We start from the raw sequence: 115,343 nt of genomic DNA, 5'->3' as shown, positions 1-115,343 counted from the left end.
ATACCGGTGACAAGCTGGTTGATGCCAACGGCCAGGTGCTGGGGCCCTTCACCGCCTACGCGTGGAAGGAGGTCGAGGGGCGTCCCGAGCTACGGCAGGCGATAGCGGAAGATGGGCAGGAAACCCTGGTGGACTGCAGGGGAACGCTGCTGGCCCAGACACCACCGCTGAGCCGCCTGAGCGCAGAGGCCACAGGCTTCTTCGGCACACTGGACGGCGAATCCCAGCCACGACTGTGGCTCGATGCCGGGCTTGGCCAGCACCTGCTGCCAAAGGGTACGTGGATAGACCAGGTCAGCGCTGATGGCCAATTACTCCTCGTGCGAAGCGACGCCGAGGGCTTTCGCCTGTATCACGTAAAGCGCGAGCGCTTCGTGGGCGAGACCATCCGATATGCGGAAGCGCTGCTGCCAACCGGCGTCGTGTTCCTGAGCGATGGCTACTACGGCTTCATCGATGCTGACGGGATCGAGCGGCTGCCGGCTCGCTACACCGCGATCACCCCGTGGGGCGAAGACCGCCTGTGGACATCCCGCTATCTCGCCAATGACGCGCCAGGCAGGATCACGACACTGCATCGCATGGATGGCTCGGTCATCGCCAGCTGGCTCAATGCCTCGATGAACGACAGCCCCATGCTCCGCAACCTGCCCAACCAAGGATCACTGACTGAGCTGATCGGCCCAACCTTTGAAAGGCCGGACGGGGAGTGCCTCGGCCAACAATGGGTAGACCGCAACGGCCGCACCCTGTTCCTTTCACTCCACTGCCAACGCGGCTCAAGGGAAACCGAAGGCAGTGTGATCGAGCCGCTCACCGGGCCCGCCCGACGCCAAGGCACCGTTTGCCCAATCCCGGATGACATCCGAGCCGCAATGTCCGCGACCCGCACCAACTGAAACCGACGCGGCGTGGCAGGGTAGGGTCGGTTCCCAAACGACCGCCGATAACGGTAATCGGCGCGGTAACGCATGACCTCGAACCGAAAAGCGCTACTCGCGTTCGAGGTCATGCCCTAAAGAGTGATCACCACCCCGGCGGTTGATTGGGATGCAACCCTACCGATGGCCACATCGCGGTAGATCCGTTTCCAACTGCCTATCGCGGCAACACCTTCTCGGCGATATCGAGCAGCGCCCGCAGCCGATCCATGTGCCGAAGATCCTGGTGATACCCCACCCACACGTCCCTGCTTGGCGGATCCCCGAGCAGATCAATCCGATGCAGCCCCTGCACACCCTCAGCCAACGGTCGCGGCAACACCGCAACGCCATGGCCGCGAAGGCACATCTGCGCCTGAACGCTGCGGCTGGTACTGGTGAAGGCGCGCTTCGAATGCGGGAATCGATCCAGCAGCCAGGTGACATCCGGGAAGTGGGCCTGGGCTGAGTTCATCAGAATCAGCCGCACCGATTGCGGATCGTCGCTTACCGCGCGCACGGTCTCCGCCGAGCCATAGAGACCGTAAGGCATGCTCATCAGACGACGCTGGACGATGTCCGGCTCACTGAAAGGAATGATGCGGAAAGCAACATCAGCTTCGCGACGGGACAGGTCAAGCAGCCGATAGCTCGCGATGACCTCAGGCACTACGGCAGGGTGACGCCGCCCCAATTCAACGAAAACCGGCGCCAGGACATAAGCGGCGAACCAGTCCGCCGAGGATATCCGCAGGACCCCTTCGAGCCGTTCGTGGTTGCCCGCCAAACGCCGTTCCATGGAAAGCGCGGATTCCTCCATGGACTCAGCCAGGGACAGCACCGCGTCCCCGGCGTCCGTGAGCACAAGGCCGTCTTTCGTTCGGCGAAAGAGTGGCTGTTCGGCCTCCTCCTCGAGCGCCTTGATCCGCCGGCCCACTGTCGGGTGGCTCACGCCAAGGCTGCGGGCAGCCTCGCCGAGTGATTTTCCGCGCACGACCGCGAGAAATATCCGGATGTCGCTCCATTCCACGCCAGGCACGCCCGTTCAAATATGTACGCAGAATATGCAGCAATGCCAGTCCACAAACAATCCTGTGGGAGTGACCATGCCCGCCTTGCAATCAACCTGGGCCCCACATCATGAACAAGCTGAGCAACAAGGTCGCACTCGTCACCGGCGCTTCGAAAGGTATTGGCGCTGGCATAGCCCGCCGCCTTGCCAGCGACGGGGCGAAGGTGGTCGTCAACTACACCACCAGCGAACGCGAGGCAGCAGCACTGGTTACCGAGATCAAGGCCGCTGGTGGAACTGCACTATCGGTCCGCGCCGACGTTCGCAACAAATCGGAGGTGGATGCGCTCATCCAGTCCACCATCGAACACTTCGGCGGGCTGGACATCGTGGTCAACAATGCAGGCATCTATCAGTTTGCTAGGATCGAAGACACCACCGAGGAGCTGTATCGCCAGCAGTTCGACCTGAATGTGCTTGGCCCGCTCCTCGTCGCTGGCGCCGCCGTGCCGCACCTGGGGCAGGGCGGGAGCCTCATCAATATCAGCTCTTTCGTTACCCGGATCCTGCCAGCCGATAGTGCGATCTACAGCGGCACCAAAGGAGCCCTCGACGCCATCACCGGCGTCCTCTCGCGCGAGCTGGGGCCGCGAGGAATCCGCGTCAATTCCGTGAACCCAGGCCTGATCGAAACCGACGGTACCCACGCCAATGGCGTGATGGGCTCGGAGTTCCAGACGTGGAACGAGCAGCAGACGCCGCTTGGCCGGATCGGACAGGTTGAAGAAATCGCGGCGATCGTCTCGTTCCTCGCATCCGGCGATGCTGGCTGGGTGTCGGGCGAGCACATCATCGCCTCGGGCGGCATGCGCTGATCTGCGGATCCGACGATGAAGCCCTTGACCATCAATACCGACGCACACGTTACAGACCCGCGCCGCTGGCCGGCCCTTGCCGTGCTGCTTACTGGCACGCTGTTGCCGCCGCTCGACTTTTTCATTGTCAATGTGACATTGCCGTCGATTCGTGCAGACCTGCACGCATCGGCAGATGTCGCGCAGTTGGTGGTGTCGATGTATGCGATGGCGTACGCCGTCACGCTGATCCTCGGTGGCCGTCTGGGCGACATCTACGGACGTCGACGTACGTTTGTAGGGGGCATGCTCGGGTTCGGGCTGGCGTCCACCCTCTGTGGCCTTGCCGACTCGGCCGCCGTGCTGGTCATTGGCCGGCTGCTACAGGGCATCTCGGCCGCCGTCATGGCGCCACAGTCCCTGGCATCCATCCATGCGCTGTTCCCGGCGAGCGAGAAGGGCCGTGCGCTCAGCCTGTATGCCGCCACGTTCGGGTTGGCTGCGGTGGGCGGCCAGCTGCTGGGGGGCGTGCTGGTCTCGACAGATCTCTGGCATACCGGCTGGCGCAGCGTCTTCCTGATCAATCTCCCCGTCATCGTGCTGGCTGTACCTGCCGCACTGATCCTGGTGCGCGAAACAAAAGGGGCGACAGGGGAGGGCATGGATTACCCCGGTGCACTGCTGCTGGCGTTGGGCGTGCTGGCGCTGGTGGTTCCGCTGATTGAGGGCCGCGAGCATGGATGGCCGTGGTGGAGCCTGGTCCTGTTGATGCTGAGCCCGGCGCTGCTCATCGCCTTCTGGCGTTACGAAAAGCACCGCGAACGAACAGGCGTTTCCGCACTGGTGCCTCCCTCGGTCATATCGGCCGCCCCCGGCTTCCGCCTTGGCCTGCTGGCAGCGGTCCTGTTCTATGCGCTGGCAGCGTTCTTCCTTACCTTCGCGGTCTACCAACAGGCCGGGCTCGGCCGGAATGCACTGGCAGCGGGGCTGGCGATTCTTCCGCTCGGGATCGGCCAGTTGTTGGGGCCCACGTGCGGGCTGAGGCTCTCGCGATGGTTGGGTTCAAGCGCAGCTTCGTTCGGTATGAGCCTGGAGGTCGCGGGCCTGCTCCTGGCGGCGGGGTTGGCGGCGACGGGCAAGCCGCTTCTGCTCCAACTTCCTCTGTTCCTCATTGGTATTGGACAGGGTATGGCGCTCCCTGCGCTGGTGCGACTGAACGTTGATCGGGTGGACCCTCGTTGGGCAGGCCTGGCAGCGGGCAGTGTCAGCGCCGCGATGCAACTTGGCGCTGCGCTCTCAGTCGCGTTGGTGGGCGGGGTCTTCTTCTCCCTCGCACCTGACGGAGCAAGTGCGGACGAGGTCAGGTCAGGCTTCGCTGTGGCCTGCCTGATGATCGCAATGGCGATGGGGACGGCGGCGATTCTCTGCAGCAGGCTTGCCGCTACCGCCCCAGAACCGGGCATGACGCCGGAGGGTGGGATCGGTTCCCAAACGCACGCAGCGGCAGATGCACACCCGCCCATTAATGTGCACAATCCCCCCGGAACCGGGCATGACGCCGGGTAAGCTCCATGCCACGTCCGGGGGGACGGCAAGGAGCAGGACAACAGGGGGATATACATAATGGATTCGCTCTATCCGGCGGGGCCGTCGGCCGTGCCCGCGCAGCTCACCGCACCCAGCTCCGCCTACCGCCGCCATGCATGGCTGGCCGTGGCCGGTCTGCTCGGTTTCGCCATCGCGTACTTTGCCTTGATGGGCTGGTTCGGCTGGACCGCCTACCGGGTGTTGCGCACCCTGCTGGCCGGCGACAGCGGAAACTCGCTGGCCAACGTCATCGTCGGTGCGTTCGCCCTGTTCCTGGCCGCCTTCATGGCCAAGGGCCTGATCTTCCTCAAGCGTGGCCAGGCCTCCAAGGACATGGAGCTCAAGCCGGCAGACCAGCCCGAGCTGTTCGCCTTCCTGCACCGACTGGCCGACGAAGCCGGCGCGCCGCGTCCCAAGCACGTGTACCTGTCGCCACGGGTCAACGCGGGCGTCTTCTATGACCTCTCACTGGTCAACCTGCTGCTGCCCTCGCGCAAGAACCTGGACATCGGCCTGCCGCTGGTGAACGCACTGAATCTGGGCGAGTTCAAAGCCGTGCTGGCCCACGAATTCGGCCACTTCGCCCAGCGCACCATGGCGGTGGGGCGGTGGGTGTACGTGGCCCACCAGATCGCCAGCCAGCTGGTGGCCCGGCGCGATGCGCTCGACACCATCCTGGCCACCGTTTCGCGCCTGGACCTGCGCATCGCGTGGGTGGGTTGGCTGCTGTCGCTGATCGTGTGGGCCATCCGCTCGCTGGTGGATACGGCCTTCAGCGTGGTGGCGCTGTCCGAGCGCGCCCTGTCGCGCGAAATGGAGTACCAGGCCGACCTGGTGGCCGCCTCGCTGGCCGGCAGCGATGCCCTGGTGCATGCCTTGCACCGCTTGGGCGCGGCCGACGATGCCTGGGGCAGGACGCTCAGCTTTGCTTCGCGCGAATTCGCCGCCGGCCATGCCGTGGCCGACCTGTTCGCCGTGCAGACCCGGATGCTGGCCAACCTGCGCCGGGTCTCGCCCGACCCCCTGTATGCCGAGCCGCCGCAGCTGCCCGAGCGTGAGCGCGAACAGCACCGCGTGTTCCGCCAGGCCATGGTGCGTGCACCGGAAATGTGGTCCACGCACCCGGCCAACGTAGACCGCGAAAACAACCTCAAGCGCCGCTACGTGGAAGCGGCCATCGACGAACGCCCGGCCATGCTGCTGTTCCGCGACGCCGACGCGCTCAAGCACCAGCTTTCCCGCGACATGCTGCGCGAAACCCCGCCGGCCTTTGAAGACGGTGAAGAATCGCTGCGCCGGCTGGATGCCGAATTCGACATCCGCGCCCTGCAGCAGCGCTACCAGGGCACCTACCTGCGCCGCTCGTTCGTCCGCGGCGTGGCCACCCCGGCCGAGCTCTTCCTGCACACCCTTGCGCCGCTGAACGACGCCCAGATCCGCGAGCGAATCACCACCCTCTACGCGCCCGCCCATGGCAAGGCGCTGCAGCAGCTGCAGCTGCTGGAGGACGAGCGCGCCACGCTGGAGGCTGCCCGCGCCGGACACCTGCGCGCATCGGGCAACCGCGTGCATTGGCGCGACCAGGTGCTTGACACCTCGCGCCTGGGCCCGGTGATCACCACGCTGGATGCGGAGATCGCCCCCCTGCGCCAAACCGTGACGAAGCACGACCAGGAATGCCGCAGCCTGCACCGGCTGGCCGCACGCCGCAGCGGGGCAGAGTGGGAGGCACTGCTGGAAGGGCAGGTGGCCCTGCTGCACTTCTGTGAGCACACCGAAGCCGACCTGCGTGACGGGTACGGGGTGTTCGTCAACGTGCTGCAGGTAGTGACCGCCGACAAACGCGTTTCCAGGAACGAGCTGCGCCGGCTGATCGTGGCTGCCGGCCGCGTGCAGCAGGCCCTGGTCTTCATCTACGACAGCGCCCGCAGCTGCGTGATCGATGAGACCGTGATCGCGCACGGCGGCAAGCCGCTGGCGGAAGCCCTGGGCAAGCTGGGCCTCGCCACGCCGGCAGAGGGCAACATGGACAACTGGATCCAGCACGCGAGCGACTGGGTCAACCACACCTGCAACGTGCTGTCGCAGCTGCGCGCGGCAACGCTGGAAGCGCTGCTGGCCAACGAAGACGCCGTGGTGGAACGGCTGGATTCGGGCGAACTGGCACCCGCTGCGCCGGCCCCTTCGCGGCCCCCCAAGGGCTACCCGGTGCTGCTGCCCGGCCAGGAGCGCAAGCTGCAGACCAAGCTGGGCTGGTGGGACCGGTTCCAGACCGCAGACGGCTGGGCCGCCGGCGCCGCCCGCGCTACGGCCGCAGCCGCCATCGTGGTGGGCGTGCTGGTGTTCGGCATGCTTACCGGCAGTGCCACGGTCTCGCTGTACAACGGCCTTGCCACCCCGGTGCAGGTCACTATCGACGGCAAGACCGTCGCACTGGCGCCGCTGGAGAGTGCCACCCTGGATGTGGACCCCGGTACCGCGCACAAGGTGGTCACCCATACCGCAGACGGGCAGCTGATCGAGTCTTTCGACAGTGAACGCATGACCGGCCGCTCGCACTTCACCTACAACGTGGCCGGCGCCACGCCGATGGTCCAGTGGTCGGCCGTGTATGGCGGCGCAACCGCAGACCCCGAGCGCCAGTTGGGCGCACAACGCTGGGCGGCCACCAGTGCCGACATCGTCCTCGAGGAACCGCCGGAATCCATCCAGACCCAGAAGCATTCCAATGGCGGCAAGCGCTCGGTGGTAACGGCCGTCGGCGACTTCTCGCCGCAGCGGCAGGTAGGCATGGTCTCCGATGAAAGCGAGCGCGAGGCGATGATCCTGGCGCATGCGCGCTGGGATGCGCCGGAGTCGCGCCACCTGACCACCTGGCTTGCCATGGCAGCGAAGAACCCGGCGACCCTGCAGGGCATCATCGACGAGCGGCTCAAGCGCCATCCCGAAGACGTCGCAACCATGCGGATCGAACAGAAGCTCAGCGAGAGCAACGGCGTCAGCGCCGCCTGCGAACGCCACAAGCAACAGGCCGCGCGCGAACCTTCCTCTGCGCCGTTTGCCTACCTCGCCATTCGCTGCATGGCCGACAGCCCCGAGCAGGACGAAGCCTTCCTGGCCGGGCATCGCCGCTGGCCGGAGAACCCGTGGTTCGCGCTGGCCGCCGGCTACGTGCTGGCCCAACGCACCGACTGGGCCGGTGCCAACGAGGTCTGGACCCAAGCCGCGGCGGTGCCGCAGACGGCCGAGTTCACCGCGCTGGAACTGGCGCGCGTGCGGCGCATGCTGGGTGCCAGCAATGGCGCACTTGCAGCGCTGGCCAGGGAATCGACCCTGCTGGCCAACATGCTGGCCCTGGAAAGCAACGAAGCCGACGGCACGCCCTATGAGGCGTACTACCAGCTCGACCAGGGCGAGTACCAGCGCGCATTGAGCCTGGCCGAGACCGACGCCGAACTACTGCCACGCATCGTCCGCCTGGTAGCCGCTTCCGACGGCGCGCAGGGCGACTGGGTCAAGCAGGCCATGGGGCTGCCGGAAGAGCAGGGGATTGATCCGGATTCGGTGTGGAGCATGTGGGCATTGGCTCTGCGGCACGGCGGCAACGAAGCGGCGTGGCGCGGGAAGGTGCTGGCCACCGATCCCCGGGAAGCCGCACGCGTGGTGGCGTTCGTCGATGCCGTGCGCGCCAACGCCAGCGTGCAGCAGGCAGAGAACGCACTCGGCCGCGTCAGCCCGGCCAATCGCGGCTACGCCTACACCGTTGCAGCGGTGGTGCGAGGCGAATCGTGCCCGCAGGCTTGGCGCGAAGGCGCCAAAAAGCTGCTCTTCGGCACCGAGCGCCCGCACCTGATGTAAGCCACAAGGCACGGCGAGAACCGCTCTCGCCGTGCCAAGCCGCGTAGCGCCGACCTATGCGGGACCGGGCGCCGCCTGGCGGTGGTAGGGGCGGTCGCCAGACGACCGCCCTCAAAACATCAACACCCGGTAACGCATGACCATGAACGAAGCGCTGCCGGACAACACAATGACCGCAAGGATGCGCGGAACACTGGTTGAGTGGCTACTCGTGATCACCGGCCCGGTGTCGCGCAGCTGGATTCGATTCTAGAGATGGTCAGGCGCGACCAAGAGCTGGCGGACCGTGCCGTGAAGCAAGCGGCTCTTGCCGAGCAGCAGGCGGCCCATGCCGACGGACGTCGCTAGGCGCATTACCTCGGCAGCATACCTGGCATCGACACAACCAGGCGCCATGCAGCCCACTGCCTGATGCAGTGAATCCCAGGTGATGCGTACCACCCAAGACTTCACTACGTGGAAACCGTGACGGTGCAACTCTCTTCCGTCACTTTCTTCCCCCACGAAGTGCAGGCTCTCCATGACCAACAAGCAGCTCACGACGATCAATCCACTTACCGAAGAAGTGATTGCCACCTATTCGTACATGTCAGACGACGAAGCCGCAGCGGTAGTCCAATCCAGCCACAACGCTTACCTGGAATGGCGCCTGCGCCCCCTGGACGAACGGGCCAAGGTGGTTTCCGCCATCGCCAAAGCGCTTCGCGAACGCAAGGAAGAGTTCGCCCAGCTGATGACCCGCGAGGTCGGCAAACTGATTGAAGACAGCCGCACGGAGGTGGAACTGTGCGCCGCCATCTGTGACTACACCGCCAAGCAGGGGCCTGTGGCGTTGGCGGACGAAGAGCGGGATGTAGAAGGTGCCACCGGCATCGTGACCCATTCGCCAATCGGCGTGGTGTACGGCATCCAACCCTGGAACTTCCCGGCCTACCAGGCGATCCGTTACTCCATCGCCAGCCTGATGGCAGGCAATGGCGTGCTGCTCAAGCACGCGGAAAGCTGCACCGGCAGCGGGCTGCTGCTCCGTGATATCTACGAAAGTGCCGGCCTGCCCAAGGGCCTGTTCGGCGTGCTGTTGATCACCCATGACCAGTCCAACGGCATCGTGGAGAACGACCTGGTCCGGGCCGTGACGCTGACCGGCAGCGAAACCGCAGGGCGCACCGTGGCAGCCAAGGCGGGCGCAGCGCTCAAGAAGACGGTACTCGAGCTGGGCTCCAACGACGCCTACCTCGTGCTTGACGATGCCGACCTTGATCTGGCCGTGGAGACCTGCGTCAAAGGACGCCTGTTCAACAATGGGCAGACCTGCGTCAATGCGAAGCGCTTCATCGTGACCGAGAAGAACTACGATGCCTTCGTCAGCGCCTACGCCAGTAAGTTCAAGGCGATCAAGATGGGCAACCCGAACGCCGCCGATACGCAGCTGGGCCCGCTGGTCTCCGAGGCGCAGCGTGACAAGCTGCACGAACAGGTCACAAAGAGTGTCTCGCAAGGCGCCCGCCTGCTGGTAGGCGGTGAGGTACCAGAGCGCACCGGCTGGTTCTATCCGGCCACCGTACTGGCCGACGTCGCGCCGGGGCAGGTGGCGTACGACGATGAGCTGTTCGGCCCTGCGGCCGCCATCATCCGCGCCAAGGACGATGAGGATGCGCTACGCATTGCCAATGACAGCCGCTACGGCCTGGGCGGCGGCATTTTCAGCCGCGATGTGAAGCGCGCCCGCGAGCTGGCCACCAAATACTTCGATACCGGGATGGTCTTCATCAACACCTTCGACGTTGCCTCCCCGGCGCTGCCCTTCGGCGGGGTGAAGGCATCCGGCTACGGCCGCGAGCACGGCCCGGAAGGGTTGAAGGAGTTCGTCAACGTCAAGTCGATCAAGATTCCGGCTGCCGCTTGACAGTTGACCGCGGCGCCAACAACCGGCTCTGCGGCACCGAGCGCCCTCACGTGAAGTGACGCATCCGGCAAGGTGCCAGAAACGCTTACAATCGCGTGCACCGCGCATTGACCGGTGCACGAAGAAGCGTAGTGCCACGCCATGCGTGGCTGCCCCAGGAAGAGAGCATTACAAATTGATCGCAAGCGAATGGTGTAAGTCCCTCGGTCTCATTGGCATGGCACTAGCCTTGGCACCCATGGCGTCAGCGACAGAACCAGCCCGGAACCCCGCCCCCAATCAGGAACAAATCGACCGCGCCGTAGCCCTCGCGACCTGCAAGGCCGACCGCGCAGCGTTCCGCACATTGGCCCATGAGCTACGCGACGTCGCATCCAGCCGCGAGCCCTCGGCAGGCTGGCAACCGGTCGCCCGCGAAGCGGGAGAATACGGCATGGCGCTGGGCAACATTGCCGGTGTCCTGGCGGAAATGCAGCTCACCGAACCCGTGCTCATTTTCGGCCATCCGACCAGGCGTTTGATACTGTCGCGCAGTTCCGTAGTCGCCACCTTCGATGACCCAGCCATCGGCGCAGGCCTCGCCAAGTCCATGGGCATTGAACCGGAGATGAGGCAGGGCGGTCCTGCCGGGATGCGCATTGTTGAGTCAACGCCGGAAGCCGAAGGGGATGGCATCGAGGTGAAGGCATTGATAACCTCGAGGATCGACGCCGATCATGGACCGTCCGCCGTGGCAGGGTGCCTGTACTACACCCAGTAGACGCGAAGCCACCTCGGCACCCCATTCAGCGAGTTCCCCAATGCAGTGGATTGATCTGCGCAGCGACACCGTCACCCAACCCACCCCCGCGATGCGCCAGGCCATGGCCACCGCAGAGGTGGGGGATGACGTCTACCAGGACGACCCCACCGTCATCCAGCTTGAGCGTCTGGCCGCCGACATGCTGGGCAAGGACGACGCGCTGTTCGTTCCCACGGGGGTATTCGGCAACCAGCTCGCAGTATTCACCCATTGCCGCCGGGGCGACGAAGTCATCGCCGGCGACGACTCGCACCTGGTCTGGCACGAAAACGGTGCGGCGGCGGTCATCAGTGGCGTCCAGCTGCGTACCATCGCCAGCAACCGGGGCCAGTTGGACCCCCGCGAGATCGCAGCCCGCATCCGGGTGGGGGAGGACATCCACATTCCCCGCACCGGACTGATCTGCCTGGAAAACGCGCACGGCAACGGCCGCGTGATTCCGCTGGCAACGATGGAGGCCACCGCCGCCATCGCCCGGGAACAAGGCGTTCCCATCCATCTGGACGGCGCACGCGTGTTCAATGCCGCCACCTACCTGGGCTGCGACGTGAAAGCGATCACCCAGCATGTGGACACGGTGATGTGCTGCCTTTCCAAGGGCCTGGCCGCACCGGTCGGTTCGATCCTGGCCGGGCCCGCGGCCTTCATCAAGCGCGCCCGTTACAACCGCAAGCTGCTGGGAGGAGGGTGGCGCCAGGCCGGGGTGATTGCCGCGCCGGCCATTCTTGCGCTCACCGAAATGACGCAAAGGCTGGATGTGGACCACGACAATGCAACGTACCTCGCCCAGCAGTTGGCCCAAGTGCCAAGCATTGACGTGGACATGGAAGACGTCCACATCAACATGGTGTGGTTCGCGCTACCCGAAGGCGTAGACATGCCGGGGCTGATGCAAGCCCTGGAAACCGCCGGCATACGGGCCAACGGTGCGTACGACGGCAAGATGCGCCTGGTGACCCATTGGCAGATCGACCGGGAAGCCATTGACCGGACCGTATCAGTGATCCGGAGCGTGGTGGCTGGGTGATCAGTCAGGCCGGCGCGCGACCCAGCCCCGGAAGCTGAAGGCGGCGTAGAACAGCTCCACGTCCGTGAAGCCGGCCGCCTCCAGCAACGCCACCTCGTCCTCTGCGGAGATGGCCGGCAGCTTATCGGCCATGACCGCAATCGACGCTTCGTCCCGCTCGTCCAGCACACCGTTGATCGACGCGAATGCAGCTGAGCGGCGAAGCCAGCGCATACGGGCTTTCGGCGCATAGCTGTGGTGGGCGACCACCAGCAGACCACCAGGCCGGAGGCGCTGGAACAACCCTCGCAGGGTCTTCAGCCGCGCATCCGGGTCAAGGAAGTGCAGCGTCAGCAAGCAGGTAGCGCCGTCAAACTCACGCTGCGGCGCATCTTCGATGACGCCCTCCACCAGCACAGCACGCGAGGCGTTCGCGCCCAGGGTTTCCCGTGCAAGTTCCAGCATCGGAAGTGAAGGATCTACGCCAACAAACCGCCAGCCCGGCTGCGCCTGGGCAAACGCGTGGAGCTCCAGCCCGCCCCCGGCACCCAGCACCAGCACCTCGCCCGTTGGCGGAACGGATTCGGCCAGCAGGAGGTGGGTCATGCGATGGAGCGCCGCCATGCCAGGTACCTTGGCTTGGGCGGTTTGCTGATAGCTGCTGACTGCGGAGGGATCCTTGAACGTCGACATGGATACTCGGCCTGCTCGGGCCCATTGATATGTAACCTCAATTGTTACATACGCGGACGTGCCTTGGTGGGCCACGCGTTAACGCTCACCAGAGAATGACCGCTACTAACCGGAATCGGATATCAGGACTCCTAGAGCGGCTGGTCCGGTGCTAAGCTTCGCTATCGACCCATACGGGATATCGCTGTGTCCTTACGTCTTCTGCCCGCATGACTAAACGAATGCACGAGAAGCGTGATGAACTCGCGCAGGCGTCAGCGGCACTTAGAGACGAGCTGCTTGCCAAAGGGGTTCCCCCAGCTTGCAGCGGCAGCCGATGGAGAATTGGTCCGATGTGTTGGCGGAGCTGCAGAAAGCATGCCCCGGTCATTCTGCCAAAGCTATGCAGATGCCCTCCGCAGAGCGTTCTGGGAGAACAGATGGCTTTGGTCTGCTTCTAACCGGAAAAGGACACCGGGGCTACTTAAGCGACTGGTCAGGTACCAACGTTCGCTTTCGACCCTTAGCAGACAAGTGCATGAATGAGCTGCCGACAGGCATCCCGCAGTACACTAAGACTGCCGATTGCGGTTAGCGACGAAGTAACTCCTCCAGCGCAGTGAGTCGTTCGGTCAGCTCCTGATGGAACTGACCCTCATCGCTATGCGCTACGGCAAGTCTCGCTTGTTCCGTTGCGCCAGGGATGTCCCCTTCGTGCTTTAGAGAGCGGCTCAACATGTCGAAGTACGACGCTAGGTGCCTTGCTGCGCGCGAATCACGCTGTGCCTCTGCCAGGGCATCCCGAGCTGTTTGGATTGACTGCGGTAGCTCAAGTGCCAACTCAGCCTCGGCCCGGCGATAGAGCAGCCAGTGGTTAACCTGTCCAGCCGGAACCGCGGCAATCACCTGCAACGCACGGGCCGGTTCTCCAGCAATTGTGAAAACTTTCGCAATCCCGCGAGCGGAAAATGAGTCTGGCTCTCCCGCCGCGAGCAGCGCTTCAGCGTAAATGAGGCTCAATCCCGACAACCTCCTTGCCAGCGCCGCATCTCCAGAACGCTGCGCACTCTGCGCGACATTGGCAAGCGATTCGCTTACGCTTAGTAGGTGCCTCCTTCCGATCGATACAGGTGAGACCTCGAACATATCTCCAACGGCGCTAACCAACGCAAAGCTGATAAGCGGATGCTTGTAGCTGAACTTCGAGGTAAAGGCGAAGAAGGCGTCATAAAACTGGTCGAGCCCTTCGAGAGCTGATTGGCTTATCACTTCACCAAGTGCCTGTATGCTTCTCTCGTCTTCATTTAGCTGTTCAGCCACCTCAGCGTAGGAGCGCAGGTTGCTTAACGCTGCCATAGCTACGCGCAAAGGCACACTCGTTGGATCGCTCACGATCTGCATGATCAGATAGCGCAATGACTGCTCGCCAGCCTGCCTTGCCTGCTCTGTAGCGTCGTGCTGCGCGCCCAAGTGTGCAATCTGGCCATGCGTCGCGTGCCACGTGGGCTCCAACTCGAGCAACTGCCGGAATGTAGCTAGTGCCTTGTCTATCTCACCACAGCGGCGATAGGCCTTGCCAAGATGATGCGAAAGCTCCGCCCTGTTTCTACCCTCAGCACCACCCAAGGCAGTCTCGTACTCCTGAGCGCATTCCGCGTAGTAGTCGGTACGACTCTGGCGATCCAGGGTGTAGGCGTACTGCTCGCGCGCATCGATCGTGGATACGAGCGCAGCAAGGGTGCCGTCAGGAATTATCGGCCGGCCGGCGTAGGCAGAAAAGACCTCTTGCTTAACCTCCTCGATCTGCAGCAAGGCATATAGTAGCCAATCTGGATCACGCTCTCCGCGTCGATGGTGCTCTGCCAGCAGCTGCGTTCGAGACAGATGAATCTGACGCAGCGCGGATGGGGTCATCTCCCCTTGCAGCTGCTCGATATAGCGCTCGACCTCTGTAACCAGGTCACCCGTGCCGTCGGCCGTTCGAGCGGCTCGACACACCAAGTCATGGACGAGCAGGACGCCAGTCGCACTCGCCGGCGACAGGAACGCTAGCTTCTGAAGCTCCAACTTTGGCACGTGACGGATGAAGTGGGTAAGGAAGTCTCCGTCATGCATCGTTAGGCCGGTATTCGCAATTCTCTCCAAAGCAGCAAGAGGCGCGCCATCGAGTCGGCGCAGAATGCCCCTTAGGATGGAGACGCCGTCGTCTCCACTCAGCGCGTCCGGAGCCGCCAGCACTTCCCCGTAGAATGCATCGCGTGGGATGCCCTGGGAGTCTATAACGCTTTTTGCAGTAGCCAATATCAGGGGCAAGAATCCACACGCGTCAACGAAACGCTTACCGATCTCCCTTGCCTGTGCGGGGTCTTCGCCGAGAATTCGCATGGCTACTTCCTCGGACACCCGCGGTATTGGCACATGCGAAGGTGCACCAGGAACAGCTACCTGGGACGTGACGATCACCACACCGCCTTTGTCGAACCCGGGCTGAAGCTCCGCGAACACAGCGGGATCCACTGCCTGATCAAGCCGGTCGATCACCAGGATGGTTTTGGCTGAATTGAAGCTCCCCACTACGTTCAAGGGCTTTCCGCCTCGCTGTCGCGTTACGGCAGAGAGCGGGATGTTGGGATGCCAATCGCCACCGGCTAGCCAGACGTAGTTATCGAAGTTCCTTTCTTCCTGGTGAACGAAATCGATGGCAGCTTGTGTCTTGCCCGAGCCACTCAATCCATGCAGAACTGCTACCAAGCATCCTCCCGCGAAGTGATTGCGCAGAGCAACGATGACAGCTTCGTTTGATTGATGATTTGCACATTGGGCCGGCAGGCGACCGAAGTATTCGAAGTTGTCGAGAGCTTGGCCAAACTCGGGAAAGAACTCTCTAAAAAAGGCCGCCGCGTCCGGCCTCTCGACGGCAAGTTCGTAGATGCGCTTGGCAAGCTCCCGCGCATCTAGGATGATCAGCGCATGCCCAAATTCTTGCGCCATAGCGGTGCGATTGAACTTTGACCGGAAGGAAGGAATCTCCTCCTCTGTTGACATCAGATAGATTTTGGTCTCACCGGTGCGAGGCCGATGCTTCTCGGCACTTCGTACATCCTTCTCAATCTTTTCGTAGACGGGCGCTTCCTCCTTGCCGGTGTTCTTGAAGTAGCCACCCTCGGTGCTGTATTGGGCAATTACCGTCGAATCGTCGGAGAAGGAGTCGACGGTATAACCGACAAACTTGTGCTCTTTGTTGATGCCGTGATGCACAAGCCTCTTGTTCTCCAATAGCTCGATCAGCCCGTGTCCAGCCAGTTCCAAATGCGTTGGATCCATGGCCGAGATCTCGTCGATCAATCGATTGATAATCCGCTTCTTGATGGATTCGAATAGCATCGACAATCCGCCTCTAGTCTGCTTTGCTGGAATGCTACAGAACTTCTGTTCGCGAGAGCCGTTTCCCTTGGCACTGGGGAACCATCAATGCACAGGCGTGACAAGCTTTCTGCTACTAGTCGGGCCTAGGGCTGCATCCGGCCGCCCCTCGATCTTACTCGGTCGAGGAGCAGGCGTATTGGGCTTAGACATCCGTTTGCTCGGCGATATCTAAGGCGTCAGCCACCTCGATGCCTAGGTAGCGCACCGGGCTCTCTAGCTTCGTATGCCCCGGCAATAGCTGGACCGCTCTGAGGTTTCGCGTCCGGCGGTAGATCAACGAAGCTTTGGTCCTGCGCATCGTGTGGGGGCCGTAGGAACCGGACTCAAGCCAGGCTTCTTCCACCCAGCGATGGACAATCCTAGCGTACTGCCTCGTTGACAGGTGGGGCGAGTCTAGTATTCGGCTAGTGAAAAGGAAACCCGAGCTCGTGACATCAGCATAGGTGATCAATGCCTGTACGGCTTCCTGTGTAAGTTGGGTGATCTCGAAGTGGACTGGCCGGCTGGTCTTCTGCTGCATGACCGTGGCGCGAGACGCTATCTGTCCGCCGTGTGCGACGTCCGACACCGGCAGCTTTACCAAATCGCAAGCGCGGAGCGCGGAATCGATCGCGAGATTGCACAGAGCGAGATCACGGAACTTGCGGCCAAGTTGTAGCCTGATGCGGATTGCCCAAATGTCTTCCAGCTTGAGCGGCGCCTTCTGGCCGATCAGCTTTCCTTTGTTGCAAGGCTCGTGCGGCTGAGGTGTGCCAAGGATTGCCATGACTAACTCCTGGTGGAGGGTAGGTCAGGCTCATCCCAAGGACAGAAGCATCCCGTGAGTATGTCGTGATGCGACCCAAGGCGGACGTCAATCTGCCTTCGGCCTGACATCCGGCGAGGCCTTCAGCACTACTTCTGGGTCCGGCTATGCATCGGCTTGCTAGCCGGACCCAGCAGGCCTAAGATCGAGCTCTATCAAGGGGACAGCCCACCATATGGTGGGTTGTGGATACGTCGTATAACCGGACCCAGGGATCCGGCTACTAGGTAGTTAGGCAGCAGGGGGAGATGGTGGATAGCCGAAGTATCTTTGAAAGACTGACACGATCCGAGCCAATCAATCTCGCAGATCTCCCAGAAGAGTTCGGTGTCTACGCTCTTTGGGATCATGAAAGACAAATCCGGTACATCGGTAGCACACCAAAAGCCACCGAGGGATTCCGCACCAGGATTTACAGCAAGCACGCCACCGGCAGCGAAGGTCGCAGCCACAAGTTCACGCAAGCGTATTGCACCGGCCGTATGTGGCGTTACTGCAAGAAGCTTGATAACCCAGCTGCCGCTCGCGAGCAGTCCGCCTCAGATGCGGACGCGGCTAAGAAGTTGAGAAACGCCTTTATTCGTAAGCACTGTCGGGCGAGCTACGTATCCATACCTCGTAGCTATCTGCCAGAGCCATACTTCGCAAACCTCACTTCATTGGAGTTCCAGCTTCAGGCTATGGCGCCTTCAGGCATGCGGGCTTGGGAGGGCATCGGGTTTCGGCCTCTACCAGAACCAGCCCCTCTCGTGGATCGCTTGTTGGCTGAACTACCTCACTTTGCAGCAGGCGCTGAAAGGCAACATGCCATCTATAAGGCGCACGTGCTTTGCACTGCTGCCTAACAATTCATTCAAGCCGATGCTCCGCGGCCCGGCTTAATTCAGGCGTTAGATGCCTATGACAGTTCGCGACCTATCCATCATCGATGGCCTCGACCCTAAGACTATTGAAGAAGCGCTTGCAGTCTTGCGCCGCGAGTCTGATCGGGGCGCGGTCTTGGTGGCAATTGCGATCCTAGATAGCGTCTTCGCAAGCCGGTTGGAACAGCTTTTCAGCCATGGAAATTCCGACGCACGCTCTCGCCTATTAACTAGATCGTTCAACTCATTCGCGTCAAAGGTTGATCTGGCTTACTGCGTTGGAATGACCCCAAAGCAGCTGTACCAGGATATCCGCCTTCTCAACAAGCTGCGCAATCAATGCGCGCATGAGTGGGGAGATTTTCGCATTACCCAACAGATAGTTGATACCGACATTGAGCCAATGATGGTAAAACATGCGCTCAATGCGGCAAATGAGGTCCAACCGATCCTGTTCCCACCAGGCGCTGCGCCTAAGCAAGTACTCGTCAGTACCCTTGCGGCGTTGATTACCTTTGCGAGCCTGTTCAAGCCCCTCCCCAAAGCGGCCGTCACGGAGGGAACAGGTGACGGCATCTAACGATTCATTCAAGCCGAAGCCGCTTTGTGGCTCGGTTTAGTTCAGGCGTTGGGCGATGTCCGCTTCTGGCCGAAAGCGGACACCGGGCCGATTGCGGCCGCCGGGAAGGATGGAAATCTCGGCCACCGACCCATTGCGAACGTTCTTTGAGCCACAAGTCACATCGATCAGGTAGCCGGGGGAAGCTTTGGACATCACTGAGCGCATCAAGCAGGAGCGAGGACAGGACACTATCGCCGGGATACTTCCTGGTGCTGCTTCAGCGTCCGTGACCGACTTTGCCAGGAGTTTTGGACTGCTGGACTCGTCGGAATGCTACGAAGAGAATGATGCTGTCGAGGCAGCTAAGGTCATAGAGAACGTCCTTCATAGGGACATGGCCTACAACACCGAGATCATGCCTTTTTCCCTCGCCCGTGAGCTTTCGGGAGAGTTCGTAGCGGCGTTCGCTGGCAGCGATGCGCGCTTCTTCACAAATGGTGAGTGGGGGCGCTCAACAGGGGCACTTGGTGTTGGCTGGACTCCAGTCACGTCCGCAACGTTCGACATTGGTGTATTGGTCGTGTCCGATCAGACGGTTGGATGCGTATGTTGCATGGATGAGGATTGAGGCTGCGTTGGTGCCAATGTCCGCTATTGGCCGAAAGCTGACATGGGGAACACCTGAGCAATTCGTCCGGTGCTATTGTTGGCTATCGACCCAAAGCGGACATTGGTACGGCCACAGAGCCTGCCGTTGGCTCCTTCTACACGCTGGCTTGTTAACCGGACTTGGCCGCCCTAAGATCGAGCTTTATCAAGGCATAACTCACCATACGGTTCTTTGTGGATAGGCCATATAAGCAGCCCCACGGGTCCGGCTGTAAGGTAGTTGTGCGCTAACGGGGGATTGATGCTCAACGACTGCATATTTGAAGGTGCGCAGTGGGATGCGACTAAGGAGCAAGCGAAAGCCATCCTAGTTGATGTTGCTACCCGCAGAGGCAGAATTACCTACTCTGAGCTCGTCGGCCAGATCAGTGCGCTCAAACTAGAGTCACATGACGCGCGGCTGTTTCATCTTCTCGGAGAGATCAGCAGCGACGAGGAAAAAGGCGGGCGAGGCATGCTTACTGCTATCGTCGTACACAAATATGGTGACATGCTGCCCGGACCAGGGTTCTTCGAGTTGGCCAAATCTCTGGGAAAGAACACTAAGGACCCATTGGCTTGCTGGATATCTGAGTTTAATAAGGTGCATGACTACTGGGCCAACAAGCATCGACGTTCATAACAGTTCAATCAACCCGCCACCACATCGCCGGCAGGCGTAGTTGAGGCGTTAGGCCACCAATGGAGGTTACCGTGATTGATACAAGTTACTTGGAAAAGGTCATGGCCATGAATGATCAGGAGTTTTTAGAGATTGCGGAGGCCGGAGAGAAATTTGTCTTGGTGAATGTTGTTCCGGTTGCTGGCTCGTCAGAATGGACCATCTTCGGTCCTTATGGTGTCTACGCCTCCTCCTCTGGGAAGCGAACCTTCTCGGATCTTGCCGCTGCGCACGCCCAGCTGGCCAAGTGGGGAATTAGCGAGTTTTTCCAAGTAGGTGAGCTCAGAGTTTTTCCTGCCCCAGCGGATCAATAGTTCATTCAAAACTACGCCACTTCGCGGCGCCGCTTAAGTCGGGCGTTCAATATCCACTTTTGGTCAACTAGAGACAGTTGGCTAGCTTTGCCAGGCTTGGATCGTATTGCTCAAATGTTTGTGACCTAACCCATCGACGTTGCGGGAGGGGCTAACAAACATCTATACCTTGAAAGGCGCTCCTTAAATTGGCACTGGCTCATTGAGGTGTGGCGCTGTTCTCAATAAGAATGTAGAACACACAGGCGAATGCACTACTAGCTCAGCAGCCAGGACAGTGTCGCCAACCAGTCCATCTCGGCTGACGCAGCTTCGCTGCGCCGCCTACTTCAGGTGTTACAAATTCAAAAATGGCCAATCCAGCCTTTGCAAAAAGTGCCTATAGGCTCCAAAACTCTATTGTTCGCGAACTTAACAACGCTCACATATTTTTAGAGCAGATCGTCCCGGTCTTGGGTGATGCGAAGACGGTGTACGGCAAGAGCACGTCAAGAAAAGACAAGCGCTATTACGTCCCGTCGACAAAGAAAGGGAGATTTGCGGAGCGAACTGATGCTGAACTAAAAGGCATCTATGATCAGTACCTTGGATCTGGCTTGTACGAATCATTCCTTGTCAGCCTGGTCGCCAGATTCGAATGGTTCATTGCGGATTTGCTGATGGACTTCTTCTCGCACTATCCACTCAGAATAACGGAGAAGAACAACGGAGTTCCTTCTGCCGAGAAAATTGAAGTGAAGACCCTGCTGGACTGCTCAGATAGGGATGAACTTGTTCGCAGAGTTATTTCTGGGCATGTTTCAAACGTGCTGCGCCAAAAGCCCATTATCTATTTAACCTACGTCGCAGAGATAATCGGAACGAAGAAAGACCCCAGCTTTATGGACTTCTATGAGATATCTGCCACTCGCGACTTGGTCGTACACAACGGACGCGTAGCAAACGAGACGTACCAGGCCAAGTCGGGCAAGAAGGCGCGCGCAGTCAATGGGAAGAAAGTCGATGTCGATGCTGCCTACTTTACTCACTGCATTGCTGCTATGAAGCAAGTATCTGGTGCGTTAAAGCGAGACATAGAAATAAAGTATGGCCGCAAGGGGAAGAATGTCTAGCAGCTCATTTTAGTGAGCCTGCTCCGCGGTTGTTATATTGCCACGCTGTGAGCGTCCGCTTCCGGCCGAAAGTGGACGTTCGGGGAGGACAGAGGCGCCGACCGTTGTAATGTCCCCTTTCGACGGCGGTTTCAACTGGTCAATGCAACAGCTTTTTGATATCGCTCGATCGGTGCCTGGAAGTCCAGGGCCTTGCGTGGCCTCTCGTTTAGTTGCCTGGATGCAGCGCCAGCTTACGAGCCTTGGGACGGTGTGCCCGGTCCCAGACCTTGTCCTTCGCTTCATCCACAACACTCCTGCTGCTTAAGCAGCTGTCTGTGTTTCATCGAACATATGAAACCGCCACCCAAAGCGGACACCACGGGCGACGACTCAGCGCCAGTTCATCGGCGATCCGGCTGATTCATCGGCGGCTTCTGGGGCTTGGTCGCAAACGGGTTGCCACGCCCCCACGCGGATGGCAACTTGCAGCGGCGATCACGTCGACCTGGAGCCCCGCATGACCCCCGTTGCCCTGTACTCGCCCGATCCGGCCCGCGGCTGGCTGCCCTGGGCCTGGGTGACGCCGATCCTGATGATCCTGTTCAACGCGGTACCGGTGATCGCGCTGGACGGGTGGATGCAGTCGCAGCATTGGTCAACGCCGGGTGGCGACCCGATCGGCCGCGCTGGCTTGCATGCGCTACTGTGGATCGGCTTCGCGCCGACGCTGGCGGCCGTGCTCGCCTGGGTACGCTTCGTCGAAGGGCGCTCGCTGGCAAGTATCGGGCTGACCGGTCCGGCGCCGCTGAAAACCTTCCTGCGCGGACTGGCCGTCGGATTCGGCACAGTCGCGCTGGTCGTAGTCGCGATCTGGATGGCTGGCGGCATGCAGGCGGCGGGCTTGGGGCAGGCGTGGCGGTCGCCCGCCAGTCTGCTGCACATCGGTCTGCTGCTATTGAGTTTCACGTTCCAGGCGAGCGTGGAGGAAGTCATCTTCCGCGGCTGGATGCTGTCGGCGGTGGCGCGCAAGACCAATGTCGCGGTGGCAGTGCTGCTGGTGTCGCTCGTTTTCTGCTTCCTGCATTTCAGTCCGCACCAGCCGCCGCGTGTCATGCTCGGCACGTTCCTGTTCTCGCTGTTCGCCTGCGCCTGGGCGCTGCGGGCCGGCAATATCTGGGGCGTAATGGGCTGGCATGCGGGGTGGAACTGGTTGCTCGCAATTGGCTTCGAACTGCCCGTCACCGGCATCGATGCGCACTTGCCGGCGCTGCTGGTGGCGCTGCGCCCGCAAGGCCTCGACAGCCTGACCGGTGGCGCGGAAGGGCCGGAAGGTAGTTACCTGTGCAGCGTCTTCTTCGTCGCCGCGATCGCGTGGATCCAGTGGCGAAAGACGCGCGGAGCTCAGAGCTTCTCGCCGACCAGCAGGTAACGCCACTGCCCTGGCGGCATCGCCCCGTCCGGGCCCCTGCCGAGATAAAGCTCGACCAGGCCCACCTTCGGCTTACGTTTCGCGACGACTGCTCCGGCCGGAAGCGGTCCTTGACCAAAGAGGGAGGCGGTAACGCATGACCCGGAACGAAGCCCAAGCTCAACCGAGAAGTGTCACGTAACAGTGCCTATGGAGTTTCCGCGCCTACCGAAGCACGGAATCAAACAGCACTCCGGCCTGCTCAATCGCCACCCGATGCGTAGCCGCCTTATCAGCCTCCACCGCGCACAGCGCGCCCACCCGCTCACGCCCCAGCGCAGTGCACTCAGCCAAGAAGTCGTAGTGGCCCACCAACGGCAACACCTGCAGCTGCGCCTTGCCATTCGCTTCGACAATGACCCTGCTGTTGGTGGCAGACGAAGCAACCTTATCGGCCGCACCCACAACCACCGACACCGGCACCTCCAAGCGCCCAAGCTCAGCCGGCTCAAACGCCTGCACAATCGCCGGCGCCATCAGGAACACACCGCGCACACCCGGAATACGACGATCCTCCCCAGCACCAGCAACCCAAGGCGCCAACGCCGGCGTAGCAGCCCCCGCCATCCGCCGCTCCAGCGTCAGCTCGGGATTCTCGGCCTGCGGCAGGCAGACCCCATCCTTCGGCGATGACTGGCAGAAGGCGATCAACCGGGACATGTCCGGACGCGCACCCGCCGCCACCAGCGCCGTGAACCCACCGGCCGAATACCCAACCAAACCCACCCGGTCCGCATCCACATGCGCAGACAGCTCGGGGTCGACCTGCACCGCCGCCAGCGCGGCGGCAAGGTCGTCGGCCCGGTTCCACGGGAGAATGCTGCCCGCGTCCGTCATCGGGTCCATGCCGTTGTTGCCGGGATGGTCCACCGCCACCACCACATACCCCGCGCGTGCCAAGGCGGTACCGAACCAGCCCATCATGCGCGCACCGCCGCCGTTGCCATGCGACACCAGCAGCAGTGGCCAGCGGCCGGCCGCAACCGGCGCATCCACGGCAGACGAACCCTCCTGGAAGAGTGGCGCGCCCGGCGGCCCTATCGCGAGCGGCTGCTCCTGCGCACCGGGCTGCGCCGGGTACCACACCGTGTAGCGCACGCGGTCGCTGTGCCCGGCATCGCGCACCGCTGCGCTGGCCGTATGCGCCACCCCATGGCTTTCACCAACAGCGGGGGCGGGCTGCGCCGCCCATGCCAACGGCACGAACAGACAGGACAGCAGAACGAGGGCGTGTGGCATTACTCGCACGGATGAATCTCCTTGGGTCAACTCAGGTTGGACAGCGGCAGCCAGATCTCCACGCCACCGTGTCCGGTGCGGTCGTCGAAGCGGGCGTCATAGCGTTCAAAGTCGGGTGCATCGGCGAGAGTCAGGCCGGAGCGGGGCAGGTGGTCGTTCAACAGCCAGAACCAGGTGGAGCGGATGGTAGAGATGTGGCCCGCATGCCACGCCACCAGATAGTCGCCGGCCGGAATGGAAACCGCATGCCAGGCCGACGGCACGGCGGCGGTCGCCCCGATCTCCATGCCGGCGATGTAGTCGAACGCCCCCTCGCCATCCCGGTTGCAACAGACCCCGAAGGCGATGTCCTTGCCCAATTCTCGGGTCAGCGCCAACTGCTGCCACTGCGAGGGAATGGACGCCACCGTGGCAGCGGTGTGGCGGGCGCGGATGCCGGCCACACGCAGCGGGCCCAGCTGGCGGCGTACCGGTTCCACCTCGCAGGCCAGGGGCGGGGCGTCCAGCTTGACGGCCTCCACCAAGGCCAGTCCCTGAAGACCTTCGCGCCGCACCTGTTCCGGTGCCTGCTTGAACTGCTCGGTAAAGGCATGGGTAAAGGCCGCATGCGAGGCATAACCAGCGGACAGGGCGACATCCAGAATGGGCACGCCGCCAGCGGCCAGGGTGCGTGCAGCCTCGGTCAGGCGACGCGCACGCAGGTAGCGCGCCATCGAGGTTCCCGTACTGACCTGGAACAGCCGTGACAGATGGAACGGTGAGAGCTGCACCGCCTCGGCGATCTGGGCAAGCGACGGATTCTCGGCGAAGTGGCTTTCGATATACCACAGGGCCTTGCGTGCCGCTCCCATGACGCCTGCTCCGTGCCAGTGACTGGGTGGGAGCGTACCGCAGGGCGGGGGAGTGCGTTTGCGGGATCTTGCTGTTGGTGCGCGGTATGGGTTGGGAGCGACAATGTTGCGGGTTGTTAAGTGAACCTTTTTGCTGGCGCAAGCAGCTCCGGAAGTGCGACCTGGTGCCTTGGTAAATGCGTGCTGGCACACGGAATCTCACGAAATCATTTGCTCGCCAAATGCTTTTTCGCGGGTCCATTGATGCCATGAAGCGCGACCGGACGACGTCGAGTTCCAGTACCCTCCCGTCTGTCGCATGGTGTCCCTTGGGTGTCAGAACCCGATGTGGAAATTCATGTTGAACGTCCTGTGTCGGGAGGGTGGCGCAATACAACACCCTCGCGGAAATACGTCGCACCGTATCCACATCACGGTTCTGAACCTCCCGACTCCCTCGCCATCCCGGCGAGGGAGAACACAGAGGAGAACCATCATGCACGACGACTGGACGAACTTGACCCCCGAGCAACGCGCCCGTCTCAAGGGCTTCTGGCGCGCACCAAAGAGCGTAATGATCAATGCGCTTCATCACGAAGGCCTCGAAACCTATCCCGGCTGCCCAACCATTCCCTGCCTGAAGACGAGGGGGCTATGGATGCGTGGACTGGGCATCGAGCCTGGGACGCGGATGTACCTGGGGCTCGGGCGTGAGCTGTTTGTCCTGGCGGCAGACCCGTCGCCGGAGGCGCTATCCAAGGCCATAGTGCGATTTGAGAAGACTGGGGGCCGTTGGGAGCTGGGGCCAGTTGGGTGACCTGTGCGTTGAACGGGGCGGCGGCAGCGCCGCTGCGGGGCGTAGATAGGTGTCGGGGAACGCCCTATGGAAGCGCCCCCCGAATCCGTGCAGTATCGGTATGGACGAAAGTAGGAGGCGACATGGACGTTCGTTTTTTGATGCTCACGGTTGGCTTGTTGATGTCGTCGGTTGTGGCTTCACAGATTCACCCGGCCAATGGTCCTGCGCCCCCGCCACAACCCCATGCTAAGAAGCCGGCACACAATTCGATGGCGAGGACGACAACACCGTTCAACATAGTAGGGTTTAGAGCGCTGAGCCCCCAAGATAGACGATTCGCCAGTAATCCCCTACCACGCCCCGAGTGTGGAGAGAGCCCTGATTATGGCCTGCGTCTCTAAAGGCTATGATCAGGGACCAGTCGACTCGGTTCTAGCGGAGGACGCGGTAAAGTGATCGACTTGAAAGCATTGCGGGTAAGGGGCTACGGCAATTTGGAGTCAGAGTCCTTTGAATCATACTTGGATCGCTGGCCGAAGCAGCTGCGGCAGTTTCCTGAAGACGTGATCCGCGAATGGGTGTGGCGACACTGGGGTGACTTCGAAGTCTTGTGGGCCGACCGTGGGCTCGAGCACTTTCAATTCAAGCTATGCTCTTACAGTAACGCGGACATTCTGGGGATTGGTCGCTTTGATTCTTGGGATGATCTGGCCTATCGCTCCCTGGATCCACTCGATCCGTTGGACTTCTGGGTCGGACGATACATGATCAGTCATGGCACCTTTCCTGCTCCGATCATTGTGGCCACCAATAGCGCAGGCCTGATTCACCCCCGCGGATTACCCATGCCTCCTAGTTTGCTCATCGAAGGTCATAAGCGACTGGGCATGTTGCGCGGCCTGCTTTCCTTGGAGTATCCGAGCGTACAAGCGAAGCATCAGGTCTGGGAGCTCACTCTTCCGACAGAGCGCTTCTTATAACGCTCTTCTTGGGGCATCGCACAAGCCGACGCCGAACTGCTACGAAGGATAGGCGCTCGATGGCGGGCTCACAGACTATTACCCGCTTGGCCGCTTGGCCGCTTGCCGCTTGCCGCTTGCGCGACACCTTCGCATTCTAGCGAAACGCCACAAGATAGCGCAGCTTCTGCCAAGGAGCGGCCGCGATAAGATGGAAACCGTGCGTGCACGATCTGGCGAGGCGCGGGAATATTTGAGCCCGCGCCCCGAGCACTTTGCTCTGACCGCCGAAGTAGAAACAAGAACTGATCGATCAAGCGTAGAGACTGCGCACTCTGCATCCAGGCGAACTCCTTCGCGGCGACTGACCGTAGTCTAGGCGATGCACACCATCAAACTCGATTGAACGGATAGGCTGAACTGATAAGCTCTACTTAACAGCACTGAATGGGCGGGGAGGGGACGTGGCTTTTTATGACGTGGGAGATCTTCTGGCGAAGGTCCCGTTGGATGATCTGGTGAGCCGACTGAGCTTGAAGGTGGAGCGCCGCGGACATCAAGTGACTGCTGTGTGCCCATTCCACCAGGATACGCGGCCCTCCCTCAACCTGTACGCGGCCGCAAGGGGAATGCCAGCCCATTTCCATTGCTTCGCGTGCGGCGCACACGGCAACGCGATCGATTTGGTAAAGGAGGTAAACGGGATCGATTTCAAGGCCAGCGTTGAATGGCTCGCTAGGCAGTACAACGTCCAGCCCGTGCGGGGCAGGCCAGAAACTACTCAGAGAAGAGGGCGAAGAACATCGGCGTTGGACTTTGCTCTTCAACAGTTTGAGCTCCACCACGATGCGGAAGAATTTGAGCGCTGGAGTGCCGAGCGCGGGTTTACAGCGGAGTTTTTGTACGGGAAGGGACTGAGATGCATAACTGGCCCGGTCCTCGTCGCCGCTGCAGAGATGCGGGAGGTGGGAGAGGCACTGGAGTTGCTCGATGGTCTGTTAGAGCTGGGATTGGTCCGCCGCTTGCGAACACCCGTTGGGACCCACCAGCTCAAGCTGGATTACCGCGAGCAATTCGATGACTACTTCGCTGATGGCCGCATCGTAATTCCGGTATACGATGCTGAGAAAAGAAGCCAACGGGTAGTCGGCTTTGCAGGCAGACTGCTGAACGACGTAGCAGACAGCGATGTGCCGAAGTACAGGCTTACACCTGGCTTTAAGAAGGCCGATTACCTGTTCAATGCACGGGCTGCCTTCGACGGAGTAACAGCTCAACTTAAGGACAACAAGCCCTCCAGACTGTGCCTCGTTGAGGGATTCTTTGATGCATTACGCTTGGATTACCTTGGGCAGCATGCGGTTGCGTTGATGGGAACAAGCCTGAGCAAAGAGCAGTTTGGGCTTTTGTCCGGCTTCATTGAGGCTCGCCCTGATAATGCGCAACCGCTGAGCCTGTGTGTTTTTCTTGATAACGATGTAGCCGGGTTCAACGCCACCGACCGAATTGTCAGAGAACTTCTGGGGGTTGCTGGATTGGACCTGCAGTGGATAGGCGTCCATTGGCGTACGCGGCCCGGGATTGGCAAAGACCCGGATGCGTGTCTGCGCGATGTCTCTGGAGAGGAGCATGCAGAGCAGTGGCTGCAGGAGTACAGCCTACCAGCGGAGGCAGCCCTATTAGTTGCATCGCTGGGGGGGAAGGATAGCTCGGTGCTGGAAGAGAGCTGGCAGAGCATGCCCGTGGAGGTAAAGGAAAGAGCGCTCTTTCGCACGGCGCTTGCTATACACCGGTCGCGCGGTAGGCGGCAGCAAAGTTCTTTCTCTTTGCGCCTTGCGCGAGTCGACTCAAGCTGGGCCGATGATCTAGGTGAAGTCCTCAAGGAAGGCGCGCAGAAGCATTCTCGTACTTCCGAGATGGTCTACCTCAATGGCGATTATGAGAGGACAGCATTGGCACGGACGCTGGCATACTTTGGATCGCGTCGGGGTGAACTCCCTTGCGATGAAGAAGCCTGGCTTACACTAAGCGCAAATGCACGCCTGTTTGACGCTGTAGCACTTGACCGATTGAAAAGCGTGATCGCCGAAGGGGGTGTGTGGCGCCAGGCGGCACCGTTTGACGCTGTCAACCTGCCCAGAAAACTGAGCATGGAGGAGAGCGTGCTGAGCGACCCGCGGCGCAAAGTAATGCCGCACCCGGCTGATTTGCACGTGCAACAGATCTTCTTGAATGAACTACTCACCGAACGGCATGACCGCATCAGTTTGGATGGAAGAACGTTCTCCGCAAGTATTCCAGCTGTCAGGTGGTACTCATCACGGGATGAGGTGGTCGTCTCTGGGCCATTCTCGGCTCTCAACGCGCCGGATCTGCAATCCGGGGAGCCTGCGACGCTAAGTTTCGGGTACCAGATCGACATGGAGGTGCTGGAAGGACACAGGACGCCCTCAGATCAGGGTATGTTCCGTCCATTCGGCCAATGCTGGCACGACTTCATGAATTGCCTTAGCAAGCAATGCCACGCCATAGGTTCGCAGGTGCATGTGCTTCGCTTGGACGTTCGCCGGTATTACGACACCGTGCAGCGGTTTGTAGTGCGCGACAGCTTGCTTTCACCATTGATTACAGAGCTCAACGAGTCAGGACTGCCGAAAGGGCTTGCGGACGTTCTGGGCCTGAGAGACAACCAAGGCGCAAAAGATTGGGCCGAATCTCTCGAACGTCTATTGATGGGGTTCCTGTTTGGGTACAACTACCGGAGCCCAGAGCAGGACGGGAAGGACGCGTGGAGCGAGGAAACTATAGGAATTCCGCAGGGACCGGTGATCTCAGCCTACATTGGTACTATCGCGCTGTTTCCATTGGACAACTGCGCGCGAAAGTTCATTCGTGAAAATGGCAAGGTTTCAGATAACGGACAGTATGTTCCGAGAGCGGGCTATGCTCGCTACGTCGACGACATTGTCATATTTGCCGACAGCGCACAGCTCCTTGGCCAACTGCGAGAGGCACTGCAGGCCGAAGCACGGCTATCTTCAGTAGCCTTGATTCATAAGGGCGATCGCGTACGTGCGGGATCACCAGAGCAGGTGATGAGGCAGTTGAACGAGGGCCGAGCTTTCGCTGGATCGGTCCCAGGATGGGAGGCGCCGCTGGTAGGAGACGGCGAGGCTGGTTGGGGCTTGGCAGAGGACATGCCCAGAGTTGACCGACAGTGCGCCTTGCGGATGCTGCGCCACCCGGACCTTATCGCCAACCCGCCGTCCATCCTGCCGCAGGTTCAGGCGGCAATGGCAGCCGAGGACTTGCGGCCTAACGATCTTGGGCTTTGCACCCGATTGCTCTGGTGGTGGCTTGCCTGGAAAAATGAGGATCTCGTGGACCGGGCTAGTCACGAAATCTGGGAAGAATACTGGGGGTTGTGGGAGCAGGCATGCCAAGGGCTTACGGAGCGGTGGGACAAGGCCTTTGAGCAGCGTGGCTACCACTGGCTGTATGCCATCGAGGGGTTAGATCGCTTGCTCGATCCCAACCCTTGGATCGAGAACGGCCAGGCGATGGAAGAGGTACCAAAGAACCGTTCACGTCGCCAGGCGTTGGCGCATGCCGTGTGTCGTCGCGATTTCTTCAGCTTCCTCAACGAAGTAGCCGCCAGAGAGAATTTATCGCACCTGCAGCGTCGCACAAGGCTGACGGCGTCGAAGGCACGCCGACTCTCGCGCCAAGTGGCTTCTGAGCCTATGGTAATCATTCATCACATAGGGGCGGTGACCTCTTTGGAATGGCTATGCCTGGCCGCTGAGGCGCTACACGCGCTACCGGTTTCCAGTGATTTTGCCGAACGGCAGCCGCTGAACGAGCTCAAGAATCGCGAGAGCGTCCGTTCGCAGGGAAACCACGGCCTGAGTCGAGCCGATGCCGTGCGTGATCTGTTGAAGAAGACAGAAGCCGCTGCCGAACTGGGGATTGAGCATGGCGAAGAGGAAGAGGATGAAGCTGCGGCCCGAGGTATGGCTATAGATTTTGTCCTGAGCAGTGCTCCAGGCCCGAAGGGGCTGAAAATTCTGGCGACGTTCAAGCACCTGTTCAAAGCAAACGATGTTGAATGTCTAAAGTTGATTGCGCACCTGCCGGTTGCACACGAAGAAACGCCTGAAGAAACCTCACTTTTCGCTTTCGCGAACGAGGTTGCCTCTCAGAGCAAGCGAATGTTGGTCTACACCGTGCCACCCAAGGCCCAGCGATCACGTGATTTCATCCACGTCGCCCTTGGTGAGGCTGACGTTGCAGTCGCCTTCTCAGCACTTGAATTCCGTCCAGAGCAAAGCACAGCCGAGTACCTGGGCGTGGAAGCAAGCGCACAAGTGGTCTCATGGAAAGAGATTGGTCCAGAGGAAATAGCATCACTCGGCTCAAGGACAAGGGCGGCCGCCGCTTTGTTCGACGGGTTATATGCAATGCACCTCGCTGAGCTTACGGAGGATACGGTTTACGTACCCTTCAGGCCTCAGTTGCTTCAGCAGACGGATAACGGAGTGGTACTGGTCCACCTTGTCGGCGAACCGATCAGGCGCGAGTTCCTCGGCGTCAACGCATGGTTCCACGATTGGGATGGGCGAGTCCGCACAACGAGTGTACCCAAGGCTCATGCCAACCTTTGGCGGGTGGGGTGGACAGTTGCCGACGTACTGGGCATCGCGGGAGATATGTCAGGGGAGACTGGAAGCCGCGAGGAAATGCTGCCCGACGATGCCCTTGAAGGGGAAACATCTGTTGAGCGACGACAGGGACTGCGCAGCGAACTGATGGAGGGGTACGTGCTGAGGCAGCAGCTGCGCAAGCTGCAGGGCGCTTACCTGTCCGAGGCGCAGATCTCTCCTTCAGGAGCGGGAGAGCGGGCGCTACCAGGGACGGTAAGGCGGGCATTGGACCTCTTGCGGGATTATCCGGCCGAGGCGGACGTTCGGATCAAGACGCAGCATGTGCTGATGATGGAGGCGCAAACCAAGGCCATGGCCCTCCGCCTGCGGAGCGGGGCTGGTGCTGACCTTCGCAACGTGCTGCACCTGGTCTTTCCGCAGACGATAGGGCGCCTTCCGCTGTGGCTGCTGCAGGGCATTGACTTGGGCCAATCCGGGCCAACACCGCAGAGGATGCGCCCCGAGCTTTCATTGATGCACGCTCTGTATGGCGCAATGCGGGATGCCACCGGAATGAGCGGCGCCGGGCCTAATGCCGACACCGCACCGCCGCTGCGGGTGGCACTGGCCCTTGCTGTGTCCACGGCTGGGCTACGTGGGAGTGTCGCGGCGTTATGGGGGCTGTACCAGGACAGGCATCGACTGAAGGATCAACTGCGCCTGCCCGCGGCCTGGGTGCCCGAAGAGCTACGCGCCAACCCGCAAGCGGACTACAACGCCATCTCCAAGTGGCTCAGCAATGCCGATTGGCCTGCACTTGAAAGGGCAAGCCCGTGGCACTGGATGTTAGCGATGGCAGGGCTGCTGGATGCCAGTTTCCCGCAAGGTTTAGATATTCCAGCCTTGGCGGATGTTTTTTCCGTACTCCGTGCATGGCAGTACGGAGATGCGGCGCCGACGCTGGGCGAGCTGACCTACGAAGAGGCGATGTGGCCGTTTGATGATCTGCCCATACTCAGCATTTCTGACTGTGATGCACTGGTAGATGCAGTCAACGCAGCTACTGTTGACCTGGATGCACTGCTGGGGCTTCTTGTCGTTCGCGCGGAGGCACCGAGCTTTGGCAGAAATAGACATACCGACGAATTCACCGACGCGAAACAAGTTGGCTGGCAGATGTCTAAGCCGCAATACACGGCTCTAGGAGGGGACGACGTCCAGCGGGTGGAGCGCGGAAGGCGCAGGTTGTCTTCCTGGACTGAGACACGAAGAAAGGCAAATGAAGAGCTTGTAGCGGTTCACTGGCTGGGCGGGAAGCTGGGAACTTGGCTTGGGCTAGAAGTTGACCGCGAGATGTCCAACCCGGTTAATCCTTCCAACGCAGCCCACGGCGAAACGGCAGGTGTTCTTCAGAGACCCGCGCCGATGCAGGGAGCAGAAGATAAATGCTCGACAGAGAGCGAGGGCGTTGTTCTTGTAGCACCAAACCCTTCGCGCGCCACTAAGCGTGACGACAACGTTAAAGACGGCGTTACCGAAAGTCGTTGGGATGACAGCGGGGAGGCCGCGTCGGAAGCGGGCGCCCGCCTCGGGACTGACTTCTTTGCCAAGTTGCGCGAGCTACAGAACGCCTCCTTGGATATCCGAAAGAGGGGGGGCGGGGCTGACATGGACGGTGCCGCCGCCAAGCGCGGCACCCACTTCCGCGTAGCACTGCTACAGCTAAGCTCAAAAGACACCTACTGCCATCCTGTGGCTGAAGTTGGCATTGATGGACTCCCGCTAAGCAAGCATGCCCGCGACGAACTGGCGTTGAAGCTTGGTAATGGGACGCTCAATAAGGCTAGGAAAGCGGGCCAACAAGGGAACGAACATCAATGGAACCAGCACGTAGATGTCATCTCATGGCCGGAACATCGGCGACGTGCGGTGTTGGGTGAGGCACTCAACGCGTGCTATAGGCTCGGCGTGGAATTGCTGGTACTGCCCGAAGTGTCCCTTCGCAAGGAAACGGTCCAATGGATGAAGACTGAGTTGACCGCACACTATCCCGGGCTTGCAGTGCTGGCCGGGACTTACCGAAATTTTTCCTCTGAGAGCCATCAAGATCACTTGAAGGAGGTCCTCACGCTACTTTGGCGGCCCGAGAAGCCGTTACTCGATAAGTTCGGGCTTAAAGAGAAAGCGACCTTTGAGCTTTCGAGGGGCAAGAAGTACAGGGCAGTAGCCGCCCATGAACTATTTAAGCCAGACCTAAGCCAGCTTGCGCCACTTTATTCCGATGAAAGCGTGTTTAATGCAATAACCCAACTACGCGCAAAACGGCACGAGGATGATAGCTGGAGTTCAGAGCAGGTCAGAGGATTGACGGCGGCACTTGCCAGTGGCGCCCCTAAACTACGCCATTGTATGGAGCTGATCTGCTCGGAGCTCTTCTTGCTTACGAGCCCAGCAAACCGCGGGCCTCTCGTGCAGGAGCTGGAGAGAATACTCACTTTGTTCGGTGAGTCGAATCCATCAATACAAGCCCGCACCCAGGTTGAAGAAGATTTGCGTGCAGTGGGCGACTTGCTCACCATCGCGCAAACACAACGCGAGCGGCGTTCGGTGTTGCTGGTGCCCGCCCACACCACGCGGAGCAATGACTATTGGCATGCAGGGCAGGCCAGCGTACTTGCATCTGGGACGGCCACGGTATTCTGCAATGCGGTCCTTGATGGCGCCAGTGGAGAGAGTTGCTTCATCGGGATTGACTCTGTCACGCGTTCACCATCACCTGGGGGAGTGGTTAAACTGCTTACGCCATATCACGGGTGGCATACCGGCATCCTCCAGCCCGACGGTAAAGGCGCCTTGTCGAACAAGGACGAAGCGCTCGTAGTCGTCGATATGGACCCGGTGCACGTTGTAAGCGGAAAGCCGCGACCGCAGCTACTGCCTGAGCCCATGACATTGGTGGCGTACATGCCTGTAGTTGAGGTCGTAGATAAAGTACAGAACGGCAGGATGCTGGCAGAGGCCTTGGTATCTATAGAGAAGCCTCAGCGGCAGACCACGCTTGAAGAAGCCGCTTGGGTAGCCAAGAACGCGCAGACGCTTGCGGAATTGGAAACTCTACTAACCAGCAAGCTATTCAGTTCAATCGGTACGCCATGCACCAAGGAGGAATTTGAACAGGCATACAACAGGCTAAAGACGGCTCACTCAGGAATGATTGACGAAGCGGAACATATTGAGACGGCGCGGAGCCTCTCCGCATTCTTCCCCAACCCGAGTGCGGTTTACGAACGCTTCAACGCCTGGCACAAAGACAGGCATCAGCAACCTGGCTTGAAGGTAGGCGGGAGCGAGGGAATCGAGCCTGCTTGGCTTGACTTCTTGGTTGCGGATTTGACCTGCCGCGGGGATATTCCCGCACTGGAAGTGCCGTCTTGGGCTGCTCCCGCACCGGACGATTGAAGATGCGCAGAACGTGCGGAAGGGAAGACTTTGCCTTTCCTTCCCACAGGACGCTTCAACAGGCATCCCGGAGGCACAACCAACAACTCGCCAAGCAAAGTTTGCGACTTCGCATTCTTGGTACCAATCCATAGCGTTGCGCCCGCCCAGGCCCGTAGTTGCGGAAATTTCGTGTCAAAGAAGGTCGAAGCGCGTTGCGCATCACGCAGGCACCCAGGTGTTGCGTGCTCGCCTACGCCCGGACGCAACACCCTGCGCCGACTCTCCCTCCGGGCCTGTCGCAAACGTTTCGCCTAGGCTGCGCCAATTCTGCTCTATGAACTGCGGAACTGGACCGGCAAGCTCGGCAGAGATGGCCCAACTATTTGCGCGCTGGCATCGCGTCTGATGGCAATTCATCGCAAATTCGCGCCGAAACCAGATCGAGCAGACTCCAAGAGATCAATCCCTCCATGGGCGCCAAGTAGAGATCATCATCCTTAGTTGAAACGGGCAAGACCTCGAGTCGGAGCGAAGCGGTGGCTTCAACGAACGCCTGTTGGCGCCGAGCTTTGCTTGTCATAGACGCCTCCATTCTTTGGGTCAATTGTGGGGAATCCAGCGGAGCGCCCTGCGGCGAGCCCGCCTCACCGCTCAGAAATTGCCCAGCACCCCATACACTGAATGCAGTGCAATGTCATAACATAACATGCTAGGCTGCCAACCCTTCCTCCAGGGCGAGCCCAAGTGTCCCTCAACGCTCCCATCATCCACATCAACGGACTGTCCGTTTCCTTCCCCTCGAAGAACGTGCTCTCAGGGCTTGCACTCCAGGTGCACGCAGGCAGTATCTACGCGCTGCTGGGCGGCAACGGTGCAGGCAAGTCGACGACGCTGTCGGTGCTGCTGGGGTTCACGCGGCCGACATCCGGCACAGTGCAGGTTGCCGGCATCACTCCGTGGGAAGCGCCGGAGCGGGCACGTTCGCAGCTGGCGTACCTGCCCGAAAACGTGGCGCTGTATGAACACCTGAGCGCGGTGGAAAACGCGGACTACCTTGTTTCGCTGAGCGGGTTGCGGCAACCGACCGAGGCCATCTGCGAGGCGCTGCGCGCCGCTGGCCTGCAGGAAGCCGCGTGGCATCAACGGCTGGCAGGCTTCTCCAAGGGCATGCGGCAGAAGGTGGCCATTGCCATCGCGTTGATGCGCAAGGTGCCCGTGCTGTTACTGGACGAGCCTACCTCGGGCCTGGACCCGGGCGCGAGCGCCGATTTCCACGCGCTGCTGGAGCCGGTGCGCGCGCGCGGTACCGCCGTGCTGATGGTGACGCACGACTTGCTGGGCGCTGCGGAAGTGGCTGACCGGATCGGGGTGCTCGATCACGGCCGCATCGTCCATGAGGTGGAACGCCAGGACTTCGACCTCAATGCGTTGTACGCCCACTTCACTGGGCGGGAGCGCCAGGCATGAGGGTGGCGTTGTCGGTGATGAAGAACGAGTTGCGCGGGCTGCTGCGGCAACGCACGGCGCTGGCGGGCATCGTGTTGATGACGCTGCTGACGATCACTGCCACGGTGGTCTCGCTCCACCATATGCAGGCCGCCGCAGAGCACCGCGCGCGCCAGCAGGCGGCCGCACAGGACGCCTTTAATGCCCAGCCTGATCGCCACCCGCATCGCGTGGTGCACTACGGGCATTTCGTCTACCGGCTGCCGGCCGCGCTGGCTGCGTTCGATCCCGGCGTGGACCCCTTCACTGGCAGCAGCATGTTCCTGGAAGGCCACCGGCAGAACACCGCCAACTTCGGCGACGTGATGCAGAACTCCATCCTGACACGATTCGGCCAGCTCACCCCGGTTTTCGCGTTGCAGATCCTGGCGCCGCTGATGCTGGTGTTCCTCGGGCATGCCACGCTCGCCCAGGAGCGGCAGAGCGGCACCTTGAGGCAGGTCATGCTGCAGGGTGCCAGCCGCCGCTGCATTCTGGGTGGGAAGCTCGCCGCGCTGCTTGTGGTTTCTGCACTGTTCCTGCTGCCGGCTTTCCTGGGCCTTGCCTCGCTCACATGGGGCAGCCCCGGAACGCTGCCCGTGGCGCTCACCGTCATGCTGGGCTACACCCTTTACCTTGCCACCTGGTGCGTGCTGATCACCGCCGTGTCGTCGATGATGAGCCAGCGCCGGGATGCGCTGCTGGCCCTGATCGGCGGCTGGGCGGTGATGGCGCTGCTGGTGCCGCGTATCGCACCCGATCTGGCCTACGCGGCGTTTCCGCTGCCGGACCGCCTGCACAACGAGGTAAGCATCGCGCGTGATCTGCGCGCACTGGGTGATAGCCACGATGCCAACGACCCGTATTTCGCGGCCTTCAGGCAGCGCGTGCTGGACCAGTACGGGGTCACCCGTATCGAAGACCTGCCGGTGAACTACAAGGGCCTTCTGGCAGTGGAGGGCGAGCGGCTGACCTCGTCGCTGTTCAACCGCTATGCGGCCGACGCCGCCGCGATCCAGCATCGGCAGAACCGCCTGGTGGCCGGCTTTGCAGTACTCAGCCCGGTACTGGCGATCCGGCAGCTGTCGATGACGGCGGCCGCCACCGACCTGCGCGCACACCTGGGCTTCCTGGACCAGGCCGAGCAGCACCGTTACCAGCTCGTGCAGCAGCTCAACCAGATGCAGGCCGATGAGGTCTCCTACGCCGATGACACCGCCAAGGACGCAGGCGCCGACCAGCGCAAGCGGGTAGACAGCTCCCAATGGGAGAAGATTCCACACTTTGAATTCCGTTCGCAGGGCACCTCCACCGTGCTGGCATCGCTGCTCTTGCCGCTGCTGGTGCTGGCGGGGTGGTTGACTGCGGCGCTGTTGCTGCTCGGCGTCATGTCGCGCCGCCTGGGAGTGATGCGATGAAGCCGTGGTACTTCGATCTGCAGCTGCTGCTGCGCTCCAAGGTGGCGGTCGGCTCACTGCTCTTGCTGCTGGTGCTGACCATTGCAAGCCTGCTTTCCGGCGTGCAGCGCATCGACAGCCAGCACGAGGCGATTGCACGCATCGGCGCGCTGCATGCCGAAGACACAGCGGCCGTCGTGGCGGCCCATGGGGATTCGGTAGACGCAGGCACTGCCGCGTACTACAGCTTCCAGCCAACGTGGAACCCACCGTCGCCGCTGGCATTTGCGGCTGTGGGCATGCGCGATGTAGCGCCCATCATGCTGCGCGTGCGTGCGTTGGGGCTGGAAGCCCAGATCCACGATGGCGATACCTTCAATCCGGAGCTGGCGCTGGCGGGCCGCTTCGACTTCTCGTTCCTGCTGACCTTCCTGCTGCCGTTGTTCGCCATTGCACTGCTGCATGATCTGCGCTCCTCCGAGACAGAATCCGGCCGGGAGCGCATGCTGCGTAGCCTGCCGCTCCGCACCCGCTGGCTTTACCTGCGGCGCACGACAATCCGCGGGCTGGCGCTGTGGTTGTGCGTGGGCGCTCCCTTTGTGGTCGTGGCAGTCGACCAGGGCGTGCCGGTGGGCCAGATCCTGGCGGTGCTGGCACTGGCTGCCGCCTACCTGCTGTTCTGGGTGGTGCTGTGCCTGTTGATCCCCCGTCGTGCCTGGAATTCCGGGGTCAATGCGGCGGTGCTCGCCTCATGCTGGGTGGTGCTTGCCTTGATCGCCCCGGCACTGGCCAATGTGGGGATCGAGCGGGCGATCCCGGTAGAGCAGGGGGCTACGATCGCGCGGGCGCAGCGCGAGGCGGTGAACGGCGCCTGGGATATTCCTCGCGACCGGACCATGCAGCAGTTCTATGCCAGCCATCCGCAATGGCGTGATTCGGCGCCGCTTGGCGATGCGTTCCACTACAAGTGGTACCTGGCCTTCCATCAGAACGGTGATGAGCAGGTTGCGCCGTTGGTGGCCGCATACCGGGAAGGCATCGAACGCCGCAACGCCGCCGCCGCGGCAGTGGGCTGGGTACTGCCGTCGGTGGGCCTGCAGGTCGCGTTGACCCGCATGGCAGGCACGGACATGCAGGCCCATCTGGCCTACCAGGACCGCATTCGCGGCTATCACGAAAGGCTGCGGCAGTTCTTCTACGGTTACCTGTTCACTGACAAGCCGTTCGTGAAGAGCGACTACGATCGGATACCCCCGTTCGAACCCGGGGAGTGAAGCCAAGCCTCGCAGAGGGGGATACACTTCCCCTCACTCAGGATCCAGGATGGATTGGAGAACCAACATGGACGACGACTGGCCGAACTTGACCCCCGAACAACGGGCCCTTCTCAGCGGCTTTTGGCGCACGCCGAAGAACGTAATGATCAACGCGCTTCATGGCGTGGTATGAACGGTCAACGGCGTCATCCTTTACCCGTCAAGCCGCTACGCCCCTACAGCGGGGAAACCGGCTACAACCAAAGAAGTGCGCGCCAGTATTCCGATTGGTTCGCTTGACTGCGGGGCTTCCGCAGCGGGGACAGCTACGGGCTTCCATCGGAGCATCCACGGTTGGGGCCAGTGCAGGCTCCCTTCGCTCAGCGTGTTTCAATGCTCCAGAGTTGGGTTCCCTTGACTGCTGAATCATCTGCAGCAGCTGTTCTCCGCCGATCAGCTCAATCGGCTTTCCGCGAGCGAACGCTTCGGCATCGGGCGTGAACGTGCCGACGCAGACAATCTTCACCGCATCGGCTTGGTGGTGGGCAAGCAATCCGGCCATCTCGCGGACGACGCTTACACCTACCTGTCTGCGGCGCCATTGCTTGCACTGGACGAGTACGCGGCGATCCTGCTTGTGCAGGATCAGGTCGACCCCGCCGTCAGGCCCGCCAAGTCCGCTTTCCTCAACCCGGTACCCCTGACGGCGGAAGGCTTCGCCCACCAACTGCTCGAACTGCCGCCAGCCAAGCGATGCCAGGCTCTCCAACGTGGTGCGGGTATCAAGCAGCTGGCGGCGGCGGCGCGCCCCCAAGAAGGAGAGCAGGGCAGCCAACCAACAGCCTGCAAGGAAAATCCAGGCGATCGGTTCAAGCGCCTGCCAGAGATTGCTTGCCATGCCATTCGCCAGCGCGTTGTCCTGCCGGGCGAACCACCACGGAATGACGAAGCGGATCGTGATGAAGCCCATTGCCCCAGCCGCAATGCCGATTGGCCACGGCATACGGGTCAAGGTGTCAAACCCATTCGTGTTCTTTCTACGTCCCATGGAACAGCGTCGAGATAAAGCGGAAAGAAATAGTGGGGGAGGCGCCGGGCAGAGCCCGACGCTACCAACAGGCCTGTTACAACTGCTTGTCCAAGCTGATCTGCACACCGTGGTCGCGGTCCTCGCCGCTGCCGACCAGGCCCCGGTAGTCCACCCGCAGGCCCCAGTTGCGCCTGAAGTCGAACATCAACCCGGCACCGAGCATCCAGCGGTTGCGGTCGAAGCCATCCAGCGAAGTGCGGTAGAACGGCACGCCGACCAGATCGGCGTACTGCATGGTTGCCACGCCGCTGCCCTTGAAGTCGTGCTGGTACTCCACCCGCAGCTGCGGTGTCCACGCACCCCAGACGGCCGTGTTGCGGAATTCAATGCGAACGCCTGCATTGCCTGTGCTGGTTTCCACATCCTGGTCGCCGTAGCGCAGCGCGTACAGTTCGTTACCGCTTTCCGCATACGGGTCGAGGGTGCCTTGTGATGCATCCAGCCGTGCGTAGGGCGTCAGCAGCCAGTTGCCGCGCGCCAGGTCTGCACCCAGCGAAAGCGAACCGAACCACTGGCTGCCGTCGCGCAGCGCATGCACCAGGCTGCCATCGCTGGTCACGTAGCGGCGCAGCTCGTAGTCCAGCAGCTGGTGGCCCACCAGCGCGTCCACGAACAGATGGTCGCCCGGGGAGTAGCTGGCATACAGCGCCAGGGTGTAGGCCTGGCCATCGCTGCGACTCCCGCTTTCGCCTACGTCGGTGCGGTCACGGGCGTATCCCAATGCCACGCCCAGCGCGAGGTCGCGCCCGACCTGCAGGTCGCTGCCCAGCGTCACGCCATCTGTGTTGAAGTCTCGACCTGCGCTGCCGCCCCCATTGCTGCGCCCGCTACGCACGTTGCCGCCCACCCAAAGCCCGAGCGGGGCCTGGGACTCGTTTGCGGTAGCCGCCGGTGCATCCAGGCTGGGCTCGCGGTCGAACGGCTGGCGCCGCTGTGCGTCGCAATGGGTGCCGGGCAGGGTGCCGACCGCTGGGTCGCAACGCTGCTCACCATAGGCCAGGCTCACGTTGTTGCTGAAGCCGTTGTTGCGGCTGGCGCCGTGCAGGCGCTGCATGCGTTGCTGGATGTTCTCGATCTGGGAAGTGGCAAAGCGGCGGGCAGTGTCGGCCTGCGCCGACAACAGCCCACGCACCTCCGGGTCACGGGTCGGATCGGGGCGCTGGGCGATCTGCACGGTGTAATTCCGCGTGCCGGTGAAGCCCAGCGCATCGGTGGCGGTGATGGTGAAGGCAAACGCACCGGAAACGGTCGGCGTGCCGGAAAGCGCACCGGAACCGGCAAGCGCCAGACCGCCGGGCAGCGCACCGCCGGTAACCGCGTAGCTGTAGGGTGCCGTGCCGCCGGTGGTGGACAGCTGCTGCTGGTAGCCGTTGGCGAACAGACCCGCCGGCAGCGTTTCCGGGGTCAGCGTGAGCACCGGAGCGGCCACGCTCACCGTGTAGGCCTGGGTGACCGTGCTTGCGGTGCCCGTGGTGCTGTCCGTAGCGGTGACGCTGAAGCTGTACGTGCCGGCCGCGGTCGGCGTGCCTGACAGACGGCCACTCGCCGCATCCAGTGCCAGACCTGCAGGCAATACCCCGGCGCTGGTGGCGAACGAATACGGTGCAACGCCATTCCCGGCGCTGAAGGCAACCTGATAAGCGCTGCCTGCCGTGGTGGCGGGCAGGGCACCTGCGGCCGGAGTCAACCTCAATGCAGGGCGGGCAACCTCCAGCGTGTAGTTCTGCACCACGCTGCCTGGCGTTCCACTCGTACTGTCGGTCACGGTGATCGTGAGCGCGAAGCTGCCGGCTTGGGTCGGCGTGCCGGACAGCACGCCGCTGCCGCCATCAAAGACCACGCCACTTGGCAGCGCGCCACTCACGGCGTAGCTGTAGGGAGCCACACCGCCGGCCGTGGTGACCACCTGCTGGTAGGACGTGCCTGCGGTGGCCGGAGCCAGCGTCGCGGGACTCACCACCAGCGTGGGGCTGGCCACGGCAAGTGTGAATGCCTGGGTGGTGGTGAAGGGTCCGGCGCCGCTGCTGCTGTCGGTGGCCGACACCTGCAGGGTGAAGCTGCCGGCCTGGGTCGGCGCACCGGAGATGGTGACACTGTCAGCCGTGCTGGTGGCGATCGAAACACCGGCCGGCAGGTTGGTCACCTGGTAGCCGGTGTAAGGCGCAGTGCCCCCGGCCCAGCTGAAGGTCTGGCTGTACGCCGATCCTGCCACCGCCGAAAGAGTGCCGGCGGTGCTGACGGTGATGGTCGGATTGCCCACGGTGATACTCACCGTCGCCGGTGCGGAGGCGCCGCTGCCGTTTCTGGCGAGGTAGGTGAAACTGTCATTGCCCGCAAAGCCCGCAGCCGGCTGGTAGCTGATCGCCGTCGGACCGGTCACGGTCGCGGTGCCGTGCAACGGTGCACCGGCCACTTCGACGGAGGTGGCCGCGCCGCCGGAGAGCGCCAACGTCACCGGGGCAGCAGGCGCACCGTAACCGAACGAGGCACTGACGTCGCCGGCCACGGGCAGGCCGTCGGCCACGGTGATCGACCGGCTCGAACTGACGCTGTAAGGGCCGGAACCCCCCGAGCTGTCAGTCGCAGTGACGGTGAAGGTGAACGTTCCCAACGCGGTCGGGGTGCCGGCGATGGCGCCGGTGATGTCCATGGTCAACCCCGGGGGCAGGGCACCGGCGGTGATCGAATAGATGTACGGCGCGGTGCCACCACTGGCGGGGTCAACCGGAGCGGTGTACGCCTGCGACCTCGTTGCATTCGGCAACGGCCCGCCGGGCAGCTGCAGCGCAGGCGCTCCCAGCGTCAGCGTATAGGACTGCGCGCCGATGTAAGGGCCAGGTGCCGCACTGGTATCGGTGGCGGTGATGGTGAAGACATACGAGCCGCCAGCCGTGGGCGTACCGCTGAATGTGCCCGCCGGACTGACGACAAGGCCCGGCGGCAGCCCGCCCGCAGTCAACGCAAAGGTGTAGCTGCCGCTGCCACCGCTGGCGGTGATCGTCTGGCTGTACGCCACGCCCACGGCGGGGTTCGGCAGCGTCGTCGGCGAGACTGTCACCGGCTGGTCATCATTGAGGATGGTAACGGTGCCGGACGCACCGGCAATGACGGCGTTGCTGGCCCCGGACAGGCTGACGGTAAAGGTTTCGTCGGCCTCCGGCGTGGTGTCTCCATTGACCTGGACCACGATGTCACGGGAGGTGACGCCCGGCGCAAAGACGAGGGTGCCGCTGGTGCTCACATAATCCGTCGGCGATACCGCGGTGTTGTTCGAGGTCGCGTAGTTGACCGTGACGGGCTGCCCGCTGGCCGCTGACAGTGCCACTGTGAGTGTGGCGGCTGAGGTACCTGCATTACCCTCGCTCAACGAGACATCGCTGATCGACAACGCCGGAACCGGGTCATCATTGACGATGGTGCCAACAGCCTGGGCGTCCGCGACGGTCGCACCGCTGACGTTGCTGACATTGACGAACAGGGTTTCATTGGGCTCGTTCAACGTATCGCCGAGCACCAGCACACTGAAGGTTGCGATGCTGCTGCCTGCAGGAATGACCTGCCCACTCAACGCGGCCGCAACATAGTCACTGCCGGCCGTGGCGGTGCCATCGGCGGTAGCGATGTCGAAGCTGACCCCGCCCGGGCCCGCCGGCGCGCTGAGTGACACCGTGAAGGCCATGATCGTGGTGCCGCCGTCACCCTCGTTGACGCTGACGTCGTTGATGGACAACGACGGCAGATCGTCGTCGATGATCGTGCCCGTCGCCACGGTCGGCGCACCCAGGGTGTAACCGGCACCAGACCCCAGGGCGATCGTTACCGTCTCATTGCCTTCGATGTTGGCGTCGGCGATCGGCATGACCATGATGGAGCCGCTGGTAGCACCCGCAGCGATGAGCAGCGGGGAACTCACTGCCGCGTAATCGCTGCCACTGGTGGCGCTGCCGCCCACGGTGAACGCAATCGAGACGGGTGCCAATGGCGCCTGGTCCAGCGAAACGGTGTACACCAGCGCAGTGCCGCTGTCTTCGTTCACCGATGCCGGGGACACCGAGATCGATGCGACTGGCACGTCATCATTGAGAATCGTGCCGGTGGCGCTGGACGGGGTGCCCACGGTGTAGCCGCTGCCAGTGCCCACCGTGAGAATGACGGTCTCGTTGGCCTCAACCACGCCGTCGGCGACCGGGTCGATGGTCAGCGTGGCGGTGGTGGCACCGGCAGGAATGGTCAGTGTCGTGGTCGCGCCGGTGTAATCGGTGCCGGGGGTTGCCGTGCCGCCGGTGGTCAGGTTGACGACGGTGGCCGAGGAAAGATTCAGACTACGAGTGACCGTGTAGACCAGATTTGTGGCGCCATCTTCCGACACGCTCGCTGGCGCCACAGCAATGGACACAGTTGGCGCCGGACTGACCGTCAGGGTGAAATTCTCCACCTCGAAATAGCTACCCGCACCGGTGCTGCTGTCGGTAACCCGGATGCTCACTGCGTAGTTGCCTGGGGCGCTGCCCGTGGTGCCGCTGATCACCCCGGTGCTGCCAAGCACGAGGCCGGCAGGCAGGGCGCCCGTTTCGAGCTGGTAGGTGAAAGGCGCAACGCCGCCGGTGGTGGCAAGCGTCTGGGTGAAGGGCACGCCCTGGATCGCGGTTGCAGAGCCCGGCGCCAGGGAAAGGCTGGGATTCTGTACGGTGCCGCCGTAGCTCTTGTCGACCGTCGCAGCGGTGCTGTCGGTGGCACGCACGCTGAAGGAGTAGGCGCCGCGCTGCGTCGGCGTGCCGCTCAGTGTGGCGCCGGAAAGCGAGACGCCCGGGGGCAGGCTGCCGCCGACAAGCGCGTAGGTGTAGGGGGCGCTGCCCCCGCTGGCGCTCAGGGTCTGCGAGAACGCAGTACCGGCACTCAGCGTCGGCAGCGTCGCCGGCGCGACCACAATGGCGGAGTTGGCCGGGGTGACGGTGATGTTGACCCGCACCGCGCCGCCGTTACCTTGGGCCTCGCCATCGGTGAATTCGAATGCATCGGAGGTGGTGGCGCTGCCGTCGTGACTGTAGTCGAGCAACCAGCGGTTGCCATCGACGCGGAGGTTCGCCGTGCCGTTCTGGGGAAAGGCAGGGCCATCCGCTGGGCCGTAGAAGAAGTTTGCCGCGCCCTGTGCGCAGTCCGTGACATCTAACGTAACGGCACCACCATTGGCCACGGTGGCAAACTTTTCCGCACACACCGGTGAGGTGTGCGCTGCCCATGCGGCACCTGGCCAGCACAGTGCGGCGCACAACAGAAACGTCGAGACTGCAAACACGCGCGCGAAGCGCGCGCGGTCATTGAGGTACGCCATGACCTTTCCCCCTTGGAAAGATTTCACCTGATGCAGAACAACATCGAGGTGCGCGTCCTTTGCTGGCTGCCCCGTGAGCGTTTCGCTCCCGTCGTTCCTTGACGTTGCCAGCGGCAGGCATTCCACGCCTCCCCCCTGGAGGCAATTGGAACAGAGTCTGCGCAGCGAAGGAAGGGGCCGTCAGATGGGGCTTGTGAACAGCCTGAATGGCGTTCAGAGTAAGCGCGCGTCACTCCGGCGCCGCCGCTCAGCATCCAAGGGGGATCAGATGAGCGAATTCTACGTCGGTCAGATCATGATGACCGGTTTCGGCTTCGCGCCCAAAAACTGGGCGCAATGCAACGGGCAGATCATGCCCATCCAGCAGAACCAGGCACTGTTTTCACTATTGGGCACCCGCTACGGCGGCAACGGCAGCCAAACCTTCGGACTGCCGGATCTGCGCGGCCGCACCCCGGTGGGCTCTGGGTCGTCCGCGGACGCAAATTGGCAGCCACCCCCGATGCAGGCAGGGCAGATGGCCGGTAACGAAACGGTGACAGTGCTCAGCAACCAGCTGCCGCCGCATGGGCACCAGGTGAGCGGCGTGGCCGCCGCGGGCGACAACCGCAACCCGAGCAGCCGCACCTTTGCCGGCGCCAACGGCGGGGTCAAGCTCTACGCAACGCAGGGCGGGGCGGAAGTTGCCCAGGCACCGGGTTCGGTGGCACCCGAAGGTGGGAATATGCCGCACCCCAACATGCAGCCGTATACCGCATTGAACTTCTGCGTTGCCCTCAACGGCATCTACCCCTCCCGCAGCTGAGCCCCAGGAGTACAACCACATGAGTGAACCTTACATCGGCGAAATTCGCATGTTCGGGTTTACGCGGGTACCCACGGGATGGGCCGCCTGCGATGGCTCGCTGCTCTCCATTGCAGATTACGAAGTCCTGTATACCCTGCTCGGCACCACCTATGGCGGCGATGGGCAGAACACCTTCGGCATACCGGACCTGCGCGGTGCCGTGCCGCTTCATCAGGGCCAGGGCCCTGGCCTGACGATGCGCCCGCTTGGGCAGCGCGGCGGCAGCGAGACGGTGACGCTGACCGCAGCTCAGATGCCCAGCCACACGCACGTTCTGGTTGCCACCAGCGTCTCCGCATCCCTGGATACCCCGGGCGCCACGTCATTACCGGGCGCGGTCAGCGGTGAGACGTTCTACGTCAGCGACGTGGCTACCGCGACCCCGGTATCGATGGAACCCACCGCCGTGTCCGTTGCCGGCGGCAGCCAGCCGCACGAAAACTGCATGCCCACGCTGACCGTGCAGTACTGCATCGCGTGGTCCGGCATCTACCCCTCGCAGTCCTGACCGACGCGCCCGCAAAGAGAGACGACCATGACCACACCCTTCATCGGTGAGATCCAGATGTTCGGCTTCGACTACAATCCCTACGGCTGGGCGTTCTGCAATGGCACCACGTTGCCTGTGACACAGAACACCGTTTTGTATTCGCTGTTGGGCGTGATGTACGGCGGCAATGGCAGTTCCACGTTCCAGCTTCCCAATCTGGTAACGCGTGCGGCATGCGGCCAGGGCACCGGCCCGGGCCTGACACCGCGCAGGGCTGGCGACGCCTTCGGTGTCACCGCAGTGACCCTGACGGAGCAGCAGATGCCCGCCCATCAGCACGTGCTAACGGCCTTCCAGCAGGGTGACACCACCAAGCGCAGCAGCACGCCGGTTCAGGGCGGCGGCCTCTCCCAGCCGGGGTCCAGTACGGTGAAGCCGTTCAGCAGCAGCCCACCGAATGCGCCTATGTCACCGACCATGCTCAAGCCCGCGGCCGGCGGTGCCCAGCCTCATGCCAATCAGCAGCCCTACCTGGCGGTGAACTTCTGCATCGCGCTGACCGGTGACTACCCCAGCTTCGGATGATGGCCTCGCCACCCCTGGCACCGTTTCCGCCTGCGCGCTTCGCGGCGCAGGCGGCGACGTCGGACACACCGTGGCGCTGCCGCGCGCTCGGCGGCGACGATCTGGCGTGGTTGGCGGCGTTGTACGCCAGCACCCGTGAGCAGGAACTGCAGGCCGTGCCATGGCCCGCCGATGTCAAACAGCAGTTCCTGGCACAGCAGTTCAACGCTCAGCACCAGCACTATCTCGCCCAGTACCCCCACGCGCATTATCTTGCCATCGAGTGCAACGGCGAGGCCGTGGGACGCATCTACGTCGATGAGAGCGGTGCGGACGACCTTCTTGTAGATATAAGCCTGTTCCCATCATGGCGGGGAAAGGGCATCGGAAGCGCGCTGATCCAGCGCCAGCAGCAGGCATCGGGTGGGCGGGGGCGTGGGCTGGCGCTGCATGTGATGGTCCACAACATGGCCGCGCAGCGTCTGTATGCGCGGCTGGGCTTCGTGGAAAACGGCGAGTCGGCAGATGGCCTGTACCTGCCGCTGCGCTGGCAACCTAGTTGAAGACGGCCTGGTAGAGGAAACCGGCGCGCTCCTGCGCGACAGGGACCAGGAAGATGCCGACTTCACCCACCCGCCCGTGGCGCAGAGGGTAGATCTTCTGCGGAAATACAATCGGTGCGGCGTTGCGGAACAGCAGCGAGAACGGTGCACGCGCCGCGCCGGGGTGCGGCGACGGCAGGGGGCGGGCTTCCACCAACACGAATTCCATCGCCATGCCGTCGTACTCGGCAGCGAACGTCTCATTCACGCAACCGGCGAAGTGTTCCAGCGTCAACAGTTCCATGTCCGTCCCCCGTCGGGCAGGCCGCAGGATGCGCGGCTCTGGGTATCGTCGCTGCATTGGGTTGCTTGCGCAAGATGACAGGAGGAGGTGCGGCTTCCCGAGTGCCAGAGCCCGGCCTCCCATAGGAGATATACTTCCCTCACTCAGGATCCAGGATGGATTACAGCCCTATGCGTCTCACTGCAGCAGCCAGTTCGCTTGTCGTTCTACTGTCCATGGCATCTACCGTCCCGGTCTCTGCGGCGGAACCTGAAATATTCGGCATCAAATTAGGGGCACCATTAGCGCTGCCCCTCTGCCAGCTATCCTTGCCCGCTCCAGCCGCCCCCAGAAGCAACAAAGGGATAGGGGCCAGGGCGTTCAACAAGCTGATGACCCCGCCGCCGGAACCGCCGAAGGCCGCCCCACCCGCAACAGGGTTGTGCGTCGCGCCCGGCACGACAAACATGGCTGTGGGGAATACGGAGTTCGGGGCAGGGGAGTACGGTTACCTGGTCTTCGCCACGGACGAGTTCCCGGCGTGGGTTGCGCCCATCGGCATGGCGATCGGGGCGGGCGCAGGCGACGCTTTTTCTCTGGAAGGTGCAGGCGGCCTGGTTCTACTGCGCGACGGGCGTGTGATCGCCTTGCGCTTCAACACCACCGGGTTCGAGGCGCAGCCGCGCGTGATGGAGCTGCTCAAGCGCAAGTTCGGCTCGCCCAGTGCGGAAAAGGCGGTGACCTGGAACAACGCTCTGGGCGGCAGCCGCGATTCGATTTCCGCACAATGGCGCAAGCCCGATTTCTTTGCGGATTATTCTTCGGTCGTGCAATCGCAGCCCATGCGAGCACAAGGGCTGTCGGGCGGAATCGGGTTCCTCAGCATCGGCAACGATGAGGGGCAGCAAGTGCTCCAGCCTGCCAGCAAGGAAGTGGAGTTCTAGGTCGCGCAACCCCAGGTCCTGACCGCGATTCTCGCAGCCCGCAATGGCCAGATGACGGATCTCTGACGATGAAGGGAGACTTCAGCATGAAGTTTGCAGGGGCGACCAACGCCTTGGTCTACGCTTTGCGCCTGATCCTGCTTTGCACGCTGGTGCTGACGATGGTCGGCTGCAGCCGCATGAGTGAGTCGTGGAAAGAGGAAGTGCGGCTGTCCGACGGCCGGTTGATCGTGGTCAAACGCACTGCGAAGGGAACCCTCACCCGCGATATCGCCATGCGTGCCACCGGCTGGATACCCAGGGAGACCACCCTGCGGATCGGGCAGGTGGACGGGGCTGCCAAGCCGCCCGTATGGCGATCACACCTGATTCCTGTCGTCATGGACTACGACCCGGCTTCATCGACGTGGACGGTCGTGGCCACTTACCTCTTCTGTGACACCTGGTACGACATGGGCCGCCCGGTCTCGCCATACGTGCAGTACATCTCGGTCGGAGGGGAAGCGTGGCGTGTCGTGCCCCTGCAGCCGGGATTGATCGGCAAGCGAGCGAATCTGCTGACCCATATTCGACCGACAGGCGAATCGGGCCTGGTGCGGGAGCAGTACAAGGAAATGCGCTGGCGCTCGAGCTCCGCCCGGTTCAAGGCGATCACGTCGTCCTGGAAAACCAACTGCTAGTGCATTTATACGTGTCGGGGAACACCCTATAGGAGCGTCGCCCAAATCCGTGGAGAATCGGTACGGGAGAAGCGAGGAGGCAACATGGACGTTAGTTTGCTGGTGCTCACGGCTGGGTTGTTGATGTCGTCGACTGCGGCTGCACAGATTCACACGGCTACGGGTCATGCACCCCGACCACAGCCCGCTGCCAAGAGGGCGGCGCACAACTCAATGGCGAAGACGACCACGCCGTACAACTGCCAGCAGTACCGGTGGCCGAACCACCCGCACCCGGGCGTGAAGCCTTACTGCGACAGGATCGAAGCTCGAACACTGCAAGATGAAGCCCGGCGTGTAGGTCGCCCCGGACCGTCTGACGACGTCATATCTCTACCTGCACTCGGATCTGATGAGGCGGCCCGAACAGGGCGCGCCTGTATAGGCGGGCAGGCGATGCGGAAGCTTTCTAACGGATGGGTGCAGGTTTCGTCAGCTTCCGGCGGCTGGCAACGGTGCAGGGTGCAATAGCCGGTGGGGCGGAATGTAGCGCTTTGCAGCAGACGATCTAACGTCGGTGGGCCAGGAAGCTGACGTCCTCAAAATGGCGAACCTCAGTGTTGAACATGTGCCATACCGAAAATCAGTCTATACAGAATGTACCGACCTCGATCGGGCGCTACCTCGTGGTCGATGTCAGCTGGAGTTAGACATTGCGTGGAGCAACCCTGGCCGGCCAGTTCAATGGGTAGAATACGCCTTATCATCGAGTCGTATGAGGCGACGAGTACACCTCGCGGTGAAATCTAAATCAAACCTGCAACAGACCCCTGCGTCCGGCCACCTGAATAGGAGCTATCCATGAAGGAACCAGCGGCAACTTGGAGACAGTTTGAAGATCTTGTTCGTCGAATTTTGCAGGCGAACAACTTTGACGTGCATTTACACTCACCCCGTGGCGATCTGGGATTCGACTTCATTGCTCGCCTACCAAACGAAACATGGGCCATTGAGGTCAAGTACTACCGCACTTCACGCGCACAGCCGACTCTCATTGCGGCTGCAGCAACGCGGGTCGCAAACAACGGGTTGATAGCAAATGCAACGAGGGGAATGTTGGTAGTTTCATGCTTTCTAGACTCCGAATTACGAATCAGTTTGGAACAAAAATTCAGCATCAACTTTGTAGACCAAGTTGATCTACGGAACTGGTGCGCGGCACACCCGGACCTGATGGAAGAGCTCGATGCGTTACTCGAATCGAATCCTAATGAGCCTCTGACAACGGATCCAACGCGCCTAAGACCTGAATCACGGAGCAAGCGAATCACTGATGCTTTGCCGAGAAAGATCGACACGAGAGGTACCGAGCTTTGTACTGAGTTGAAAGGAATAAAAAAGGGGAGATCGACCTGGGCCCAATATGAAAGAACCTGCGAAGAGATACTGAAGTATCTTTTCCCAAATGATCTCCATGGATGGCACTCTCAAAAGCGGACTGATGATGGCCTAAACCGTTATGACTATGTCTGCCGCGTCAGGCCGACCACCGAATTCTGGAAGTTCGTCATTGATCACCTCGATAGTCGTTACATACTCTTTGAGTTCAAGAACTACTCAGGGACAATAAAACAGGGGCAGATCCTTACAACCGAGAAGTATCTGCTGGAACGCGGTCTCCGCCGAGTGGCAATCATCATGACTAGAGTCGGGGCCGACGCTAACGCGGTCGCAATGACTCAGGGAGCCATGCGAGAGCACGGCAAGCTAATGCTTATCGTTGACGATCAGAAGGTTTGCGAGATGCTCCACATGAAAGAGCGGGGCGAAGATCCGACCGACTGCCTATTTGAGCTCGCGGACAATTTCCTTTTGAAACTACCGAGGTAAGTCCGTCAGCAAGCGATAGTAATGGCCCGATGGACAGAAGGCATACCTGCAGATGACTCGGACCTACTTTTCCCGCCCGGGCCGAGCCGAGCCGACTATATGAATTCTACTTGAGATGAGTATCCTGCTCCTCCCCCAGCATTACGGAAGGGAACCAATCGCATTGAATTTGCTGTATGCAATAGTCACCCGATAATCAAGCGCCCGATCCTGGCAAGTGGGTCGGAATGACCATGGAGCTAGACAGTGACCATCCCCTTTATCGATCCTGACCCCATTCTCGTAAGGGCCTGGGAGGAAGTGCGCGCGTTTCTGAACTCCGCCTTCATCAGCGCCTTCCTCTCGGCCTTGGCAGGCGCCGGACTGGGCGTATGGGGTGCTCAGAGGGTGACCGAGCGTTCCGCGCGACGAAAAGAACTGCTCGATGCCCTGCGGCAAGCAAATGCGCTGGTCGTCCTGGCAGCAACGATATCCAACCAAGCGTTGGCTATGAAGAAGCAGCATATTGCACCTCTTTCGGAAAGATACTTTCAGGAAAGAAAGACCGCTGAATCCGTGAACGCGACTATCCTAGAAGGGGGCAGGCCGCCGACTTCAACGGCATTCAAGGCTGAGATGGTCTACATCACGGCACTCACGGTCCCAATCGACGCACTCAAGAACATTGCGTATTCCGCCCAGCTCATGCCGGGCAGGGCGCTTGCTTTGGTGGCAATGGTAGAACAGTCGCTTACAGAGATGGGGCACGCCATAGACATTCGATCGAAACAGATTGAGTCATTCAAGGCTCGAAGTGTTACGCAAGAGGTAACGATGCAGGACTACTTCGGCCTCAAGCGAAGAGATGGGGATACCGATTCTCTATACCACGACTCAATGGTCGCGATCACGGAATACACCGATGACGTCGCGTTCTTTGGTGCAGAGTTGGCGGATGAGGTTCAGGCACATGCATCCCGTGTTAGGAACCGTCTCGTCAAGCTTGCCAAGGTAGTCCCAGAGGTGAGTACCGTTGATTTCTCTAACCCCCGGGGATCTGGCTTGATGCCGCCCAGAGAAAAGTACGAGAGCTGGCTTGCTGGGTTCAGGGGCAAAGGCTGAAGCGCCTTACTACGGCGGCATATTGACAGTTTTCCAACATCAGTCGCGGAGCCTTGGAAGTGCCATCGAAGATGAGCAGCACAAGGCCATCCTTCACCGCTTTCACTGCCACTAATCATTCCGCGAACGTCGTCGTGTAGCGTTCATCTGCAGCCTTGTGAGCGCCGCATTAGCTAGATGGGACGCACCCGTGCAACATCCTCAGAGGCTTGCTACACGACTTAGCAGTAGGATTGAACCTTCGATGCAGAACGCTTTATTCAGCGTCGGCGCATTAAGAGACCGGACACTCACAGGGAAGGGGAACGAGAATGGCAACAGCAAAGACGACTGCGCCGGAGAAAAAGGCGGTTGCAGACGACTCCATCGCGCCACGGGCAAGAATGCACAAGCTTACGATCAGGAACTTTCGAGCAATCGGGAGACAGGCGGTTGAGATTGAGCTCGATGACATCGTCGTGCTGGTTGGCGCGAACAATACCGGGAAGAGTTCCATCCTGCGCGCGTACCAACTGGTGATGGAATCAGGAGCAAAGGGAGATCTTCTCGCCGAGGACTTTCCTGGTGGCTATGTACTCGGAGCCGAACTGGCCCAAGAAGACATGCCAAGCATCGAGTTGGAGACAGTGCTTTTCGCGGATAGCAAAGCGCCTGCGGAGAAGTGGGTCAAAATGCGCGAAAACGGAGATCGCCATGTCAGAGAACGCTGGATTTGGCGCGCCCCTGGACGGCCAGAGAAGCGTGGATTCAACGTTGAGCTTGGCGCATGGGACAAGGATCACGGGCCATGGGGAGTTGCATCCGTCGCGCAGTCGAACCGGCCAGAGATGCACAGAATTGAAGCTTTCGACGACCCCAAGAAGCAAGCCGATAGCATCATAGGACTGTTAGAAGAGGCAACAAAGCAACGAGTGAAGGCACTGACTGAAGAGGAGGGCAAGGATGGCGCATATGCAAGGCTACTTGCGGGCGTGGCCGAGCTCCAGAGAACGGTGGCAAACGAAGCAATGCAGGCGATTGACGCTGTTCGGTTGGAACTGGCGAAGGCTATGGCGGATGTGTTTCCTGGGTACAGCATAACCTTGGACGCACGGCCGGAAGATGATCTGAGCAAAAGCATCTCGTTCTTTAAAGCGCCTCCACAATTGCGGATGGGGCCTGCTGATGGCCATCAGTCGGATCTCGAGCGCCAAGGCAGCGGAACCAGGCGCACGCTAATGTGGAATGCTCTCCGGATCATTGCTGACCATAAGTCAGGCGCCAAGGGGACGGACAGGCCCCATGTGCTTCTCTTGGATGAGCCAGAGCTATGCCTTCATCCTGCTGCCGTTCGTGACGCATGCAATGTACTTTACTCTCTGCCGGCTGGACGAACCTGGCAGGTGATGGTGACTACACATTCGCCAGCTTTTATCGATCTATCGCGCAACAATACCTCCATCGTAAGGGTTGAGCGATCGATTGAGGGCACTGTCTCAGGGACCACGATCTTTCGTCCTGAGCGAGCGCAGTTGAGCGAACAGGATAAGGAGCGATTGAAGCTCCTAAACATGTACGACCCATACGTTGCTGAATTTTTCTTCGGTGGTCGTATCGTATTGGTCGAGGGTGACACGGAGTATTCGGCATTCCGAGAGGTGATAGCCGGAGCTTCTGACCGATTCCGCGGCGTACACATCGTGCGGGCACGCGGAAAGTACACCATCATCGCGCTGTGCAAGATTCTCAATCAGTTTGGGTGCAGCTATGCAGTGCTGCACGACTCTGATGTGCGAACGATCAAGAACAAAAACGGCGTTCTTGCTGCAAACAGCGCGTGGCCTGCGAATCGCCAGATCCTCGAGGAAACCCAAAAATCCCTATCGGACGTGCGCTTGGCCGCCTCGTTGCACACCTTTGAGGTCGCTATGTTTGGAGAGCTAGTATCTGGCGAGAAGCCCTATGCATCTTGGCTCAGAGTCCGGGAGGACGCCACCGCCAGGGAGAAGGTGATCGCGCTTCTAGACTTTCTCGTTAGGAACTCCGACGCTTGCCCTGAAGGAGTACTTGCTTGGGATGACGAGGCGGTGTTGGCGAACGCAGTGGCGAAATTCGAGCCTGTCGCCGACGGCGGCGTTAAGATTTAAGGAGTAGGTGATCTTGCGCTCGGCCGAGCCCTGGGGCTCGGTTTTGAAGCGCTGGGAGAATCATAGTTCTTTTCGCATAATGTATATTATGTAAAATACAGCTGTACCCACCGCCAATCGGCAAGGAACCAGTCCGCGCCGCCCGGCCAGCTCTGGGACCCTCCCAACCGCACCCTTGGCCTGAGTCCCAGCCAGCTTCATTTCTGACTCTGTCTGGCAGGCCTCCCCAGCCAGATCTGGCCACCGTCGCCGCAGAGCTGAGGCTGCTCAACATACCGAAACGCAGCTCGATCAATCCCGTGTGGCCGGATGCAAAGCCCCTGATGCACGGCGGTAACGCTGGCGCCGTGACGCGTCACACAAATACGCCGCCGACCACCGGCATCAGTCCCGCCACCCATCGCGTATTCTTTGAAATCTGCCTGCAAGGATGCCCGCATGAGCGACAGAATTCACTCTGACCAACGCACCCAGGACCCGCCTGAGCTGACCTTCGTCATGATGGATGGCCTGATGGACGAGTTCTCCGCCAGGACCCGCGGCAAGCAAGCCGGAAAGATTGAGCGCATCGCCACGGCCACTGGCGTCGCTGGCGCATTGGCCGGCATCCTGCTGGGGTCGCTGCTCCCAGAGCCGTTCAATCTATACGCTGCAATCGTCGGACTGGGCGTTGAGTGCCTGGGGTTTGCCATCGGCATGGCCCTGTCGTTCAAACGTGATTGGCGCTGGATACGCCATGCACGCAAGGACACCGCCGAGTCCATGGACACGGACTTCCTCAAGTTCGAGGAGTACATTCACCAACTTCGCCAGTTCCCAGCCCGGGACCGCGCACGCCGACATCGCTACATCCGTGATCGCAGCACCCGCATGATGAGCCGTAGTGCGCGCCGTAAAGACGCACCCAATTCCAATGACAGGTTGAGGGGCGCAACTTCCCTGCCGTTCAGAGCTTGACTGCCGCCAGCTCGGCGTCGATCTGCTCCAGCGCAGTCGCTTTGTGGATGTCCGCCGGCAGGTTGCGCAGCAACCGAAGATCCTGCATCCAGCCCAGCCTGTCGCTGACCTTGTGCAGTGCCTTCGCCTTGCGGGCGACAGCACCATCGCCATGTACATGCCCATGCAGGGTGCCGAGCACATGGGCGGCATCAAGCTGCATGCGCAGTCGCCGCGCGCGACGCCGCCAGCGATGCACGGCTTCATCGTCGCCGTCATCCGCTGCACGCGCGGCTGCCTTGACTACCCGGCGTTCGCTGCGCGCCAGCGCCGCCCGAACACCCGGCCGACGCAGCCGCTCCCACGGCTGCTGCTGCATGTGTGACATCACCTGTTCGACCACTGCGCGTCGACGGGCGAATTCCGGATCACCGCCCAGTGCACGTTGCAGAATACGTTCGCGGCGCGCCACCAGTGCAGCCAGGATCGCGCGCCATTCGACAGTGCCATCCAACGTCTGCAGCCGGGCCGCCGTTTCGACCACGACGTGGGCATCGCGCATGTACGACAACCCCTTGCCAAGGCGACGCAGCGCCAGGTCGTCGCGCGCGAGGCGGAAATCGTCTTCGTCCAGCAGCGCCAGCAGGGCGCGCATGCGTCGGATCGCTTTCCGCGCCGCGTGGATGGCATCGTGCCGGTTCAAGGTGGCGGCTAGCACCTCGAGCACTGCCAGGCCATCCCGCCTCAGCAGCTCTCTGGCCGCCTGTCCCGGTGCATCTTTCGACATCGAACACCCCGTGCCAGGTCGATGGGCGGAGTGTATCGGATGTCACCCGCCCTGCTCCGCCTCGCCGTCCAGCCACCGCTCCACAAAGGCCAGGGCGTTGCTCAGGACCTGATCGAAGTCGGCCGCCTCGGCCACATCGGGCTGGATCCAGTGACGATCCTTCAGTGCCACCACGAAGACAAAGGCCGGCTTTCCTTCCGGCTGCCAGGCAGTCACATGGAAGGTCTCCCGATGCCGAGGAACACGAATGCCGTGACCAGCATGGTCGCGCGGACCTGCTCGAAGATGCCGCCTTCGAGGTCGCCGCCGTAGAAGTTGAACTGGAACACGTGCATCTTCATGGCAAAGGCCATGATCACCAGGAACACCACGATCGGGATCACCTTGGCGATGGCGACGAACCTGTTGATCGCCGCGGCCTGCTGCACCCCGCGCAGGATCATGAAGTGGAACAGCCAGATGCCGGCCGAGGCCACCAGGATCGCCACCACGGTGTTGCCGTCGCCGAAGATCGGGAAGAACGTACCCAGGGGTGTTTTGTGCGGTATTCAGCGATGTTTTGCCTGTCCGTCGATCAGCTCCACCACCTGCTGCCCAAACATCGTCACGTCTACGGGGTCGTGGCTGATCAGCAGCAACGGAATGCCGGTGGCGTCCAGCACACCCTGCAGTTCCAGGCGCAGGTGATCGCGCAACGCATGGTCCAGCGCGGCGAACGGCTCGTCCAGCAACAGCGCCTGCGGGCGGGTCACCAGTGCCCGTGCCAAGGCCGTGCGCTGGCGCTGCCCGCCCGACAGCTGGGCCGGCAGCATCTGCGCCAGGTGCTCGATGCGCAGTGCCGCCATCCAGCGTTCCACCTCGGGGTCGGCCTCTGCGCGCCGGGGATTGAACCAGCCGCGACGCAGGCCGAACGCGATGTTCTGGCGTACGGTCAGGTGCGGGAACAGGGCGTAGTCCTGGAACACATAACCCAACCGGCGCTGCTGGGGTGGCAGGTGAATGCCCTGCGTGGCATCGAACAGCGTCGCACCGCCCAGCCGGACATGGCCATCGTGCGGTCGCAGCAGGCCGGCGATGGCCTTCAGGGTCAGGCTCTTGCCGGCGCCGGAGGGGCCGAACAGCACCACCTGCCGCTGGCTGCACTGCAGCTGCACGTCCAGCGTGAACTGCTGGCCGGGTGCCTGCATCGTGCGGCGGACATCCAGCTCAAGCCACATCGCGCATCTCCCGGCGGCGCCCGCCGACCAGCCGCGCGGCCACCAGCAGGATGAGGATGCACACCACCGAGGTGAGGATCACCAGAGCATTGGCGGTGTCGTCATGCCCGGCCTGCACCGCTTCGTAGATCGCGATGGACAATGTCTGGGTGCGCCCGGGAATGCTGCCGGCTACCATCAAGGTGGCACCGAACTCGCCCATCGACCGCGCGAACGCCAGCAGCAGCCCCGCCAGGATGCCGCGCCAGGCCAGCGGCAGGCTGACCCGCAGGAACAGTGCGAACTCGGAGACACCGAGCGTGCGCGCGGCCTGCTCCAGCTGCCCGTCCACGTCCTCGAACGCTGCGCGTGCCGGCTTGAACACCAGCGGCAGCGAGGCAACGGCAGCGGCGATGACCGCCGCCTGCCAGGTAAACACCAGGTTGATGCCGAAGCTGGACTGCAACCATGCGCCAAGCGGACCGTTGCGCCCGATCACCACCAGCAGGTAATAGCCCAGCACCGTCGGGGGCAGCACCATCGGCAAGGTCAGCAGCGTGTCCAGCAGCTCACGCCCGGGAAACCGGCGCCGCGCCAGCAGTGCCCCCAGCGCTACGCCCAGCACCAGGTTGATCGCCGTGGCCCAGCCGGCCACCTTCAGCGACAACCAGAGCGCGGACCAGTCCAGCGCCATCGATCAGGGCGCGCCGAAACCGTGCCCGCGCAGGATCGCCTGGCCCTGCGGCGACACCACGAACGCCACGAAGCGGCGCGCTTCCACCGAACGGGCACTGCCCTTGATCACCGACACCGGATAGGTGATCGGCGACCTCAACGGCACGTCGAAGGCACGCACTACCCGGCCGGGCATGGCCTGGTAATCACTGGCGTAGACGAAACCGGCATCCACTTCGCCGCGCGCCACGTAATCCAGCGACTGGCGCACGTTCTGGGTGGTGATGGTCCTGGCGGCTATCGCATCCCACATCCCGGCTTCCTGCAGTGCGGTGCGTGCGTAGCGGCCTACCGGCACACTGTCCGGATTGCCGATGGCCACCCGTTGCACGCCCTTCCCCGCCAGCGCCGCCAACGTGCTGGGGGCGTCCTTGCGGCCCGGCGGCACCACCACCACCAGCCGGTTGGTGGCGAAGGTCCGGCGCGAATCGGTTTCCAGCAGCCCGCCCTTCGCTGCCTGACCCATCGTAGCGGTGTCGGCCGTGGCCAGCACATCCACCGGCGCGCCGCGCGAGATCTGCTGCAGCAGTACCCCTGAAGCAGCGAAGTTCAGGTCGACCTTCGTGCCCGGATGCGCCGCCTCGTACGCACTGGCGATGTCACGGAAGCTCTCGGTCAGGCTGGATGCGGCCGACACGGTCAGTTCGGCGGCGGTGGCCGGCAACGCGGCCACCATCAGCAACAGGGAGAACAGTCGTTTCATCGATCAGGTCCCGAAAGGTTGCCTCGATGATAGCCACGGCGGGATGCCCGCCGCGCGAAGACCGTTACGCTGCCTGCAGGGCGAAGTCCAACCCGGCACGCACGGCGGCCACCTGGGCATCGTTGCACTGCGCCGGCGTGGTCCGCGGGCTGTCCGGGTAGACCTCGGTGGTGGTGGCGAAACGCGCGTTGCTGAAGCCAGCGCACGCGCCGATCGAGCGCGATTCGCCCCAGACCACGCCGGGTGACTGCAGCGGCAGCCCGACCAGGTTGCCGTGTGCATCGGCGGGGGCGATGTGGGTGATCGGGGCGACAGCGGCGATCAGGGCACGCTGGAACGCCGGCTCCGGATTTTCGCTGTTGCCGATCACATAGAAGCCGTCCGGAATGGTTTCCGGGGTCCATGCCTTGCCATCACGAGAGGCCAGCGCCGGGTCGAACTCATGCGCATCGCTGTCGGTGGTTTCGTGCAGGTCCAGGTGGACCCGCAGGTCGTCATTGCGGGCGGCGATCCAGCTCATCAGAGAGGCCGATTCGACGATGCGGCCGCCGTCACGGAAGCTGCGGTTGGGATCGATGGCGTCGCGGTTCCAGCGCTGGATGCGCTCGTAGCCCCAGGGGCACACGCAAGGTGCGACGATCAGGTTGATGCGGCCGGCGTACTCATGCGCGTGGTCGCGCAGGAACTGCAGCGCACCGTGCACGCCACTGGTTTCGTAACCGTGCACGCCGCCGGTGACCAGCGCGGTGGGTAGCGCCGGGTCCCAGTTGCGGGTCTTGGCCAGCAGCAGCGGGTAGGTGTCGGTGATGGCGTCCAGCTGGCCGTACTGCACGACGTCCAGAGTATCGGGCAGCGCGTTCAAGGCGGAGACCACGTCCTCGGCGTAGTGGCGTTGCACGACCTGGCGCGCGCGCCATGCTGCGCGTTCGGTGTCGCCCCAGGGTTGGCCGGGGGTACCGACGGGGTAGAAATGGGGGGTGGTCATGGGGAGTTCCTGGTAGCAGATGCGGCCATTGTAGATGAGGGCAAATGCACATCTCCGTTCGGGGCCGATGCGCTGAAGAACCCGTCAACCCTATCGGCGGTCGTTTGGGAACCGACCCTACCGAGCCGCATGGGGCCGGAATTTTCCGGCCCCTTCTCCTTTCAACGTTCAGGCGGCTTGTACTTCTTCGTAGCCGTTGAAGCGCATGTCGCTGGAGGCGCGGCCCTGGGTGAGCGAGCGCAGCGAGGTGGTGTAGCCGGACAACTGCGCCAGCGGCGCGTAGCCCACCACTTCCGCACGCCCGCCCTGGTCCTCGATGGAGGCGATGCGACCGCTGCGGCGGTTGAGGTCGCCCACCACATCACCGACATTCACCGACGGCACGTGGATGGCCACTTCCATCACCGGCTCCAGCAGCGTGGTTCCGGCCTGCAGCAGCGCAGCCTTCACCGCTTCGGCGCCGGCCCGATGGAACGCCATGTCCGACGAATCCTTGGCATGGGTCTGCCCGTCGACCAGCGCCACCTCGATGCCCACCACCGGGTGGCCACGTGGCCCTTCCGACAGCGCGCCCCGCACGCCCTTTTCCACCGCCGCCACGAAGCCACGCGGGATCACGCCACCGACGGTGCGGTCAACGAAATGCACCTCGCCGTCCTCGCGCGGGCTCACATCCAGCACCACCCGGGCGTACTGGCCCTGGCCGCCGGTCTGCTTGACCACCTTGCCTTCCACGCCTCGCAGCGCCTGCTTCAGCGTTTCCTGGTAGGCCACGCGCGGCGCACCGGTGCGGACGTTGACATTCCACTCGGTGCGCAGCCGTTCCACCATTACCTCCAGGTGCAGCTCGCCCATGCCCCACACCAGGGTTTCACCGCTGTCCGCCTCGGTTTCGACGCGGAACGACGGGTCTTCCTGTGCCAGGCTGGACAGCCCCTGGGCAATGCGGATCAGGTCGGCCGCCTTTTCCGCGGTCAACCGCCATGCCAGCACCGCGTGCTGCGCCTGGATGGTGTCCAGCAGCAGCGGGCGCGAAGGGGCACTGAGCGTTTCACCACTCACCGCATCCTTCCAGCCCAGCACCGCCACGATGTCACCGGCCACGGCCTGCTTGATGTCGTGGGTCTGGTCAGCCTGCACCCGCACCAGCCGGCTGACCCGGCGTCCCTGCGCATGCTGCGAACTGGCCAACGCATCGCCCACCTTCAGCGTGCCCGAATACACCCGCACGAAGCTCAGCGCACCGTGGTGCTGGTGCGTGATCTTGAACAGCAGCGCCGCCAGCGGACCGTTCGGATCCGGCGGGAGGCTGACCTCACCCGCCTCCTCCGTGGCCACCACCGCCGGCCGGTCTTCCGGCGCGGGCAGGTAATCCACGATGGCATCGAGCAGGGTTTCAATGCCCTTGCTCTTGAACGCCGCACCCGCCAGCACCGGTACACCGGCACCGGCCAGCGTGGCCCGGCGCAGCGCAGCGCGCAGCGCGTCGGGTTCAACCGCACTGCCGTCCAGCCAGGCTTCGGCCAGCAGCTCGTCGTGGTCGGCCACCGCTTCCACCAGCTCCGCTCGTCGCGGCTCCCATTCGCTGTGCTCAGCGATGGTCCACGCGGTGCGGGTCGGCGTGCCGGCGTCATCCCACTGCACGGTACTGCGGTCAACCAGGTCGACCCAGCCGTGGAAGGCGTTTTCCGCGCCCAACGGCCAACCAAGTGCCCACGGCCGCGCCTGCAGCTTGTCCTGCAGCTGCGCCAGCACGCGGTCGAACGAGGCACCGATGCGGTCCATCTTGTTGACGAACGCGATCAGCGGCACGCCATGGCGACGGGCCTGGTGCCATACCGTTTCCGATTGCGGCTGCACGCCATCCACGGCCGAGAACACCGCCACCGCGCCGTCCAGCACGCGCAGCGAACGTTCAACTTCAATGGCGAAGTCGATATGCCCGGGTGTGTCGATCAGGGTCAGGTGGTGGGTGGGTTCGCCACGCGGCGCCCAATGCGCCTGCACGGCGGCCGCGCCGATGGTGATGCCGCGCTCGCGCTCGATCGCCGAGAAATCGGTGGTGGCCGCGCCATCGTGGACTTCGCCGACGCGGTGGATCTCGCCGGTTTTCCACAGCAGGCGTTCGGTGAGCGTGGTTTTGCCGGCGTCGATGTGGGCAATGATGCCGAGGTTGCGCCGGAGGTTATGGGTCTGGGTGTTCATGAGAAGGGTCTCGCTGCTGCCAACATCAGGGAGCCGCACGCCGCCGTTGGCTAACGGGCGTGCGGCCAGGTTTGGGGCTCGGCGATCTGGTGCATGGCACGTTCTCCTTTGATGCGTGGGTGTTACGAAACACTGAAACGAAAAAAGCGCCCAATGGGCGCTCTGTCTGGGGTCCTGCGGTGATCGAATCCGATCAGCCGCCAAAGGAGCCGCGAGGCAGACGCGCCCGTCCCGCGAAAGCGCGGGTGCGAGTAAAAAACGTCAGGAGCGGCATCGAGTTCATGGCGGTGGTTGAGAGGATCTGCGGCGAATTCTAGACCTCTGGTTGCGGCTTGCAAGCAATTTTTATACCCGCGCGTAGAACACTGATGGCTGTTCGGCGCACATACGCGCGCGTTTGGGACGACCATCATCTGCCTGATGCTCCCATATGCGAATAGGTCGCAATTGCATTGAATGCAAAAGTCTTTAAAATGGCGAGTCAACGTCGCTCTGCGACGACCCCGACATTGGCAGTACATGACCTCCTCCCCCGCTTCCTTCCGCAGGTGCATCCCAACCTGCTGGCCATCGCCTGCTGCATCGCCAGCGCCGCCGCACCTGCCGCCTTCGCACAGACGCCCACCGCCCTGGATGCAGTCCAGGTCAACGCCTACCGCGCAGCCAACAGCACCAGCGGCGCAACCAGGACCAATACCAGCATTGCCGAAACGCCGCAGTCGGTGGCGGTGATCGAACGCGCCGAACTGGATGCGCGCGGCGTGCAGTCGCTCAACGATGCGATGCGCTATGTGGCGGGCGTGAGCCTGGAAAGCAGCGGCATCGACAACCGCGTGGACGACTTCCGCATCCGCGGCTTCGATGCCGGCAGCTGGGCCAACAACGTAACCCTGGATGGCATGCGCGCGCCGCAGGGCAGCCAGTGGAACCGCAGCATGTTCGACAGCTGGAACCTGGAGCGGGTGGAAGTCCTGAAGGGTCCGTCCGCCGTGATGTACGGCCAGGTCGCGCCTGGCGGCATGGTCAACCAGGTCAGCAAGACCCCCACCCCGGACCAGCAGCAGCTGCTGCGCCTGGGCGTGGATGCCAACGGCCAGTACAACGCGGCTTTCGATGTTGGCACCGGCAGCGACGACAACACGCACCTGCTGCGTCTGGTCGGCCTTTACCGCGATGGCAACACCCAGATCAAGCACACGGCGCAGGAACACTGGTTCCTCGCGCCCGGCTACACCTGGCAGATCGCCGAACGCACCCGTCTCACCCTGCTGGGCATGTACCAGAAGGACGACGGCGGCTCCACCTACCAGTTCCTGCCGATGGCCGGCACGCTCGACGCCACGCCCCATGGCCATATGAAGAACAGCACGTTCATCGGACAGCCCGACTGGAACACCTTCGACCGCACGCTGTGGACGGCCGGCTGGATGTTCGAACACCGGTTCAACGACCACCTCACACTGACCCAGAACGCACGCCGCACCCATGTGGATTCGCTGTACCGCGGCGTGGTCACCTTCGGCGCGCTCAATGCCGACGGCCGCACCCAGAACCGGCGTGGCGTGCAGGGCACCGGCGATTCGGACGGCGATACCTTCGACACGCGCCTGCAGGCGCGTTTCAGCACCGGCGCGGTAGACCACACCGTGCTGCTGGGCTGGGATTGGCAACGCGCGGACTGGCAAGGCGTGCGCAGCGCGATGAGCAATCCGCGCGCGATCGACATTTTCGACCCGGTCTACTACCCGTATCAGCCCACCGTGACCACCGAAACGCCCACCGCCGGTATCAACCGGCAGAGCGGCGTGTACCTGCAGGATCAGCTGGCCGCCGGCAACTGGCGCCTGACCCTGGGTGGTCGGTACGACTGGACCAAGGACGACACGCTGAGCGCCACGCGCAACATCGCCACCGGCATCTCGCAGCCGGGTGCGCACAACGTGATCAAGAACGAAGCGTTCACCGGCCGTGCCGGCGTTCTGTATGTGTTCGACAGCGGCCTGACCCCGTATGTCAGCTATGCCGAATCCTTCCAGCCCTCCACCAGGTCGCCATTGGACAGCTTCACCCGGACCGCGTTCGACCCGGTGACCGGGTCGCAGTGGGAAGCGGGCCTGAAATACCAGCCGGCCAGCGCGGATGGACTGATAACCCTGGCCGTATACGACCTGCGCCAGCAGAACATGATTGTCGATGACCCTGTAGCCAGCCACCGCAACTGTGGTGCAACGGGTACCGCGGTCTGCTCGATCCAGGGCGACGAAGGCCGCGTACGCGGCATCGAGCTGGAAGGGCGCATCACCCCCATCGAGGGGCTGAGCCTGATCGGTGCGGCCTCACGCATGGACTCGGAAATGCGGGTGTCGTCGGCTTACAAGGGCAAACAGCTGGCCATGGTGCCCGACTACACTGCCTCGTTCTGGGCCGACTACACCTTCCCGGCCGGTGCGCTGCGTGGCGTGAGCCTGGCGGCTGGCGCGCGTTACAACGGCGTGAGCTACGGCGACAGCGCCAACCTGTACCGCATTCCGTCGTACACGCTGTTTGACGCGGCCATCCGCTACGACGTGGGTCAGTTCGGCAACACGTCAGTGAAGCTCGCGCTCAACGCCAGCAACCTGGCGGACAAGCGGTATGTGTCAACGTGTACGGGTGTGTCGTCGTGCTATTACGGCAGCGGCCGCACGGTGACAGCGACCGCAACCTTCGGCTGGTAGCGTCGGTTCCCGCACGAGGGCCCGTAACGAACATCGGCGCCGTAACGCATGACCCCGGCCGGAGAAGGCCTTACCGCATCACCGGTCGACGTCCGCCACCACCACCAGCGGAACATCCCGCTGCGGATGCCGCAGCACCAGGACGGGCTGCTGGTACACCCGCTCGATGTGCTCGCGCGTCAGCACCTGGTCCGGCGTGCCATCGGCAGCCACCCTGCCCTGCTCCAGCAGCACGATGCGGTCGGCGTACCCCGCCGCCAGGTTCAGATCGTGCAACACCACGATCACGCACGCGCCGCTATCGGCCAGCTGCCGCACCGCACGCAGCGTGCGCTCCTGGTGGCGCAGGTCCAGCGCCGCAGTCGGCTCATCGAGCAGCAACAATGGCGTGTCCTGGGTGAGCACCCGCGCGAACGTCGCCCGCGCCGCCTCACCGCCGGACAACGTCTGCACCTCGCGCCGCCGCAGCCCCACCATTTCGGCCTGGCCCAGCGACTGTTGCACCCGCGCCGCATCGCGCAACGCATCGGCCGGGTGCGGCAACCGCCCCATCGCCACCACCTCGTCCACCGTGAACGCAAAGCGCACGGCATGGTCCTGCGGCATCACCGCCCGCTCGCGCGCCAGCGCCATCGCCTTCCAGTGGGCGATCGGCCTGTCGTGAAGGATCACCTGGCCGGAATCGGCCTCGACGTCGCCACTGGCCACCGCCAGCAAGGTCGACTTGCCCGCCCCGTTCGGCCCGACCAGCGCCGTCACCGTGCCCGGCACAAACCCCAGGTGGATGTCGTGCAGGATAGACCGCTCACCGAAACGAACGCCCACGCCATCCAGTTGCAGGAACGGTGCGCTCATACTCCGCCGCTCCGGCGCTGGTGCAGCACCAACCACAGGAAGAACGGTGCACCCAATGCGGCCGAGAACAAGCCCAGCGGAATCTCCGCGGGCGGGTCCAGCGTACGTGCGGCGGTATCGGCGCCCACGATCAACAGCGCACCGGTGACCGCCGAGACCGGCAGCAACCAGCGGTGCCCGGGGCCCACCAGCATCCGCACCACGTGCGGCACCACCAGCCCCACGAACCCGATGGAACCGGCGAACGCCACGGCCGCGCCCACCAGCAGCGCGCTGAACGCAATCAGCTTCAGCCGCGTGCGCTTCACGTCCAGCCCCAGGTGCTGCGCCTGGCGCTCCCCCAGCGCCAGCATGTCCAGCGGCGTGGCCAACCGCAGCAGCGCGAACGTACCCAGCACGAACACCGGCAACGCCGCTGCCAGATCGGCCCAGTCGGCCTGCGCCAACGAGCCCATCTGCCAGAACACCAGCGACTGCAGCTCGCTTTCGCTGGCGATGTAGGTCAGGAAGCCGATTGCCGCCGAGCAGAAGGCCGCCATCGCGATGCCCACCAGCAGCAGCGTCGCCGTGCCCGTGTTGCGCCCGGGCCGCGCCAGCGCATAGGTCAGGCTGATCGCCGCCGTACCGCCGGCGAACGCCGCCAGTGGCAGCGTCCAGCCGCCCACGCTACCCGCACCCAGCACGATGGCCGCCACTGCGCCGAGCGCCGCGCCCTGGGTCACGCCCACAATGCCCGGGTCGGCCAGCGGATTGCCGAACAGACCCTGCAGGCTCGCCCCGGCCATCGCCAGCGATGCGCCCACCAGCGCGCCCAACAGCGCACGTGGAATGCGCAGGTTCCAGACCACCGCCATGTCGCGCTGGCTGACCTGCGCGGGGTCGAGCATGCCCAGCTTGACCGCCACCGCCTGCACCACCTCCAGCGGTGGAAGGCGCAGCGGCCCGACCGCGAACGAGGCGAGGATCGCACCCAGCAGGGCGAGCGCCATCATCGCCAGCACCCATCCGCCTGCCCGTCTGCGCGTAATGCCGTCCATCACAGCGTCCTGCTCACGGCGACGGCAGTGCCGCCAGCGCCTTGGCCAAGGCCACCGCACCACTGCCCGAGCCCACGCTGGCCGCCTTCAACTGCACGTCCGGCATCACCCACACCCGGTTGGCCGCACCGGCCGGGGTCTGTTTCAACGTCGGGTAGGCCTTCCACAGGCCCGCCTCACCACCGAACAACTGCAGATCGTTTTCGGTCACCAGGATGACCTCGGGCGCTGCGGCCACCACGCCTTCATTGCTCAGCGCGGAATAGTTGGCCACGCCCGCTTCGGTGCCGATGTTCACGCCACCGGCCAACCCGATCAGCTTGCCCGAGGCACTGTCGGCGCCCGCCACGGTCGGCGCGCCGCCAGCGCCGGTCGCGGAAAGATGGATCACCCGCGGGTGCACCTTGCTGCTCGATGCGATCACGGCGGCTTCCTCCAATTGCGCCTGCACCTGCGTTGCCAGCGCGTTACCGGCCTCGGCCACGCCCAGCGCGGCCGCCACCTTGCGCACCTTGTCCGGTGCCGGCTGCAGGTCATCGATCACCACGGCCGCCTCACCCGCACCGCGCAGTTTCTTCGCCAGCTCGGTGTGTCGGCGCAGGCTGTTGCCCAGGAACAGCGTCCCTTCCAGGCTCAGCACGCCCTCCACGCCGGTGGTGCGGTTGAACAGGAACTGCTTCGGCGCCTTGCGCCCGGCGTCGGTCGCTGAACGCAGCGGCGCGGCATACACCTTCCCGCCCATGCCCAGCGCTTCGATCACCGCGATGACATCGTCGCCTCCGGCCACGATGCGCGAGGCGTCTTCCACCGTCACCTGTTCACCGTCATCGGAGGTCACCGTTGCCGGCAGCACGGGCGTGAGGTTGGCGCTGGACGGCACATCCGTGCCCGCCAACCGCAGCCAGCCCTGAGGCAGCGCGGCAAGCGTTGAAGCATCGGCTGCGCCGGCCGCCTGTGGCGCCGCATCGGCCTGCGCCGCCGTCTGCGCAGGCTTGCCGCCGCAGGCAGTGAGCGCGGCAGCCAGCCCAAGCACGAGTACGCCGTGGCCTGCGGTCAAGGATCTCGACATGTAGTTCTCCAATCAGGTGCGCGCAGGGCCGCTGCCCCGCGCGCGAGGTGCATCAACGGCGGGTCGGGGTGATGCGGGTGATGCGGTCGCCCTTCGGGTCTTCCGCGCCGCGCGACTTGTTGACCGCGAACACGTTGCCTTTGCCGTCTTCGCGCACATGGTTCGGGAAGGTGCCGCCGTCCAGGTTGCCCACCACCTTGCCATCGCCATCCACCACGGTCACCGTGCCGGCGCCGCGATTGGTGACGTAGGCCAGGCCGGACACCGGTTCGAACGCCACGTTCAGGGCACCGGCGCCCACTGGTACATCGTGCAGCACGTTGCCACTGGCCACATCGACGATGAGCAGGTTGTCGGTGCCCTGCGAGGCCACGTACAGGCGGTTGCGCCTGCCGTCGAAGGCCACCCCGGAGGCGCTGATCGAATTGCCGAGGTCGATGACCTTCTCGACCTTGCCGCTGGCAACATCGATCACCGCCGCCTCGGGCGTGCCGATACTCACCGTGAACAGCTTGCCGCTGGCTTCATCAAGCGCCAGGCTCATCGGGACGAACTTCTCATCATCCACGCCCGAGGCCAGCGTGATCGGCGCCAGTGCCTTGAAGCTTTTCGCATCGAACACCGACAGATGGTCTTCGCCGGCGGCCGACGCGAACACCTTGCCGCGCTTGGCATCCACCACCACGTCGCGCGCATGCGGCACCGCGCCGGCCGGGAACTGATGCACCAGCGACAGATCCGACTGGCGGTACACCGCCACGGTGTCCTGGCGGGTATTGCTGACCCACACCGTGCCATTGGCGTCATCCACGCCCACGCCGTAAACGGCGAACACGCTGCCGCCCTTGGCACCGGGTACCTGCGCCGGGGTGATCGCCTTGACCACCTTCAGCGTCGCCGGGTCCACCTTGAGCAGCTGCGACTGGGTCACTGGCGGGCGACCCACCGCCGAGGTCACGAACAGCGCGTTGCTGCCGGCGCTGTAAGCGCTCTGGTACAGCCCCTGCACCAGCTTGCCCGCGCTCTGCTGGAACGCCTGCTGGCCGCTCAGCGGCAGGTTCGGCGACACCCGCAGGGCAACCACGGTGGCCGCAGCCGGCTGGCTGGCGCGCACCACGACCGGGTGCTGGCCGGGCACCGCATCGACCGGGACCTTGACGCTGGCCTTGAAGTTACCCTGTGCGTCGACCACCACCGGGGTGGCATTGAGCACGGTCTCACCGCGCAGCAGGGTGACCTGTTGGCCCGGCACGAACGCGCGGCCGGTAACTTCCGCAGTGCTGCCGGGAACCACATTCTCATTGCGGGCACTGACCTTGCCGCGGAAGCCATTGGCGGGGGCATCGAACACCGGCTGTGCGGACAGGGCGCCGGTAACCAGCGACAAGGCCACGGCCAACGCAACAACGCGGGTGAGGGAAACCAATCGGGACATGGCAGACTCCGTCTGTAGGGGCGCGCAGAACGCGCGCGTCACAAGGGTTGCCTTGGCATGGCCGCATCGCTGCGGCGGCGGCACGGGGCCACGCGTTGCCTGGGTGTGGGAAAGATCACTCGGTCACGCCGTAGAGCGCGGCAAGGGTCGCCTTCAACGATGCCGGCAGCATCGGACCGTGGCCGAGGCCAGGAAACTCGCGATACGTCACCTCCAGGCCCGGAACCTTCGCCAGCCGTGTGCTGAGCGCGTGCGCCGCATCCGGGGTGGCCGCGCCAATGCGGCGCAGGTGGGCGACCACGCGCGGGTTGCTCATGTCGCGCACGCCGCGGTTGCCACTGCGCTCATCACCGCCCAGCATCAACCACACCTTTGCCGGTGCGGGATGCGCAATGAAGGCCTGCTCCATCGCGCCCTGCGGCGCGCCCTGGCTCCACCACAACGAGGGACTGGCGCTCACGTACTGCTGGAAGGCGGTTGGCTGGGTGTACAGCGTGCTGAGCACGAAGAGCCCGCCCAGCGAATGGCCCCAGAGTGATTGCTGCTGCGTGTCCACCCGGGCACGGCGCTCTACCTCGGGCTTGATCCGCTGCTGGATCACATCGAGGAACGCGCTGGCGCCGCCGCCACTGGACTGCGGGGTGCCGTTCCCATCATCGGCCGTATCCACCCAGGCGGTGTAGTCGAGCGTGCGCGCCGGTGAATCGATGCGCAGGTCGTTGTCGTAGCCGATGAACACCAACACCGGCGCAGCATGCGCGGCCAGGTCGCTCAACAAGGCCTGGTCGAACACCATGGCCGCCGCATTGCCATCCAGCATGTACAGCACCGGCGCTGGAGCGGAGGCCGTCCGCACAGGCACGCCGACATTGACGCGCCAGCGCCGGGCGGGCTCGCCGCTCTCAATCACGAAACGTTCGAATCGATAGCTCTGCGCCGGCTGGTCAAGCACGGTTTGGCCGACCTTCTGCAACGGATTGCGTTGCTGGGCGGCAACCGGCGCCATCCCGACCACGCCCAGTACTGCGGCAACGCCAGCGCTGCGCAACAAATGAGAGAAAACAGGTATCAGGCTGGAAAGCACGGCAGGCAGCGCTCAGAGCAAGGCAACCGCCCCAGTATACCTCAAATGCGAATGGGTATCACTTGCCTCCCAGCCACCCACAGCGGTAGGTCACGGCCGTTGGTCGTGACGAGCACACGGCCGTTGGTCGTGACCACACAAACGAAAAGTCCGGCCACAAGGCCGGACGGTGGATCATTCCGTTCGGACAGCAGCTTATTCTTCTTCTTCCTGCTGGCCGCCCTGCTGGTTGCGCTCGCCTTTCTGGTTCTGGTCCTGCTGTTGCTGCTGGCCCTGGCGCTGCTGATCTTTCTGGTTCTGCTGGTTCTGCTGGTTCTGCTGGCCCTGCTGCGGATTCTGCTGGTTACCCATGACGTATCTCCGATGCTCGGCGTCGAAAGTGATGCCGGTGAAGCAACACTAGGGTTGAATGCGTTACCTCCGCGTGCGCCCAACGCCACCTGCATAGACGGAACGGGCACCTACGTAAACAGTTCAGAACAACGCCCTGCCGTCGTCACGCTGTGGTCGCATCGCCGTTACGTCACGGGTCCGCATCGAAGATCACGGTCACGTCACCGCGGTAGTGGCTACCCGGACGCTGGAGCATCCGGGCCAGCGCGTCTCCCTTTACGGCGAAGTGCAACCGGGACGGCCGCCGTACAGCCAGCGAGTCGGTGGTGAAGATCGGCGGCGACATCGTCGTGGTCAGCGGCAAGTCCACCGCGTCCGTGCCGGATACCGCAACGCGGAACCCCGGCAGCGTCAGCTGGATGTCGAGGGGCGCCTGCTCTGCTTCGTCAGAGAGGCTGCGGATGGCGCAGCGTCCATCGGGCAGCGGATACTGGCACTGCAGCGACACGCTGAACTGGCCGGAACTGCTGACCGTGAACGGCAGTTCGCGCTCCAACGCGCGGGGCGCAACGCCATGGTCGCTCCATTGCGTCCACCCGTCTCTGGGCGCGAGCACCGCACGGTCGCTCCCTGGCGGAAGCTCCAGCTCGAACGGATGGTGCACCGTCAGCTCGAAGTGCACGTTGACGATGTTGTCGTCCAGCGCCACACCGTTTCCAAGATCAAAATCCGCTCCCTCACCGGTGCCACCCACCCGGAACGTGGTGACGCCACGGTAAAGCCCGCTCGGCATTCCCAGCGGCTGCGGTGTCGTGAGCTTGTAGGTGAAATCGAACTCGGTCATCAGGTAGTTGTTGGTTTCCTGCCAGTGCAGCGAACACGCCACCACGCCTTCGCCCCCGTCCCGCCGGAGGAGCATCCGCATGGTGCTGCGATTCTGCGCACTCGCGTTTGACAGCCCTCTGTCGCAGTTCCTTGGATTGCCCACCGACGCCGGCTCGGACGGCCCATCCCGATCCTCGTCCACCAGCCGCATGGCGGCACCGATGATGTTGAACCCGAGGTCGAACGTATGCGCTCTGTCGTCGGACGTTACCCGCACGGTGCGTGCAGCCGGCATGCCGATATAGAACCCGTTGGGCCCGTAGTTGTGCTCGCGGATGGCCTGCTTGGTCCCTCGGATCCTGGTGTCGATACTCCACCAGTTGTTGTTGATGCAGGCCTGCAGGTGGGTGCCTACGCACACCCCGGACCACGGCGTGGTGTTCACGAACTCGCGCTTGTCAGGATTGATGATGCTGGGCTTGAACTCCGCCGTGATGAGGATGTCGGCCGCTTGGGCACCAGCTGCCAGCAGCCACAGCGCGCACAGAACCAGCAGGCGCCGGCGCGGCACGGCAATGAATCGGATGAGGGAGGTCATGGCATGGCTCCGGCAATCGACGCTGCCGCTTCGGACTGCGCGTGGGTGAGACTGGATGGCGGGCACTGCAGGATGCCGGCCAACCAGGTGTCGCCGTCCGGGCGGGTGGTGGTGCCGTCGAGCGCGAAGCTGCAGCCAGCCACCTTCGGGTGGCGCACTTCCAGGTTGGGTGCCGTTGCGCTCATTTCCAGCGCGAAGAACCCATCGGCCTCGGCCACGCTGCGTCCGGCGTGGTTGATCACGTGCGCGCCGGCCAGCGGCTCGCCGGCGGCATCCCTGAGGTGGCCCATCACGGTAAAGGTACTGAGTACTGCCACCTTGCCGTAGGCCACCCCACCCTTGTTGAGGTGGTAGCCCAGGCTGGCTGGCTGGATGCTCGCGGCCGGCGCGGCGCGGCCGTCGAAATCGATCTGCAGGGTGCCCGTGCGGTAGGCGGTGACGGGCAGGAAATTGCGGCCTGGGTACAGCACGTACGAACCGCCTCGGCTGTCGTGCGCGCGTAGCGCTACATCGGGCAGCTCCGAGCTCACGTCCACGATCATGCCGGTATCGGTGCTGATTACCTGCCCTGCACCGGCGATCGCCAGCTTGCCGCCCCCGATGGCCATGGTGCTTTCCAGATTCAGGCCACCGCCGAGGGTGCCGCCCAGCGATGAACGCTGCGCGTGCACGTCACCGCGCAGCGCCGGATGTTCGAACAGCGCGTTGCTGCTCAGGCCCAGCCCGTCGCCGTCCACCGTGGCGTGGCCGGCCACGGTGCGCAGCAGGCCCTGCTCGAAGCGTTGTTGTACACCCGCACTGGCATACAGGCTGCGCCCGCCGTCGGTGGCGGTGCGGCTGCCCACGCTGCCGCTGTAGCGGCGGTCATCACGGCCAAGCGCGATGTTCAGCGTGAGATCAAGACCGCGATTGCGGCGCATGCCGCTGCTCACATTGGCCGGGCGGTCGAAGACGGCCGCGCGCCAGGTGGCACCACTGCCGGACAGGGCCTGGCGCCGGCTGAACGACAGGTCCACGCCGACGCCATTACTGACGCCGGAGTGATGCGACACACGCGCGGCAATGTGGCTGCTGGCGCCCAGGCGATGGTTCACGCTCAGCGCGCTGGTCTGCAGCCAACCCGAATGCGTCTGCGGCACCTCGGCGCCCGGCCGCAACGGCGGAAAGGCATCATCACCGGGGCGGCGTCGTTCCTGCCAGCTGCGGTTGTGCGAGGCAATCACCGTGCCGTGGCGGTAGCGCCACAGGCCCTGCAGGTCCACGCCATTGCCGTGCTCGCCGGCATAGGCGTTGGTGTAGAGATTGGCACGGTCGTTGATCTGCCAGTCAAGCGAGCCGGCAAAGGTGTTCTCGCCGCCCAGGTGCTGGGCCGACAGGCCGACGATCGCACGCGGATGGGCCAGGTAGTTGACGATGCCGCCTGCGGCAAATGCACCGGCCTTCGGGTCCTCCAGGCTGTCCAGCAGGCTGTGCTGGACACCGGCGAACACACTGTAGCGCCAGCGGCGGCTCGGATCGCGCCAGTTGCCCGGCTTGTGGATCACGGTGGTTTCGCGCGAGGTATCGCGCCCGTCCTCTACCACCCGCAGTTCAACCTCGTAAATGCCGCCCGGCAGCCGCCGGGTATCGAGCTCCTGCAGGCCCGGCTGCAGCGGCTGGGTCAGGATCAGGCTGCCGTCGCGGAACACTTCCACCGTGCCCTCGCGGTTGGCGGTGACGTAGACCGGGTACAGGCTCGGCGCGCGCGAATCGATGGCCAGGCTGTCGGACGAGCCGGCCATCATGCCCACGGTGGTGTGGCTGAGCGAGCCGGGCGCGCGCGGCTGGCGGTTAACGCCCTGGAAGTTGGGCAGGAAGTAGCCCATGCGAAGGAAGGTGTCGCGTAGTTCGCGCTGCGCGTACAGGCTCTGCACCGAGTGGCGAAGCTCGCCCTCTTCATTGCCACCGCGATCCACCTGGTAGTTTCCCATCAGGCTCCACTGTCCCAGGCTGCCCCGCGTGTCGAGCGCGTAGCGGCCGGCCGCATCGATGCCCTGCCCCGCGTAAGCGTTGAGCTGGTGGCGCAGGATCAAGCCACGGCTGCCGTCTTCGGGAAGCGCAAGGTACCGTGGTTGCATGCCCGCGCGCCCACCGTTTTCGGTTGCAATGGACAGCAGCGAGCTCTCCAGGCTGTAGTGAAGGCGCACCAGCCCGTGCGTGCAGGCCTGCGTGCAGGCGCCCATCGGGCGCGGCGCAGCGAGCGCTTTCAACCAGCGCTCGCGTTCGGCGGCCGGTTCGGTGCTGTCGTGGCTGTCGGTGAATTCCAGCAGCGACAGGGTATTTTCACGGGTCAGCACCGCACGGGCATCGCCCAGATGCTGGCCATCGCGTTCGACCCGTACCACCAGGGGTACGTCGAAAAAATGGTCACGGAAGTCATCGGGCAGCCCCCCCGCCTGGTCCAGCAGGGTGAGGCTTTCCAGGGCGGCCGGCGCAGCCTGTGCCATTGCACTGCTGCAATAGAACATGACGGCGGTGGCGATGGGAAGCAGACGTGGGGACATTGCTGTTCCTGTGCAGGAAGGAGGGGCGCGGGAGCGCCCCTCCTGCAGCAGCCGGAGCTGCCCGGGTGACACATGGGCGAACGCGCGGGATTACGGGGTGCCGCTTTCGAACATCATGAAAACGTTGCCCTGGTAGGTGCCATGCACGTAGCTTTCGCCCGCGGGTGCAGCTGCGGTGATGGCAACCGCTGCACGCTTGCTGGCCGCAGCTTCGGTCGGGCTGGCAACTTCGAGCGCATTGGCGGCGCCGACCTGAAGGTCCTGGCCGGCAACAGCTACGGTCAGGTCGATGGTGTTACCCGCACTGGTCAGCACCGCGTCGGTGGTCAGATAGGCCTGGATCGCGCCCAGGCCGCTCTTCATGTCGATCTGCTGCTGGATCGGGTCCAGACGCTGCGTGGCGATGTTCCAACGCATGTTCTGCGTCTGGCCCGCCCAGTCGCCCACCGGCGAGATCTGCAGGCCGTTGGCCGACGGCACAACCGCCTCAACGGTGACCTGGACCGGGAACTGTTCGGTGGCCGCCATCGCGGCCGGGGTGAGGATCAGCGCAGCCGCAGCGGTCAGGACGTTGCTCTTGAAGCTCATGTCATTACATCTCCGTGAGTGGAAAGGTGTCGCCTGGAGTCCGGCGACGGGACGGTGGTTCCAAGCGGAACCTAGGGGCTGAGCAGGACATCCCTGCGGTTGTCCCCCTCAACGATCTGAAAGCGGTGCACATGCCCGGCACTGCGGGTGAAGCGTTCGGTGCGCGCTGGCAGCAGGTGCACCTTTCGCGACGGCGAGCATTCGGCCGCCTTGTCCTGTGCGCTGCACTGACGGATGTCGTCGAGTACGACGGTGGTGTTGCCGGCATTACGCAGCTTCACGTGGGAGTCGCTGGTCTCGGTCCGCACGTCGTAGCGCGCCTGGTCGGGATGCACGATCACGAACACGCCAAAGCCCGTGAGCACGTTGACGCCGGCCGACAGCTCCCTGCGATAGTCATCACGCTGCGCATCGGTCAGCGCGAACTCATCTTCGGACTGCGGCAGCACCGGCACGAAGCGGACGCGGTAGTAGCGCTCGGTACTGCGATCACCCTGCACCAACAGGCGCGTGGCCTGCTGGCCCTGGGCGGGCACGATCAATCGCGACGGGCTGGCCACCAGCCCGGGCGATGCCCCGCCGGCCGATGTTTCCACCGGCAGTTCCTCATGCGTACCGTCAGGCCGGTAGCGGACTTCACTGATCTGCACCCGCACGAACGCCGTAGCATCACCGGTGTTCCGCACCCGCTTGAGCAGCGCCGCCTTGCCTGGCTCGACATACTCATACATGGCACCGACGTGGATGCTGGGTGCTGCGGCGTTGGTCGGCGCGACGGCCGCCACCACCAACAGGGATGTCGCCAGCGCACTCATCAGACGCTTCATCCAAACCACTCCTATGATCGACAGGGTGATGACCGGGGACGATCGTCATATCCGTCCCGAATCGAGTGCGCAGCTTGGGCGCGCCTCTCACGTCGTCATATGCAACTTTCTTCAATCGGTCCGGCGATCCGTTCTGCTGTTGCGCACATGAAAACGCCCCGCACAAAGGCGGGGCGTTCAAAGTCCATCTGCCATCCTCGCAGGACAACCGCTATTGGCTGGCGCCCGCGTTCCACGCCGCCACCTTGGCGCGTGTCTGTGCCAGCAACGCATCGAGTCTCCTGCGGTCATAGACATTTCCGCGCAGCACCACGGCATGGATCGCGCGCGTGGCCCGGATATCTTCGAGCGGATTGGCGTCCAGCAGCACCAGGTCCGCCGCCTTGCCCTCGGCAATGCCACCATAGCGGTCCAGAGTGCCGAACCACGACGGGCCTGCGCGGGTTGCCGAAGACAGCGCCTGTGCGGGCGTCAGGCCTTCCTGCACGAACAGGCTGAGCTCGTCATGCAGGCCGATGCCCGGGTAGTTGAAGGAATTGAGGAAGCCGGCGTCGGTACCGGCCATGATGGTCACGCCTGCTTCCTGCAGCATCGGCAGCACGGCCGCCACCTGGTGGTACTGCTGGTGGCGTTCGGCGACCTGCGCCGGGCTCGCCTTGGCCGCGCGCTCCACGCGCCACCGGTAGGTGGCCTGCAGCTTTGGCCCAATGTAGGTCAGGTAAGCGTCGTTGGCATGGTTGTCCTGGTCGAGGAAATCCAGGATGCGGCCCCCATTGAGCGTAGGCGTGACATACACCCCCTTCGCCGCAAATCCGCGATAGGCCGCCATGGCGGTCTCATGATCAAAGCCGGCATCGAGGCGCCGATTGGCCTCGGCGCGGTCGATGCGCTTGGCGGCGAAATCAGCGGCAATGGCGGCCTCGTCCCTGACTCCGGCCTTGTACGCATAGTCCAGGTGTTCGATCGAGCTGATCCCGGCGTCTACGGCCTGCTGCACGGTCAGCGCCATCGGAATGTGCCCAGACGCACGCAGCCCGTTGGCCCGCGCGCCGGTCACTGCGGCCAGGAACAACGGCGGGGTCAGGGTGCTGTCGGTGATCTTGACGAAGTCGACGCGGTCGCGTTTGAGCTGCGCCAGCGCGGCATCCAGGTCGGCCCGGCTGCCCACCTCCAACGTGCCTTTCCAGACCGGCTTGATGCCTTCGATCTTGGCGCCGGAGCTGAACAGCTGCGGCCCTTCCAGGCGGCCGTCGGCGATTTCACCGCGCCATTGCAGCACCTGCCCGGGCAGGTCCCCGGAGCAGTCGCGGATGGTGGTGATGCCGTGGGCGATGTAAAGCGGCAGCAGTGCCTTGTTCTCTTCCACAAGTTCCGGCCCGCCGCCGAAGTGCACATGCATGTCCCACAGGCCGGGAATCAGGAAGCGTCCCTTGCCATCAACGCGCTGCGGCGCCTTCCAATCCCTGGCGATCACGCGGTCGTCGCCCACCGCGACGATGTCCTTGCCGCGGACGACCACGGCCTGGTCGGCACGGGTGGTGGCATGTTCGACATCAACCACGGTGGCATGGCGGATGATCAGGTCGGCCTCCGCGGCGGCGACGGCGCCGGGAGCCAGCGCAAGCAGCAACGGGAATGCAGACAGCGTAATCGGTTTCATTGCGGGCACGTTGCAGGAAAGACCTCCGCACCATACGGCGCGGAGGCGGGCATTCACCAGTTAACTTTTCACATGCCTTGCATTCATTTTCCAAATGCAGGACTCAGGCCTCTCCCTGCATGGCCGGGCGCAACTGCAGCTGCGCCAGCCACGCGGCGACCGCAGGATGGCCGGCCACCCCTGCCCCGACATAAGTGCCGTACCCCACCACCTGTCCGACCACCAGGTCGACCAGCGAATAGTCCGCGCCCAACATCCACTCGCGCTCCTTGAGGCGCGCCTCGAGGATGTCCAGCAGCTGGTCGGCATCCGCCGCGGCCGCCGCAGCATGGCGCGGATCACGCAGCGCATCGTCACTGGAGGCCAACCGGAGGCGGCCAATCACCGCCATGTAGGTCACATAGGCCCACGCGCACCACGACATCGCCTGCAGCCGCTCGGGCGTATCGGCCGCCGGCCACAAACCACGCGCAACGCCGAAGCGCTCGCCGAGCCATAGGTGGATGGCCAGACCTTCAAAGATCGGCGTGCCGTCCACGACCAGGCAGGGCACCTTTCCGTTGGGGTTTATCGCGAGGTACTCCGGAGTGCGCTGTTCGCCGTTGCGGATGTCGATCCGCACCCGGTCGTGGTCAACCCCGAGCTCGGCCAGGGCGCAGGCAATCGGGGTGGCACTGCTCATCGGGTGCCAATAGAAGACGAGGGACATGTGGAACTCCTTGTGGTGGTCGAGGTGGAAAGGTGCGCTGCCAAAGGCCTTGCACCATGGCCACAGGCTAGCCACCATTGCGGACAGATCCTGTCCTCGACAGGCGCGATGCTGACGCCCATGCTCACCACCTCCGCTCGACTGCTGCGCCTGCTCTCGCTGCTGCAATCCCGGCCGCACTGGCCGGGCAATACCCTCGCTGCGGACATCGGCGTGCACCCGCGCACGCTGCGCCGCGACATCGAACGCCTGCGCGAACTGGGCTACCCGATCCAGGCCAGCAGTGGTGTCGCAGGCGGCTATGCATTCCGCGCCGGGCGCGCACTCCCCCCGTTGCTGCTTGACGATGAAGAAGCGCTGGCCGCCGCACTGGCCCTGCGCACTGCAGTGACCGGCACCATCAGCGGCATTGAGCAGACCGCCGTCACCGCGCTGGTAAAACTGGAACAGGTGATGCCCGCCCGCCTGCGACGCCGGCTGGATGCATTGCGCACCGCGATCCTGCCCATTGACCAGGTCGGGCCGATGGTCGATGCCGGGTTGCTGGCCACGCTGGCGGGCGCGTGCCGCGACCAGCTGCAGCTGCGCTTCGACTATGCTGACCGCCAGGGCCAACCCAGCCAGCGGCTGGTGGAGCCGCAGGGCGTGGTGCATGCCGAACGGCGCTGGTACCTGGTCGCGTGGGACACGCTGCGCGTGGACTGGCGCACGTTCCGCATCGACCGCATGACCAGTGCGGCAGAGGTGGGGGCGCACTTCCGCCCGCGCCCCTCGCCTGCCAATGGCGACCTGCGCGCATTCGTGAGCCAGTCACTGTCGCTGGGGCCTTACGGGGATGAGGCGCGGGTGATCCTGCATGCCCCGATCGACGCCGTCCGCGAGCGCATGCCTGCGTCGGCCGGCATGCTTGAACAGGTGGACGCGCAACGCTGCCTGCTGCGCTGTGGCGCGCACCCGCAGGGCGCGGTGGTGTACTGGCTGCTCGCGCTGGAGCTGGAGTTCGAGGTATTGGGGCCACCCGCCCTGCACGCAATGATGCGCGACGCGGGCGCGCGGGTGGCCCGCAGCCTTGCACGCACTGCGGCCGCCGCCGCCGGTTGATCGTACTTGTTGGCGCGGCGCTGGAGCGCATGCTAGAACAGGTACATTCGTTTTCTGGATACCCGCATGCCACCCAGTGCAAAACCGCATCGAACCCTGTTCGAACTGGACCTGCTGCGGGCCATGGTGATGGTGGCCGACTGCGGCAGCTTCACTACCGCTGCCACCCGCCTGCACTCCACCCAGTCCACCATCAGCCAGAAGATCCGCAGGCTGGAGCAGCTTGCCGGGCACCCGCTGCTGGTGCGCGGCAACCGCGATGTGCACCCTACCGATGCCGGGCAGACGCTGCTCGGCATCGCGCGCCAGATGCTGGCGCTGAATGACCAGATGGGTGAAGCACTGGCGGGTGCCACGGTTGCGGTAACGGTCCGCCTGGGCGTACCCGAAGACTTCGTCAGCGCCCGTACCACCGCCCTGCTCGGTCGCTTCACCCGGCGCCACCGGCAGGTGAAGCTGGAAGTCACCAGCGGCCTGAGCCGCGACCTGGCCAACGCCTACGACCACGGCGAACTCGACCTGGTGCTGGTCAAACAGCGCCGCAACAGCCGCCAGGGCGTGGCGTGCTGGCCTGAACCGATGCGCTGGGTGGACAGTATGCGCAGTCCCTGCATCGGCCTGGACCCGATTCCGCTGGTCACCTTTCCCCCGCGCGGCCTGTACCGCGATGAGCTGATTGCTGCCGTGGAAGGCATGGGCAGACGCTGGCGGATCGGCTTCACCAGCTCCAGCCTCAGTGGCATCCAGGGCGCCGTGGCCGACGGCATGGGCATCAGCCTGCTGCCGGCGCGCGCGGTGACCCGCGAACACCGCACGCTGACCGCGCGGCACGGCCTGCCGCCGATGGACGGAATCGAAATCGCACTGCTGCACCGGGACAACGCCGATCCGCTGGTATTGGACCTGGCATCGCAGTTCTCGCGACTGCTCGATCGCGAAAAACATTGAAATGGATGCGCGCAGAGAGTGACGCATCTCTCGTCCCGCGCATAGGAATAGTCCTAATCTGACATCAGACTATCTCCACTGCGCGTTGAAGCGGTAAGAATGGCGCAAATCCCACGATTGCGTGCCTCCTTTGTCCCGACGCCATCCAGGCCCCACCTATGGACCGCTGCCGCCGTCCGTACTGAACATCGCCCTGCTTGATGACCACGATGTCGTCCGGCATGGCAGCTATGTGCACCTGTCCACCGACCCGCGCTTCCACGTCGTCGGCAACCATGCGCACACCCGATCATTGATCAACACGCTGCAGCGCCACATGGTGGATGTGGTGATCGTGGACTACACGCTGGCCGAAGGTGACCTGCAGGGCATGGAGCTGCTGCGCATGCTTCGGCGCCGGTTCCCGCGCGTGCGGGTGCTGATGTTCTCGGCCAACGTGCATCACGTCATGATCTCCAACACCATGGCCGCAGGCGCGGCAGGCGTGGTGTCCAAGGGCGAAACGCTGGAGGCGCTGGCGCGCGCTGTCACCCGGGTGGCGGCAGGGCATACCCACGTACCGGTCAACTACCGCGACGAACATGCCGAACACCGGCTGTCACCGAGCGAGCGCGAAGTGCTGCAGCTGTGTCTGAGCGGGATGACCGTGACCGACATTGCCCTGCAGCGGAACCGCAGCATCAAGACCATCAGCACCCAGAAGCACGCCGCGTTCCGCAAGCTGGGCCTGCGCACCGACCGCGACCTGTTCACCCTCCGCCACCAGTTGGCGGTGTGGTGAGCGGCGAATGGACCTGGACCAGTGCCTTGACCGGGATGCTGGTCTGCCTGCTGTTGCTGGCCTCCCAAGGCAGCAGCGCAGAACCGCGGCTGGTGCGGGTCGCCGCGGACCCGTCCCAGCATGGCCTGCTGTCGAATGACAGCCGCGCGGCACGCGACACCAACCTGATTACCGGCTACGCCCAGTTGGTAGCGGAACAGGCTGGCCTCAGGTTCCGCGAACAGCCCGTAGAGTCGGCCAGCGCCGCGCTGCAGGCACTCTGCGATGGACGCGCCGACCTCATGCTGCTGCTCGGCCCGTTGGACAACGCGCCTTGCACGTCACTGGCCGCGTCACCGGCGTACTACCGCGGCCAGGCACTGTTGGCCAGTCGCCACACCCAGGCGCATGCGCCGGAATTTGCCCATCTGCGCCGGGTGGCCGTGGTCCGCGGCACACGCCTGGCCGAGTGGCTGGACGCCTACCATCCACACCTGCAGGTGGTGGGCCTGCCAAGCCTGCGCGAAGCACTGTCCGCGGTGGAAGCAGGCGTGGCAGACGCCGCACTGGACCTGGATGTAGCCATGCGCCCGATGGTGCGCCGCGAGTTTGGCAACAGCCTGCTCCTGCATGGCGGACCGTCCACCCTGCCGGGCAGCCTGCACCTGGTGGTACGCCACCGCGACCGTGCCCTGCTGGACCAGATCCATCAGGCGATGCGCTCGATCAGCCCGCAGGAACACGCGATGCTGATGCAGCGCTGGACCAAGGCCACCTACCTGAGTGGGCCTTCGCTGCAGGTGATGTCGCAACACTTCCGTTCGGAACTGCTGGCCGGCGCGCTGACCCTGTTGGTTCTGCTTACCGCCGGGGTGTGGATGCGGGTTGCGCAGCAGTCGGCGCGGCGCAGCGAACGCCAGCAGGCCCGCTTCATCGCCGTGATGAGCCACGAGGTACGCAACGCGGCGCAGGCACTGGTCACATCGGTTGATCTGCTGCACCAGTCAGGCCTGGACCAGGGCCAACGACAGCTGGTCAACGCTGCGCGCAACGCCGGGGCCGGCCTGCGCCATCTGCTGGGCCACGCACTGGACTATTCCCGACTGGCGACCGGTGAGTACCACCCCACCCCGGGCTGGCAGGACGTACGCCAGCTGGCCCGCGACTGCCTGGCCGTGGCCCGCCCTGCGGCCGAGGCCAAGGGCCTGGCCATCACCCTCCTGCAGGACACGGACCCGCTGCCACGGATGTGGCTGGACGGCGACGCGCTGCGCCAGGTGCTGAGCAACCTGCTCGGCAACGCCGTCAAGTTCACCGATCTGGGGCATGTGGACGTGACCCTGTCGTTGCACATGGACGAGGACAGCGCCCACCTTGGGCTGTCGGTGCGCGATACCGGAATCGGCATCCCGGCGGCCCAGCACGACACCATATTCAAGCCCTTCGCGCAGGCGCATGACAGCCATTCGCGGCAGATGGGGGGTGCCGGGCTTGGCCTCTCCATCTGCCAGGACCTGGTGCGCGGAATGGGCGGCACCGTGCAGCTGCGCAGCGCGCCCGGCGAAGGCAGCTGCTTCGATGTGCGCCTGCCGGTGGTGATCGAAGGCGCCGGCCCGTGCCCGGCCGAACGACCGCTGGCCGGGCGCACGCTGCTCCTGGTTGAAGACCATGCACTGAACCGCACGGTGGTCTGTCGCCAGCTGGAAACACTTGGCGCCTCGGTAAGCAGTTGCGCCGATGGAGCCGGTGCCCTGCACTGCCAGATTACCGAACCCTGCGGCATCGTGCTGCTGGACTGCGTGCTCGGCGACATGAGTGGCTACGAACTGGCTGTGCAGCTCCGCCAGCTGGAACGCCGTCACGGGCGCACACCGGCCGTGCTGGTGGCGGTATCGGCCAATGATTCACCGGCTCACATTGAACGCTGCCTGGCCTGCGGCATGGATGCGGTGCTGTGCAAACCCCTGGACATTTCAAAGCTGTTGCGGGCACTTCAGGTGGAGTCCGATGGCAGCGCGCTGCCGCTGGCCGCCGGCACGCACGGCGCAACCGACCCGATCTGGATCGACATTCTGCAATCGGTGCAGGAAGAGCAGCTCGCGCTGCACGACGCCCTGCGCGGTCGGGCCGGCAGTTCCCTGCGACACCACGCGCATCGGCTGGCCGGCGTACTGCAGATGCTGGGACAACCGGACCTGGCCGCGATCGCCGGCGACCTGCACGAGCTGGACCTGGACGAACCTGGCGATTGGCGGGAGGCCGAACGGCTGCTGGGCTACCTGCGCCCCGCCCTCGCCGCACTGGCTGGCGGGCCGGTTACTTCAACTGCAGCGGATAGCGCTGCCACAGCACGTGCACCAGAAACCCGGTGAGCTCGGCATCCTTGGCAGTGATCGCCGCACGGATCTTGTCCAGCAGCACCATGTCGCTGCAGGTGCGCACATCCGCGTGGTCGGCCTGCCCCGCACGGCGGGCCCGGTAGCGTGCCGCGCGCTGGGCATCGGTCATGGCGTAACCGAACGTGGGCGGGCGACCGCGCTTGCGCGGCAGCATCAGCTCCAGGGTGCCGGGGTCTTCTTCATCACGCATGACGGGCGGGGAACGCAGACGGGGCGCGAACAATATCGTGAGATGTAACGGAAATCCAGCAGAAAAACCCGAAACCGCTCACCGCGCGACCGTGGACTCCGCCAACCGCGAGCCCAGCCACACCAGCGCACATCCCGCCACCAGACTGATGCCCAGATAGGTCGGCATGACCCAGCCACGCCCGTTCCGGACCAGCAGCACCGCTTCAAGCATCATCGACGAGAACGTGGTGAGCCCGCCGATGACGCCGACGATGGCGAAGGCGCGCCAATACAGCGCTGCGCTGCCGCGGGTCTGCAACCAGACCACCACGTATCCGACGGCGAAGGCGCCCACCAGGTTCACCGTCAGCGTGCCCCAGGGGAAGGTGTTGCCGAACTGACGCAGCATGGCGTCGCCAATGATGAAACGCAGCGCCGCGCCCAGCGCACCGCCGGCCATCACCAGACCCAACTGCTGCCACCACGGCCCAAAGCCACCCATCAGTCGGTCCCCTTGCGCGCGCGCGCCTGTTCGCGCTCGGCGCGCAGGCGATCGAGCTTTTCCTTGAGCTTGATTTCCAACCCACGGGCGACCGGCTGGTAATACACCCGCTCGCCCATTGCATCCGGGAATCCGGTCTGGTCCAGCGCAATGCCGCCTTCAGCGTCGTGGTCATACTGATAGGTTTTGCCGTAGCCCAACTCTTTCATCAGCTTGGTCGGCGCGTTGCGCAGGTGAAGCGGCACCTCCTGGGTCCCGGTTTCGCGCACTTCCTGCCGGGCCAGGTTGAAGGCGGCATAGCCGGCGTTGGATTTGGCGGTGCTGGCCAGGTACAGCACCAGCTGAGCGAAAGCCAGCTCGCCCTCCGGGCTGCCCAGCCGTTCGTAGATGTCCCAGGCTTCCAATGCCATCGACTGCGCGCGCGGATCGGCCAGGCCGATGTCCTCGATCGCCATGCGGGTCAGGCGCCGGGCCAGGTAGGACGGATCGCAGCCGCCATCGAGCATGCGCGTCAGCCAGTACAGCGCCGCATCCGGATTGGAACTGCGCACCGACTTGTGCAGTGCCGAGATCTGGTCATAGAACTGCTCGCCACCCTTGTCGAAGCGACGCGTGCGATCGGCCAGTACCTGCACCAGCATTTCCGGGCTGATCCGCCCGCCTTCGCCGCCGGCCAGTTCGGCGGCGATTTCCAGCAGGGTCAGCCCGCGCCGCACATCGCCGTCGGCGGCGGTCGCGATCTCCAGCAGGGCTTCCGGCGCGACCTGCAGTGCCTCGGCACCGAGCCCGCGCTCCTTGTCCTGCAGCGCCCGCTCCAGCGCCTCGACGATGTCCGCCGGCGAGACCGCCTCCAGCACGTGCACGCGGCAGCGCGACAGCAGTGCCGAATTCAGCTCGAACGAAGGGTTCTCCGTGGTGGCACCCACGAATACGATGGTGCCGCGCTCGATGTGCGGCAGGAACGCATCCTGCTGCGCCTTGTTGAAACGGTGCACTTCGTCCACGAACAGCACCGTGCGGCGACCTTCAGCGAAGCGCTGGGCTGCCTCGGCCAGCACCACCCGCACCTCCGGCAAGCCGGACAGCACCGCGGAGATCGCACGGAATTCGGCGTCGGCGTAATGGGCCAGCAGCAGCGACAGCGTGGTCTTGCCGCACCCTGGCGGCCCCCAGAGGATCATCGAGTGCACATGGCCGGACTCGACCGCGCGGCGCAGCGCGCTGCCCGGCGCCAGCAGGCGTTTCTGCCCCACCATCTCATCGAGGGTCTGCGGACGCATGCGCTCGGCGAGCGGGCGCATGCTGTCCCGATCCACCGTCAGCAGATCGGGTTCGTTGAATGTCGTTCGGTTTCTGGCCACGCAACTATTGTATGACCGAATGACGCGGCGCCGGGCCCTGCCCGGCTGCGTCAGTTGCCGATGACGTCGGTGCCCTTCGGCGGGGTGAAGCTGAAGGTGCCCTTGGCGAACGCCGGATTGCGCTTCCAGTTCGAGAAGGTGATCACCGTGCGCTGGTTTACCGCGTCGGTCACTTCCATGCGGGCCAGGCCCTGCGCGTTGAAGCCCAGCGCGGCGTACTGGAACGAGGTCTCGGTTTCACGCTTCGGGGTCAGCGACAGCCATTGCAGGCCATCGCGGGGCGCAGCTTCTTCACTGACGTCGTACTGCTTGTCCAGAAGCGCCGGATTGATCAGTGCGGTCAGCGGGCTGTTCTGCTCTTCGGCGCCCTGTGCGCGCTTGGTCACCTGCTCGAGGTCGGGCTCATACACCCACACGAACCTGCCATCGGCCACGATCTGCTGGACGTGGGGCTTCTGGTACTCCCAGCGGAACAGTCGCGGAGCGTTCAGCGCCAGCGTGCCGCTGGTGTTTTCCTTTACCTTGCCCTTGCTGTCCAGCACCTGCTGGTTGAACGCCCCGCTCAGGCCCTTGAGGTCCTTGGTGAAACGGTTCAGCTCATCCCGGGCGCCGGCCCAGGCAGACACCGATCCGACACTGGCGCAGACCAGCGTGGCGGCGACAAGACAGCGGCGGAAGGTGCTCTGCATACGGGTATCCAATGAACGTAGGAAGGATGGCCGGCAGTGTGCCGAGGTCATCCTGAATGGGGGATCAGGGAACGGCCTGCACCGTGCGCAGGTCGCCGTAGACCACCTGCCCGCGGAAGCCGCGCCGCACCTGCTGGTACAGCTCGCGGAAGGCAGCATAGTCGCCCGGCTGGCACAGCGCATCCGCGCCGCGCACGGCGTTCTGGTGGAGACGGTGGCGGGCGACGATGGCTTGGCCCTCCCGGCTCCATTGCAGCGAGTAATCGCCCGCGGCATTGCGGAACTGCAGGTTGCGCGGCACCGCCACGATCGGTACCCCGGGCGGGAATGCCAGCCGGTAGGTTTCCTCGCGCAGGCTGTCGTTGCAGTAGAACGGGGTGGCGTTGTCCGGGGCCGAGGTGGTGGTGTAGATGTCACGGAACGATTCACCCCCGGGCGGGTCCGGAAGCACCATGCCGCCGACCACGCTGAAGTCAACGTAATCGCGCGCGTGGAAGTCGTAGCGGTAGTTGAACGGCCGGGTCAGGTCCTGCGGGTCACCCAGCAGGGTCAACGTGCCGCTGCCATCAAAGCCTGACGAGGCCATGATCGACTCCTCCACCCGCGCCCGGTTCTGCGCGTTGAGCCGGGCGAACGAGCCGCGCAGGCCGATCTCGCCCACCTCGCGTGGCTGCGGGGTGGTCTGTCCCAGCAGGTTGCCGTTCGGGTCGAAACGGAAGGTCACCTCGAACCCGCTGCCGTTGCGCGCGGCATCGTTGGCCGGCGTGCGCGCCACCCTGGCCTGGCGGGTATGCAGCACCGGCGCGCCAAGGTCGCCTTCTGGCAACTGACCGAAGCGCGCGTACGCGCTGGTCGAATCCAGGTACAGGTCGAACTCTGGAATGTAGGTGATGGCGTGATTGAAACGACCCAGCAGCGGAATATCCGGCAGGGTCGGGCCGCCACCGGCGCCGATCAGCACCGGGGTGCTGTCGATGCCGCGCGCCGCCAACAGCGCCTCCAGGAGCACCACATGGTCCTTGCAGTCGCCATAGTGGTTATCGAGGATGCTCTGCGCCGGGTTGGGCTCCAGCCCGCCGTTACCCAGGTACACCGCCACATAGCGGATGTTCTGGGATACCCAGCGGTACAGCGCGGCCGCCTGCTCACGGCGATCGACGATGCCGCGGGTGACCTCGTCGGCCAGCGCCTGGATGCCCGGGGTGACCCGGGCCGCCTCGCTACCCTTGAGCTGGTAGGCCTGTGCCACCTGCGCCCAATCGCGGTAGGTGCTGGCCATGATGGTCGGGCTGAACTCCCAGGGCGCTGCGGTCCAGTTCTGCACCGGCATGGGATCGGTCCGCCGGTAGCGCCAGGTCCACGTCGCCTGCCCGTTTCGGACCACCGGGGTCTGGCTGCCCTGCACGCCCCGCTGCTGCACATGCATGGGCAGGGAGGCCGGGGCGCTGAGGGTGACCTGCGCATCGTCATACTGGGAGAAACCGCTGAAGGTCTCCCACAGGCTGAAGTAGCCCGGGAAGTACGGCATGGTCTGGGTGCGGCGGGTCTGGTAGACCACCCGGGTACCCGGCGCCAGGTTGGGAAACACCACCACCCGCACTTTGCGGTCGGCGTACATCGCCGCCGCAGCGCTGGAATAGCTTTCCTGGGTGTAGATGCGGTCGACCGGCACGTCGCGGCGCTGGCCGTCGGCGGTCAGCGTGTAGGCCGACAGCACCTCCAGGGTTTCCATTTTTTCGCTGTAGCTCAGTCGCACCTGGCTGAACTGCTCCACCGCTGCCTTGGTCTTGAGCAGGATGTCGTAGGACTCGGTCTGCACGCTGCCCGCATCGGGACGCACCACATAATCGGCGCGGTAGCTGACGAAGCTGAAGTTGTTGCTGGCCTGGGTGTCACTGGCGACGGGCTGCGCCGGTGCCATCGCAGGCACCGGAGCCGGCTGGGCGGCTTGGGACCAGGCATGCACGGGCGACACTGCCAGGGCGCACGCGGCCATCCATGTCATGCGGGTCATTCTGGAATCCTTCTGGAGTGCGCAGCCACGCGGGGCGTGGCTCTACCTGTCGCTGCAGCCACGCAGGGCGTGGCGTTATTTCGGCGGCGGAGGGGCCAGCACGCTGCGGTCGCCGTTGTGTTCGGGTGGACTGACCACGCCCGCCATTTCCATGGCTTCGATCAGGCGCGCGGCGCGGTTGTAGCCGATCTTCAGCCGGCGCTGCACGCCGGAAATCGAGGCACGGCGGGTTTCGGTCACGATCCGCACCGCTTCGTCGTACAACGGGTCCGATTCGTCGCCTGCCCCGCCGCTGGACTCGGGAAGGCCGCCGGCACCCACCACCACGCCATCGCCCATCATCTGCACTTCGTCGAGCACGCCGCTGATGTAGTCGGCCGGTCCGCTGGCCTTGAGGTGCTCGACCACGCGGTGCACTTCTTCATCGGATACGAACGCGCCGTGTACCCGGTCAGGCAGCGCGGTGCCCGGCGGCAGGTACAGCATGTCGCCGTGGCCCAGCAGCGTCTCGGCACCGGACTGGTCCAGGATGGTGCGTGAATCGATCTTGGAGCTGACCTGGAAGCCGATGCGGGTCGGGATGTTGGCCTTGATCAGGCCGGTGATCACATCCACCGACGGTCGCTGGGTGGCCAGGATCAGGTGGATGCCGGCCGCGCGCGCCTTCTGCGCCAGGCGCGCGATCAGCTCTTCGACCTTCTTGCCGACGATCATCATCATGTCGGCGAATTCGTCGATGAAGATGACGATGAACGGCAGCGTTTCCAGCGGACGCGGGGCTTCGCCCAGCTCCGGGTTCGGCTTGAACAGCGGGTCCATCAGCGGCTGCCCGGCGTCTTCGGCGTCCTTGACCTTCTTGTTGAAGCCGGCCAGGTTGCGCACGCCCACCGCGCTCATCAGCTTGTAGCGCCGCTCCATTTCGGCCACGCACCAGCGCAGGCCGTTGGCGGCCTCCTTCATGTCGGTGACCACCGGCGCCAGCAGGTGCGGAATGCCCTGGTAGACGCTCAGTTCGAGCATCTTCGGGTCGATCATCAACATCCGCAGGTCTTTCGGCGAGGCTTTGTAGAGGAGGCTCAACACCATGGCGTTGACCGCCACCGACTTGCCCGAACCGGTGGTACCGGCCACCAGCAGGTGTGGCATGCGCGCCAGGTCGGCCACGGTGGGGCGGCCGGCGATGTCCTTGCCCAACGCAAGCGTGAGCGGGCTGGCCGACTTGTCGTACTCCTTCGAGCGCAGCAGTTCGGACAGGTAGATCATTTCGCGGGTGACGTTGGGGATTTCCAGGCCCACCACCGACTTGCCCGGAATCACATCGACCACGCGCACCGACTTGACGGACAGGCCGCGGGCGATGTCCTTGTCCAGTGAGCTGATCTGGCTGACCTTGATGCCCGGCGCCGGCTCGATCTCGAAACGGGTGATGACCGGGCCCGGATACGCGCCGACGACCTGCGCGTCGATACGGAAATCCTTGAGCTTGAACTCGATCTGGCGCGACAGTGTTTCCAGCGTGTCTTCGTCGTAACCCTTGGGCTGCGGCTTGGGGTCATCCAACAGCGCCAGCGGCGGCAGGTCCGAGCCGTCGCCATTGACGCCACGGAACATCGGAATCTGGGTTTCGCGCTTGGCCCGGTCGCTCTTTTCCAGTACCGGCTCGGGGCGTGGCTCGATCTTGACCGGCTCGCGCTTGGCGCGGACTTCAGCGTCCACCTTGCGCACTTCCTGGCGTTCCTCGCGCATGGCGCGGGTCTGCTGCCATTCGGTAGCCTGCTCCTTCTTCCTGCTCAGCAGCGGCGGCAGCGCCAGCACCGCGCGGCCGATCTTCTCCATGACCACGAACCACGAAATGCCGGTGGCCAGGGTGATCGAGGCCAGCAGCAGGACCAGCACGAACAGGTTCGCACCCAGTGCACCGAACCCCGCGCTGAGCGAGTTGCCGACCAGCCGGCCGAGGATGCCGCCGGCGTGGCCCACATCGCCACTGAACAGGCGCAGATGCAGGAAGCCGGTGCCGGCGATCAGGAAGCCGACCAGCCCCACCAGCCGCAGCGCCGGGTCCAGGTCGTGCTCGCCCTTGCTTTCGCGCTTCAGCCCGAACATGGCAAACCAGGCCAGCGCACCGAGCACGATCGGCAGCAGGAAGGCCATGTAACCGAACAGTTGCAGCAGCACATCGGCCACCCATGCCCCTACCCGCCCACCCATGTTGTGAATGGGTGCCACCACGCTGCCGGTATGCGACCAGCCCGGGTCGCTGGCCGAGTAGGTCAAGAGGCTGGCGATCAGATACAGCAGCGCTGGCGCGATCGCGATCAGCCCGAGGTCGCGCCACAGCCGCTGCCGACGGGGATTTTCGACCGGCGCCGCAGCCGCAGCGCGGCGCGACGCCGCTTTGCCGTCGGGAGACTTGGATCGTTCCGGGACCTGTTTCGCCACCTTAGACCAGACCTTGGGAATGCACTGTTAGTGCTTGATAATAAACGACTGACGGCACGCCAACCACCTCCGGCTGGGTTGCGCCGTTCCATCGCTCGCCTTGAATAGGGCGACCCCTGCCGCCACTCTATGACCTGTCTTGGACGCCGGGCAATCTTCCGCCAGCGCCCCGCCCCATCATCTCTTTGCGAGTCTACATGAGCAATTCCAAGCCTTCCCGCCACCAGAAGCTCGTCATCCTCGGTTCCGGCCCGGCCGGCTGGACGGCGGCTGTCTACGCTGCCCGCGCCAACCTGAACCCGGTGGTGATCACCGGCCTGCAGCAGGGCGGCCAGCTGATGACCACCACCGAAGTGGACAACTGGCCAGGCGATGCCCACGGCCTGATGGGCCCGGACCTGATGGCGCGCATGCAGGCCCACGCCGAGCGCTTCGAGACCGAGGTGATCTTCGACCACATCCACACCGCCGATGTCACCCAGCGCCCGTTCAAGCTGATCGGGGACAGCGCCGAGTACACCTGCGATGCGCTGATCATCGCGACCGGCGCCACCGCCAAGTATCTGGGCATTCCGACCGAGGAGGCCTTCAAGGGTCGCGGCGTGTCGGCCTGCGCCACCTGCGACGGCTTCTTCTACCGTGACCAGGACGTGGTCGTGGTCGGCGGCGGCAACACCGCCGTGGAAGAGGCGTTGTACCTGTCCAACATCGCCCGCAAGGTCTACCTGGTCCACCGCCGCGACACCCTCAAGGCGGAAAAGATCATGCAGGACAAGCTGTTCGCCAAGGTGGCCTCGGGCAAGATCGAGACCGTGTGGCACCACCAGGTGGATGAAGTGCTGGGCAACGACGCCGGCGTCACCGGTGTGCGCGTGAAGTCGACCCTGGACGGCAGCACCCGCGACATCGACGCTCATGGCTTCTTCGTGGCCATCGGCCACCACCCCAACACCAGCCTGTTCGACGGCCAGCTGGCCATGAACAACGGTTACCTCGAGATCCGCTCGGGTCTGGGCGGCAATGCCACCCAGACCTCGGTGGAAGGCGTGTTCGCCGCAGGCGACGTGGCCGACCAGCACTACCGCCAGGCCATCACCTCGGCCGGCTTCGGCTGCATGGCCGCGCTGGACGCAGAGCGCTACCTGGATGCGAAGGGCGAGCTGAGCTGACAAGCAGCGCCTGAAGTTCCCACAGAAGGCCGGCGCCCAGCGCCGGCCTTCTGCGTTTTGAGATCGCGGGACCTGGGGAGATAGACATGATGTAGCCCGTAGGCTACACTTTTATCGATGGAGCTACAGCGAACCGATCAATTCGCAGCATGGATGGATGCCCTCAAGGACGTCGCAGGTCGCGCAAGGATCCTTGCCCGCATTCGCCGGCTTGCCCATGGCAATCCCGGGGATCACCGCAATCTCAGCGGCGGAATAGCCGAGCTTCGCGTAGATGTAGGGCCCGGCTATCGCGTCGCAATTTATGACGCCATACGAAAGACGAAGAGCACCGCGCAACGAAACTACCGGAGCCACAGCGACATGACAGCCAAGAAGAAGACAAAGGTAGAAAAGTTCGACGTTGCGGAGCACCTGCGCACCCCGGAGGAAATGGCCGCGTACCTGGATGCCTGCATCATGGAAAGTGACGGCGACTCTGCATTCATCGCCAAGGCGCTCGGTGATATTGCCCGCGCCCAAGGCATGAGCAAGGTCGCGCGCGACGCGGGCGTTTCACGTGAGAGCCTGTACCGCGCCCTCTCCGGCGAGCGCAGCCCGGATTTCGCCACAATCCTGAAGGTGACCCGCGCCCTCGGCGTGCAGTTGCACGCCACCGCCGCCTGAACTTCATTCTGTTTCCAAAGGCCGGCGCAATGCGCCGGTCTTTACCTTTGCCCCCAACCTTCCTGATGCGCCGGCGGATCAACCACCGCCCTGGCATGTCATCCAGTGCTCGACGGGGCCGGATGTGACGCCATCGGCATCGCGCATGACGGTGCTCCAGTTGACCATGCCATAACCGCTGCCTTCACAGGTCATCCGCGCCTTGATGGGCGACGCGGAGGCTTCCGTGACCGTCTTTATTTCCGCCCTGCACGCGCCCGGCTCAGTGCAGTACACCGGCGTGAAGCTGAGTGTCACCGGGAACTGCGGGTTACCGTCGAAGTGAACGTCGGTCTCCGCCGAGCCGTCCGCAGGAACGGTAACGCGATCAATCTTCCTCAGCACCAACGGCGTGCAGTCCTTGCCCTCACGAAACAGCCGGTAGCCCTTCTCCACACCTTTCATTGAAGCCTCCCGAAACACGGGATCCTGTAGCGCCGCCGAGTCTTCTGGGTTCGAGTGGTAGGCGATCTCCACAAGCACCGCCGGCATTGTGGCAATCCTGTTTTCGCCGTGTCGGCCCGCGTTGGCTCGATCTCGAATGGGAAAGTCTTCGTAGCCCGGCTGTGATCGGATCTGCTCGCGCATCCCGCACAGCACGCTCTCCGCAAGAGGCCGATCGTTCGGCTTATCGCCGTGATAGAAGACCTCCAAGCCCCGGGTCGTCGCCATTGGGTGACCATTGGTGTGAAGGCTGATCATTGCCCCTACCCCAAGGTGATTCGCGTAGAGAGGGCGTGTGCGGATGTCTTCATTGACCTCCCGATCATTCGTGGTCGCGTTCGGTAGCGAGTTCCAGATATCCGTCCGCGCGGGCATCACAGCCTTTACGTGGTACCTCGAAGACATCTGCTCCCAAGGACGCTCCGACTCCTCGTGCAGATCCTGCACCCTGCTTCGCGCACGATAGACGCTCAAGCCACTTCGCTCCACAAGAAGCGACTGCAATACATCTCCGTACGCTGGCGTGATCATGTCCTCCCTGAAACCGAACGCATCCGGGCGCTGAAACTCCCAACTCCTGGATGGAAACACCCGAACGAGTCCGTGACTGGCGGAAACCAAGGCAGTGGCGTTCCGTGGATTCATACGTGCTTGCGGAGGCACGGCAAGATCATCGGGGAAGTAGTCCTTGAGCGGCTTTCCCTGAAACCGGAAGTCAACATCAACGATGGGAAGCCCGGCCTTCTCTGCGTATACACGAAGCGTCACGGCAAGCTCGTGCAGGAACGTCTCCGCATACCCTTCGGCGGCTCCCGGAAGAAAGCCCCTGCCAAAGTCTGCCAGCACCGTCTTCTTGTTCATGTCGATGGTGACCTTCACATCAACCGTGCGCAGCACATCCCTGCTCTGCAGGTAGCTCGAAACGCCTCTGGACGCTTCCTTCTCCAGCAGGTGGATCAGCTCGGCATCGACGTACCAGGTCGTCTGCGTAGCCTCATCTTTCGATTCGATGGGGTGGCCATTGCCGCCCGGCACGGGCGCGGCCTGTGAATCAACGACACCAGCAGCAAGCAGGATCCCGCAACCCACGGCGAACAACTGTAGGCCTTTACTTACCATTTCCGTTTCTCCTTGGAGGTAGTTGACGCATCTCCGGATGCGCCAGCGAAATCTCCTCCCTTCATGGCCGCACGAACGCGCGCCAACGCACGCTTCCCGGCCGCGACTGAACGACTTTCCTATCGGTTACCGCAAGCCGATCAACGCCGCCTAAAACACCCCGTTTTCCATCGGCCTGCCCTATCCTTCAGCCATGCCCGATATACGCTTTCTTCATCGCCTCGCCGACCTGCCCGCCGCCGACTGGGATGCGCTGCATGACGGCCGCAACCCGTTTGTCAGCTACGCGTTCCTACAGGGGCTGGAAGAACACGGCTGCCTGCGTGCGGAATGGGGTTGGCGGCCGCGCCACTTCACCCTGTGGGACGGCGACCAGTTGATCGGGGCGGTACCGGGCTACCTGAAGGACAACTCGCATGGCGAGTTCGTGTTCGATCACGCCTGGGCCAATGCCTATGCCCGCCACGGGCTGGCGTACTTCCCGAAGTGGCTGGGCGCGGTGCCATATTCGCCGGTGAGCGGGCCGCGGCTGCTGGCGAAGGAGGCAGAAACCACGCGCATGCTGGTAGAGAACCTGCGCACGGAGGTGGCCCGCATGGGCTGGTCGTCGGCGCACGTGAACTTCCACCTGGCCGATGACGACGCCGCGTTCAGCTCCGACTGGCTGCTGCGCGAGGACATCCAGTTCCAGTGGCACAACCCGGGCGACTGGACGGACTTCAGCAGCTTCCTGGCCGCCATGGACCACAAGCACCGCAAGAACATCCGCCAGGAGCGCGCCAAGCTGGCCCGCACCGGGGTGACCTACCGGATCGTGCACGGCGATGAAGCCTCCGACGCCGACCTGCAGGCCATGCACGACTTCTACCTGCAGACCTTCAGCGAATACGGCAATTCGCCGGCGCTGACCCTGCCGTTCCTGCAGCACCTGGCCACGACAATGCCACGCCAGCTGGTGATCTTCCTGGCCCTGCTGGAGGGCCAGCCGGTTGCCGGCGCACTGTGCCTGCGCGGTGGTGACACCCTGTACGGGCGGTACTGGGGGGGCGCCACCCTGCCCGGCCTGCACTTTGAAACCTGTTACTACCAGGGCATCGAATACTGCCTGCGGGAAGGGCTCACCCGCTTCGAGCCCGGTGCGCAGGGCGAGCACAAGCTGGCGCGTGGCTTCCTGCCGCACCGGGTGCGCAGCCGGCACTGGCTGGCCGAGCCGGCGTTCGCCGGTGCACTGGCCGGCTGGTGCGAACAGGAGCGCGAAGAAGTGCAGCGCTATGCGCAGCTGCTGGCGGAGCACACCCCCTTCAAGTCGATTGAATCCACATGACGCGGCACCTGCCCTGGCGGCTGGACGATCGGCCGGATACGCCCTTCCCGCCTGCCGAAACCGCGCTGCAGGACCCGGATGGCCTGCTGGCGCTCGGTGGCGACCTCTCGCCGGTGCGCCTGCTCAATGCCTACGCCGGCGGAATCTTCCCGTGGTTCTCGGAGGGCCAGCCGCTGCTGTGGTGGTCACCGGACCCGCGCATGGTGTTCCGCACCGATGGGGTGCACCTGTCCTCGCGCTTCCGCCGCAGCCTGCGCGCCAGCGGCTGGGTCGTGCGTGCCGACACCCGTTTTCGAGAGGTGATCGAAGCCTGCGCAGCCAGCCCGCGCCCCGGGCAGGACGGCACCTGGATCACCCGGGACATGGTCGAGGCCTATGTGGCGTTGCATGCCCTGGGCTTCGCCCATTCGGTCGAGGTGCTGGACGGCGACCGGCTGGTGGGCGGGATCTACGGGGTGGCCATCGGCCGCATGTTCTTTGGCGAGAGCATGTTCAGCGCGGCCAGCGGCGGCTCGAAGGTGGCACTGGCCGGGTTGGCCCACCGGCTGTCGTCGTGGGGCTGGCCGCTGATCGACGCGCAGGTCGAGAACGACCATCTGCTGCGGATGGGGGCCGAGCATTGGCCGCGGGAGCGGTTCCTGGGGGTGGTGCGAGAGTCGGTCAAGGCCGCCGAGCCGCCTGGGAGTTGGGTCCAGCGGTTTGGGGAGTTTCCCGCCGCATTGTTGGCGTAACGCGGACGGTTAACGCAATCTTTGCATCCCGGGGGAGATGCGCGTAAAATGCCCGCTCTTAAGGCCAGCTCGGCCGTTTATAGAACTGCACAGGACTACATGTCGAAAGACGACTCCATCGAGTTCGAAGGCACCGTCAGCGAGACGCTGCCGAACACCACTTTCCGCGTTCGACTGGAAAATGGGCATGAAATCATCGCCCACATCTCCGGCCGCATGCGCAAGAACTACATCCGCATCCTGACGGGCGACCGTGTCAAGGTTGAAATGACGCCCTACGACCTGACCAAGGGTCGCATTACCTACCGCATGAAGTAAGCGGCAGGGCGGCTTCTCCGGAAGACGCGATCAAAGGCCGGCCCTGCGCTGGCCTTTTTGCGTGGGCGCCATTCAGCTGCGCCCACCGTGCCGGCAGTCACCCTGCCCCACGGCACCCTGACATCAGTCAGCCTGCCTTGATGCAGATTCGCCAGCAGCCGACCGCAGGCACTGTGGTCTACGGTCCACTCCGGATCGTGACCCACTGGCCCCCGCCATGAAGACCCTGATTGCGCTTTGCCTGTTGGTTGTTTCCAGCGTAGCCGCTACGGCGTCTGCGCAGAGCGCGCCCGCTGCCGCGGCCGGCTCCGATTGCATCACCCTGTCCAGCGACCAGCAGCTGGTTCGCAAGGGCGCCGACCGCAGCATCCTGCTGCGCAACGGCACCGATCATTACATCGTCCATTTCCAGAGCAGCTGCAGCCAGGCCGGCTTCTCGCGGAAGCTCGAGTTTGCCACCCCCGGCAATGAGGGCCAGCTGTGCGGGGCACGCGCCAGCAAGCTGCGCACCGACACCGGCAGCTGCGATGTCGCACGTCTTGAGCCGATCAGCGCAGAGGCGTTCGCATCCCGCGCCAAGCGCTGAGCGATGCCCAACAAAAACGCCCCGTGAGGGGCGTTCCTGCTGGAATGCGGTCACGACCAACGGCCGCGACCATGGGTCACTCGACCGTCGCCGGCAGCAGTCGCTCCGGTTCGGCCTGCGTTTCGACAAACAGCTCGTCGTCGCGCACGTCGATGCTGACCCTTCCGCCATTGACCAGCTTGCCGAACAACAGCTCGTCGGCCAGCGGGCGCTTGACCTTGTCCTGGATCACCCGGGCCATCGGGCGGGCACCCATCAGCGGGTCGAAGCCATGGCGGGCCAGCCAGTCGCGCGCGGTCGGCGTGGCCGACAGGCTGACGTGCTTTTCCTGCAGCAGCATTTCCAGCTCGATCAGGAACTTGTCCACCACACGCAGGATGTGCTCGAAGCCCAGCGGCTGGAACTGCACCACCGCATCGAGGCGGTTGCGGAATTCCGGCGTGAAGCTCTTGCGGATGATCTCCATCGCGTCGGTGGCATGGTCCTGGCGGGTAAAGCCGATCGAACGCCGCGAGGCCTGTGCCGCACCGGCATTGGTGGTCATCACCAGCACCACGTTCTTGAAGTTGGCTTCGCGCCCGTTGGTGTCGGTGAGCACGCCACGGTCCATGACCTGCAGCAGGATGTTGAAGATGTCCGGGTGGGCCTTTTCCACCTCGTCCAGCAGCAGCACGCAGTGCGGGGTCTTGACGATCTTTTCGGTAAGCAGGCCGCCCTGGTCGAAGCCGACATAGCCCGGGGGCGCACCGATCAGGCGGCTGATCGAATGCGGCTCCATGTACTCGCTCATGTCAAAGCGCACCAGCTCGATGCCCAGCTGCAGCGCCAGCTGCTTGGTCACCTCGGTCTTGCCCACGCCGGTGGGGCCCGCGAACAGGAAGTTGCCGATTGGCTTTTCCGGGTTGGCCAGGCCCGAACGGGCCAGCTTGATCGCCGAGGACAGCGTCTCGATGGCCGGGTCCTGGCCGAAGATCACCATCTTCAGGTTGCGCTCCAGGTGCTGCAGCACGTCCTTGTCGGTCGCGCTGACCTGCTTGGCCGGAATGCGCGCCATCTTGGCCACGATCGTTTCGATTTCCTCGATGTCGATCAGCTCCTTGCGCTCGCCCTCGGGCAGCAGGCGCTGGCGGGCGCCGGCCTCGTCGATCACGTCGATGGCCTTGTCAGGCAGCAGCCGGTCACCGATGTGCTTCACCGACAGGTCCACCGCCGCCTGCAGTGCGTCATCGGCATAGGTCACGCCGTGGTGCGCTTCATACTTGGGCTTGAGGCCCTGCAGGATTTCGTAGGTTTCGCCCACGGTGGGCTCGACGATGTCGATCTTCTGGAAGCGGCGTGCCAGCGCACGGTCCTTCTCGAAGATGCCGCGGTACTCCTGGAAGGTGGTGGAGCCGATGCAGCGCAGCTCACCGGAAGCCAGCGCCGGCTTGATGAGGTTGGAGGCGTCCATGGTGCCGCCCGACGCCGACCCGGCACCGATGATGGTGTGGATCTCGTCGATGAACAGCACCGCGTTGGGCATCTTCTTCAGCGCGGTGAGCACGCCCTTGAGGCGCTTCTCGAAATCGCCGCGGTACTTGGTGCCGGCCACCAGTGCGCCCAGGTCGAGGGAGTAGATCACTGCATCGGCCAGTACGTCGGGCACCGTACCTTCCACGATACGCTTGGCCAGGCCCTCGGCGATGGCGGTCTTGCCCACGCCGGCCTCGCCCACGTAGAGCGGGTTGTTCTTGCGGCGGCGGCACAACACCTGGATGGTGCGCTCGATTTCATCGCGGCGGCCCACCAGGGGATCGATGCGGCCGTTGCGTGCCGCCTCGTTGAGGTTGCTGGCGAACTCGGCCAGGGCATCGCCCTTGCCTTCGCCATCGCCCCCCTCGGCGCGCCCTTCGGCATCCGAGGACGGCGGCACTTCGCCCTCCTCGCCCAGTTTGGCGATGCCATGGGAGAGGTAGTTGACGATATCCAGCCGGGTGACGTCCTGCTGGTTGAGGTAATAGACCGCATGGGAGTCCTTTTCGCCGAAGATGGCCACCAGTACGTTGGCACCGGTAACCTCCTTCTTGCCCGAGGACTGCACGTGGTACACGGCCCGCTGCAGCACGCGCTGGAAGCCCAGCGTAGGCTGGGTGTCGCGGCCATCATCCTCGGCCAGGCGCGAGACAGAGGCCTCGATGGCCTGCTCCAGCTCCTGGCGCAGGCGGTCGGCGTCGGCCCCGCATGCCTTGAGCACGGCCTGGGCGGACGGATTGTCGAGCAGTGCCAGCAGCAGGTGTTCCACCGTCATGAACTCATGGCGGGCCTCACGGGCGCGCTTGTAGCACTGACCGATGGTGTGTTCGAGGTCTTTACTGAACATGTTCTACTCCGGCGGCAGTTGAGAACAATATGCGGCCTACCTGCACAATTTCCATCACCCTACTGGATCGGTGCGTTCAGATGGCGTTATCACTTGCGCGATCCTGCCCCCGGACCCCAGCATTGGCTGGCCACCCGTGATGGCAACGTCATCGACCGATTGCGGCGCTCCGCCCCCTGGCGGTCCCCTGCGCTCTTTCGATGAAGGACGGACATGGGGGCCGGGAACGGCCACCGGCCGGCTTAGGTGGGCATCCAAACAACCGGGGGCGCCGGGAACCCCGTGTTATCCGGCTTTTTCCATCGTGCACAGCAGCGGATGCTGGTTCATGCGCGAGAACTCGTTGACCTGGGCGACCTTCGATTCGGCCACCTCGCGGGTAAACACCCCGCACACGCCACGCCCACGGGTGTGCACGTTGAGCATCACCTGGGTGGCTTTTTCCAGATCCATCGAGAAGAAGTGCTGCAGCACGGTCACCACGAAATCCATCGGGGTGTAGTCGTCATTCAGCAGCATCACCTGGTAGAACGGCGGCGGGGCGACCTCCGGCCGGGCCGGTTCCAGCGCTACGCCGTGGTCGTTGTGGGGTTCTTGGGAGGGCTCGCGAGGCATCGGGACATTATAGACGCCGCACCGCCCGGATTGGACGTTGGCCCCCTGCGCCCGTCACAATCCACTCATGGACACACACTTTCACAGGGATTTCATGAAAAGAATCGCCACCGCGCTGCTGCTGGCCGCCTCCGTCTTCGGCGCCCACGCCGCAACGCCCGACAAGGCCGTCGGCCGCGTGCTCGACACGCTGAAGTACCCCTACGAGATCGACGAGGACGGCGACTACAAGCTGGTGTTCGATGTCGAAGGCGACCGCACCCAGCTGGTGTTCGTACGCTCGGCCGTGGAAGAGTACGGCAAGCACCGCATCCGCGAGATCTGGTCGCCAGGTTACAACGCGCCGGGCAAGCAGTTCTCCGCCGCGGTGGCCAACCGTCTGCTGGAGGACTCCCAGGACGCCAAACTGGGCGCGTGGGTGAAGCAGGAACAGCTGGCCATGTTCGTGGTGAAAGTGGACGCCAACGCCAGCGCTGACGCGCTGGGCGACGCCATTGATGCGGCGATGAACACCGCCGATGCGATGGAACTCGAACTGACTGGAACGGACGAATACTGACGTGAACGAAGTGCAGGACCTGCGCTGGGCGCCGCATGTGACCGTGGCCACCGTGGTGGTGCGGGACGGGCGCCTGTTGCTGGTGGAAGAAGCCATCGACGGCCGCGCGGTGCTGAACCAGCCAGCCGGGCACCTGGAGCCGGGCGAAAGCCTGGCCGCCGCCGCCGTGCGCGAGACCCTGGAAGAGTCAGGCTGGACCGTTCGCCTGACGGCCTTCATCGGCACCTACCAGTGGACCGCCCCCGACGGCACGTCCTTCCTGCGCTTCGCCTACGCGGCCGAGCCGATCGCCCATGACCCTGCGCGCCCCCTGGACACCGGCATCCTGCGCGCACTGTGGCTGGACCCGGCCGAACTGCAGGCCGAGCCCTCGCGGCTGCGCAGCCCGCTTGTCTGGGAGGTCGTTGCCGACTTCCTGGCCGGCCAGCGCCATCCGCTGTCGATCGTGAAGGAGGTTGCATGAGCACCCCGCGCGTCATGGTCGGCGTATCCGGTGGCGTGGATTCGTCCGTCGCCGCCTGGCGGCTGGTCCAGCAGGGCGAGCCGGTGGCCGGGCTGTTCATGCAGAACTGGGCCGACGACGGCAGCGGCGATTGCCGTGCCGAAGACGACCGTCGCGATGCGGTAGCCGTGTGCGGCCTGCTCGACATCCCGTTCCACTTCCGCGACTTCTCCAGCGAGTACTGGCAGGGCGTGTTCGAACATTTCCTGGCCGAGTACGCGGCCGGGCGCACCCCCAATCCGGACGTGCTGTGCAACCGCGAAGTGAAGTTCAAGCACTTCCTGGATGCGGCCCGCGAGCTGGGCGCCGAACGCATCGCCACCGGCCACTACGCCCGCGTGGCGCAGGTGGGCGGACGCTGGGCGTTGCTGCGCGGCGCCGACCGCAGCAAGGACCAGAGCTACTTCCTGCATCAGCTGGGACAGGCCCAGCTGGCCGCGACCCTGTTCCCGATCGGCGACCTGCAGAAGAACGACCTGCGCCGCATTGCCCGCGACGCGCGCCTGCCGACCCACGCCAAGAAGGATTCGACCGGGATCTGCTTCATCGGCGAGCGCGATTTCCGCGAGTTCCTGGGCCGTTACCTGCCGGCGCGTGCCGGCGAGATCCAGGACCCGGACGGCAACCGGATCGCCGAGCACCCCGGGGTGTTCTATTTCACGCTGGGCCAGCGCGAGGGCCTGAACATCGGCGGCGTGCGTGGCCGCCCGGCGGCCCCGTGGTACGTAGTGGGCAAGGACGTGGCCAGCAACGTGCTGTACGTGGACCAGGACCGTGAGAGCCCCTGGCTGCAGTCGACCCGGCTGCATTCGGAGACTGCCCACTGGATCGCCGGGGCGCCGCCTGCCCGTCAGTTCGAATGCACCGCGCAGACCCGCTACCGCCAGCCGGACGAGCCGTGCACGGTGCGGGTGCGCGACGATGGCAGCGTGGACGTGCGTTTTGCGCGGCCGCAGCGTGCCGTCACCCCTGGGCAATCCCTGGTGTTGTATGACGACGAGGTCTGCCTGGGTGGCGCGGTGATCGCCGCCACTGACGCGCCGCTGGAGCAGCGCCTGCGCACCGCCCCTTCCCCCTTCGAGGTATCTGCTGCATGAGTTTTTCCATCGACGACCGCGTCCTTGCCCTGGCTGGCATCGCCCAGGCGCTGCAGCAGGTGCGCCGCATCGCCGAAACCGGCCATTCCGAGGCCAGCGTGGTCCGCACCGCGATCGACAGCGTGTTCCGGATCGACGCCGACAGCCCGCAGGCCATCTACGGCAGCGCCGCCAACCTGGCCCCGGGCCTGCGCCTGCTGCACAACTATTTCCGCAACCAGGGCCAGGACGAGATCCTGCCGCGGCTGGCACTGGCCGTGCTGCAGCTTGAGCGCCGCTTCGTGCGCGAGCACGCGGTGGTCGAACAGGTCAGCCAGGGCATCGCGCGCGCCCAGCGCCAGGCCTTGGAGCTGAACGACAGCGCCCACCCGGACGTGCTCTCCAGCCTGGGCGGGCTGTATGCCGACACCATCAGCCACCTCAAGCCGCGGGTGATGGTCCAGGGTAACCCGCACTACCTGGGCCAGGCCGGGGTGGTGGCCGAGATCCGCGCGCTGCTGCTGGCGGCGGTGCGTTCGGCGGTCCTGTGGCGCCAGACCGGCGGCCAGTACTGGGATTTCCTGATCTCGCGCAAGGCGATGATTGAAGCTGTGGATCGTCAGCTTCGCTGACGAAAAGGAGGGACGACCAACGGTCGTCACCTACCGGCGCTGACGTGTAGAGCCACGCCCTGCGTGGCTGCAATGCATCCGAAGCACGAAATCCACACACACCGACTAAAGCTCCCGGGGGTGCGGCCGATACATTCTCCGTGCACCTCCCCGAGAACGTCCATGTACTCACGCATTTTCACTAGTCTGGCCGCCCCCCTGGTCCTGACCCTGCTGCTTCCCTTCGCCATCGGCTTCGAATGGCCGGCTGCCCTGCGCTGGGCGATTCTGACCACGATGACGCTCAGCTGGCTGGGGTTCGCCTGGTGGACTGCCCGCGCCCAGAGCCAGCGCTCGCCCGAGCATGCCCGCATGATGCGGGAACAGGATCAGCTGCTGACCGAGCTGCGCTCGTTCGTCGGCAACGAAATCGATGGTTCGCGCGCCGAGATCGAACGGGCCCGCGACCTGATCCGCCAGGCCGTGGCCGGGCTGGGCGGCAGCTTTGATGCCATGAACCGCAAGTCCCGCCAGCAGAGCCAGGCCCTGGCCCGCATCGTCGACCGCGCCGGTGAAGATGGGGGTGCTGGCGTCGACGTGGCCCGTTTCGCCCAGCACGCCAGCCATCGCATGGAGCAGCTGGTGGAAGCGCTGGAGCAGGTCAGCGGCCAGAGCAGCACTACGGTGCAGCACATCGACCAGATGGCGCAGCACCTGGATGGCATCTTCGCGTTGCTGGAAGACGTCAAATCCATTGCCGACCAGACCAACCTGCTGGCGCTGAACGCGGCCATCGAGGCGGCCCGTGCCGGTGAAGCCGGTCGCGGCTTTGCGGTGGTGGCCGACGAGGTGCGCAACCTCTCCGAACGTTCCACCACGTTCAACGAGCAGATCCGCAAGCTGGCCCACAGCTCCAAGGACGCCATCGCCAAGGTCCGCGAGACGGTCTCCAACATGGCCTCGCGCGACATGGACCGCTCCCGCGAAGCGCGTCACGAAGCAGCCGCCATGCTCGACAACGTGGCCCAGATCAATGCTTCGCTGGGCGAAGGCATGCGCGAGATTTCCGAGTGCGGCCGTGCGATCGACAGCAGCGTGGCCGAAGCCGTGCGTGCCCTCCAGTTCGAAGACATCGCCACCCAGGCCCTGGGCGGCGTGCACACCCACCTCGATCGCCTGACCTCGATCAACCGCGAAGCGGTGGGCCTGCAGGAACTGCTGCACCGTAACGGCGGCGTGTTCGACGCCGAAGTGGCCACCGCGCTGCAGCGTACCGGCAACCGTCTGCGTGAAATGCGCAGCGAGTGGGAACGCCCGCCGCACAAGCCGGTAAGCCAGCAGAGCATGGCGGCCGGTGCGGTTGAGCTGTTCTGATCCGTGATAGGTGCCGGCAACGGCATTCCACGAGGGCCCCGGCATTGCCGGGGCTTTCGTGCGTGTGGCCCCCTGCCCCATCTGTTGAAGATTTCCGCATGCTGTTGAACGCCACCCCCAGCCCCTTGATTCCTGCCGGTAGCGGCGCGTCGCCCGACGCAGTGGGCGACGTCATTCACCCTGCCCAGGCGCCCGCGGCGCCGAAAAGCGGGCGCGCGCTGTTGGCGGCGCTGGAACAGCAGGCGCAGCGGGAACTGGCGGAAATGATGGCGACCGCAGCGGCGGCAGCGCCGCTGGATCCCGCGCTGGCGGGATTGGCATGGGACCTGGGCCTGAGCGGAGACATGGTCGATTGATCCGGATCCCGATGGGCCTGTAACGGTTGCTGGCCCATGGTTGATGGATCCGGATGCCAATGGGCCCCTAACAATTCGTCCGTGGATCGGGATCAATCAACTACGGGCCCGCCAACAGTTACGGGCCCGACGGCACCGGAATCCGCAACGCGTCGCCGGCACCCGCGGGAATCGCCATCACCTGCCCCCCGCCCTGCTTCAGCCACTGCGCCAGATCGCGCGGGGTCAGCGGCCTGGAATACAGGTAACCCTGGATCTCGTCGCAACCCTGGCGGCGCAGCATCGCCTCTTCCTGCTCGGTTTCGACGCCTTCGGCCACCACCTTCATGCCCAGAGCGTGACCCAGGTGCACGATCGCCTGGGTGACTTCGGCGGTGCCGGCGTCGTGAAGCATGCCCTGCACGAAGCTGCGATCGATCTTCAGCCGGCCCACCGGGAAGCGGTTGAGGTAATGCAGGTTGGAGAAGCCGGTTCCGAAGTCGTCCACCGCCAACGGCACGCCGTGCCGCTCCAACACATCGAAGCAGTGGCGCAGCACGTCGGTGTCGCGGATCAGGGCCGATTCGGTCAGCTCCAGTTCCAGCCGCTGCGGTGCCCAGCCATGGGCGTGGCAGATATCGATCACGCGCTCGGCAAAGCCACGGTCGCGCAGCTGCACCGCTGACACGTTCACCGCGATCCGGTCGAACTTCAGTCCGGCCCTGTCCCAGGCGGCCGCCTGGCGGCAGGCCTCGGCCAGCACCCAGTCGCCGATGCGGACAATCTCACCGCACTTCTCGGCGATGGGAATGAACTCGGCTGGACTGCAGTAACCGATCCCCGGGCGGTGCCAGCGCAACAGTGCCTCGATGGCCGGCGGCTGATCCTGGGCAGCGTGCAGCAGCGGCTGGTAGGCCAGGCTGAACTCTTCGCGCTCGATGGCGCCCAGCAGGGCGTGCTCGATTTCCAGTTTGCGCTGGATGCGCAGCAGCGCATCCTGGCTGTAATACTGATAGGTGTTGCGCCCGGCTTCCTTGGCAGCGTACATCGCCGCATCGGCCGCGCGCAGCAGCGAATCGAAATCCGCGCGCCCTTCGTCGAGCATCGCGATGCCCACGCTGGCGCCCACCTTCAAGGTCGTGTCACCGCGCTGCAGCGGCTCGGCCAGCGAGGCGATCAGCTTGCGCGCCACGTGCCCGGCATCCTCCGGGTCGGCAAGGTCGCGCAGCACCACGATGAATTCATCGCCGCTGAAGCGCCCGAACAGGTCGGCGTTGCGCAGGTTCTGATGCAACCGTGCCGCCGCTGCCTTCAGCAGCGCATCGCCGGTGGCATGACCGAAGGTGTCGTTGATGGTCTTGAAACCATCCAGGTCGATGAACAGCATCGCCAATGGTGCGCCACGATCAAGCGCTTCCTCGATGGCATCTGCAGTCTGCTCGCGCAGCAGCATGCGGTTGGGCAGGCCGGTGAGCAGGTCGTAATGGGCGAGCAGCTCGATCCGCTCGTTGGCCTCGCGTTCGCGGGTGATGTCACGGAACAGCACCACGAAACGGGTCGGCAGGCCATCGCGGTGGTCCAGTTCGATCAGCACCTGCACCCAGATGCGCAGTCCGGACTGGCGGTAAAAGCACAGATCCAGCTGCTCAGGCAGGCCGCCTGCGGCAATGCGCGCCAGTGCTGCCTCGAAGGCGTCGCGCGAATCCTGCGTGTACAGCGCCAGCGCCTGGTCCAGGGTGATCGGTTCCTTGCGCAGGCCATGGATGCGGTAGCACTCCTCGGTCCACTGCATGTGGCGGGTGCTCACTTCGATCTCGCAACCCCCGATACGGCCCAGCGCCGAGACCCGGTTGAGCAGCTCGGTCCGCCAGCGGATGAGCGCATCGGTCTGGTGCTGTTCGGTAATGTTCTGCACCTGGCCGAGCAGGCGCTGGATGCGCCCATCCGGACCCAGCAGCGGTTGCATCCACAGCCGCAGGTGCAGCGCGCCGTTGCCCTCCCGCGGCAGCTCCAGCGCCAGCATGCTGGGCTTGCCATCGCGCAGCATGCGCCGCCAGGCCTGGCGCAGCAGGCTGCGCGAACGCGGCTCCAGCAGGCGCAACCAGTGTCGACGGCTGTTCAACGGGGCATCGCCTACACCGAGCAACGCCCGGAACTCCGGCGACCACCAGAACTGGCGGGTGCCCGGATCCCACGACCAGCTGCCCATGCTGGCGATGCGCTGCGCTTCCCGCAGGTGCACCTGCTGCTCCAGCAGCAGCGCTTCCATCTGCTTCTGCGCCTGGATGTCGGTGTGCGTGCCCACCATGCGCAGCGGCTGACCGTCGACCGTACGGGCCACCACGCGCCCGCGGTCGAGCACCCAGCGCCAGTCGCCTGCGGGATGACGCAGGCGGTACTGGGCGGTGTATGCCTCCCCATCGCCGCGCAGGTGCGCGTCCAGCGCCGCACGCACAGCGGCCCGGTCATCGGGGTGAACGGGGGCCAGCAAGGCCTGCCCCGCCTCCGCCACCGCATGTTCTTCAGGGCCGGTCGGCAGGTCGTGCCAGCGCTGGGAACGGGTGACCGCGTCGCTGGGCAGGTCCCAATCCCACAATCCGTGGCCGGCGTGCTCCAGCGCCACTTCCCAGCGGCTGCCCGCGTAGGGCGCCGCTGGCTCCGGGATGCTCAGGGTGAAGGCCAGCAGATGGCCGTCGGCATCATGCACGGCCCGCATCCATCCATCAAAGCGACCACGCGGCCCGCCCGGCAGCTGGCAGGGCACCAGGCCCCCATCGGCCGCCAGCAGCCGCAGGTCTTCCAGCAGCTCGCCGTAGGCCGCCACGGTCGCCGGCAACCCATGGTCACGCGCGGCCGGATTGGCGGCCAGCGGGCGCCCGGCCCGGTCCAGGATGACCAGGGCCGAGGCCAAAGGGTGCTGCAGCAGACTCGCGATGATGCCTTGGTCCACGCGGTATGACTCCGATAACGCACCCGACAGCCGGGAACGCAATCGTTAGCGGCTGTTCCGCTCGATAGTTGAGCGTCGCGTGCGCCCAAGGCGTCCCAACCACTACTATGGAGCGTCCGCCCAACCGCCTCCCGTCGCGCCCCATGCCTGTCGTCCCGCCCGGCCCGCCCGTCCCCCACCGTCGTGACCACCCGCTCGCACAGGCCCTGCGCCGCGATCGCTGGCGGGTGGTGATCGGCTATCTGGTGCTGGCCTTGTTCTGGATTCTGTGCAGCGACGCGGCCGTACAGGTGCTTACCGCCGACCTGGCCACGGCCGCGCGGTGGCAGACCGCGAAAGGCGCGTTCTTCGTCATCCTCAGTGGCGCGCTGATCTACCTGCTGCTGCGCCCGCTGGCCATGCACGTACTGCAGACCCATGAGCGCCTTGAGCACTCCGAACAGCGCCATCGCCAACTGTTCGAAGGCAACCCGGGCCCGATCCTGGTCTACGACCTGGACACGCTGGAGATCCTGGACGTCAACCCGGCTGCCAGCAGCCTGTTCGGCTGGAGCCGCGACGAGTTCATCGTCATGTCGATGACCGCGCTGTGGCCGCCCGGGGACGAAGCGGCGCTGGCCGCCAAACTCGAGGAGATCCGCGCGCAACCGGAACAGCTGTGCGTCATGACCGCCGACCTGGTGCTCAAGGACGGCACGCGCCGGCGCATGGAGATGCGCAGCAACTACCTGGATTACGCCGGGCGGCCGGCGCGGTTGCTGATCGCCATCGACCGCACCGGCGAAGACCAGGCGCTGCGACGCCGCGACCAGGCGCTGGCCCGGGTCGAGGAAGCGCACGAAATGGCGCGGATCGGGGCCTGGGAGGTCGATCCCTCCACTGGACTGGGTCGCTACTCCAACCAGGTTTACCACCTGCTGGGCCGGCGCCCGCCCGAAGCGCGGCGTTGGCACCGCTTCGAGGAACTGCTGGTGCCTGCCGACCCAGCCACCGCCGCGCTGAGCGAACAGCTGCTGCAGGACATGCGCGGCGACGCGGTGCAGATCGACCTGCTGCTGCCGCTGCTGGCCATGGACGGGCGTGCACTGATGGTTCACCTGCGCGCCGAGAGCGGCACCGATGATGCCGGCCGGCCCCGCGTACTGGGCACCCTGCAGGACGTGACCGAGCGCGAGCAGTCGCGGCGCCTGCTGCGCGAGCGCGAAGAACAGTTCCGCGAGCTGGTGCGGGTGCTGCCCGACGGCGTGGTGATCCTGTCCGACGAACATGTGCTGTATGCCAACGCCTGTGCTGCCGCGCAGTTTGGCTACGGGCAGCACACCCTGCTCGGCGAACCGCTCTCGGCGCTGGTCGTTGCCAGCGACCTGCCCAGGGTGCGCGCCCAGTTGTTCGCCAGCATCCCGCTGCCCACCAGCGGCAGCGAAGTGATCGGCATGCGGCGGCAGAATGGCGAGCGCTTCCAGGCCGGCCTTGCGGTCGGCGAGGTGCGCTATGGCGGGCGCAACTGCAAGCTGCTCATCGTGCGCGATCTGAGCGAGCCGGAACGTATCCGCCAGGCGCTGGAAACCAGCAACCGCGAGCTGCAGGCCATGGCCGGGCGCCTGTTCTCGCTGCAGGAAGACGAGCGCCGCGCGATTTCGCGCGACCTGCACGATGACATCGGCCAGGCCATCACCGCCATGAAGCTGTCGGCCTATGCGGCGCAGGATGAGGCCGATCCGCAGCGGCGCGGCGAGGACCTGGAGCAGATCATCCACCTGGCCGACGCCACCGTCGGCAAGCTGCGCGACATCTCCACCCTGCTGCGCCCGCCGCAGCTGGATGCACTGGGCCTGGAAGCGGCGTTGCGCTGGCAGGCCGGAGTGCTGTTCCGTTCCTCGCCGATCGAACTGCTGGCCGACATCGCGTCGTTGCCGCGGCGCCCACAGGGTGAGATCGAGCAGGCCTGTTTCCGCATCGCCCAGGAAAGCCTGACCAACGTGCTGCGCCATGCGCGCGCCAGCCAGGTGCAGCTCACCCTTCATGATGTGCAGGATCATGGCCTGCACCTGCAGGTGCGCGATGACGGCGAAGGTTTCGACCCCGACGGCCCCCGCGGGCTGGGCCTGATCGTCATGCGCGAACGCGCGCAGAGCGCCGGCGGCACCCTCAAGATCGAGTCGGCCCATGGCGCCGGCACCCTGGTCGACCTGTTCCTGCCTTACCGCAGCGATGGCGTGGCCACCCCCGATACAATGGAATACTGAGTCATGTGGAACCCTTCCCTGCCCCTGGTCAGCATCGAGGACGCGCCGCCCCGGCTTGGCGCCGGTAATCCCGCGCTGCAGGCCATGGTGGCCGAGGCCGCCTCAGGTGGCACGCCGTTGATGCTGATGCACGTGGATATCGACCACTTTGCGTCGGTCAACGAGAACATGAGCGCCGAGGTCGGGGACCAGGCGCTGGTGTTGGTAGCACAACGCCTGCAGCATCACCTGCGCGGACGCGGCCAGCTGTGGCGGCACGGCAGCGATGAGTTCCTGATCGCGGTACCACGCACCGCCGACCTCCCGCTGCCCGACGACCTGGCCGAGGAAATCCGCCAGCAGCTGGAGCTGCCGCTCTCCGTCCTGCCGTATACGCTGTTCATGACCGGCAAGCTCGGCGTCAGCCTGTGCCCGGAACATGCGACCGAAACCTCGCGCCTGCTCGACCATGCCGAAGACGCGCTGTACCAGGCGGCCCGCGAGGGCGGCAATGCGGTGCGCATCCACGCGGTCAACACGCCGTCCAGCGCGCACAGCGAGAGCATCATCGCGCGCCAGATCGTGGACGCCATTCCCAATGGCGAACTGAAGCTGCGCTACCAGCCGCTGGTCAGCGCCCGCGATGGCCACGTGGTCGGCATGGAGGCGCTGCTGCGCTGGCAGTCCCCGACGCTGGGCATGCTGGTACCGGAGCGCTTCATGCGCACCGCTGAACGCCTGGGCATCATCGTGCAGATCGGCACCTGGGTGCTGGAGGGCGCGCTCAAGCAGGCCAGACTCTGGCGCGACCTGGGGTTCGACGATTTCACCATCGCGGTGAACGTGTCCACGCTGCAGCTGCTGCGCCCGAATTTTTTCGCCGAAGTGATGGCGCTGATGCAGACCGCCGGGGTGCCGGCGCACATGCTCACGTTGGAGATCAACGAAAGCGCGTTGACCAACAACGTCAACTTCGTGCACGAAACCCTGGTGAACCTGCGCAACGAAGGCATCAGCCTGAGCCTGGACAATTTCGGCACCGGTGATTCCAGCCTGAGCGCGCTGGTGCGCTATCCAGTGGACAAGCTGAAGATCGACCGCAGCTTCATCAAGAGCGCGCCGGCCGGCAACCGCGAGGCCGCCATCGCGCGCGCGATCATTGCCATGGGCCACCAGCTGGGCATGACGGTGATCGCCAACGGGGTGGAGTCGCAGGCCCAGCTGGGCTTCCTGCGCCGCAACGACTGCGACGTGTTCCAGGGCTACCTGTTCGGCGAGCCGATGTCGGCCGACGCGGCGGGCATGACGCTGCGCCGGCGCTACCTGCGCCCGGAAGCGTTCGCCGAAACCCGCCCGGACCGCACGCTGCTGCTGCTGGACGACGAAGAGAACGTGCTGCGTTCGCTGGTGCGCCTGTTCCGCCGCGATGGCTACCGCATCCTGGCGGCGGGCAACGTGCGCGATGCGTTCGACCTGCTGGCGATCAACGATGTGCAGGTGATCCTGTCGGACCAGCGCATGAGCGACATGAGCGGCACGGAGTTCCTGGGCCGGGTGAAGATGCTGTACCCGGACACGATCCGGCTGGTCCTTTCGGGCTACACCGACCTCAACACGGTCACCGACGCGATCAACCGCGGCGCGATCTACCGCTTCCTTACCAAGCCATGGAACGACGACGAGCTGCGCAAGCACATCCACCAGGCGTTCCGCACGCACGAAGAGCAACGCCGCGCCAACACCTCACAACCGGTTGCTATACCGGCGCCTGAAGGCGATTAGGAGCAGCGTTTCCGTTGCTACGTGCTGGGGAAGGCGGCGCAACGGTAGAGTCGGTTCCCAAACGACTGCCGTGAACCCAACAACGTCCGGTAACGCATGAACACGATCGGCACTTCGCTTTACCGCGGTTGCTTGATCGGCAACACCAACCGGAATCGCGAACCCACGCCCGGGGTGCTGTCGAGATCAATCCGCCCGTGGTGCTTGTTGATGATGCTGTAGGAAATCGACAGCCCCAACCCGGTGCCACTGCCCACCGGCTTGGTGGTGAAGAACGGATCGAAGATGCGCTGGCGCAGGTCCGGCGAAATGCCGCCGCCGGTGTCTTCGAACTCCACCCACACGTTCTCACCTTCCACGCCGGTACGCACGGTGATGGTGCCGCGTTCGGCGATGGCGTGGCCGGCGTTGAGCAGCAGGTTCATGTAGACCTGGTTGAGCTCGGACGGCAGGCACTCCACCAGCGGCAGCTGCCCGAATTCGCGATGCAGGGTGACCTTGTACTTGAGCTCGTTCCAGATGATGTTGATGGTCGATTCCAGCCCCGAGTGCAGGTCGACCAGCTTCCACGACTCGTCGCGGCCGGAATAGGAGAAGTCCTTGAGGTCACGCACGATCCGGGTGACCCGCTCGATGCCTTCGCGGGATTCGGCCATCAACTGCGGCAGGTCGCGGCTGATGAAGTCGATGTCGAAGCGGTTGCGGATATCGTCGATTTCGGGAATCAGGGCCTTCGGGTCCGGCGCGCGCAGTGCGCGCTCATAGGCCTCGATCACCGTGAACAGGCTGCGCAGGTATTCCTGCAGGCTGCCCAGGTTGGAGTGCACGTAGCCGATCGGGTTGTTGATTTCGTGGGCCACGCCGGCGGCGAGCTGGCCGATGGACGCCATCTTTTCCGACTGCAGCAGTTTTTCCTGCGTGCCGTTGAGGCGCAGGTAGGCCTGGCGCAGCTCGGCATGGCGCTGCTGCAGCTCGCGTTCGTAGTCTTCCTGGCCTTCGATGCGGCGGAACAGGGCCAGGTAATGACGCCGGCCGGCGTCTTCCTGCTGGTAGACGTGCGCGATGACCATGCGCTCGCCCACCGGCAGGCTGCCGTTCCAGTGGCCGTGCAGTCGCGCATGCTCGAGTGCATCGGGTGGCAGCAGCTGGCGCAGCCACTGCGCGGGATCCACGCCGGCGTCGATCTCGCCCTGGCCGAGCATGCCGCGCACGGCGGCATTGGCCACGGCCACGCTGCCGTCATCACGGAACAGGAGCACGCCTTCGTTGATGCGCTCGAACAGCGCAAGCAGAACCGGCTGCGGCGGCAGCGGTGCGGTGACAAAAGTGGTGGGCACGGTCACGGTCACATCGGGGCAGTTGAAACAGGTGCCCACTATATCCGTGTTGGAGCGCGATCCGTATTGGAGCTCAGGCGACGGCGAGCGGCCGGCGTGTGTGCAGGGTGTTGGCCTGGCCCTTGGCGTCGTAGGCCGACGAGGCTTCGCTGCGGCCGAGCTGGCGCAGCGCCCAGTTGACCTCGCGACGACGACGCGCCAGCAGTACGCCATTGGCGCGGTTGCGCTCGGCCAGCTCCTGCAGGCGTTCGTTCTGCCCCACCGGCAATACCTGCTCCAGCGCACGCAACGCATCGAGCTTGGCGCTGGTGGCGCGGATCAACGACTGGACGTCATGCTCCACCAGCGCCTGGCGCTCGACGTCCAGGGCATCGCTGAGGCGCTGCAATGGCTCGCTCATGGCCAGCTTCATTTCTGCAGCTGCTGGTCCAGCTCAAGCATGCGCGAGGCGATCGCGTCCGGATTGATCTTGTAGGTGCCGTTCTGCAGCGACTCGCGCACGGCCTGCACGCGGCCGGCATCAATCGCCGGGGCGCTGCTGAGTTCGCGCTGCAGGGCCTGCAGGCTGGTGGCCTCGCCGGTCAGCTTCAAGCTGTCGGCCGCTTCCACCGGCCGCGCCGGGGCATCGGTGCTCACGCTGGGCTTGTTGCCCGGCGCAATGCTGCGCAGATGGGCGGTCGCCTGCAGGTTGCCGTCGATTTTCTGGCTCATGGGTTGTCCTGGGAGTTACGGTTCACAAGGGATAACGGCACGGGGACCGGCATCTTTAGGAGATTTTGCGTGCTGTAATGGTCAGCGCGTCACAAAAACGTCGCCACTGGCCGCCACTGTGCCTTGGACTACCTTGCGTGAAGACAGATTTTCCACGGATACGCGTTCATTTTCACCTGCATCGGCCATGGCCTTGCCCGCCACCCGGACCTCGACCCCGCCAAAACGGGAGACAAGGGCCACACTGTCGCCGCGGCGAATGAGACGCTGGGCGACCAGGTCGTTGGCCGAGAGCAGGCTGCCCGCGCTCAGGGTTCGCCGCGCCACCCGCCCCACCGCCACGGCCGGGTCGGCCAAGGCAGCGCCGGCAATGCGGGCCACATCACGCTGCGCAGTGGTGATATCGGCCAGCGCCAGCGTTTCTCCAGCGGCAATGCCCCGGTTGAGGATCAGGACGGTCTGGTTGCGGCGCACTTTCACCGGCACGAACAGGCGCCAGCCGCCCGCATCGGGGCAGCTGACCTCCACGGTGCTGGTTCCAGTCGGCTGGGCGCGCAGGTCCTGGCCGCAGGCCGGCAGGCGCAGCGCCGAATCCAGGGTGGTATCGCCTTCGCTGCCCGCCGGCAACGTGGACAGCGCGGCGGCGCGGATGCTGTCCACCGGCTGCCAGCCGCCTGCGGCCCGGGCGTGCGGGGACGCGCCTGCCAAGGCGATAAGCGTGACAACTATAAAAAGGATACGCATGGCGGCTCCGGGGGCATGGCACATGCGCAGCACCCTGCAAGCGCCGTGCCGTTCACGGGCTCATCTGCCCGCTCAAGTGAACGCGGTTGGCGCCGATACCACTCCCATGTCACATGACCTGCTCAACCGCATCGACCAGCGCACGCGCCTGGCGGGCCACAACCGCCTGGCCCTGCTGCTGTTCCGCCTTGGCGGACGTCAGCTTTTTGGCGTCAACGTGTTCAAGGTGCAGGAAGTCCTGCGCCGGCCGGACCTGTTCCAGGTGCCCGGGCTGCCCAGCCAGTTCGCCGGCGTGGCCGACGTGCGCGGCCGCTCGGTGCCGGTGCTGGACCTGGGCCTGGCCATCGGCCACCCCGAGCGCGAGCCCGACGCCGACAAGGCGCCGGGCTACCTGGTGGTGACCGAATTCAACCGTTCGATCCAGGGATTCCTGGTCAGCGGCGTGGAGCGCATCGTCAACATCGCGGTCGAAGACATCCACCCGCCGCCGGAGCTGGGCGCCGAATCGAGCTATCTGACTGCCGTCACGCGCTTCCAGGGTGAGCTGATCCAGGTGATCGACGTGGAAAGCGTGCTGGCCGACATCGCCCAGGTGCGTGGCGAGGCCGTGCTGGACCCCTCGATGGCGCTGCCGGCCGACGCCCCGCAGCTGCAGGTGCTGGTGGTGGACGACTCGCGCGTGGCCCGCCAGCAGATCCGCAGCGTGCTGGACCAGCTCGGCGTGGGTGCCACCCTGCTGTCGGACGGCAAGCAGGCGCTGGACCACCTGCTGCAGATCCACGCCGCCGGTGAAAACCCGGCCGAGCGTTATGCCATGGTCATTTCGGACATCGAAATGCCGGCCATGGACGGCTACACCCTGACGACGGAAATCCGTCGCCACCCGGGCCTGGCCGGCCTGTACGTACTGCTGCACACCTCCCTCTCGGGCGTATTCAACAACGCCATGGTCGAACGGGTCGGCGCCAACGCCTTCGTGGCCAAGTATTCCCCGCACGAACTGGCCGATTTCGTGCTGGATCGCCTCCGGAAGGTCGCCCTGGCGGCTTGAGGCGTTAAAAGCAGCGGCACGTTATCGCTTGAAGGGCCGGGGCGGAGGGGGTTGCGGGACACGCCGTGAACCCATCCATGGGGGCTCGTTCGCGCCATCCATGGCG

General features: G+C 64.1%; 92 protein-coding genes and 1 pseudogene (1 of these 93 running past the window's edge). 50 read left to right on the top strand and 43 right to left on the bottom strand.

Going from position 1 to position 115,343, the window contains the following annotated elements:
* On the top strand, window positions 1-899 hold the final stretch of the coding sequence (locus tag ACTJI4_RS09045; RefSeq protein WP_440869111.1) for a hypothetical protein. It extends 1,039 nt beyond the left edge of the window; only the last 899 of its 1,938 coding nucleotides appear in the window; the start codon falls outside the window, past its left edge; the stop codon is at window positions 897-899.
* A 199-nt stretch (window positions 900-1,098) separates the two neighbouring features.
* Here ACTJI4_RS09045 and ACTJI4_RS09040 read toward each other — a convergent pair whose 3' ends face one another.
* Window positions 1,099-1,950, bottom strand: coding sequence for a LysR family transcriptional regulator (locus ACTJI4_RS09040; protein ID WP_440869110.1), 852 nt, complete (start codon window positions 1,948-1,950; stop codon window positions 1,099-1,101).
* Window positions 1,951-2,060: 110 nt separating this feature from the next.
* Here ACTJI4_RS09040 and ACTJI4_RS09035 point away from each other — a divergent pair, with 110 nt between their 5' ends.
* The 6 genes from ACTJI4_RS09035 to ltaE all read left to right on the top strand — a co-directional run bounded on the left by ACTJI4_RS09035 (window position 2,061) and on the right by ltaE (window position 11,966).
* A complete protein-coding gene (locus tag ACTJI4_RS09035; RefSeq protein ID WP_440869109.1) occupies window positions 2,061-2,807 on the top strand; it encodes an SDR family NAD(P)-dependent oxidoreductase in 747 nt (248 codons plus the stop codon).
* Window positions 2,808-2,822: 15 nt separating this feature from the next.
* On the top strand, window positions 2,823-4,352 hold the full coding sequence (locus tag ACTJI4_RS09030; protein ID WP_440869108.1) for an MFS transporter: 1,530 nt from the start codon (window positions 2,823-2,825) through the stop codon (window positions 4,350-4,352).
* A gap of 57 nt (window positions 4,353-4,409) precedes the next feature.
* Entirely contained in the window at window positions 4,410-8,231 is a 3,822-nt protein-coding gene (locus ACTJI4_RS09025) for a M48 family metalloprotease (protein ID WP_440869107.1), read from the top strand.
* A 520-nt stretch (window positions 8,232-8,751) separates the two neighbouring features.
* The gene (locus ACTJI4_RS09020) at window positions 8,752-10,137 is read left to right on the top strand and encodes an NAD-dependent succinate-semialdehyde dehydrogenase (protein WP_392923718.1); all 1,386 of its coding nucleotides are present in this window, start codon (window positions 8,752-8,754) and stop codon (window positions 10,135-10,137) included.
* 217 nt (window positions 10,138-10,354) lie between these two features.
* Complete coding sequence (locus ACTJI4_RS09015; protein WP_440869106.1) at window positions 10,355-10,897, top strand: hypothetical protein; 543 nt, start codon at window positions 10,355-10,357, stop codon at window positions 10,895-10,897.
* A gap of 40 nt (window positions 10,898-10,937) precedes the next feature.
* The gene (ltaE, locus tag ACTJI4_RS09010) at window positions 10,938-11,966 is read left to right on the top strand and encodes a low-specificity L-threonine aldolase (protein ID WP_440869105.1); all 1,029 of its coding nucleotides are present in this window, start codon (window positions 10,938-10,940) and stop codon (window positions 11,964-11,966) included.
* Here the strand turns inward: ltaE and ACTJI4_RS09005 are convergent, their stop codons facing one another.
* The 3 genes from ACTJI4_RS09005 to ACTJI4_RS08995 all read right to left on the bottom strand — a co-directional run bounded on the left by ACTJI4_RS09005 (window position 11,967) and on the right by ACTJI4_RS08995 (window position 16,809).
* Entirely contained in the window at window positions 11,967-12,638 is a 672-nt protein-coding gene (locus tag ACTJI4_RS09005) for a class I SAM-dependent methyltransferase (protein ID WP_440869104.1), read from the bottom strand.
* Window positions 12,639-13,208: 570 nt separating this feature from the next.
* Complete coding sequence (locus ACTJI4_RS09000; protein WP_440869103.1) at window positions 13,209-16,001, bottom strand: hypothetical protein; 2,793 nt, start codon at window positions 15,999-16,001, stop codon at window positions 13,209-13,211.
* Between the two features lie 184 nt (window positions 16,002-16,185).
* The gene (locus ACTJI4_RS08995; RefSeq protein WP_440869102.1) at window positions 16,186-16,809 is read right to left on the bottom strand and encodes a tyrosine-type recombinase/integrase; all 624 of its coding nucleotides are present in this window, start codon (window positions 16,807-16,809) and stop codon (window positions 16,186-16,188) included.
* A 939-nt stretch (window positions 16,810-17,748) separates the two neighbouring features.
* Between ACTJI4_RS08995 and ACTJI4_RS08990 the strand changes: the two genes are divergently transcribed.
* From ACTJI4_RS08990 to ACTJI4_RS08965, 6 genes are all read left to right on the top strand, one after another.
* Entirely contained in the window at window positions 17,749-18,291 is a 543-nt protein-coding gene (locus ACTJI4_RS08990) for a hypothetical protein (RefSeq protein WP_440869101.1), read from the top strand.
* A 187-nt stretch (window positions 18,292-18,478) separates the two neighbouring features.
* Window positions 18,479-18,901: a hypothetical protein gene (locus ACTJI4_RS08985; RefSeq protein WP_440869100.1), complete on the top strand. Its 423-nt coding sequence runs from the start codon at window positions 18,479-18,481 to the stop codon at window positions 18,899-18,901.
* 282 nt (window positions 18,902-19,183) lie between these two features.
* Window positions 19,184-19,564, top strand: a complete 381-nt coding sequence (locus ACTJI4_RS08980) for a hypothetical protein (RefSeq protein ID WP_440869099.1) — start codon at window positions 19,184-19,186, stop codon at window positions 19,562-19,564.
* Window positions 19,565-19,635: 71 nt separating this feature from the next.
* Window positions 19,636-19,917 carry a hypothetical protein gene (locus tag ACTJI4_RS08975; protein WP_440869098.1) on the top strand — a complete coding sequence of 94 codons (282 nt, stop codon included), beginning with the start codon at window positions 19,636-19,638 and terminating at the stop codon, window positions 19,915-19,917.
* A gap of 350 nt (window positions 19,918-20,267) precedes the next feature.
* A complete protein-coding gene (locus ACTJI4_RS08970) occupies window positions 20,268-21,029 on the top strand; it encodes a hypothetical protein (protein ID WP_440869097.1) in 762 nt (253 codons plus the stop codon).
* Window positions 21,030-21,528: 499 nt separating this feature from the next.
* On the top strand, window positions 21,529-22,440 hold the full coding sequence (locus ACTJI4_RS08965; protein ID WP_440869096.1) for a CPBP family intramembrane glutamic endopeptidase: 912 nt from the start codon (window positions 21,529-21,531) through the stop codon (window positions 22,438-22,440).
* A 204-nt stretch (window positions 22,441-22,644) separates the two neighbouring features.
* Here ACTJI4_RS08965 and ACTJI4_RS08960 read toward each other — a convergent pair whose 3' ends face one another.
* The gene (locus ACTJI4_RS08960; protein ID WP_440869262.1) at window positions 22,645-23,718 is read right to left on the bottom strand and encodes an alpha/beta hydrolase family protein; all 1,074 of its coding nucleotides are present in this window, start codon (window positions 23,716-23,718) and stop codon (window positions 22,645-22,647) included.
* A 26-nt stretch (window positions 23,719-23,744) separates the two neighbouring features.
* Window positions 23,745-24,569 (bottom strand): AraC family transcriptional regulator, encoded by an 825-nt coding sequence (locus ACTJI4_RS08955; RefSeq protein ID WP_440869095.1) that lies wholly within the window; start codon window positions 24,567-24,569, stop codon window positions 23,745-23,747.
* A gap of 475 nt (window positions 24,570-25,044) precedes the next feature.
* On the opposite strand from ACTJI4_RS08955, the gene ACTJI4_RS08950 reads away from it, so the two are divergent.
* The 6 genes from ACTJI4_RS08950 to ACTJI4_RS08925 all read left to right on the top strand — a co-directional run bounded on the left by ACTJI4_RS08950 (window position 25,045) and on the right by ACTJI4_RS08925 (window position 38,546).
* On the top strand, window positions 25,045-25,365 hold the full coding sequence (locus ACTJI4_RS08950) for a hypothetical protein (protein WP_440869094.1): 321 nt from the start codon (window positions 25,045-25,047) through the stop codon (window positions 25,363-25,365).
* 434 nt (window positions 25,366-25,799) lie between these two features.
* Window positions 25,800-26,327 (top strand): hypothetical protein, encoded by a 528-nt coding sequence (locus ACTJI4_RS08945; protein WP_440869093.1) that lies wholly within the window; start codon window positions 25,800-25,802, stop codon window positions 26,325-26,327.
* Window positions 26,328-26,770: 443 nt separating this feature from the next.
* Window positions 26,771-34,408, top strand: coding sequence for a CHC2 zinc finger domain-containing protein (locus ACTJI4_RS08940; protein ID WP_440869092.1), 7,638 nt, complete (start codon window positions 26,771-26,773; stop codon window positions 34,406-34,408).
* Between the two features lie 726 nt (window positions 34,409-35,134).
* On the top strand, window positions 35,135-35,857 hold the full coding sequence (locus ACTJI4_RS08935; RefSeq protein ID WP_440869091.1) for an ABC transporter ATP-binding protein: 723 nt from the start codon (window positions 35,135-35,137) through the stop codon (window positions 35,855-35,857).
* A complete protein-coding gene (locus tag ACTJI4_RS08930) occupies window positions 35,854-37,293 on the top strand; it encodes an ABC transporter permease (RefSeq protein WP_440869090.1) in 1,440 nt (479 codons plus the stop codon). Before ACTJI4_RS08935 ends, ACTJI4_RS08930 begins: the two co-directional genes overlap by 4 nt.
* A complete protein-coding gene (locus ACTJI4_RS08925) occupies window positions 37,290-38,546 on the top strand; it encodes a DUF3526 domain-containing protein (RefSeq protein ID WP_440869089.1) in 1,257 nt (418 codons plus the stop codon). Before ACTJI4_RS08930 ends, ACTJI4_RS08925 begins: the two co-directional genes overlap by 4 nt.
* A gap of 202 nt (window positions 38,547-38,748) precedes the next feature.
* Here the strand turns inward: ACTJI4_RS08925 and ACTJI4_RS08920 are convergent, their stop codons facing one another.
* Window positions 38,749-39,576, bottom strand: a complete 828-nt coding sequence (locus ACTJI4_RS08920) for a restriction endonuclease (RefSeq protein ID WP_440869088.1) — start codon at window positions 39,574-39,576, stop codon at window positions 38,749-38,751.
* Window positions 39,577-39,652: 76 nt separating this feature from the next.
* Complete coding sequence (locus ACTJI4_RS08915) at window positions 39,653-44,950, bottom strand: putative Ig domain-containing protein (protein WP_440869087.1); 5,298 nt, start codon at window positions 44,948-44,950, stop codon at window positions 39,653-39,655.
* Window positions 44,951-45,218: 268 nt separating this feature from the next.
* Here ACTJI4_RS08915 and ACTJI4_RS08910 point away from each other — a divergent pair, with 268 nt between their 5' ends.
* The 4 genes from ACTJI4_RS08910 to ACTJI4_RS08895 are packed head-to-tail and all read left to right on the top strand — an operon-like array spanning window position 45,219 to window position 47,414.
* Entirely contained in the window at window positions 45,219-45,755 is a 537-nt protein-coding gene (locus tag ACTJI4_RS08910; RefSeq protein WP_392924244.1) for a phage tail protein, read from the top strand.
* 19 nt (window positions 45,756-45,774) lie between these two features.
* A complete protein-coding gene (locus tag ACTJI4_RS08905; RefSeq protein ID WP_440869086.1) occupies window positions 45,775-46,305 on the top strand; it encodes a phage tail protein in 531 nt (176 codons plus the stop codon).
* Window positions 46,306-46,332: 27 nt separating this feature from the next.
* Window positions 46,333-46,872, top strand: a complete 540-nt coding sequence (locus tag ACTJI4_RS08900) for a phage tail protein (RefSeq protein WP_392923686.1) — start codon at window positions 46,333-46,335, stop codon at window positions 46,870-46,872.
* Entirely contained in the window at window positions 46,872-47,414 is a 543-nt protein-coding gene (locus ACTJI4_RS08895; RefSeq protein WP_440869085.1) for a GNAT family N-acetyltransferase, read from the top strand. Before ACTJI4_RS08900 ends, ACTJI4_RS08895 begins: the two co-directional genes overlap by 1 nt.
* On the opposite strand, the gene ACTJI4_RS08890 is transcribed toward ACTJI4_RS08895, so the two are convergent.
* Entirely contained in the window at window positions 47,407-47,697 is a 291-nt protein-coding gene (locus ACTJI4_RS08890) for a DUF6916 family protein (RefSeq protein ID WP_440869084.1), read from the bottom strand. The genes ACTJI4_RS08895 and ACTJI4_RS08890 overlap by 8 nt on opposite strands.
* Window positions 47,698-48,068: 371 nt before the next feature.
* Here ACTJI4_RS08890 and ACTJI4_RS08885 point away from each other — a divergent pair, with 371 nt between their 5' ends.
* The 6 genes from ACTJI4_RS08885 (at window position 48,069) to ACTJI4_RS08860 (ending at window position 55,353) form a co-directional block, all read left to right on the top strand.
* The gene (locus ACTJI4_RS08885; RefSeq protein ID WP_440869083.1) at window positions 48,069-48,620 is read left to right on the top strand and encodes a hypothetical protein; all 552 of its coding nucleotides are present in this window, start codon (window positions 48,069-48,071) and stop codon (window positions 48,618-48,620) included.
* Between the two features lie 68 nt (window positions 48,621-48,688).
* A complete protein-coding gene (locus tag ACTJI4_RS08880; RefSeq protein ID WP_440869082.1) occupies window positions 48,689-49,300 on the top strand; it encodes a hypothetical protein in 612 nt (203 codons plus the stop codon).
* An 840-nt stretch (window positions 49,301-50,140) separates the two neighbouring features.
* Entirely contained in the window at window positions 50,141-51,169 is a 1,029-nt protein-coding gene (locus tag ACTJI4_RS08875) for a restriction endonuclease (protein WP_440869081.1), read from the top strand.
* 246 nt (window positions 51,170-51,415) lie between these two features.
* A complete protein-coding gene (locus tag ACTJI4_RS08870; RefSeq protein ID WP_440869080.1) occupies window positions 51,416-52,270 on the top strand; it encodes a hypothetical protein in 855 nt (284 codons plus the stop codon).
* A 311-nt stretch (window positions 52,271-52,581) separates the two neighbouring features.
* Complete coding sequence (locus tag ACTJI4_RS08865) at window positions 52,582-54,396, top strand: ATP-dependent nuclease (RefSeq protein WP_440869079.1); 1,815 nt, start codon at window positions 52,582-52,584, stop codon at window positions 54,394-54,396.
* 438 nt (window positions 54,397-54,834) lie between these two features.
* Complete coding sequence (locus ACTJI4_RS08860; RefSeq protein WP_440869078.1) at window positions 54,835-55,353, top strand: hypothetical protein; 519 nt, start codon at window positions 54,835-54,837, stop codon at window positions 55,351-55,353.
* Here the strand turns inward: ACTJI4_RS08860 and ACTJI4_RS08855 are convergent.
* The 8 genes from ACTJI4_RS08855 to fusA all read right to left on the bottom strand — a co-directional run bounded on the left by ACTJI4_RS08855 (window position 55,343) and on the right by fusA (window position 61,943).
* Window positions 55,343-56,119 carry a CHAD domain-containing protein gene (locus tag ACTJI4_RS08855; RefSeq protein WP_440869077.1) on the bottom strand — a complete coding sequence of 259 codons (777 nt, stop codon included), beginning with the start codon at window positions 56,117-56,119 and terminating at the stop codon, window positions 55,343-55,345. The two genes, ACTJI4_RS08860 and ACTJI4_RS08855, sit on opposite strands and share 11 nt — an antisense overlap.
* A 42-nt stretch (window positions 56,120-56,161) precedes the next feature.
* Entirely contained in the window at window positions 56,162-56,335 is a 174-nt protein-coding gene (locus ACTJI4_RS08850) for a hypothetical protein (RefSeq protein ID WP_440869076.1), read from the bottom strand.
* Window positions 56,332-56,610 (bottom strand): hypothetical protein, encoded by a 279-nt coding sequence (locus ACTJI4_RS08845; RefSeq protein WP_440869075.1) that lies wholly within the window; start codon window positions 56,608-56,610, stop codon window positions 56,332-56,334. The genes ACTJI4_RS08850 and ACTJI4_RS08845 overlap by 4 nt, the downstream gene beginning before the upstream one ends.
* Before the next feature lie 57 nt (window positions 56,611-56,667).
* On the bottom strand, window positions 56,668-57,336 hold the full coding sequence (locus ACTJI4_RS08840) for a sulfate/molybdate ABC transporter ATP-binding protein (RefSeq protein WP_392917463.1): 669 nt from the start codon (window positions 57,334-57,336) through the stop codon (window positions 56,668-56,670).
* Window positions 57,326-58,009 (bottom strand): molybdate ABC transporter permease subunit, encoded by a 684-nt coding sequence (modB, locus tag ACTJI4_RS08835; protein WP_392917460.1) that lies wholly within the window; start codon window positions 58,007-58,009, stop codon window positions 57,326-57,328. The genes ACTJI4_RS08840 and modB overlap by 11 nt, the downstream gene beginning before the upstream one ends.
* A 3-nt stretch (window positions 58,010-58,012) precedes the next feature.
* Window positions 58,013-58,753 (bottom strand): molybdate ABC transporter substrate-binding protein, encoded by a 741-nt coding sequence (gene modA / locus ACTJI4_RS08830; RefSeq protein ID WP_440869074.1) that lies wholly within the window; start codon window positions 58,751-58,753, stop codon window positions 58,013-58,015.
* 64 nt (window positions 58,754-58,817) lie between these two features.
* On the bottom strand, window positions 58,818-59,738 hold the full coding sequence (locus tag ACTJI4_RS08825) for a M14 family metallopeptidase (protein ID WP_440869073.1): 921 nt from the start codon (window positions 59,736-59,738) through the stop codon (window positions 58,818-58,820).
* A gap of 168 nt (window positions 59,739-59,906) precedes the next feature.
* A complete protein-coding gene (fusA, locus tag ACTJI4_RS08820; protein WP_440869072.1) occupies window positions 59,907-61,943 on the bottom strand; it encodes an elongation factor G in 2,037 nt (678 codons plus the stop codon).
* Window positions 61,944-62,491: 548 nt separating this feature from the next.
* Here fusA and ACTJI4_RS08815 point away from each other — a divergent pair.
* Window positions 62,492-64,660 carry a TonB-dependent siderophore receptor gene (locus ACTJI4_RS08815; RefSeq protein WP_440869071.1) on the top strand — a complete coding sequence of 723 codons (2,169 nt, stop codon included), beginning with the start codon at window positions 62,492-62,494 and terminating at the stop codon, window positions 64,658-64,660.
* Between the two features lie 78 nt (window positions 64,661-64,738).
* On the opposite strand, the gene ACTJI4_RS08810 is transcribed toward ACTJI4_RS08815, so the two are convergent.
* The 12 genes from ACTJI4_RS08810 to ACTJI4_RS08755 all read right to left on the bottom strand — a co-directional run bounded on the left by ACTJI4_RS08810 (window position 64,739) and on the right by ACTJI4_RS08755 (window position 78,223).
* Window positions 64,739-65,515 (bottom strand): heme ABC transporter ATP-binding protein, encoded by a 777-nt coding sequence (locus ACTJI4_RS08810; RefSeq protein ID WP_440869070.1) that lies wholly within the window; start codon window positions 65,513-65,515, stop codon window positions 64,739-64,741.
* On the bottom strand, window positions 65,512-66,507 hold the full coding sequence (locus tag ACTJI4_RS08805; RefSeq protein ID WP_440869069.1) for a FecCD family ABC transporter permease: 996 nt from the start codon (window positions 66,505-66,507) through the stop codon (window positions 65,512-65,514). The genes ACTJI4_RS08810 and ACTJI4_RS08805 overlap by 4 nt, the downstream gene beginning before the upstream one ends.
* A gap of 58 nt (window positions 66,508-66,565) precedes the next feature.
* A complete protein-coding gene (locus ACTJI4_RS08800; protein ID WP_440869068.1) occupies window positions 66,566-67,621 on the bottom strand; it encodes a heme/hemin ABC transporter substrate-binding protein in 1,056 nt (351 codons plus the stop codon).
* A gap of 52 nt (window positions 67,622-67,673) precedes the next feature.
* Entirely contained in the window at window positions 67,674-69,056 is a 1,383-nt protein-coding gene (locus ACTJI4_RS08795; RefSeq protein WP_440869067.1) for a YncE family protein, read from the bottom strand.
* A 115-nt stretch (window positions 69,057-69,171) separates the two neighbouring features.
* Window positions 69,172-70,062, bottom strand: a complete 891-nt coding sequence (locus tag ACTJI4_RS08790) for an alpha/beta hydrolase (RefSeq protein ID WP_392917616.1) — start codon at window positions 70,060-70,062, stop codon at window positions 69,172-69,174.
* Window positions 70,063-70,335: 273 nt separating this feature from the next.
* A complete protein-coding gene (locus ACTJI4_RS08785) occupies window positions 70,336-70,491 on the bottom strand; it encodes a hypothetical protein (RefSeq protein WP_392917434.1) in 156 nt (51 codons plus the stop codon).
* Between the two features lie 172 nt (window positions 70,492-70,663).
* Window positions 70,664-71,962, bottom strand: coding sequence for a hypothetical protein (locus tag ACTJI4_RS08780; RefSeq protein WP_440869066.1), 1,299 nt, complete (start codon window positions 71,960-71,962; stop codon window positions 70,664-70,666).
* On the bottom strand, window positions 71,893-74,439 hold the full coding sequence (locus ACTJI4_RS08775) for a TcfC E-set like domain-containing protein (protein WP_440869065.1): 2,547 nt from the start codon (window positions 74,437-74,439) through the stop codon (window positions 71,893-71,895). Before ACTJI4_RS08775 ends, ACTJI4_RS08780 begins: the two co-directional genes overlap by 70 nt.
* A gap of 90 nt (window positions 74,440-74,529) precedes the next feature.
* Window positions 74,530-75,027 (bottom strand): CS1 type fimbrial major subunit, encoded by a 498-nt coding sequence (locus ACTJI4_RS08770; RefSeq protein ID WP_392917424.1) that lies wholly within the window; start codon window positions 75,025-75,027, stop codon window positions 74,530-74,532.
* 71 nt (window positions 75,028-75,098) lie between these two features.
* On the bottom strand, window positions 75,099-75,854 hold the full coding sequence (locus tag ACTJI4_RS08765) for a CS1 fimbrial subunit B flags: Precursor (protein ID WP_440869064.1): 756 nt from the start codon (window positions 75,852-75,854) through the stop codon (window positions 75,099-75,101).
* Between the two features lie 211 nt (window positions 75,855-76,065).
* Window positions 76,066-77,514, bottom strand: coding sequence for an amidohydrolase family protein (locus tag ACTJI4_RS08760; protein WP_440869063.1), 1,449 nt, complete (start codon window positions 77,512-77,514; stop codon window positions 76,066-76,068).
* Window positions 77,515-77,617: 103 nt separating this feature from the next.
* The gene (locus tag ACTJI4_RS08755) at window positions 77,618-78,223 is read right to left on the bottom strand and encodes a glutathione S-transferase family protein (RefSeq protein WP_392917415.1); all 606 of its coding nucleotides are present in this window, start codon (window positions 78,221-78,223) and stop codon (window positions 77,618-77,620) included.
* A 120-nt stretch (window positions 78,224-78,343) separates the two neighbouring features.
* Here ACTJI4_RS08755 and ACTJI4_RS08750 point away from each other — a divergent pair, with 120 nt between their 5' ends.
* The 4 genes from ACTJI4_RS08750 (at window position 78,344) to ACTJI4_RS08735 (ending at window position 83,404) form a co-directional block, all read left to right on the top strand.
* Entirely contained in the window at window positions 78,344-79,324 is a 981-nt protein-coding gene (locus tag ACTJI4_RS08750) for a helix-turn-helix transcriptional regulator (protein ID WP_440869062.1), read from the top strand.
* A gap of 66 nt (window positions 79,325-79,390) precedes the next feature.
* Complete coding sequence (locus ACTJI4_RS08745) at window positions 79,391-80,272, top strand: LysR substrate-binding domain-containing protein (RefSeq protein ID WP_440869061.1); 882 nt, start codon at window positions 79,391-79,393, stop codon at window positions 80,270-80,272.
* 130 nt (window positions 80,273-80,402) lie between these two features.
* Window positions 80,403-81,053, top strand: coding sequence for a response regulator (locus tag ACTJI4_RS08740; RefSeq protein ID WP_392917406.1), 651 nt, complete (start codon window positions 80,403-80,405; stop codon window positions 81,051-81,053).
* Between the two features lie 35 nt (window positions 81,054-81,088).
* Window positions 81,089-83,404: an ATP-binding protein gene (locus ACTJI4_RS08735; RefSeq protein ID WP_440869261.1), complete on the top strand. Its 2,316-nt coding sequence runs from the start codon at window positions 81,089-81,091 to the stop codon at window positions 83,402-83,404.
* On the opposite strand, the gene ACTJI4_RS08730 is transcribed toward ACTJI4_RS08735, so the two are convergent.
* From ACTJI4_RS08730 to ACTJI4_RS08705, 6 genes are all read right to left on the bottom strand, one after another.
* A complete protein-coding gene (locus ACTJI4_RS08730) occupies window positions 83,349-83,621 on the bottom strand; it encodes a hypothetical protein (protein ID WP_145477679.1) in 273 nt (90 codons plus the stop codon). The two genes, ACTJI4_RS08735 and ACTJI4_RS08730, sit on opposite strands and share 56 nt — an antisense overlap.
* A gap of 78 nt (window positions 83,622-83,699) precedes the next feature.
* Window positions 83,700-84,104, bottom strand: coding sequence for a fluoride efflux transporter CrcB (gene crcB, locus ACTJI4_RS08725; protein WP_440869060.1), 405 nt, complete (start codon window positions 84,102-84,104; stop codon window positions 83,700-83,702).
* Window positions 84,104-85,405, bottom strand: a complete 1,302-nt coding sequence (locus ACTJI4_RS08720) for a replication-associated recombination protein A (protein WP_440869059.1) — start codon at window positions 85,403-85,405, stop codon at window positions 84,104-84,106. The genes crcB and ACTJI4_RS08720 overlap by 1 nt, the downstream gene beginning before the upstream one ends.
* Window positions 85,406-85,515: 110 nt before the next feature.
* A complete protein-coding gene (gene lolA / locus ACTJI4_RS08715; RefSeq protein WP_392917393.1) occupies window positions 85,516-86,154 on the bottom strand; it encodes an outer membrane lipoprotein chaperone LolA in 639 nt (212 codons plus the stop codon).
* Window positions 86,155-86,218: 64 nt separating this feature from the next.
* The gene (locus ACTJI4_RS08710) at window positions 86,219-88,159 is read right to left on the bottom strand and encodes a DUF3857 domain-containing protein (RefSeq protein ID WP_440869260.1); all 1,941 of its coding nucleotides are present in this window, start codon (window positions 88,157-88,159) and stop codon (window positions 86,219-86,221) included.
* An 84-nt stretch (window positions 88,160-88,243) separates the two neighbouring features.
* On the bottom strand, window positions 88,244-90,610 hold the full coding sequence (locus tag ACTJI4_RS08705; protein ID WP_392917390.1) for a DNA translocase FtsK: 2,367 nt from the start codon (window positions 90,608-90,610) through the stop codon (window positions 88,244-88,246).
* Between the two features lie 197 nt (window positions 90,611-90,807).
* On the opposite strand from ACTJI4_RS08705, the gene trxB reads away from it, so the two are divergent.
* The 3 genes and pseudogenes from trxB to ACTJI4_RS08690 all read left to right on the top strand — a co-directional run bounded on the left by trxB (window position 90,808) and on the right by ACTJI4_RS08690 (window position 92,445).
* The gene (gene trxB / locus ACTJI4_RS08700) at window positions 90,808-91,779 is read left to right on the top strand and encodes a thioredoxin-disulfide reductase (RefSeq protein WP_440869058.1); all 972 of its coding nucleotides are present in this window, start codon (window positions 90,808-90,810) and stop codon (window positions 91,777-91,779) included.
* A gap of 117 nt (window positions 91,780-91,896) precedes the next feature.
* Window positions 91,897-92,067: pseudogene (locus ACTJI4_RS08695) on the top strand (type II toxin-antitoxin system RelE/ParE family toxin); the annotation flags it as partial.
* 75 nt (window positions 92,068-92,142) lie between these two features.
* The gene (locus tag ACTJI4_RS08690) at window positions 92,143-92,445 is read left to right on the top strand and encodes an addiction module antidote protein (RefSeq protein WP_282245163.1); all 303 of its coding nucleotides are present in this window, start codon (window positions 92,143-92,145) and stop codon (window positions 92,443-92,445) included.
* A gap of 78 nt (window positions 92,446-92,523) precedes the next feature.
* Here the strand turns inward: ACTJI4_RS08690 and ACTJI4_RS08685 are convergent, their stop codons facing one another.
* Window positions 92,524-94,047: an N-acetylmuramoyl-L-alanine amidase family protein gene (locus ACTJI4_RS08685; RefSeq protein ID WP_440869057.1), complete on the bottom strand. Its 1,524-nt coding sequence runs from the start codon at window positions 94,045-94,047 to the stop codon at window positions 92,524-92,526.
* A 193-nt stretch (window positions 94,048-94,240) separates the two neighbouring features.
* Between ACTJI4_RS08685 and ACTJI4_RS08680 the strand changes: the two genes are divergently transcribed.
* From ACTJI4_RS08680 to ACTJI4_RS08665, 4 genes are all read left to right on the top strand, one after another.
* Complete coding sequence (locus ACTJI4_RS08680; RefSeq protein ID WP_440869056.1) at window positions 94,241-95,371, top strand: GNAT family N-acetyltransferase; 1,131 nt, start codon at window positions 94,241-94,243, stop codon at window positions 95,369-95,371.
* Complete coding sequence (aat, locus tag ACTJI4_RS08675; protein ID WP_440869055.1) at window positions 95,368-96,102, top strand: leucyl/phenylalanyl-tRNA--protein transferase; 735 nt, start codon at window positions 95,368-95,370, stop codon at window positions 96,100-96,102. The genes ACTJI4_RS08680 and aat overlap by 4 nt, the downstream gene beginning before the upstream one ends.
* Before the next feature lie 99 nt (window positions 96,103-96,201).
* Window positions 96,202-96,420, top strand: coding sequence for a translation initiation factor IF-1 (gene infA, locus ACTJI4_RS08670; protein WP_005409596.1), 219 nt, complete (start codon window positions 96,202-96,204; stop codon window positions 96,418-96,420).
* A gap of 217 nt (window positions 96,421-96,637) precedes the next feature.
* Complete coding sequence (locus ACTJI4_RS08665) at window positions 96,638-97,006, top strand: hypothetical protein (protein ID WP_392917377.1); 369 nt, start codon at window positions 96,638-96,640, stop codon at window positions 97,004-97,006.
* A gap of 76 nt (window positions 97,007-97,082) precedes the next feature.
* Here the strand turns inward: ACTJI4_RS08665 and clpA are convergent, their stop codons facing one another.
* Both clpA and clpS read right to left on the bottom strand, forming a co-directional pair.
* The gene (clpA, locus tag ACTJI4_RS08660; protein WP_392917375.1) at window positions 97,083-99,365 is read right to left on the bottom strand and encodes an ATP-dependent Clp protease ATP-binding subunit ClpA; all 2,283 of its coding nucleotides are present in this window, start codon (window positions 99,363-99,365) and stop codon (window positions 97,083-97,085) included.
* A 285-nt stretch (window positions 99,366-99,650) separates the two neighbouring features.
* Window positions 99,651-99,980 (bottom strand): ATP-dependent Clp protease adapter ClpS, encoded by a 330-nt coding sequence (clpS, locus tag ACTJI4_RS08655; protein ID WP_440869054.1) that lies wholly within the window; start codon window positions 99,978-99,980, stop codon window positions 99,651-99,653.
* Window positions 99,981-100,074: 94 nt separating this feature from the next.
* Between clpS and ACTJI4_RS08650 the strand changes: the two genes are divergently transcribed.
* The 6 genes from ACTJI4_RS08650 to ACTJI4_RS08625 all read left to right on the top strand — a co-directional run bounded on the left by ACTJI4_RS08650 (window position 100,075) and on the right by ACTJI4_RS08625 (window position 104,458).
* On the top strand, window positions 100,075-100,539 hold the full coding sequence (locus tag ACTJI4_RS08650; RefSeq protein ID WP_392917371.1) for a hypothetical protein: 465 nt from the start codon (window positions 100,075-100,077) through the stop codon (window positions 100,537-100,539).
* Window position 100,540: 1 nt separating this feature from the next.
* Window positions 100,541-101,002, top strand: a complete 462-nt coding sequence (locus ACTJI4_RS08645) for an NUDIX hydrolase (protein ID WP_440869053.1) — start codon at window positions 100,541-100,543, stop codon at window positions 101,000-101,002.
* Window positions 100,999-102,138: a tRNA 2-thiouridine(34) synthase MnmA gene (gene mnmA, locus ACTJI4_RS08640; protein ID WP_392917366.1), complete on the top strand. Its 1,140-nt coding sequence runs from the start codon at window positions 100,999-101,001 to the stop codon at window positions 102,136-102,138. Before ACTJI4_RS08645 ends, mnmA begins: the two co-directional genes overlap by 4 nt.
* Window positions 102,135-102,749 (top strand): high frequency lysogenization protein HflD, encoded by a 615-nt coding sequence (gene hflD / locus ACTJI4_RS08635; RefSeq protein WP_392917364.1) that lies wholly within the window; start codon window positions 102,135-102,137, stop codon window positions 102,747-102,749. The genes mnmA and hflD overlap by 4 nt, the downstream gene beginning before the upstream one ends.
* 162 nt (window positions 102,750-102,911) lie before the next feature.
* On the top strand, window positions 102,912-104,102 hold the full coding sequence (locus tag ACTJI4_RS08630) for a methyl-accepting chemotaxis protein (protein ID WP_392917361.1): 1,191 nt from the start codon (window positions 102,912-102,914) through the stop codon (window positions 104,100-104,102).
* 98 nt (window positions 104,103-104,200) lie between these two features.
* Window positions 104,201-104,458: a hypothetical protein gene (locus ACTJI4_RS08625; RefSeq protein WP_392917358.1), complete on the top strand. Its 258-nt coding sequence runs from the start codon at window positions 104,201-104,203 to the stop codon at window positions 104,456-104,458.
* 118 nt (window positions 104,459-104,576) lie between these two features.
* On the opposite strand, the gene ACTJI4_RS08620 is transcribed toward ACTJI4_RS08625, so the two are convergent.
* On the bottom strand, window positions 104,577-107,387 hold the full coding sequence (locus tag ACTJI4_RS08620) for a sensor domain-containing protein (RefSeq protein WP_440869052.1): 2,811 nt from the start codon (window positions 107,385-107,387) through the stop codon (window positions 104,577-104,579).
* A gap of 143 nt (window positions 107,388-107,530) precedes the next feature.
* On the opposite strand from ACTJI4_RS08620, the gene ACTJI4_RS08615 reads away from it, so the two are divergent.
* Window positions 107,531-109,633 (top strand): PAS domain S-box protein, encoded by a 2,103-nt coding sequence (locus ACTJI4_RS08615; protein WP_440869051.1) that lies wholly within the window; start codon window positions 107,531-107,533, stop codon window positions 109,631-109,633.
* A 3-nt stretch (window positions 109,634-109,636) separates the two neighbouring features.
* Window positions 109,637-111,394, top strand: coding sequence for an EAL domain-containing protein (locus ACTJI4_RS08610; protein ID WP_392917349.1), 1,758 nt, complete (start codon window positions 109,637-109,639; stop codon window positions 111,392-111,394).
* Window positions 111,395-111,513: 119 nt separating this feature from the next.
* Here the strand turns inward: ACTJI4_RS08610 and ACTJI4_RS08605 are convergent, their stop codons facing one another.
* The 4 genes from ACTJI4_RS08605 to flgA form a co-directional block, all read right to left on the bottom strand.
* On the bottom strand, window positions 111,514-112,737 hold the full coding sequence (locus ACTJI4_RS08605; RefSeq protein ID WP_440869050.1) for an ATP-binding protein: 1,224 nt from the start codon (window positions 112,735-112,737) through the stop codon (window positions 111,514-111,516).
* 67 nt (window positions 112,738-112,804) lie between these two features.
* Entirely contained in the window at window positions 112,805-113,143 is a 339-nt protein-coding gene (locus ACTJI4_RS08600; RefSeq protein WP_093532818.1) for a flagellar protein FlgN, read from the bottom strand.
* Window positions 113,140-113,442: a flagellar biosynthesis anti-sigma factor FlgM gene (gene flgM, locus ACTJI4_RS08595; RefSeq protein ID WP_217537463.1), complete on the bottom strand. Its 303-nt coding sequence runs from the start codon at window positions 113,440-113,442 to the stop codon at window positions 113,140-113,142. Before flgM ends, ACTJI4_RS08600 begins: the two co-directional genes overlap by 4 nt.
* Window positions 113,443-113,523: 81 nt before the next feature.
* On the bottom strand, window positions 113,524-114,186 hold the full coding sequence (flgA, locus tag ACTJI4_RS08590; RefSeq protein WP_440869049.1) for a flagellar basal body P-ring formation chaperone FlgA: 663 nt from the start codon (window positions 114,184-114,186) through the stop codon (window positions 113,524-113,526).
* A gap of 106 nt (window positions 114,187-114,292) precedes the next feature.
* On the opposite strand from flgA, the gene ACTJI4_RS08585 reads away from it, so the two are divergent.
* Window positions 114,293-115,237: a chemotaxis protein gene (locus tag ACTJI4_RS08585; RefSeq protein WP_282245200.1), complete on the top strand. Its 945-nt coding sequence runs from the start codon at window positions 114,293-114,295 to the stop codon at window positions 115,235-115,237.
* Window positions 115,238-115,343 lie beyond the last annotated feature (106 nt).

Source organism: Stenotrophomonas sp. 22385, assembly GCF_052045085.1.
In the GTDB taxonomy this organism is placed as follows: Bacteria; Pseudomonadota; Gammaproteobacteria; order Xanthomonadales; family Xanthomonadaceae; genus Stenotrophomonas.
Note: the sequence above shows the minus strand (reverse complement) of the source record. Positions and strands in the feature narration are given on the sequence as shown.

Excerpts from the sequence above, each read along its gene's own strand:
- ACTJI4_RS09035 (WP_440869109.1), top strand. The coding sequence starts at position 2,061 with ATGAACAAGCTGAGCAACAAGGTCGCACTCGTCACCGGCGCTTCGAAA.
- ACTJI4_RS09030 (WP_440869108.1), top strand. The coding sequence starts at position 2,823 with ATGAAGCCCTTGACCATCAATACCGACGCACACGTTACAGACCCGCGC.
- ACTJI4_RS09025 (WP_440869107.1), top strand. The coding sequence starts at position 4,410 with ATGGATTCGCTCTATCCGGCGGGGCCGTCGGCCGTGCCCGCGCAGCTC.
- ACTJI4_RS09020 (WP_392923718.1), top strand. The coding sequence starts at position 8,752 with ATGACCAACAAGCAGCTCACGACGATCAATCCACTTACCGAAGAAGTG.
- ACTJI4_RS09015 (WP_440869106.1), top strand. The coding sequence starts at position 10,355 with ATGGCACTAGCCTTGGCACCCATGGCGTCAGCGACAGAACCAGCCCGG.
- ltaE (WP_440869105.1), top strand. The coding sequence starts at position 10,938 with ATGCAGTGGATTGATCTGCGCAGCGACACCGTCACCCAACCCACCCCC.
- ACTJI4_RS09005 (WP_440869104.1), bottom strand. The coding sequence starts at position 12,638 with ATGTCGACGTTCAAGGATCCCTCCGCAGTCAGCAGCTATCAGCAAACC.
- ACTJI4_RS09000 (WP_440869103.1), bottom strand. The coding sequence starts at position 16,001 with ATGCTATTCGAATCCATCAAGAAGCGGATTATCAATCGATTGATCGAC.
- ACTJI4_RS08995 (WP_440869102.1), bottom strand. The coding sequence starts at position 16,809 with ATGGCAATCCTTGGCACACCTCAGCCGCACGAGCCTTGCAACAAAGGA.
- ACTJI4_RS08990 (WP_440869101.1), top strand. The coding sequence starts at position 17,749 with ATGACAGTTCGCGACCTATCCATCATCGATGGCCTCGACCCTAAGACT.
- ACTJI4_RS08980 (WP_440869099.1), top strand. The coding sequence starts at position 19,184 with ATGCTCAACGACTGCATATTTGAAGGTGCGCAGTGGGATGCGACTAAG.
- ACTJI4_RS08970 (WP_440869097.1), top strand. The coding sequence starts at position 20,268 with ATGGCCAATCCAGCCTTTGCAAAAAGTGCCTATAGGCTCCAAAACTCT.
- ACTJI4_RS08965 (WP_440869096.1), top strand. The coding sequence starts at position 21,529 with ATGACCCCCGTTGCCCTGTACTCGCCCGATCCGGCCCGCGGCTGGCTG.
- ACTJI4_RS08960 (WP_440869262.1), bottom strand. The coding sequence starts at position 23,718 with ATGCCACACGCCCTCGTTCTGCTGTCCTGTCTGTTCGTGCCGTTGGCA.
- ACTJI4_RS08955 (WP_440869095.1), bottom strand. The coding sequence starts at position 24,569 with ATGGGAGCGGCACGCAAGGCCCTGTGGTATATCGAAAGCCACTTCGCC.
- ACTJI4_RS08950 (WP_440869094.1), top strand. The coding sequence starts at position 25,045 with ATGCACGACGACTGGACGAACTTGACCCCCGAGCAACGCGCCCGTCTC.
- ACTJI4_RS08930 (WP_440869090.1), top strand. The coding sequence starts at position 35,854 with ATGAGGGTGGCGTTGTCGGTGATGAAGAACGAGTTGCGCGGGCTGCTG.
- ACTJI4_RS08925 (WP_440869089.1), top strand. The coding sequence starts at position 37,290 with ATGAAGCCGTGGTACTTCGATCTGCAGCTGCTGCTGCGCTCCAAGGTG.
- ACTJI4_RS08920 (WP_440869088.1), bottom strand. The coding sequence starts at position 39,576 with ATGGGACGTAGAAAGAACACGAATGGGTTTGACACCTTGACCCGTATG.
- ACTJI4_RS08915 (WP_440869087.1), bottom strand. The coding sequence starts at position 44,950 with ATGGCGTACCTCAATGACCGCGCGCGCTTCGCGCGCGTGTTTGCAGTC.
- ACTJI4_RS08910 (WP_392924244.1), top strand. The coding sequence starts at position 45,219 with ATGAGCGAATTCTACGTCGGTCAGATCATGATGACCGGTTTCGGCTTC.
- ACTJI4_RS08905 (WP_440869086.1), top strand. The coding sequence starts at position 45,775 with ATGAGTGAACCTTACATCGGCGAAATTCGCATGTTCGGGTTTACGCGG.
- ACTJI4_RS08900 (WP_392923686.1), top strand. The coding sequence starts at position 46,333 with ATGACCACACCCTTCATCGGTGAGATCCAGATGTTCGGCTTCGACTAC.
- ACTJI4_RS08895 (WP_440869085.1), top strand. The coding sequence starts at position 46,872 with ATGGCCTCGCCACCCCTGGCACCGTTTCCGCCTGCGCGCTTCGCGGCG.
- ACTJI4_RS08890 (WP_440869084.1), bottom strand. The coding sequence starts at position 47,697 with ATGGAACTGTTGACGCTGGAACACTTCGCCGGTTGCGTGAATGAGACG.
- ACTJI4_RS08885 (WP_440869083.1), top strand. The coding sequence starts at position 48,069 with ATGACCCCGCCGCCGGAACCGCCGAAGGCCGCCCCACCCGCAACAGGG.
- ACTJI4_RS08880 (WP_440869082.1), top strand. The coding sequence starts at position 48,689 with ATGAAGGGAGACTTCAGCATGAAGTTTGCAGGGGCGACCAACGCCTTG.
- ACTJI4_RS08875 (WP_440869081.1), top strand. The coding sequence starts at position 50,141 with ATGAAGGAACCAGCGGCAACTTGGAGACAGTTTGAAGATCTTGTTCGT.
- ACTJI4_RS08865 (WP_440869079.1), top strand. The coding sequence starts at position 52,582 with ATGGCAACAGCAAAGACGACTGCGCCGGAGAAAAAGGCGGTTGCAGAC.
- ACTJI4_RS08860 (WP_440869078.1), top strand. The coding sequence starts at position 54,835 with ATGAGCGACAGAATTCACTCTGACCAACGCACCCAGGACCCGCCTGAG.
- ACTJI4_RS08855 (WP_440869077.1), bottom strand. The coding sequence starts at position 56,119 with ATGTCGAAAGATGCACCGGGACAGGCGGCCAGAGAGCTGCTGAGGCGG.
- ACTJI4_RS08840 (WP_392917463.1), bottom strand. The coding sequence starts at position 57,336 with ATGTGGCTTGAGCTGGATGTCCGCCGCACGATGCAGGCACCCGGCCAG.
- modB (WP_392917460.1), bottom strand. The coding sequence starts at position 58,009 with ATGGCGCTGGACTGGTCCGCGCTCTGGTTGTCGCTGAAGGTGGCCGGC.
- modA (WP_440869074.1), bottom strand. The coding sequence starts at position 58,753 with ATGAAACGACTGTTCTCCCTGTTGCTGATGGTGGCCGCGTTGCCGGCC.
- ACTJI4_RS08825 (WP_440869073.1), bottom strand. The coding sequence starts at position 59,738 with ATGACCACCCCCCATTTCTACCCCGTCGGTACCCCCGGCCAACCCTGG.
- fusA (WP_440869072.1), bottom strand. The coding sequence starts at position 61,943 with ATGAACACCCAGACCCATAACCTCCGGCGCAACCTCGGCATCATTGCC.
- ACTJI4_RS08810 (WP_440869070.1), bottom strand. The coding sequence starts at position 65,515 with ATGAGCGCACCGTTCCTGCAACTGGATGGCGTGGGCGTTCGTTTCGGT.
- ACTJI4_RS08805 (WP_440869069.1), bottom strand. The coding sequence starts at position 66,507 with ATGATGGCGCTCGCCCTGCTGGGTGCGATCCTCGCCTCGTTCGCGGTC.
- ACTJI4_RS08800 (WP_440869068.1), bottom strand. The coding sequence starts at position 67,621 with ATGTCGAGATCCTTGACCGCAGGCCACGGCGTACTCGTGCTTGGGCTG.
- ACTJI4_RS08795 (WP_440869067.1), bottom strand. The coding sequence starts at position 69,056 with ATGTCCCGATTGGTTTCCCTCACCCGCGTTGTTGCGTTGGCCGTGGCC.
- ACTJI4_RS08790 (WP_392917616.1), bottom strand. The coding sequence starts at position 70,062 with ATGGCGCCGGTTGCCGCCCAGCAACGCAATCCGTTGCAGAAGGTCGGC.
- ACTJI4_RS08785 (WP_392917434.1), bottom strand. The coding sequence starts at position 70,491 with ATGGGTAACCAGCAGAATCCGCAGCAGGGCCAGCAGAACCAGCAGAAC.
- ACTJI4_RS08775 (WP_440869065.1), bottom strand. The coding sequence starts at position 74,439 with ATGTCCCCACGTCTGCTTCCCATCGCCACCGCCGTCATGTTCTATTGC.
- ACTJI4_RS08770 (WP_392917424.1), bottom strand. The coding sequence starts at position 75,027 with ATGAGCTTCAAGAGCAACGTCCTGACCGCTGCGGCTGCGCTGATCCTC.
- ACTJI4_RS08765 (WP_440869064.1), bottom strand. The coding sequence starts at position 75,854 with ATGAAGCGTCTGATGAGTGCGCTGGCGACATCCCTGTTGGTGGTGGCG.
- ACTJI4_RS08760 (WP_440869063.1), bottom strand. The coding sequence starts at position 77,514 with ATGAAACCGATTACGCTGTCTGCATTCCCGTTGCTGCTTGCGCTGGCT.
- ACTJI4_RS08755 (WP_392917415.1), bottom strand. The coding sequence starts at position 78,223 with ATGTCCCTCGTCTTCTATTGGCACCCGATGAGCAGTGCCACCCCGATT.
- ACTJI4_RS08750 (WP_440869062.1), top strand. The coding sequence starts at position 78,344 with ATGCTCACCACCTCCGCTCGACTGCTGCGCCTGCTCTCGCTGCTGCAA.
- ACTJI4_RS08745 (WP_440869061.1), top strand. The coding sequence starts at position 79,391 with ATGCCACCCAGTGCAAAACCGCATCGAACCCTGTTCGAACTGGACCTG.
- ACTJI4_RS08735 (WP_440869261.1), top strand. The coding sequence starts at position 81,089 with ATGCTGGTCTGCCTGCTGTTGCTGGCCTCCCAAGGCAGCAGCGCAGAA.
- ACTJI4_RS08730 (WP_145477679.1), bottom strand. The coding sequence starts at position 83,621 with ATGCGTGATGAAGAAGACCCCGGCACCCTGGAGCTGATGCTGCCGCGC.
- crcB (WP_440869060.1), bottom strand. The coding sequence starts at position 84,104 with ATGGGTGGCTTTGGGCCGTGGTGGCAGCAGTTGGGTCTGGTGATGGCC.
- ACTJI4_RS08720 (WP_440869059.1), bottom strand. The coding sequence starts at position 85,405 with ATGCGCCCGCTCGCCGAGCGCATGCGTCCGCAGACCCTCGATGAGATG.
- lolA (WP_392917393.1), bottom strand. The coding sequence starts at position 86,154 with ATGCAGAGCACCTTCCGCCGCTGTCTTGTCGCCGCCACGCTGGTCTGC.
- ACTJI4_RS08710 (WP_440869260.1), bottom strand. The coding sequence starts at position 88,159 with ATGACATGGATGGCCGCGTGCGCCCTGGCAGTGTCGCCCGTGCATGCC.
- trxB (WP_440869058.1), top strand. The coding sequence starts at position 90,808 with ATGAGCAATTCCAAGCCTTCCCGCCACCAGAAGCTCGTCATCCTCGGT.
- ACTJI4_RS08690 (WP_282245163.1), top strand. The coding sequence starts at position 92,143 with ATGACAGCCAAGAAGAAGACAAAGGTAGAAAAGTTCGACGTTGCGGAG.
- ACTJI4_RS08685 (WP_440869057.1), bottom strand. The coding sequence starts at position 94,047 with ATGGTAAGTAAAGGCCTACAGTTGTTCGCCGTGGGTTGCGGGATCCTG.
- ACTJI4_RS08680 (WP_440869056.1), top strand. The coding sequence starts at position 94,241 with ATGCCCGATATACGCTTTCTTCATCGCCTCGCCGACCTGCCCGCCGCC.
- aat (WP_440869055.1), top strand. The coding sequence starts at position 95,368 with ATGACGCGGCACCTGCCCTGGCGGCTGGACGATCGGCCGGATACGCCC.
- infA (WP_005409596.1), top strand. The coding sequence starts at position 96,202 with ATGTCGAAAGACGACTCCATCGAGTTCGAAGGCACCGTCAGCGAGACG.
- ACTJI4_RS08665 (WP_392917377.1), top strand. The coding sequence starts at position 96,638 with ATGAAGACCCTGATTGCGCTTTGCCTGTTGGTTGTTTCCAGCGTAGCC.
- clpA (WP_392917375.1), bottom strand. The coding sequence starts at position 99,365 with ATGTTCAGTAAAGACCTCGAACACACCATCGGTCAGTGCTACAAGCGC.
- clpS (WP_440869054.1), bottom strand. The coding sequence starts at position 99,980 with ATGCCTCGCGAGCCCTCCCAAGAACCCCACAACGACCACGGCGTAGCG.
- ACTJI4_RS08650 (WP_392917371.1), top strand. The coding sequence starts at position 100,075 with ATGAAAAGAATCGCCACCGCGCTGCTGCTGGCCGCCTCCGTCTTCGGC.
- mnmA (WP_392917366.1), top strand. The coding sequence starts at position 100,999 with ATGAGCACCCCGCGCGTCATGGTCGGCGTATCCGGTGGCGTGGATTCG.
- hflD (WP_392917364.1), top strand. The coding sequence starts at position 102,135 with ATGAGTTTTTCCATCGACGACCGCGTCCTTGCCCTGGCTGGCATCGCC.
- ACTJI4_RS08630 (WP_392917361.1), top strand. The coding sequence starts at position 102,912 with ATGTACTCACGCATTTTCACTAGTCTGGCCGCCCCCCTGGTCCTGACC.
- ACTJI4_RS08625 (WP_392917358.1), top strand. The coding sequence starts at position 104,201 with ATGCTGTTGAACGCCACCCCCAGCCCCTTGATTCCTGCCGGTAGCGGC.
- ACTJI4_RS08615 (WP_440869051.1), top strand. The coding sequence starts at position 107,531 with ATGCCTGTCGTCCCGCCCGGCCCGCCCGTCCCCCACCGTCGTGACCAC.
- ACTJI4_RS08610 (WP_392917349.1), top strand. The coding sequence starts at position 109,637 with ATGTGGAACCCTTCCCTGCCCCTGGTCAGCATCGAGGACGCGCCGCCC.
- ACTJI4_RS08600 (WP_093532818.1), bottom strand. The coding sequence starts at position 113,143 with ATGAAGCTGGCCATGAGCGAGCCATTGCAGCGCCTCAGCGATGCCCTG.
- flgM (WP_217537463.1), bottom strand. The coding sequence starts at position 113,442 with ATGAGCCAGAAAATCGACGGCAACCTGCAGGCGACCGCCCATCTGCGC.
- flgA (WP_440869049.1), bottom strand. The coding sequence starts at position 114,186 with ATGCGTATCCTTTTTATAGTTGTCACGCTTATCGCCTTGGCAGGCGCG.
- ACTJI4_RS08585 (WP_282245200.1), top strand. The coding sequence starts at position 114,293 with ATGTCACATGACCTGCTCAACCGCATCGACCAGCGCACGCGCCTGGCG.